Raw genomic sequence first — 111925 nt, forward strand, 5'->3', positions numbered from 1 at the left:
AATACATGTCACAAAACATGCAGACGATGAACCAGTCCATGTACTACATGAACAACAACGTCGCTTACATGAGTGGTAATGTGGCGCAGATGAACCAACAAGTGGGGTCAATGGCCCAATCTGTCCGACCAATGGGCGAAGCGGCTTCCACGGTTAGCCCGTTTATGAAAATGTTCAAATCCTTTATGCCATTTTAGCCTGCGCTACTTGTTGACCCAACAGTAGTGGCTTCTCCCGTGAACATCAAACACAGCACCAAGCAACGGCTTGAACGGAATGTAACTTTGCAAACAGGGCGGCTTTTCAGGTATTGCTTCTTGAGGTTCATGGCTGTTTCCTGACCTTACAAATTCGCGGGCATTCTCCCACAGATTCCAGGGAGTTCTCGCATAGAAATGTTAAGCAGATTTTATGCCATCGCCATCAAAATGCTGTCACATTTTTTTCACGCCCTGATCATTCACGCTAAACAAGCCCTTGTTAGGCTGATGCTTTCCACACCTGCCAGGGAGGCAATCCGCCATGCATACCAAACTTGTACTATCCACTTCCATTGTCGTTCTGCTCGCCACTGCGGCAGCCGTGAACCCCAGTCACGCCACTGAAACCAGTCCGGCGGACAACATCCAGGTCGGCCCGCGCCCCTATTACCTGATCGAAGACATGGATCCAGGCCCGTTGAAAGATGAGCTGCAAAACTGTGCCAACGGCCCATTCCATAAAACCGAATTTTCCATCGGCCATCGCGGCGCGGCGCTGCAATTTCCGGAACATTCCAGGGAGTCTTACGAAGCGGCTGCCCGCATGGGCGCTGGCATCATCGAGTGTGATGTCACTTTCACCAAAGACAAGGAACTGGTGTGCCGCCATTCCCAGTGTGACCTGCACACCACCACCAACATTCTCGCCACGCCATTGGCGGACAAGTGCTCCAAACCCTTCACCCCGGCAGAGATTGATCCTGCCACCGGCAAGGTGACCAAACCGGCTTCTGCTGAATGCTGCACCAGCGACATCACCCTGGATGAGTTCAAGACCCTCAAGGCCAAGATGGACGCCGCCAACACCAACGCCACCACAATTGCTGATTACCTCAAGGGCACGCCCAATTTCCGTACTGACCTTTACTCCGCGCCTGGCACGCTGATGACCCATAAGGACAGTATCGCGCTGTTCAAAAAGCTAGGTGTCAAAATGACGCCAGAACTGAAGTACCCCAGCGTCAAGATGCCGTTCGACGGTTTCACTCAGGAACAATACGCCCAAAAGATGATCGACGAATACAAGGCCGCTGGCGTTCCCGGCTGCGATGTATTTCCGCAATCGTTTGAACTGGACGACATCCTCTACTGGATCAAGCATGAGCCGGAATTTGGCCAACAGGCTGTCTATCTGGATGATGAAATCTACAAAGCCAATGCCGATGAATCCCTTGACCCGGTTGGCTACCAGAACCAAATTGCCGCCATGCCTTCTCTCAAGGCGCAGGGCGTGAACTACATTTCCCCGCCGCTGTTTGCAATGGTGGAACTGGACGCCAACAACGACATCGTTCCTTCCACTTACGCCAAGGCTGCGCAGGCGGCTGGCATCAACATGATCGCCTGGACACTGGAACGCTCCTACCCGATGACCACGGGCGGCGGCTGGTACTACCAGACGGTCAACAAGGGCATCAACAAAGATGGCAACATCCTGAAAATGCTGGACGTGCTGGCACAGGATGTGGGCATCAAGGGCATTTTCTCCGACTGGCCCGCCACCGTAACCTATTACGCTAACTGCAAGGGTTTGTAAAACCTTCACTTGCCGCAACCTTGGCCACAACGAAGCCAGGGTTGCGCGCATCACAAAGCCTTCACAACCTTTTAACCACAGTGACACATTCGCCTTTCTATGATGCCTTCATCGTGAAACCATCAGGAGAAGCCTCATGCCGCCTATCGACCGCCGCAATTTTATCCGTCATATCATCGCCGGTTCCGGCGCCCTGGCAAGCGGTTTGCTCACCGCTTGTAACAACGATGGGGCGGCAAACGCCTCGACCAGCAACACCTTCACCCACGGCGTTGCCAGTGGCGATCCACTGACCGACCGGGTGATCCTGTGGACCCGCGCTGTACCTGCCTCTGGCAGCAGCCTGAACGTCAACTGGGAAGTCGCGAGCGATGAAGCCTTCAGCAACATTGTCAGCAAGGGCGAAACCAGCACAGATGCCGCGCGTGACTACACCATCAAGGTGGATGCTACCGGCCTGCAAGCAGGTTCCACCTATTTCTACCGCTTTAAGACCGGCGACGCCGTATCACCTAGCGGTAAAACCCGCACCCTGCCAACTGGTGATATCAGCGAAGTCAAACTGGCGGTATTTTCCTGCGCCAACTACCCGGCAGGCTACTTCCACGTCTATGCGGAAGCCGCCAAACGCAACGACCTGTTTGCCGCCCTGCATCTGGGTGATTACATCTACGAATACGGCGCGGGTGCTGACCAGTATGCGTCTGCCGATGCCACCAAGCTGGGCCGTGTTTCCGTACCGGCCAACGAACTGCTGAAAATCGAGGATTACCGCCAGCGCTACGCCCAGTACCGCAGCGACAAGGACTTGCAGGCACTGCACGCCAGACTGCCGTTCATCTGCATCTGGGATGACCACGAAGTTGCCAATGATGCGTGGAAAGATGGGGCGGAAAACCACACCACCGCCACCGAAGGCGATTTCACCCTGCGCCGCGCCGCCGCCCTGAAAGCCTGGTACGAATGGCTGCCGGTGCGCGAACAGGATGCCAGCAACCCCTTGAAAGCTTACCGCTCGTTTGATTTCGGTTCACTGCTGAGCCTGCACATGCTGGATACCCGTCTGGGTGGGCGCGACAAGCAACTGGATTACGTGGATTATATCGACCCAAGCACCGGTGTTTTCAACACTGCCGGTTTCACCGCCGCCATGAGTGACCCGACCCGCCAATTGCTGGGCGCGGAACAAACTGCATGGCTGCAAGGCCAGCTTGCCGCCTCCACCGCCATCTGGCAGGTGCTGGGGCAACAGGTACTGATGGGCAAGATGCACCTGCCATCCCCGTTGCTGACCCCGACCCCGCAAAATCCGACGGTGAGCTTCGCCCAGTACGGCGTGATTGCCACCGCATTCATCACCTACCAAACCTTGTCAACCCAACTGACTGCGGCGGGAACGCCGGTTACTCCAGAAAACCTGCTGGCAGCAGGCATGACCACTGACCAACTCACCATCGTCAATGACCCGACCAGTCAAGCCATCATCAACGCACCCAGCATCCCCTACAATCTGGATGCGTGGGATGGCTACGCCGTGGCGCGTGAAACCGTGTATGGCATCGCTCGGCTGCTGGACAAAAACCTGCTGGTGCTGAGCGGCGATACCCACAACGCCTGGGCAAATGATTTGCAGGACCAGGACGGCAACCAGGTTGGCGTGGAATTCGCCACCGGCAGTGTCTCCTCCCCCGGCCTGGAAGAATACCTGCCCGGCACGAGCCCGGCGGAACTGGCTGCGGGTGTACGCCAACTGATCCCCACCCTGGCCTACGCCGACACCTCCAAACGCGGCTACCTGGTGTTGCGGGTAACGCCAGCCGAAGCGCAGGCAGACTGGCATCTCGTTTCCACCGTCAAGGAAACGGTTTACACCACAGTGCTGGATAAAAGCTTGACAACACTGCCGGGCGCAGGCAACCGCAAGATTGTGCGGACATAGACCTCCCCAAAAAACGGAAGCCCTGCGAGCGGGGGCAGGGCTTTCCGGTTAGGCGGGATAGTCTCAGGAGTAGGAATTACTTGCTCGGTCATACTACGAGCACATTCACATATGGTGTTAAACAAGCGGTTACAGGATTACGAACTTTTCATGATGCTTTTGTGATAAGAGTCTTGTCATCAGACTGTAAAAATTTCGTAAACAGGATTTAACCTGTGACCTTAAAAATCAGCAGGTTTATCAATATTCCCTCTGGAGGCACTCATGCGCATCCCCGCTCATCTCACTTTCTGCTCACTGGCTCTGGCTGTTTCTGTCGGCCTGAGCGCCTGTAATAACAACGACAGCAACACTGACACTTCCAGCAACACTTCCAACACAACTAGCTGGAATTTCAACCGTGTCGCCTCCTTCCCGGTCTGTTCCCAACTGGACGCCAACTGTAATGTGGATGATGAAACCTCGGCGGAAATCGTAGCCGCCAGCACCGATGGCATGATGCTGGTCTACACCGACAGCCCCAGCAAATCGGTTGGCTTTGTAGATATTGCCGACCCGGCCAACCCGAAGGCAGCAGGCAAACTGAAAATGGGTGGCGAACCCACTTCCGTCGCTGTCACTGGCAACTATGCACTGGTCGGTGTCAACACTTCCGCCGACTACATCAACGCCAGCGGCAAGCTGGATGTGGTCAGCATGAGCAGCAAAACCGTGATCGCCTCCATCGAAATGGGCGGGCAGCCAGATTCGGTCGCAATCAGCCCGGATGGCGCATACGCAGCCATCGCCATTGAAAATGAGCGTGACGAAGACGTGAACGATGGCGACATTCCACAAGCACCAGCAGGCTACCTGATGATCGTTGACCTCAAGGGTGAACCATCCACCTGGAAAGCCCGCAAGGTTGACATGAGCGGCTTGGCGGATGTAGCCCCCGGCGACCCTGAACCGGAATACGTGGACATCAACAGCAACAACGTCGCCGCTGTCACCTTGCAGGAAAACAACTACATCGTGCTGGTGAACCTGGCTGACGGCAAGATTATCAACCACTTCAGCGCGGGCAGCGTTGACCTCGACAAGATTGACGTGAAGGAAGAATCCCCGGCGTTGATCACGACGGATGGCTCACTGAGCGCCGTGCCGCGCGAACCGGATGGCGTCACCTGGCTTTCCACCGATTTGCTGGCCACTGCGGATGAAGGCGACTGGAAAGGTGGCAGCCGTGGTTTCACCGTGTTTAACACCAAGAGCGAAGTCGTGTTCACTTCCGGCAACAGCATGGATCATCAGGTTATCCGCATGGGTCACTACCCGGATGACCGCTCCGGCAACAAGGGTAATGAAGCGGAAAATGCCGAATTCGCCTCCTTCGAGGGCAACAAGTTCCTGTTCATCGCTTCCGAACGCTCCAACACCGTGTTTGTCTACGACGCCAGCAATAGCAGCCAGCCGGTGCTGAAACAGGTGTTGCCTGCCGGTTCCGGGCCGGAAGGCGTACTGGCAATCCCGTCCCGCAACCTGCTGGTCGCCGCCAGCGAAGTGGATGCGCGTGATGACGTTATCCGTTCGGTGGTCAATGTCTATCGCTACGAAGACAAGGCGGCATCATACCCAACCGTCATTTCCACCGATGATGCCAACGGCAACCCAGTGGCATGGGGAGCTCTCTCCGGCCTGGCGGCGGATCCTAACGACGCCAACACAGTTTACTCCATCGAAGACAGCTTCTACCAGCAAAACCGCATTTTCAAACTGGATGTATCCGACCAGCCCGCCAAACTGAGCGTTGCCGCCAAAATCACCGACATGAACGGCGTGTTTGCAAGCCTGCCGGTCGCCACGGTTGACGCCACCGCCAAAGCTGACAGCGACAGCGACAGCGACAGCGACAGCCGCAAAGATGTGTTTGATTCCGTTGACCTGCAAGCCATGATCAATGCCGACAAGAGCGTAAATATTGACCCCGAAGGCGTTGCCGTGGCCAGTGATGGCGGTTTCTGGGTCGCCTCTGAAGGCGCAGGCACGGTTGGCGACGCCACCCGCCCGGTCAACAGCGCCAACCTGGTGTTCAAAACCGACGCCAATGGTGTTATCCAGCAGGTCATCCAGTTGCCAGCCGAAGTCAACGCCGTGCAACTGCGCTTCGGCTTTGAAGGCGTGGCCGAATACAACGGGCGCATCTACGTCGCCTTCCAGCGCGCTTGGAACAAGGAAGCCAACCCACGTATCGGCATTTACGATCTCGCCAACAAAACCTGGAGCTTCGTGTATTACCCACTGGAAGCCGTCGCTTCCCAAAATGGCGGCTGGGTTGGCCTGTCTGACCTGACTTCGCTGGACAACGGCCAGTTCCTGGTGGTGGAACGCGATAACCAGGGCGGGCCGGACGCCGCCATCAAGCGCCTCTACCGCATCGACCTGAATGGCGTTGCAGCCGGTGCAACCGTCGCCAAGACACTGGTGCGTGACCTCCTGCCAGACCTGAAAGCCACTAACAGCCCAGTGATGGAAAAGATTGAAGGTTCCGCAGTACTTGCCAACGGCGATGTGCTGATCGTCAACGACAACGATGGCGTCAAAGACAACAACGGCGAAACCCGCCTGATCAACCTGGGCAATATTCTCAAGTAAGCGGGAAAATCTTCCCCCAACCCCTCCTTTTTCAAAGGAGGGGAGCAAGAAAGCATATCTGCTTGATCTTACAAAGCACTATCTGTTTCCCCCTTTGAAAAAGGGGGATTGAAGGGGATTTTCTTCAGTAGATTTTAGGCACGTACAACTCATCCGGCAGGATGCGCCGCTCATAATTGGGGTTGAGCACCCGTTCAGGCAGCGCAATTTTCTCGGTAGAAATATTTTCATACGGAATTTGAGACACAGACCGTGTATGGCATCGCTCGGCTGCTGGACAAAAACCTGCTGGTGCTGAGCGGCGATACCCACAACGCCTGGGCAAATGATTTGCAGGACCAGGACGGCAACCAGGTTGGCGTGGAATTCGCCACCGGCAGTGTCTCCTCCCCCGGCCTGGAAGAATACCTGCCCGGCACGAGCCCGGCGGAACTGGCTGCGGGTGTACGCCAACTGATCCCCACCCTGGCCTACGCCGACACCTCCAAACGCGGCTACCTGGTGTTGCGGGTAACGCCAGCCGAAGCGCAGGCAGACTGGCATCTCGTTTCCACCGTCAAGGAAACGGTTTACACCACAGTGCTGGATAAAAGCTTGACAACACTGCCGGGCGCAGGCAACCGCAAGATTGTCCGGGCGTAACACCCCCAAAAACGGAAGCCCTGCGAGCGGGGGCAGGGTTTTCCGGTTTGGAGGGGCTATCGGGAGAGAAACTTACTTGCTCAGGTCAATATTGTAGGTACAGTCGCCGTTTTCATCCTTGGCGGCGCTGGTCTGGGTCAAATTGGCAATATCATCCGCTGCCGCAACCGCCAGCTTGTCACAGGCCGTTTGCACGGTAACCGCGCCAGCAGTCGTCACCGGGGTGAAACGCCAGTTCTTGTCCGCGCCGATATTGGCCTTGGTCAGGGTTTTGAGGGTCTTGATGTATGCCACGATGATGTCGCGGTTGCTGTCCGGTGACTCGAAAATGGTCTGGCTGCCATTCAGACCCGCGAACGAACCACCGCCGGAAGCGCGGTAGTTGTTGGTGGCGACGATGAATTCGTCAGCATCCGCCACCGGCACCCCCTGGTAACTCAGGTTTTTGATACGCTCGCCCGCCGCTGCCGTGACATCAATTTCGTAAGCCACGCCGTCAATCACGTCAAAGTTGTAGGATGGGAAAGTGGTGTCAACCAGCGCCTGATCTTCGGCTTTGGCCGGGTCAATCTGGTTGAAATACTGGGCGGATTTTTCCAGCCATGCCTTGACGGTTTTGCCGTCGACTTTCACTGCCTGCACCGTGTTGGGATACAGGTAGAGGTCGGCCACGTTCTTGATCGCCACCCCACCCACCGGAATGTCGGTGTAGCCGGAACCCCGGAAATTCATCTTGAACGGCGCGGCAGCGGACAGTACCGGCAGGCTGGCGTATTGCGGCAGGTTATCCTGCACATAACGGCTGACATAATCAGTTTGGGCGCGGTTGATCAGCTCAATGGCCGTAGTGTCGCCGGACTGGGAGAAGAAACTGGCGATCGGCGTTTCGGTATCGCCAATCGGCGTGCTGACATAGGTGATGGTAGCCTCGTGCTCAGCCTGCACCAGCGTCTTCACTTGCGGGTCAGGCTCCACGTAACCGGTGGTCGTACCTGAGGCATCCTTGATGACAATTGGGCGGATTTCACTTTTGGAACTGGCAACCGACCATTTGCCATCCTTGTTTTCCAGATCCAGTGTAACCACGCCGAGATGGTTGCCCCAGAAACCGGGCATCACCGCCGGTACACCATTGACTTTACCGGTTTTGTTGTCGGCATTGGGGATGTCGGCGTAGGCTTTGCCATCAGGAAAATAGCCGTGGGAATGCCCCATGATCATGGCGTCGATACCCGCGACTTCCGCCACGTAGTTGCCCGCGTTTTCCAGACCCGGCGTATAGGCTTGCTTGGTCATGCCGCCATGATTGAGGGCGATGATGATGTCCGCCCCCTTGGCTTTCAGCTCGGCCACAGCCTGGACTGAGGCTTCCTTGACATCGGAGGTGACCACTTTGCCGTCCAGATGGCGCTTGTCCCATAGCACAATCTGCGGCGGCAGCACACCGAAGACGCCGATTTTAATGGGTTGGCCGTCAATGGTTTTTTCAATGATGGTAGTGGCGGAATAACGCGGTTTCTTGTCACTTGCATTCAGCACATTGGCGCTGACCAGCGGGAAATCGGGCCCGGCACAGCCGGTTTTGCCGGTGACCTGATCCAGCCACGGCAGGCCGTAGTTGAATTCGTGGTTGCCATAGGCCATGGCGTCGTAATGCAGGTAATTCATCACCTTGAACTGGGCGTCGGTTTCCGCGCAGGTGAGCGGCTTGACCACCGCCTGATAATCCGACATCGCTGTACCTTGCAAGGTGTCGCCATTGTCCAGCAGGATATTGTTGGGGTATTGCGCACGCGCCTGCTCGATCAGGGTAGCGGTACGTTCCAGACCGATGGTCTTGTCTTCCGTCGTCTTGAAGTAGTCGTAGGACAGGATATTGGTGTGTACATCGGTGGTGGCGAGGATAGCCAGTGTGCTTTTGGCGGCGGTTGGAGTGCTGCTGGCGGCAGCCCCGCTATCGCTGTCATTGCAGCCGGAAACCAGCAGGGAACTGGCCAGCGCCAGCATTATGCCCAGGGACAAAGGCTTGGGGACAGGTATCAGCTTCATCGGGCGCTCCGTGGGGTGGACACAAATCACTGACGTGCATGGTGCGGGTGAAAGGTGACAGGAAGACGACGGTTTGATGAAGTTTCAGTTGTACGGATGCCAGGCTTTACATCCCCCACACCCCGATATGGCGGCCTTGCCAACTTTCTTGCGCCTGCCAGATTTTGGCATCGGGGTCGGTGCCGGGGTTGCGGTCGAAAATGACCAGGTACATTTCGGCAGCCCCGCACTGGGCGGCATAACCTGCGGTCTGTTCCAGACCTTCCGCCAGCGTGGCGGGCAAGCCTTTGTGCAGCAACTTGAGTTCCAGCACGATGCGCTGCACGTCGCCGTAGAAACCTTGCGCCTCATCCACCGGCCATTCGACCAACAGGTCGGTGCGCTTGCGCCCTAATGCGTATTCGCGGTGGATGCGCCCGCCGCCGTTGATGATGCGTTGCAGGAAGGCTTGCAGCAGCAGTTGTGGCCCTGCTTCCTTGTACTGGAAACGTTCGATCCAGCTTTCGGCATTTTCGCGGAAAAACTGCTGGAAAGCGCTGAGCAGCTTGGGCATGTCGAGCCGCCGTTGTGGGGTCAGATACCACGCCTGTTCGTGGGCAATGGTGATTTGCCGCGTCCATGTCAGTTCACGCGGGATCACTTCCTGATAAATACGGTTGGCAATACGCAATTGTGGGCGGCTGATGACCAGCCCCAAGTCGGTGACGTATTCCACATCATCCAGCAACAGGGTTTCGGCACTGGCTTCGCCTGCCAGCAAAGTGCTGATGACGCCGTGGACACGCGGTTCCTTGAGCTTGTCGGCGAGTTGCGCCAGATGGGTGGCGCGGGAATAGATCAGGCGTTCGCGGGCGGCGAGGTAGCGTTCCAACGTGATCGGTACGCTGCGGTCACGCGCTGCCTTGTCTTTCCATGTCAGCTCGTGCCCCATGGCATTGACCAGCCACGGCTGCCCGCAAGTATCTTCCCACAGTTCGGGGAATATCTCCGGTGCGAAAACCTGCCCGGTTTCAGCGGTGTGCTGGGCATACAGGGCTTCCACTTCAGCACGGCTGAAACTGCCCATCACCAGTGACTCGGCTTTGACATTGAAAGCACTGCCGCCGGTGATGACCTCCTGATGCCCACTGGTCATGCGGTAGTCACGCACGTCACGCACCCCGCACAGGATCACGCTTTGCGGGAACGGGATACCGGGCCGCCCGATGTAGCCTTCGCGCAATTGGCGCAGCAACGAAATCAGGGTGTCGCCGACCAAGGCATCCACTTCGTCGATCATCAGCACGATGGGTTTGGTGGAAGCTTGCGCCCAGCGGCTGAGCATTTCCCTGAATGCGCCGTATTCGGTATGAACATCCCAGATCTCATCACGCCATTGCCGCAAGCGGGTATCGTGGAGGCGCAAGGCAGCCCCCTCAATCAAGCTGCCAATGATGGTTTTCATGCCTTGTTGCACCTTGTCACGGGCGGCCTGGGCGGACTCGACATTAATATACAGCGCGGTGTATTCGCCGGACTGGTTCAACACATCCGCCATCGCCAACAGGGTGCTGGTTTTGCCGGTCTGGCGCGGGGCGTGCAGCACGAAAAACTTCTTGGCAGCAATCAGTTGGTGGATTTCTTCCCAATCGAGCCGTTGCATCGGGTCGATGTTGTAATGCTCGGCGGGAATGACGGGGCCGGTGGTGTTGAAATGGCGTTGCATGGGCATTTGCTTGGCTGTGGGCGATAGGGAAAGTATACACGCATCTGCCCGTCATGGCGGGGATCGGTCTGGGCGCGGTTGATCAACTCCATGGCAGTAGTGTCGCCGGGCTGGGAGAAGAAACTGGCAATCGGGGTGCTGACATAGGTGATGGTGGCTTCGTGCTCGGCCTGCATCAGCGTCTTCACTTGAGGGCCAGGCTCCACGTAACCGGTGGTTGTGCCTGAATTGACCTTGCCGGTCTTGTTGTCGGCATTGGGGATGTCGGCGTAGGCTTTGCCATCATCCAGCAGGATGTTGTTGGGGTATTGCGTCCGTGCCTGCTCGATCAGGGTGGCGGTACGTTCCAAGCCGATGGTCTTGTCTTCCACCGTTTTGAAGTAGTCACAGGACAGGATATTGGTATTTGAGTTTACGGCGCTCTATCCGGCATCCCCCTTTGAAAAAGGGGGATTGAAGGGGATTTTCTTCAGTAGATTTTCGGCACGTACAACTCATCCGGCAGGATGCGCCGCTCGTAATTGGGGTTGAACACCCGCTCAGGCAGATCGATTTTCTCGGTCGGAATATCCTGATACGGGATTTGCGAGAGGATGTGTTCAATGCAATTAAGGCGTTCGCGCTTCTTGTCGTTGCCTTCGACGATATACCAGGGCGCTTCCGGGATGTTGGTGCGCCCGAACATTTCTTCCTTGGCCTTGGTGTACTGTTCCCAGCGAACGCGGGATTGCAAATCCATCGGGCTGAGTTTCCACTGTTTCATCGGATCGTGGATACGCATCAGGAAGCGCAATTGCTGCTCTTCGTCGGTGATCGAGAACCAGTACTTCAGCACGATGATGCCGGAGCGCACCAGCATCCGTTCGAATTCGGGTACGTCCTGAAAGAACTGTTCGACCTGATCTTCAGTCGCAAAACCCATCACCCGTTCGACACCGGCGCGGTTGTACCAAGAACGGTCAAACAGGACGATTTCGCCGCCCGAAGGCAGGTGCGGAACGTAACGCTGGAAATACCATTGGGTCAGTTCGCGGTCACTCGGCTTCTGCAGAGCCACCACGCGGGCAACGCGCGGGTTCAGGCGCTGGGTAATGCGTTTGATCACGCCGCCCTTGCCAGCAGCGTCGCGCCCTTCGCAGATGATCAGCACCTTGGCCTGGGTTTGTTCCACCCAGTACTGCAACTTGATCAGCTCGGACTGGAGGCGCAACAGGTTGCTGTAGTAAATGCGGTTGTCCAGCAGTTCCGGATGCTGGCGCTTGTAGAGCTTGCGCAGTTCCAGGCTAAGCATGGGTTCATTGAATTCCATTTCGAACATGTCATCCAGAGTGTCATCCAGCTCGGCTTGTAGCCAATCTTGGCTGGGGTCTTGTTCCATGTTGTTTTCGTAATCCATTGGCTTCCTCTCATTTTTCAGTTGCAGCCTATCTTATCTCACTGTAACACGCCGTTTTTGTCGATAAACTGCTGGGTGCTGTATTCATCCACCGGCAGTTTCACGATAGCGCGGCCTGCCGCCGTTTCACGCTTGACGTAATCGACGAAAGATTGGGCATAATCCAGGTAAGTGTCCAGTTTACGGCTAACAGGAATGTTACCCAGCGTAACATAGCCATCCGAACCGTTGGCCATGAAGTTGTTGGTCACAACCTTGTAGGTTTTGGCAGGGTCAAGGCTTGCCCATGTACCGGCTACGCGCGGATTGGCTTCCACATTGCTGATGCGGCTCCCCTTGGGTTGGGACAAATCCGCATTCCAACGCAGGCCAGCAGCGTAAGGATATGCGCCGGTTGAACCGCTGGGGCTAAGGGCGTAGTCGATACCGTCTTCCAACGCATTGATGATTTCCTGGCCGGTCATATTGATTTCAGTCAGGGTATTGGCGAATGGCAACAGCGTGTAGGCAGTGCCGATGGTAATGTCCCCAACTGGCACGTCGATACGCACTCCGCCACCATTCTGCAAACAGATGTCGGAAGTCAAGCTCATTTCCAGGAAGCCTTTGGCGACGATATTGGAAATGTCACTGCCATGGGATTTGGTGCTTTCCTTACAGCCAGCAAGCTTGCTCTGCCCCTGGTTGGGAATGCGCTCCAGACACAGGGTTTCCGCAGCCGACCCAATGACGCTTTGTTTCAGGACATCCACCTGCTGGGAATAGCCATCCAGAATGTTTTTCGCAGTCGCGTCTGCCTGAGCCAAAACCAGCAGCTCATTGGAGTCTGTAATGCTTTTTAGAACAGTATCACGATCTGTGCCGGTCAGTTCTACCGTTGCGCCACTGGCATCCTTGCGGGTGAAGGTATTGTTGACCAACAGGTGAGGCGTGCCGGAACAGTTGCTGACATTGCCATTGGCATCGAAGCCAACCTCCAGTTCGCCGACCACATCCCCATACTGGGATGCCTGCACAACGCAAACCTGGTTGCCGTTGCCATCAGTGACTTTGGTCGGGTAAGGGCCGGATGGGGTCAGGCCATATTGCTTGAACCCGTCACCCAGCAGGGTGTGCGAATCGCCGCCAACAATCACATCCACGCCCTTGAGCTTGGCCGCCATTGTCAGGTCATTGCCGTAGCCCTGATGGGTCATCACAATGATCCGCGTGATACCTTTGGCTGTCAGCTCGTCGATATATTTCTGCGCGGTAGTGACTTCATCCAGGAACATCGTGGTCTTGTCCGGGCTGGAAGAGTTCTTGGTCTTGCCCGCAATGGTAATGCCGATGATGCCGTACTTGTCGCCACCGATTTCCTTGATGGTGTATGGCTTGAAGTAATCTGTAGCGGTAGTGGGCGTCAGTACTGAAACGCCAACTTCCGGCACAACGTTGGCGGACAGCGCATCAGTCTTGCAGGCAGCACTGGCGTTCAGGTAATCCAGAAACCTTTTCAGACCCGCATCACCCTCGTCAAATTCATGGTTGCCAATGGTAAAAGCGTCAAAACAAATTTGGTTCATCATCGCGGCATCTGCTTCGCCTTTGAACAGGGTGAAATACAGGTCGCCGGTCAGCGCATCACCCGCGTGCAGCTTGAGCACGTTGCCGCCCTTGGCCTCCAGCGCTTTGAATTCGCTGACCACATTAGGGAAACCACCGGTTTTGGTTCCAGTCACCGCGCCACCCAGCATCAGGCTGGCGCTATTGGCCTGCAAATGGGAGTGGTGGTCATTGATATGCAGGATGCGTAGGCTGTTGGTAGTGGTTGCTGTCGTGCTGGAAACCACAGCACCATCATGATTGTTACAGCCGCTCATCAGGCCAATGGCCGTTATACAGGCGCTAAACAGGAAAGAATGCTTGAATTTCATCAGGATGCTCCAGATTGTCACATGGCAGCCCGATGTATACCGCAAGTTTGTTACAACCCAACGAAGGCTTTGTTACATCTGGATTTCCTATAGTAACATCAAACGGTTACACATCAATCAGAGCTTTCCCTGACTGCACACCTGCAAAGGCCGCATCATCAACCGGCGCTTGTGGTAATGGCTTTCCATGCGTTGCAGGATGCCGTCCAGAAAACGCACGGTATCGACGATATTCGGCCCCTTGTTGAGCATGGCGCACTCGGCACGGATACTCATGGCCGCATCGGTGACCTCAGCGCGGGAAGGCGCGCCCTTTTTCGCCATGCTTTCCAGAATCTGGGTCGCCCAGATGACCGGGATGTGGGCGGCTTCACATAGCCAGAGGATTTCTTCCTGCACTTCGGACAAGCGCTCGAAACCGACTTCCACCGCCAGGTCGCCTCGCGCAATCATGACCCCAACCCGAGGGGAACGCAGCGCAGTCAGCAGGATGGCGGGCAATTTCTCGAATGCCGCCCGGTTCTCGATCTTGAGGATGATGCCGGTGTCGGGAATGCCCAGCCGTTGCAGGTGGAATTGCAGGGTTTCGACATCTTGCGGGGAACGCACGAACGACAGCGCCACCATGTCCACCTTGCCTGCCATCGCTTCCAGGTCGGCAATGTCCTTGTCGGTCAGCGCGGGGGTGTGGAATTCAGTATCGGGGAAATTGATGCCCTTTTCCGCCCGCAGCTTGGCGCCGTGTGGCGGGGTATGGGTAATGCGCAAACAGATTTCATCGCCATCACAGCTTTCCACGTTACCCCCGACCTTGCCGTCATCCAGCCACACCTGCTGGCCGGGGAGCACTGCCGTGAACGCTTCCGGCAAGGTGCAATGGATGCGTGCCGGGCGCACCTCGCGGCCATCCGCATCGCGTTCGGCGGGTTTGCCAGGTTCATCGGCTCGGGTCAGCACCAATCGGTCGCCATTCTGCAAAACCAGTGGCTGAATAACTTCGCTGACATTGACTACCGTGCCCTTACCAACCTTGCTGCCATTGCGCTCAAACAGCAACACCGTATTTTCCTGTAGGTATACAGTCTGATCGGACTCAGCCAGCCGCGCGTACTGGTGTTCTGCCACGATCCGCAATTCGCGGGCAGCGTCGCGGGCGTCGTTGAGCTGGAAGTAATCACCCGTGCGGGTATCCGCCAGCGCCTTGCCACGCACTTCCAGCGTCGGGTCATCATGTTCCACCGACCCTTCACCTTCCGGAACCAGCCAGAAACGACCCGGCATATGCACATGGCCGAACAGGTCGCGCGTCGGCTTGATCTTGAGCACGCGCCCGGCTGCGCCAATCGCGCCAGTACGCAGTTTGGGGCCAGCCAGATCAAGCTGCACCTTGCAGGTTTTGCCGCTGCGCGTTTCTGCCATGCGCAAGTTGGCTATCATTTGCTGCCATTCATCCGCCGTGTCGTGGGCGCAGTTAATACGCATGACATCCATGCCTGCTGTCAACAGGTTTTCGATCAGCACTGGCGAATCGGCGGCTTCTGATGGCATGGTCACCATGATGTGTACGTCACGGCGCGGAGGGCGTTGGCCGAACAGCGCCAGCGTGTTCAACTCCAGCCGCTTGGCGCTGCTGGCAACAGAAACCGGCTCTGTGGGCGCTTCATCTACAGGCTGCCCCGCCAACCGTTGCAGCACGGCAATGACGCTGTTGAGGGTAGCCAGCGTATGCGCTTCCAGAATACCGAGCGAAGTCAGCCCACGCTCAATCAGCGCCAGTTGCAGATCGCGCAATTCATGGCTGCGCAAGGCCAGATAGTGCAGCAGGTTATAGGCGGAAACCTGGCGGGCGGGGTGCACAAATCCCGCATCGCGGAATTGCGTCGCATTCGTTACTGCCTGATCACGCAAGTACAGCAAGCGTTTCAGTAAAATTTCATCATCCATATGAACCGCTATTGTTAAAATCCTTGCTTCTTACTTTACGCTTCCCGCATTGCAACATGATGACACCAGCCATAAAAAATTTTGTCATCATTCATTCATATTTCTTCCATCAAACCGTCATCGAGCCTGCATACGATTCGCGCGAATCCATCCCGGATTTTTTTGAAGGAGATTCTGAATGAAACAACTCACCCTGGCAGTCGTATTGGGTCTTGCTACTGCTACTGGCGTTGCGCAGGCACGCGACAATATTGAAATCGTTGGCTCTTCCACCGTATTCCCGTTTTCTACCGCTGTAGCTGAGCAATTTGCCAAGAAAAGCGGTATGGCAGCCCCTAAAGTAGAATCCACCGGCACTGGCGGCGGCATGAAGCTGTTCTGCGCTGGCGCTGGCATTGAAACCCCGGATATCACCAATGCTTCCCGTCGCATGAAGAAAAAGGAAATGGAATCCTGTCAGGCGAACGGTGTGAACGAAGTAACCGAAATCAAGGTTGGCTATGATGGTATCGCCATAGCCCAGGCCAAATCTGCCCAGCCCATCAAGCTGTCCCGCCGCGAACTGTACCTGGCACTGGCCAAGGACGTTCCAGCCGGCCCTAACGGTGAACTGATGCCTAACCCTTATACCACCTGGAAACAGGTTAACCCTGATCTGGCTGACATCAAGATCGAAGTCCTCGGCCCACCGCCAACCTCCGGTACGCGCGACGCGCTGGCCGAACTCGGCATGGAAAAAGGCTGCAACCTGTTCAAGGGTATGCCGGAACTGAAGAAAAAAGACGAGAAAGCCCACAAAGCGGCCTGTACTGCGGTACGTGAAGACGGCTACTACATCGAAGCTGGCGAAAACGACAACCTGATCGTGCAAAAGCTGCAAGCCAACCCGAACGCTGTCGGCATCTTTGGTTACAGCTTCTATGACCAGAACCGCGATGCGCTGCAAGCCGCCACCATCGACGGCAAGGAAATCAGCTACGACAACATCGCTTCTGGCGCTTATCCACTGTCTCGCCCACTGTTCTTCTACGTCAAGAATAGCCACGTAGGCCAGGTTCCAGGCATCAAGGAATACATCGCCGAATTCACCAGTGAAGAAGCCCTGAGCGCAGATGGCTATCTGGCGGATAAAGGTCTGGTTGCCCTGCCTGCCAGTGAAAAAGCCGCATCCATTGCATCTGCCAACAGCATGAAGCCCTTGTCAGCCGGTGCATTAAAATAAGATTTGGATAACGATAAAAGGGTTAGCGAGAATTTAGGGAGCAGGGATGCTCCTTTTTTTGTTGGCACAATAAAGAGGGCGTATGCGATACGCCCCTACAGATCCCGGATTCCGGAATGATGGTAATAAATGGCATGTTCGTAGGGGCGTATCGCATACGCCCTCTTAACATTCAGGCTGCAACAGGCTCCGGCTCTGCCAAAGAAGACTTGTCACGACCATCCGCCGCCACCGCAACCCCTGCCCACTGCACAATCTGCAAACTCCCATCCCAATCCTCCACCAGCGCGGTACAGCTTTCCACCCAATCGCCATCGTTGCAGTACAGGATGCCGTCGATTTCGCGGATTTCGGCATGGTGGATATGCCCGCAAATCACGCCATCCAGCTTGCGCTTTTTGGCCTCTTTCGCCAGCGTTTCCTCGAAAGCGGAAATGAAATTCACCGCCGATTTGGTCTTGTGCTTGAGATAGGCGGAAACCGACCAGTAAGGATACCCCAGCCATTTGCGCCAACGGTTGTAAACGGTATTCAGCATCAACAGACGCTCATACGCCCAGTCCCCCAGCTTCGCCAGCCAACGCGCGAACTGCATCACGCCGTCGAACTGGTCGCCGTGTAACACCAGGAACTTGCGCCCATCCGCCGTGGTATGCACCACTTCATCTTCCAGGTTGATCGCAGTGATCTGGTGGTGGATGAAAGGCCGCAGGAATTCATCATGGTTACCGCTGACGTAGGTGACATGCACCCCGCGTTGCGCCCGCTCGAACAGCAGGTGCAGGATTTGGTCATGGAACGCATCCCAGAACCAGCGCTTGCGCAGCGCCCAGCCGTCTACGATATCGCCGACCAGATAAATGTGCTCGGCATGGTTGTGTTGCAGGAAATCCAGCAGGAACTCGGCCTTGCACCCACGCGAGCCGAGGTGGGTGTCAGAAATCCAGATGGTGCGGTACTTGCGGGAATTCGGGTTCATGGTCATTGGGCGTTCCCCCTTGTTTCTGGTAGTGCGCCAGCAGGGCGTAGCGTCCGGGCAGCTGGCGCATACGCAGTTGGTCATGCTCCCGCGCGGCCAGGTTTTCCAGGAACGCGGGGACTTCAGGATCAGGGTGGACGTGGAACCACTCCAGCCATTGCAGCAACAGCTTGCGGAACCAGCCCGGCATGGTCTGCTGGTCGGAAAAGTCCACGATATGCAGGCAACCGCCCGGTTTGAGGATGCCGAGGGTTTTCTCCAAGGCCGTTTTCCAGCCCGGAATCATCGACAGCACGTAGGAAAACAGGATGTGGTCAAACGGCTTGTCCAGCCCGAAATCGGCGGGGCGGATCTGGCCTGCCAGCCCCTGCTTGAGGGTAATCCTGTCGGCATACAGCGTGCTGTTCACCTTGTCGCGGGCAGTTTCCAGCATCACGGCAGAGGCGTCGACGCCATACAGTCCGGCATACGGGTGGCGGTAGGCCAGCCGCAGCAGGTTACGCGCCGTGCCACAACCAATTTCCAGCACCGTGTCGCCGGGCTTGATGGGCATTTCCGTCAGGATTGTGTCGCGACCTAGCAGATAATACTTGCGTGACAGGTCGTAAACGTACCGCTGGTAACGGTACTGCTGATCCATTTTCTGCGCCGCGTCCATCTCAGTCGGCCTTGCGGTAGAGGTGGAAGCCACCGTAGATAGCGGAGCGGTCTTGCTGGAACAGTTGCGCGGAGGTTTCGGCTTCGTACACAAACTGGCTGCGCAATTCGGCTGGCAATGCGGTTTCCAGTGGCGATTCGGCGGCAGCGGTGCGGAAGATGATGCGCGTACCCGGCTTGCCGACCCTTGCAACCTGCGTCCACAAACGGGTCAGCACTTCATCCGTCATCCAGTCCTGCGCATCCAGGAACACAAAGCGGTCATAGCTGTGCGGTGGCTGCTGTTCGAGGAAGTCGATCATCGACCCCAAATGTGTATCCACCTTGCCCAACTGGCCGCGAATACCCTCATAATTTTCCACTTTCAGGTAATCAGGGATAGCCTGACGTTTTTCATGGTCATAGCTGTGGCTAAACCCTTGCCAAGCGAAATAGTTGTCCTGAATCGGGAACTGGCAGGCAATGCGCTCCACCCGCTCACGGTATTGCCCAATCAGGTTGCCCTGCTCTTTCATCGCCTTGTACTGCTGCGGCGGGATGCCGAGGCTGAACACCGACACCGGCAGCTTGCCGAGGAATTTCACCAGCCGGTTGTCGAAGAACGGCGCGATGTGCTGGTTGAAAATGGCCTGCTGCTCATACAGGCTACTGGCCGTCAGCAGTTTGTCGGGCTGGTAGTTGGTAAAGCGCGCAATCCAGTGCAGCAAGCGCATGAAATAGCCAAAACGGGTATGCCGATACAAACCGTCGCGGAACATATGGATACGCTTCTGGCCGAGGATGCTACGCCCCTGCCAGAAGCTCTCCAGTTCTTCCTCCAGATGCGGCTGGATGTGTTTATTGTAAAGCGCTACATTATTGTCACGGTCGGCATGGCCAAAGAAATCGTAAAAACTGGCATGATCCGGTAAATGTTTCATCGCTGCCAGTTTCAGGCGAGTCAATGACAAATGGTACGGGTTCAAGTCAATCGCGGTGATGTGTGCCGGGTTGGCGGTCAGGTAATTCAGCACGTTACAGCCGCCGGAAGCAATCGTCAGCACCCGGCTTTCTTGCGTCAGTTGCAGCGCCTGCAAATCTACCGCTGGGTCTTCCCAAATCTGGTTGTAGATGAAACTGTTGAACCAGAATGAAAACAGCCGCTGTTGCATCCCCATCAGGGAAGTCGGGGCGTGCTGGTGTACGGCGTCGCGCAGTGCTTCGGAAATACCTGCCATGAAAATCTCTCTGAATAACCAATTACCCCGGCAGGTTAGCGGTCAGGAATGACTGAAAAGTGACGCTTCTGTGACGGAAATGTTACTCGTGCGCCACCCCCCTCGTTTGTAACTTTCCTGCAAAATAACCGTCACACACCCGTCATTGATGCCTCCTAAGCTGGCAGGAATATTGATGAGGAGTACTTTCATGACCGCTGCCATCCCTAACAACCACTGTTTGCGCCAGCCCATGCCACAACTGCGTGTCGAGTTGGCAGCCACCCCCGCCGACATTCTCGCCTCCCAACGTCTGCGCTATGCGATTTTTGCCCTGGAGCAAGGGGCGCAACTGGAAAGCGCTGCCGAGGGCATCGACCGCGACCATTACGATGACTATTGCCACCACCTGCTGGTACGCCGTCTGGATAATAATGAGGTGATTGGCTCCACCCGCATCCTGACCACACCGAATGCCCGCCGCGCTGGCAGTTTCTATTCAGAAAACGAATTCGACCTGCGCAACCTGTTCCCTAACCTGAGGGGTCATGCAATTGAAATCGGGCGCACCTGCATCCACCCAGATTTCCGTAACGGAGCAGGTATCGGCATGTTATGGCTGGGGCTGGCGCAATTCATGGAAATGCACAAGGTTGACTACATGTTCGGCTGCGCCAGCATCAGCATGAACGACGGTGGCGCGCAAGCATCCGCCATCATGCAGGCAGCCCGCGCCCACAACCTGTCACCGGACAACTTCCGGGTACGCCCGCTGGTAAACCTGCTGCCGGTCGCGCCCTCCAGCAAGGTCAACATGCCGCCACTGCTGAAAGCCTACCTGAAACTGGGGGCCTGGGTGGCTGGCGAGCCGTGCCTCGACCCGGATTTCAATGTGGCTGATGTGTTCATCCTGCTGGACGTAAACAACCTCAATACCCGTTACCACCGCCACTTTGTGCAGGGCAGCATGCAACGCCACCCTGCCAGTGGTACTGACCTGGCAAAAGCGGCCTGAGAACACGGGCGCAACGGCCCGGTTTTAATATGCCTGCCTTGCAAACAACCGCTCCAGCCGGTTATGCCAACGCCGTATCCGCTCAGCGGGCGGCGCAGCCGGTGTCATGTAACGCCGCCCCCTGCTTCCGTCCCGCAATAACAGGGAAAACTTGTCATCGTATTTACTGGTTTCAATGGCTGGATTCATGCTAACTACACTCCTGTTTATCTATTTGCCGATATGCCCTTGGAAAGCATACTGCGCAGATGTGCAGAATATGTGTAGAGCCGATGGAAGGTTTTTGCATGGGGGCAACAGGGTTACGCCCATGAGGGGGGATTATTTGCGTTTGCCAGGCACTTCCAATGGGCGTATGTCGGCAGCCACCTTGTCGAGAACGCCATTGATAAACTTGTGCGCCTGTTCTGCGCCGAACTTTTTCGCCAAATTGACGTATTCGTTCACTACCACCTTGTAAGGGGTTTCGATATGGTTGAGCAGTTCGCAGGTCGCTACCCGCAGCACAGCATGTTCAATCGGGTCAACCTGAAACAGCTTGCGGTCGAGGTGGGGGGCAATGCGACTTTCCAGTTCCTCGCCACCCTCAATCGCGCAGCGCAGCAGCTTGTGGAAAAACGCCGCATCCGATTTGCGGAATTCCGCCGCCAACTCGGGTTCTTCCTGAAAATACAGGTAGATTTCCTGAAACTCATTACCGGTGATCAGCCACTGGTAAGCGCCCTGCATGGCCAGCCGCCGCGCGACGCGACGACGGGCGATGAGTTGTTGCGCATCCGTGAGGGGTTTGCGTCCTGCCATGTTGTGCTTACTTCCTGATCTTGCGCAGCAGGGAAACCATTTCAATGGCTGACAGGGCAGCTTCCGCGCCCTTGTTGCCAGCTTTGGTGCCAGCGCGCTCAATGGATTGCTCGATAGTATCCGTGGTCAGGACGCCGAAGATGACCGGCAGTTCATGGCTTAGGCCGACTTGCGCCAGACCTTTGGAGGCTTCACCTGCAACGTAATCAAAATGCGGGGTGCTGCCACGGATGACTGCACCCAGTGCGATGATGGCGTCGTAATCACCGTTGGCGGCCATGGCCTGCGCTACCAGTGGCAGTTCGTATGCGCCGGGGACGCGCACTACATCGATGTCTTCCTCTTTCACGCCGCCGTGACGTTTGAGGGCGTCAATCGCGCCTTGCAGCAGGCTTTCGACGATAAAACTGTTAAAACGCGCAACGACGATGCCGTATTTGGCTTCCTGTGGTGCAAAATCACCTTCGATGACATTGAAGCTCATTGAAAATCCCAACTCGGTTTTTAAAGAATGGTGAAAGGGCGAGGGGTTTCACCCTTGTACATAATCCACAATTTCCAGCCCGAAGCCTGCAATCCCGTGGAAGCGTTTCGGCGCGCTCATGACCCGCATCCGGTGGACACCGAGATCAGACAGGATTTGCGCGCCAATGCCGTAGGTTTTTAGCTCAGCCGGTGAAGAGGATGCATTGTCCTGCACTTCGGGCTGGGATTCAAACCCTTTCAATTGTTTCAGCACATTTTGCGGCTGGATTTGCTCCCTGAGGATGACAATCACGCCCTTGCCTTCGTCGCTGATGCGTTTCATGGCGCTGCGCAGTGGCCAGCCACAGCCGGGTTCGCGCAAGGCCAGCAGGTCGCAGAGTTCATTTTCCAGATGCACACGCACCATCACATCATCACTGGCGGCAATATCACCCTTGACCAGCGCGAGATGTACGCTGTGTTTGGCCAGTTCCTGATAAGCGACCAAGTGGAACTGGCCGTGTTCGGTTTGCACTTCTTTCTCGAAAATGCGCTCAACCGTTTTTTCATTCTGCACCCGGTAGCGGATCAGGTCTTCGATCGTCCCCATCTTGAGGCCGTGCTTTTCGGCAAACACTTCCAGGTCGGGGCGGCGCGCCATGGTGCCGTCTTCGTTGAGGATTTCAACGATGGTGGCGGCAGGCTCGAAACCCGCCAAGCGCGCCAGATCGCAACCGGCTTCGGTATGGCCAGCACGGGTCAGCACCCCGCCCGGCTGCGCCATCAGCGGGAAAATGTGCCCCGGCTGTTCAATATCGGCAGGGACTGCATTCGGCGCTACCGCTGTGCGGATAGTATGCGCCCGGTCGTAAGCGGAAATGCCGGTGGTGACACCTTCCGCCGCTTCGATGGAAATGGTGAAGTTGGTGCGGTGTGATTCATCGGTGGCGGAAATCATCAGCGGCAGGTTCAATTGCTTGCAACGCTCGCGGGTCAGGGTCAGGCACACCAGCCCTCGCCCTTCCTTGACCATGAAATTGATGTCTTCCGGCTTGGTCAGGGAGGCAACCATCAGCAGGTCGCCTTCGTTTTCGCGGTCTTCATCGTCGACAATGACGACCATTTTGCCTTCAGCAAGGTCTTTTAGAATCTCTTCTGTGGTGTTGAATTGCATGGGGTCTCACTTCATAAAGCCGTGTTCGGCGAGGAATGCTTCGGTAATACCGCTACCGGCTGTGGGTTGTGCTGCTTTCTCGCCCAACAGCAGGCGTTCGAGGTAACGGGCGATAACATCCACCTCCAGATTAACCTTTGAACCGCTGCGGTAGTCGGCGATGATGGTTTCCTGCAAGGTGTGTGGCACAATGTTGAGTTCAAAGCTGCTGCCGTCGACCTTGTTGACAGTCAGGCTAGTGCCGTCCACCGTAATCGAGCCTTTGGCGGCAATGTATTTGGCAAGGTTATCCGGTGCGCGGATGCTGAAGCGCACGGAACGCGCATCGTCGTGGCGGCTGATGACTTCGCCCAGCCCATCCACATGCCCACTGACCAGATGGCCGCCGAGACGGGTTTGCAGGGTCAGGGCTTTTTCCAGATTGACTTTGGAACCACGATTGAGGTTGCCGAGGCTGGTCAGCGACAGGGTTTCGCGCGAAACGTCGGCGCTGAAACTGCTGCTGTCGAACTCAATGGCGGTCAGGCATACGCCGTTGACGGCAATACTGTCACCCAGCGCCACGTCACCCATGTCCAGTTTGCCGGTGGCAATGGTCAGGCGCAGGTCGCCGCCCTTGGGTTGCATGTCGCGGACAGTACCGATGGATTCGATGATTCCGGTAAACATTGGGGTTGTTCTCTTTCAGCTCAGGCTGGCAATAATACGCCAATCCTGCCCTATTGCGCGAATATCCCGAATGGTAAGGGCAAGCCGATCCTGCATGTGGGCAATATGCGGCAGGTTGAACAGGGCGCGGGCGCTGGAACCCATTAGGTGGGGAGCCATGTAGATGACCAGTTCGTCGGCAAACCCTTGTTCTACCAAAGCACCGGCGAGGGTTGCGCCTGCTTCTACATGGACTTCGGTGATGCCATCCTCGACCAGCGCGGTCATCACTTCGGACAGATGGAGCTTTTTGGCATCAAACCGACGGACTTTTGCGCCAACTTGTTCCAGTTGGGCAATTTTATCGTCGTTCGCGCTACAGGTGTAAATGAGGGTTTCACCGGGGATGTTAAGCAGCCTTGCATCCGGGGGGAAACGCAGTTCTGAATCCAGAACTACCCTGATCGGCTGACGAACTTCTCCTTGAATTCCCAGTGCTTCGGCTGTCAGACGCACATTCAGTGAGGGATCATCCGCCAAAACAGTACCGATACCAGTGAGGATTGCACCCGCCTGCGCGCGTAGAAATTGCACGTCACGGCGGGCTGCATCGCCAGTAACCCACACACTTTCGCCGGATTCCATGGCGGTGCGCCCGTCCAGGCTCATGGCCATTTTCAAGCGGATGTAGGGGCGGTTACGTTCCATTCTGGAAATGAATCCGGGGTTGAGGGCGCGGGCTTCGCTTTCCAACAGGCCGGATGCAGTTTCGATACCGGCTACCTGCAACAGCTTCAGGCCGTTACCGGCCACCAGTGGGTTGGGGTCGACCATGGCAGTGACTACCCGTTTTACTCCGGCTTGTACCAGCGCATTGGCGCAAGGCGGGGTTCGACCATGGTGGGAACAGGGTTCCAGCGTGACGTAAGCGGTTGCGCCATGGGCAGCTTCACCCGCCCTGCGCAGGGCGTGGACTTCGGCGTGCGGTTCCCCCGCCCGTTCGTGCCAGCCTTCGCCGACAATCTGGACATTGCGCACGATAACGCAGCCTACGCGGGGATTGGGGTGGGTAGTGTAAAGGCCGCGCCGCGCCAGTTGCAGCGCCCTCGCCATGCAGCGGTGATCGTCAGCAGAAAACCCGGAATCGCTCATGACTTGCCAGGAGTGGATGGCAGCAGGTCGATTTGCCGTTTGCGCTGCTCGGGGCCGGGGTCATTTTCCAGCCGCTCAATCATGCTACGGAACTCTTCGATGTCGTTGAAACGCCGGTAGACAGAGGCGAAACGCACGTAGGCCACTTCATCCAGTTGGCGCAGCGCATTCATCACCAGTTCGCCGATGATGGAGGAGGCGATTTCGCGTTCGCCGCTGATGAGGATTTCTTTACGGATATGATTAAGTGCTGCCTCAATATTTTCGATCGAAACCGGGCGTTTTTCCAGCGCACGCATGATACCACCACGCAACTTTTCGTCGTTGAATGGCTCACGCGCAGCATTGGACTTGATGACGCGCGGCATAGTGAGTTCTGCCACTTCGTAAGTGGTGAAACGCTCATCACAGGCCAAACAACGGCGGCGACGGCGTACCTGATCGCCTTCGTTGGCGAGCCGTGAATCCACGACCCGCGTATCATCCGTTCCGCAAAAGGGGCAGCGCATCAGCTCAGGCCGGGTGGTCGCCGAATGAGGTGGAGACGTAAACCGGGAAACGGGCGCAAATGTCCAGCACCTGGCCTTTTACGCGCCCAATGGTGGCAACGTCTTCGATATTGTCCAGCACATCCGCCATCCAGTTTGCCAAGTGTTCGCACTCGGCTTCCTTGAAACCACGGGTGGTGATGGCTGGCGTACCAACGCGGATACCGCTGGTGACGAATGGGGATTGCGGGTCATTTGGCACGGAGTTCTTGTTGACCGTGATATTGGCCGCGCCTAGCGCCGCATCCGCCGCCTTACCGGTGATGCCCTTGGCAATCAGGTCGACCAGCATCAGGTGGTTATCCGTACCACCGGAAACAATTTTGTAACCACGGGCAATCAGGGTGTCTGCCATGACTTTGGCATTTTTGGCAACCTGCTGCTGGTAAGTCTTGAATTCAGGTTCCAGCGCTTCCTTGAAGGCAACAGCCTTGGCAGCAATGACATGCATCAGCGGGCCACCCTGGATACCGGGGAATACCAGCGAGTTAAATTTCTTTTCCAGATCAGGGTTGGATTTGGCAAGGATGATGCCACCACGCGGGCCACGCAGGGTCTTGTGGGTAGTGGAGGTGGTGACATCCGCAATCTGTACCGGGCTTGGGTAAACAGCGGCTGCAATCAGGCCAGCGACATGCGCCATGTCGACCATCAGGTATGCACCCACCTTGTCGGCGATTTCGCGGAACTTGTTCCAGTCAATGATCCGGGAATAGGCAGAAAAACCTGCCACGATCATTTTGGGCTGGTGTTCAACCGCCAAACGCTCGACTTCTGCATAGTCGATGTAACCTTCATCCGTGATGCCATACTGGACAGCATTGTAGATTTTACCGGAGAAATTGACTTTTGCGCCATGGGTCAGATGACCGCCGTGGGCAAGACTCATGCCCAGCACAGTATCGCCCGGGTTCAGCAAGGCCATATAAACGGCAGCGTTAGCCTGGGAACCGGAGTGCGGCTGCACATTGGCGTAATCCGCGCCGAATAGCTCCTTCACACGGTCAATGGCTAGCTGCTCAGCCTTGTCGACGTATTCGCAGCCGCCATAATAACGTTTGGAGGGGTAGCCTTCAGCGTACTTGTTGGTCAATACTGAACCTTGTGCTTCCATCACCCGTGGGCTGGCGTAGTTTTCGGAAGCAATCAGTTCAATGTGTTCTTCCTGGCGACGTACCTCATGCTGGATAGCATCCCACAATTCATCGTCATAACCTGCAATTTTCATCTGGCTGGAAAACATGCCGCATTTCTCCTGCGCATTGGAAGCTAAAAAAGCGTTGTATCATACCACCCTTTTTCACCTCAACATATGGTGTATTGCGGCTGATATAACAACACGATTTGGTAATGCTGGCATGGTGCTGAGCCGGGCAGGATCAGCCCCGCCCGGCAGTTTACTGCGCGTTGCCGGAAGCGCCGGATTCAGGTGTACTGCCCGCAGGTGGCAAAGCAGGCTCTGCCTCAGGACTGCTGCCATATTTTTTAGCAAAAATGACGGATGGCTCGCCGCTACGGTTGTAGAAATGCAGGGTATTACCGACCTGTTCAACGCTGCCCGCACGTTGCAAAGTACGGATGTAACTGCCTTCCCAGTCGCCGACATTGATCGTTGGCATCCCAGGCGCAGGGCGCAGGACGGGACATCCATCCTGACCCTTGGCTATCTTGTTGATCTTGAAGCCAGTATGGCCAACCCGCTGGAAATTGGCGTCATACTGATTGCATCCGCCGAACCCATTGAGGTCGTTTTCCCCGACTAACATGGTGATTTCAAGCTCCTGCGGAACCTGGTTACCGTAAACGGAGAGCAAACGCCAGCGCGTGCCCAGCAAGGAGGGGCCGCCACTATTGAGAGGGCAAGCTCCCTCTGGCAGTGCTGTAACGCCAGCACTATTAGCGGCAGGGGGGGGAGTAGCTGACGTTTCCGCAAGCACTTGGGTACTGAGCAAAACCAGGGGCAGCATGAGCAGCGCCCGGCGCGCATGGACAAACAAACCTGAGCTAGTGTGATTCATTTTCATTGGGTTCCCTCGATAGTTGGCAGTGATTGTATGGGGCTGATTGGCAGAATCTAACGCACGCTACGTTGGGTTTCTGCGGGTTGTGGTTTACATGTCACGTCCGTAAAGTATAGAAATAATGTTCGTCTTTCACCATATCGAATATTTTCTGACCCTGATTGTTGGTTTTATACAACATGTCAGAGCAATACCTGTATGCCCTTCTGCATATCCTGTTGAAGGGAGAAAAATGCCGCATAAGACAAGCTGAACCGTTGTTGGCTGGTGATGGGGGCATCCAGCACATGATTCAGGATTGCCCGCATCGTCCCGGCATGGGAAACCAGCAGGACATGCTGGCCGGCATATTTTTCCATAACTTGCCACCACGCCTGGGTAACCCTGCTGGTGAACGTCTTCAGTGGTTCGGCCCCTTGCGGGCGGCAATGCAGCGGGTCAGAGTACAAAGCCCGGTAAGCTTCCGGTTCCGTTGCGCTGATTTCAGCTGGAGCGCGGCCTTCCCACACACCATAACCTGCTTCCCGCAAATCGTGGATTATTTCCAGCGGCAGGCTACGGCTACCGGCCAAGGCTTCGGCAAACGCCCGGCAGCGTAGCATCGGGGAAGAAACCACGGCATCCCAACCCGCTTTACCTTCCAGTGCCGCCCACATCTGCTGCCAGCCTGCTGCGCTGAGTGGGTCATCAGTGCCACTGCCCCGGTAGCGGTTACCACCTTCCGGTTCACCGTGACGGAGAAAATCAATTCTGGTCATAAGGCAGGCAACTCCACACCAAAAGCATCACTCAAGCGTTTCCAGTCGAAAAAAGGGCCGGGGTCTGTCTTGCGCCCGGGGGCAATGTGTTCATGCCCGGTCACATGTTCCAAAGCCAATGAGGGGTAAGCAGCGACCAGTGCTGGCAGCAGGGTTTGCAGTTGCTGGTATTGTGCTTCCGTAAATGGCTCGAAATCGGAACCCTCCATTTCGATACCGATTGAGAAGTCATTACAATTATTTCTACCCGCATAGTTTGACACACCAGCATGGAAGGCGCGCTTGTGGAAGGGCACATACTGGACAAGCTCGCCATTTCGCCTGATCAACAGATGGCTGGCTACCCGCAAGTGGCAGATTTCCCTAAAAAAAGGGTGGGCATCCGCATCCAGCCGGTTGGTGAACAGGTGGTCGATCCACGGCCCACCGAACTGATAGGGTGGCAAACTGATATTATGCAGCACGATAAGGTCGGGCGCGCAACCTTCCGGGCGGTCGTCGTGATTGGGCGAAGGGCACTGCCGCGCCACGTCGAGCAGACCAGTTTCGGCATCAATATTCATGGCTCCTCCTCGGATGGTAGGTTCTTTGCTTGCCGGATAGCGGCATCAATCCTCTCCGGTAAAGGTACGCATTGCAACTCACGGTGATAGTTGCCATCCACATACAGGAACATGGCGGGCAGATGAAAAACTTCCAACGCGTTAACCAACCCGCCGTTATGGACAGCATCCACCTCAAAAACTGGCAGCGGTTCGTATTCCCGCAAAAATTTTCCCAAAGCCTGCTTGAGGCTGCGGCACGCGCCACAGTTGGGCGCAGTGAAAAACACCAGTGCCGCGCCCGGCGTTTCCGTCAGCACATGATGGAAATTGAGGTCGTCAAGTCTTGCGATTTTTGTCATGGCGGGCATTATAGGCGGCCTTCCAGCTTAGATGAACTACCCATGCAAGGTCTGAATCCCCAACAACAGGAAGCTGTCACCCACCTCGGCACACCATTACTGGTGCTGGCGGGCGCTGGCAGCGGCAAAACCCGTGTCATCACCCAGAAAATCGCCTGGATGATCCGCAAGGGCGTGCATTCCGCCGACCAGATTGCCGCGATCACCTTCACCAACAAAGCCGCCCGCGAAATGCGCGAACGCGCCAGCAAACTGCTGAGCAAGGAAGAGGCTCGCGGCCTGACCGTTTCCACTTTCCACACCCTCGGCCTCAATATCATCAAGCGCGAAGCCAAGCGGCTGGGCTACAAGAGCAATTTCAGCATCCTCGACGCGCAGGACAGCGGAGCGATCCTGAAAGAACTGGCACACAAGGAAGAAGTGGAGGAAGCCGACGGCCTGCGCTGGATCATTTCCCGATGGAAAAACGACTTCATTTCCCCCGAGGAAGCCGCGCTGCAAGCCAACACCACCGACGAAAAACTCGCCGCCATCCTTTACGAAAAATACCAGCGGCAAATCAAAGCCTACAACGCGGTTGATTTTGACGACCTGATCGTGCTACCGGTAAAACTGTTTGAGCAGCATCCCGATGCCCTGCAACACTGGCAAAACAAGTTGCGCTACCTGCTGGTCGACGAATATCAGGACACCAATGCCTGCCAGTACAAACTGATCCGCCTGCTTGCCGGAATGCGCGGCGCACTCACCGCCGTAGGCGACGATGACCAGTCCATCTATGCCTGGCGCGGCGCACGCCCGGAAAACATTATCCAGCTCCAACGCGACTATCCCATGCTGAAAGTCGTCATGCTGGAACAGAACTACCGCTCCACCAGCCGCATCCTCAACAGCGCCAATGCCCTGATCGGCAACAACCCGCACCTGTTTTCCAAAAACCTGTGGAGTACGCTCGGCGAAGGCGACCCGATCCGCATCATGCCCTGCCGCACCCCGGATAACGAGGCCGAAAAAGTCGTCGGCGAAATCATCAAGAAACATTTCCGCGACCGTACTGCCTACAAGGATTTCGCCATCCTCTACCGCAGCAACCACCAGAGCCGCCTGTTTGAAAAAGCCCTGCGCGAAAACAACATTCCCTACAAGCTCACTGGCGGCACGTCGTTTTTCGAGCGCTCCGAAGTCAAGGACATCCTCGCCTACCTGCGCCTGATCGCCAACCCGGATGACGATGCCGCCTTCCTGCGCATCATCAACACCCCCAAACGCGAGATAGGCACCTCCACGCTGGAAAAGCTCGGCGAATACGCCCACGAGCGTCACGCCAGCCTGTTCGCCGCCGCGCAGGAACTCGGTTTCGCCCAGCGCGTTTCCGCCAAAGCCCAGCAACGGGTGGAAACTTTCAGCTTCTGGCTACACGAAATGGTACGCTCCGCCGAAGGCGCTGACCCCACCAAAATCGCCCGTCAGGTCATCACCGACATCGGCTACGAAGACTGGCTAAAAAACACCTGCAACACCCCCAAACAGGCCGAAGCCCGCAGCAAAAACGTGTGGGAAGTCGTCGAATGGGTACGCAAACTGCACGACGACGGCGCGGGTAAGGAAACATTGAGCGATATTATCGCCCACATGAGCCTAGTCGACATGCTGGAACGCAACAGCGAGGAAAAGGAACAGGATGCCGTTGCCCTGATGACCCTGCACGCGGCCAAAGGGCTGGAATTCCCCAACGTGTTCCTGGTCGGCATGGAGGAAGAACTGCTACCCCACGCCAACAGTATCGACGAACACGGCATCCAGGAGGAACGGCGGCTGGCTTACGTTGGCATTACCCGTGCGCAGAAAAACCTCGTCATCAGCTATGCCAAGGTACGCTCACGTTACGGGGAATCTTCCACTGTCGAACCCAGCCGTTTTCTCGAAGAATTGCCTCCGGAACATCTGGAGTGGGACAACAAGAAGGTAGTGTCGGATGAAGAGCGGCAGGAAACAGCCCGCGCCTACATCTCGAATCTGAAAGGTTTGCTGGGTGATTAAACCATCACCACAACAGAAAAACAGGCAGAAATGAAAAAGGGTTGCAGACTGAAATCACGCAACCCTTTGAATTCATTGGCTCCCCGAGACGGACTCGAACCGCCGACCCAATGATTAACAGTCATCTCACATCCTACTTTATGGCATCCAAAAATCACCGAAAATCCTTTTATAAATCAATGGTTATATAGTCAGCTTGCCCATTTTCTTCCAGATTGATACAGTGGTTTCCGGCATCAAAACCGTACCGGAAACCGTACCGTAAGGAAGTAGCCAATGGCGAACACGTTCACGAACCACAAGGGCATAAAGGCGGCGTCTACCGACAAGGCTCAAACCATGTTCAAGGATACCGAATGCAAGGGGCTTTACTTGCGTGTCTACCCAACGGGGCGGAAGGCATTCATTCATCGTTATTGGCTGAAAGGAAAAGAACGGCTCTACACCCTGGGCTTGCCGGAACTAACTGCCAAAAGCACGGAACGCGAAATAGCGGGGGCGCTCTCCAAAGCACGGGCATTGGTGGCGGAACAAAAAGCACAAGCACAAGACGGCATAGACCCAGCCATTGAACGCAACCTGAAAGCGCACAAGGTGGCAACCATGCCGACCATTGAACAGTTTGCGGACACCTACATAAACCTGTACGCCAAGGCCAGAAAGAAAAGCTGGGAAACCGACCGGCGATACCTTGCCCGTGATGTTGTCCCGATCCTTGGCAGCCTGCCACTGGACAAGGTGGGGCGCGGGCATGTCGTGGCACTGCTGGACAAAAAGCAGGAAGCCGGGGCGATGGTGGCGCGTAACCGGCTTATCAGCCTGCTATCCAAGTTCTTCAACTACGCCATAGAGCGCGGGCATATCACAGCCAATCCGGCGGCAGGCATCAAACGCACCAAGGAAACCAGCGTGGAACGCACCCTGAACGATGCAGAGATACGCTTCCTCTGGGAACAGACGGGTGACAAGACACAATTGGAACCATCCACGGCGCTGGCCATCCGCATGGTGCTGATTACCGGGCAAAGGCCGGGGGAAGTTGCCGCCATGCACGAAAGCCAGTTACAGGGCGACGTATGGCGCATGGAAGACACCAAGAACGGGCTTGCGCATTCCGTGCCACTGTCACCCATGGCGCTGGAAATCATTGGGCAGGCACGGCCACATGCCCGCAATGGGGTACTGTTCCCAAACCTGAAAGGCGAAGTCATGGCGGGAACCATTATGCCACGGGCAATGAAACGCATGGACTGGCCGGACAAGCCCGCCACCCCGCACGACTTGCGCCGCACCTGCCTGACCGGGCTGGGGGCGATGGGCTTCAACCGGCTGGTGCAAGACAAGGTTGCCAACCACAAAGACCGCACCATTGGGGGCGTGTATGACCGTTACGACTACATGGCAGAGAAACGCCAAGCCCTGGAAGCGTGGGGGCGGAAACTGGATGCGATCCTGAACGGGCATACTGGCGGCAACGTGGTTCCTTTCAAGATTGCAGGTTAATTAAATTGTGCATACAATCAGGGTGAAACATGAAAATAGACTATGACCCGAAGAAGAACGCCTGGAACATTGCACACAGGGATTTGCCCTTTGACCTTGTGGAGCATGTTGACTGGGATACGGCACTGATTCGGGAGGATACCCGGCACGACTACCCGGAACGGCGTTACATCATGCTGGCCTGCCTGAATGGTGCTTTGCATGTCGCGTGTTTTACCCCGATAAAGGACGGCATCAGGGTTATCAGTTTCAGGAAGGCAACCAAACCAGAAAGGCGGAATTATGAACGGCAATACCACCCATGTTGAAAAGCCCTTGACCGACGAAGGCGGCGAAGTACGCGAACTGACAGCGGCAGATATGGCGGCATTCAGCCCACTGGCTGACGTGTTGCCGGAACTGGCCAAAATCGTGCCAAGGCGTGGCAAGCAGAAAGCACCCACCAAGGAACGCATTACCATCCGGCTATCATCCGATGTGGTGGAGTATTTCAGGGATAGCGGCGAAGGCTGGCAAACCCGGCTTGATGAAGTGCTGAAAGCTTACATCGCGGAACATCGCAGGGCGGCATAGTTCCCGCATTTCCCGCAAACGCCGAAAATCAACGATAAGATATTGATTAATAAAGGATTTATGATGCGGGAACACTTCCCGCAATTTCCCGCAAGCACCTGAAAAACTGATATTTAACAATTGGTTAGAGTGCGGGAAGTTTCCAACCGGCATCTAGGGTAGGCCACCCGAAAAGCAGAATCCTTTCACTGCCTGATGCTGGTTCCTATTTTGAAAGGTTGCACCTGAAAGGGGGTGTTTCATGTCCCAATGGGAAAAGTTACTGGTTGAAGCTGGCCTGGAAGACCACAAGGCAGATTGGCGCAAATGGCGATTTATTGAAAATATCCAGCTTAGGGAAGTATTGCTGCTAACCTTCGGGCTTAACCCTGCTTCCGGCCTGTTCTACTGCGAAGCCCCATGTTTTCATGATTGGTGGCCTTGCATTCGGGATAAGCTGGCAACCAAAAGCAGCCAACTTGCCGAGAAGTTTGGGTTTATTGCGTACTTGGCTTCACGAAAATTTGTTGAGCCTGAAAGATGCGACGAATCACACCCCCACTACAGCCCGGAAGCCTGCAAGGATGGGTACATTTACTATGATGCCGAAATAACTGCTGGGCAGTTTGCAGCATGGGTAAGCCCGATACTAGGTGAAGTAGGCTGGGAATTGCCGCCTGAATTTCCCATTGGGAAAGCAGAAAAAAGCGACGCCAGCGAGAAGCTCACCAGCCAGCAGGCAAGGAAGCACAACAATATGTTAGCGCTTATTCGTGCCATGGCAATAGACAAATACAACTACAAACCTGGCGAACGCAACACTGCAACAGGAGGAAACAAAGGCAGTATTGCGGTTGCATGTGACCAACAAGGCTTTAAGATTGATGGCGAGACGGTAAAAAAATACCTGGAGGAGGCTAATGAAAAGCATTCGCCACCTTGATAATCAAATAGTTGCAACAGCTTGACAAAAGCATGTTTCGCTTATCTAATTTTTTTGCCACGGTTCACAAACATACTTATATTTCAACATTCTGAAAAAATCGCCACCCGTAATACAACAACAATGAATAGGTTGAAAAACATGCAAAAAGTCCTGATTAAATCAAGCAAATTAATTGTCCCCGTGGTTGCTGTCAGCTCCAATGGAAACATCAAAGCCCAAACCCCTCAAGGAGAACGTTGGTTTAAAGCGCCAGATGTTTCGTATGACCTTGCGGGAGGAACACCAATGGAAGATACGCTTACACCCTCCAGAAATAGCAGTCATATCAAAGATGTAAATACACCTTCCACCGAAAACAAAAACGAAGGCTTCAGTGATGCCAAATTATTATTGCTGTACGAGTCACGCAAGAAATCCGGCATTGTCGCTGCCTTGTTAAATCTTTTTCTCCCTGGTGCTGGCTATATTTATAGTGGCCAGTGGATAACTGGCGTGGTTACATTTTTCTTTGTTATTGCCCTAATCATTTTTAGCCTCGGGGTTCTTATAATCCCGGTAGCTTTAGCGCTTATTGCGGATGGCTTTCTGTCTGCCAGTCGTTATAACAAGAAATTAATTGGCAATATGCTGGCAGGAGGTTAGTTTTACTGCATTGCCAGTCTGAACCCATCACGGTTTTACAGAACACAATCTCAACTATCAAGAGCTGAACCAAGTAAGCAGGGTAAGCGTTCACGCCATTTGTAGCGGTTTGCGGGTACAGACCTGCCCCAAGGGGAAGCGCACGGCGACCGGCTTATGAGCCAAGCCTTGGGAGCACACATAGCGCATCAGGGTTGCCATATCCATCCCCAATTGCCGGGCAGTCCCCAACACGGTCAGCACGGTTGGCCGGAACCTGTCCCCTTGTGCCGACTGGCTGGCAAAACTGGTCTTACGCCATTGCACGTAGGGGCGGATCACCCGTTCAGCGCGGTTATTGGTGAGGGGAATGCGTGTATCCTTGAGGAAAGTCCAGCACATGGCCTCATCTTTACGGAGATGTTTGCATTGGTTGCGGGTGCGTTTGCAGTTATCCAATGCTTCGCCCAGGCTGAGGGTGGCCTGGAAGCTGCGGCGCAGGCGCAGTATCCGCCGCCGGTAGCGTGCCGCCCCTTCGGGGTGCTGTTGCCAGCGGTGATGGGTGCGGACGGTGGCGCAGGCAATCAGCAGCAGGCGTTTGCCAACCATTCCCCCTCCGCCACAACGCCCGGCCATCTTGCGGAAGTGCCGGATCAGGTGTGCCCAGCACAGTTGCCGCCGTTCGGGCGGGACATTGCCGTAACCGCTGAAGTGGTCTGTCACCAGATAACCGGTAAAACTGCCCAACAAGGCATCGGCGGCAGCCTTGCCGCGTGAGTAATGGGTCATGAAGTACGTGACGGTGTTGTCCGCCAATGCCCATAACCAGTAGGTGTTCGTGCCACGGTAATGGCGGGTTTCATCGGCATGGCAGACCGCCTGCCCACGCACATGCTCACCGACCTGACGGTACAGCGGCCCCATCCACGGGATGGATTTGCCTTGCGCTTTGCTGATCGCCCCGGTGCTGAAGCGCACCTGCCAGACTTCCCACAACAGGAGCTGGGTTTGGCGCATCGACAGGCGAAACTGTCCGGCCAGCACCACAATCCAGGCAATCACACCCGCACCCATTTGCCCGCTGGGGACCCAGTCCGGCCACTGGCTGTGGTGTTGGTTGCCGCAGGATTGGCAGACACCGTGGTAAAACTGGTGCTCCGTCACCTCGGGTGGCGGCGGAGGGGCGATGTCCGTGACCTGATGGCGGTAAGGGTTTTCCCAGTCAACCGCCACTGCCCCACCACAGGCGCAGGTGCTTTCCGGGAAATACTGTTCAGTGCGGGTCACTTGTTCGGGGGGATATAACGCCCGTTCGTGGCGTGGATGGCCGGGTTGCCCGCCATGCGGGCGGCCACTCCCCTTGCGTTTTGGACGGGCTGCCCGTTGTTCCGGGCTGTCTGAGGACGGCGGTTTGGAGCTGTTGCGGGAACTGCTGCCCAGTTTGGCCACCAGTTCTTCGAGCTGTTTTTGCAGCGTTTCGACTTGCTGTTCCAACACCACTACCCGTGCCGCTTGCTTCTCCAACCCGGCTATCCGTTCCTGTTGGCGCACGATCAGCTGATGTGCTTCATCAAGGGTGGTCGGCAGTGGGTGGGCTAGGGCTGGCAAGGGGATAATGGCTCGTTATTGGGATGGGGTGAATTTACTATAAAATCGCTGCAATGCCTATCAGAGGGCGTGAACGCTTACGTAAGCAGGTAGGTGAATGCTGACATCCGACCAACAAATGAGGCGAATTAGGTCTAAGTCGGTCAACTCAAAACCTAGTTAGACCTATGCCAACGCAAAATGCAGGATTCTAGCAGCCATCGTAACTAACCACGCAAGAGGTTGAAAAAATGGCTGCAAGCACACAAACTACCCCGACAACAGACCGCGCCTTGAAAATTGGCGAAGTCCGCGGACTTGTCGGGCTTGGAACATCCCGCATCTATGAACTTGAAAAGGCAGGCCAATTCCCAAGGCGTCGCCTGTTCGGTTCACGTTCGGTTCGCTGGCTGCAAAGCGAAATCATGGCCTACATCCAGAGCAGGCCAGCAGCATGAACCAGACACCCCAAAACCCGGCGGGGGCGCTACCCTGCCGGGCAAGCAATACACCTACCCCATCTCCCGAGTTTCGGTTCAGCAGCGGCAATGCAGGGATGGTTCAGCGAAAAATCATTAACCACCTGTTGGCGCTTGCTGAGCAAGGCTTTGACCGTCTGCCAGCCATGGAACGGCTTGAGATGGCTGGAACGGATGCGATCCGCAAGGTTTGCGCCCCCGCCAAGAACCCGATGGAACACATCAGCAGGCTACGCGCCCTGAACGGCGGGGCGTGCATTGTCACCATTGGGGTGCAGGCTGCAAGGAACGGGAAGTCGGGGAAGTCACCCGGATACTATTCTATCCCAATGGAAACCCGGCAGGCGTGGCGCTATGCCGTGCGCAGGCCGAAGGTTATCAACCCGGAGGCGGAACGGTGAACCTGCAAGCGCATATGCAAGCCAATATAGGGGATGCCATCGCCAGCCCCGTCATTGATGGCAAATGGCACTCAGGGCGCGGCAAGGGCAAAGACAAGATTTCCTATGTCGGGCATTACCTGCCCAAGGGGATGCTTGTCCGATACCGCCACTGGAAGGAATCAGGCGAGGAGTGCTTTACGTGGCGGGAGTGGGGCAACAGCCAGGACGAACTTGACCCGACCGAATACCGCCGCAAGCGCGAAGAGGCGCAAGCCAGGGCAGACGCCGCAGCACGGCAGGCAGAGGCAGAGCGGGCGGAACTGCTGGCAATCCTGCAAACCATCATCCGCGAATCAGCACCGGCAGACCATGACCACCCGTACCCATTGGGTAAGCGAATCATCGCAATGGGTGCACGGCAAGCCACCAAGCGTTACCAGATTGTTCCAGCGACCGCAGACACCAAGGCGCAATACATCGCCCCTGATGATTGCCTGATACCCGTCTACAGCCACACCGGCCAATTGCAGGGCATCCAGCAGATCACCAGCACCGGCTACAAGCTGATGCGCGGAACCTTCAAGGATGGGCTGTTGTGGATCGGGGGCGGGCTGACCACGGGCGAAGTGCCAAACCGCTTATTCATCGCTGAGGGCTGGGCGACAGCTTGCACCGTTCACATGCGCACCCGGAACCCTGTCGTGGTGGCGTTTGCAACAAGCAATCTGTTGTCTGCTGGCAGGTGGGCGCGTGGCCGCTTCCCTGATGCCGGGGTTGTGTTTGCCGTGGACAACGACACCGGCAGCAGCGTCAAGGTACATGGTAGGAAAGTTGTAAACCCCGGCAGGTACTACGCCACGCAGGCGGCGCAAGCGCTTGGCGCGGCTACATGCACGCCCCCAATGGGCGGCGACTGGAACGACTGGCACACAAGCCAAACCGCAGACGAAAAAAAAAGCCCGATTAGCGCAAACCAATCAGGCCATCAATCACTTTGACACAGGAATTATACCGTATGCAACCAAACGCACAAACCAAAGCTGACGGCCTTGGCGGGGTTGTCTTTGAATTCCCGGCAGGCAGCAAACGCCCTGAGCCGGAACCCGCCCAACCGTCAACACGGCTCGATCTGCTGAAACACCTACCGGAAGGCAGCTTCAAGCAATACGTGGATGACGTGGCCTTGATGTGCAACATCCACCAGAGCACCGGCTTACTGATTGCCCTTGGCATTGTTTCAGCCGTGGCGTGCCGTGTCTTCGGTGTGCAATATCAGAATGGCGACGCTCTGCCCGTTGGTGAATATGTCATCTGTGGCGGGCTTCCCGGCGATGCAAAAAGCCGGATGTTGAAAACCTTCCAGTGGCCAGTCTTTCAAGCGCACAAAGAAGCTGTGAAGGATTACCGGCGGCGTGAAGCTGAATTCAAGGAAGACCCGGCAAATGAGGGACAAAAGTTCAAGGAACCTTACCCGTCCCGCATTTTCATTACTGATTCAACCGTTGAAGCCCTGGAACCCATCCTTGCTAAATCAGGCGGATACTTCGCCCTTGCCAGTGCGGAACAGGCGGTAATCAACACCTTGACCGGCGCAAGCTATGGCGGGGAAGGGCGCAAGAATAACAACGATCTACCGTTGAAGGGTTTCAATGCTGAATACCATGCTTCCAGCAGATCAACCCGCGACAGTTATACCGGGCTGGTTATCGGTTCAATCACTTGCTTTGCGCAACCGGCGGCGATTGAAACCATACTGGCAAAATCCGAGGGTTCCGGCATGGCTGAACGCTTCCTGCTGGCAGAAGAGCCAACGCAGCAAGGGACACGCGACCACACCCGGCAACATTACCCGCAGGCATATAGCCAGAACGTTTATAACCGCATTGTGGGCGAACTGGCGAAGCGGGCATTAGAACAGCCGCAAGACTTTGAAGACCTGCCCGCCTACCGCATCAGTTCAAGCGACTGGCACAAAATCTACTTGTTCCGTAACGAACTGGAACCGCACCTTGCAGACGGCGGCAAGTACAGCACCGCCACCATGCGCGGCGTGGCGTCCAAGGTGGACATGCACATCATGAAGCTTGCGGCGCTACTGGCCTGCCTGTATGAGCACCCCACAGGTGAGATACCCAGCCAGTTCATTGACGCTGCAATCAGCATCATGAAAGACATGCTCGACAACACGCTAAGCCTATTATTCAAGATTGGCGTTATCGGGTTCAATGCCGAGGAACACCAGATTATTGATTACCTTGGCAACCGGAAGGGGGCAACCCGCAGGCAAGTACAGGAAGCGAAAGCAAAGGTAAAACCGTTCCGGGAGTCACAAAGCCCCTATAAGGCTATCAGTGGCACAATAGACCGGCTGATACAGAAAGGGGTTGTGGTTGAAGCATTGGAAATCGGCCACGACGGCACGGAACGCAGACTGTTATATCTGGCTGCCTGAACCTTTCGCCAACCACCACACCAACAGCCGGACACGTTCCGGCTTTGTTGTATCTGCCCATTGGGTAAGTGAGTAGCCGGGCTGCCTGCATTGGTAGGGCATGGTTTGCGGGAAATGCGGGAACTCTGCGGGAAACATTTCCCGCAAGCAAGAATGGCTACACATAAGGGCTAGAGGGTTATTTACTACTACTTGCGGGAAATGCGGGAAGTTTTTTGCTTTTGTGCTTTCCCCACCCCAATGGTTCACTTTTTGCCCACCCGAATGAACGATTAGGGCAAACCCCTGGAAGTGCAGGAACAAGGGGTCAAATGGCTAGAACCGTACCGTAAACCGTACCGGGAAACGCCAGACAAAAAAAGGGCTGCACCGGAAAGGTTGCAACCCTTTGAATTTATTGGCTCCCCGAGACGGACTCGAACCGCCGACCCAATGATTAACAGTCATTTGCTCTACCGACTGAGCTATCGGGGAACTGTTGAGGCGCGTATTCTGCTAAATCCCGGATGAAAGGTCAAGCACTTTTTCTGCTGCCTGACGTAATAAATTTATCCCCACCCCCGGCTTATGGGCATTCTCGCTAATCAAGCGCCGCCAGCTGCGTGCACCTGGCATTCCCTGGAACAAACCGAGGATGTGACGGCTGATGTGGTTCAGCGGCACGCCAGCATCCAGCTGTAACTGCACATAAGGCAATAACGCCGCCAGCACCGCTTTACGGTTGTGGAAAGATGTCCCCGTGCCGTACAACACCAAGTCTACCTGTGCCAGTAACCAAGGGTTATGGTAAGCCTCGCGCCCCACCATCACCCCATCGACATGCCTTAAATGCTGCTGGCACTGCTCCAGCGTAGTAATGCCACCATTGATGATGATCTCCAGATCCGGGAATTCCTGCTTGAGCTGATAAACCAGTTCATAGCGTAACGGCGGAATTTCACGGTTCTCTTTCGGGCTAAGCCCTTTCAGCCAGGCTTTGCGGGCATGGACGATGAAGGTCTGGCAACCGGCTTCAGACACTGTGCTGACAAACTGGCGTAAACCCGCGTAATCCTCCTGTTCGTCGATACCGATGCGGTTTTTGACCGTGACAGGGATGCTCACCGCAGCTTGCATGGCAGCAACACATTCCGCGATCAGCTGCGGCTCTGCCATCAGGCAAGCACCAAACGCCCCTTTCTGCACCCGTTCGCTGGGGCAGCCGACGTTGATGTTGACTTCATCGTAGCCGTAATCCTCGGCAATACGGGCGCATTCCGCCATTTCCGCTGGCTCACTGCCGCCGAGTTGCAGGGCGACCGGGTGTTCGGCGACATCGAAGCGCAAATGGCGGTCACGGTCACCGTGCAGGATGGCACCAACCGTCACCATTTCGGTGTATAAAACTGCCTGTTTTGTCAGTAAACGATGAAAATAACGGCAATGCCTATCCGTCCAGTCCAACATCGGGGCGACGGTAAATTTCCTGTTCAGCTTATTCATATAATATATTTATCTATAAATAATCTGGGCTATAAAACCCAATCGCTACACATATCATATTCTGGCTGTCAAAAGCAGGGGGCTTTAGATGTTGGATACAGAAGTTTTCATGTATTTCCTGGTCGGGCTGGCCATTATCGGGATTCCAGCCTTCGTGTTCTACCGTATCGGCATGGATATTGGCGTGACCAAGGGCGTCCGCAAGCAATTGATCAAGGAACTCATGGCCAACGGTATATTGGAAGACGCTGACCTCTCGATCAGGAGCGCACGCCGTAATTGACTCAGCGGCAAGCCGCAAGGCGATACGGCTCCGCCTGAACAGGCAGGAGAGGAAGAACCATCCAACACCCATTCAGCGCTGGCAAACGGGGCAGAACCAAGTGGAGCGCTGCCCTTGGGTAATACGGCGGATAGGGGCTTGGCAAGCACTACAAAGTTGCTCAGCCCGGTCATAAACCATCAGCTCCAGCTGAAAATACCCCGGCGACCCGTCTTCACGTACAAAATCGCGCAGGGTTGTTCCCCCGCATTCAATGGCGTAGGCCAGAATCTGGCGGATGGCCTGCGCGAGAGCGTGATAACGTTCGCGGGATACGCGACCCGCAGCCCGGCGTGGGTCAATCCGGGCAAGGAAGAGCGCTTCGTTGGCATAGATATTTCCCACGCCGACAACGATATGGGCGTTCATGATGAACTCTTTCACGCTGACCTTGCGCGTGCGTGATTGCTGGTACAGGTAGTCACCGTCAAACGCATCGCCCAACGGTTCAGGGCCAAGGGTGCGTAACAGGGCATGTTGCTGTGGGTTTTCCTCTGTCCACAGCAGTGCACCAAAACGGCGGGGGTCGTGGTAACGCACAGCCTTCCCGCTTGCCAACACCAGATCAAAATGATCATGCTTGCGTGGTTCCAACCCGGCTTCCACAATGCGTAAGCTACCTGACATACCGAGATGGATCAGCGCAACTCCTGCCTGCGTGTGCAGCAAGATGTATTTGCCACGGCGGGTCAACTCCTGCACCACCTGCCCTTCCAGCACACTGATTTCAGCGGGCACTGGCCAGCGCAGTTTGGGTTGCCGCACCATGACTTTGGCGATGGTCTGACCCTGCAACCAGGGTTCAATTCCGCGGCGGGTGGTTTCCACTTCCGGCAATTCGGGCATGGCGTTTCCTTCCTGTAGGCAAAACACAGACGCTATGTTATACCTTCTCCTTCCACCAAGGAGGAGTTCCATGAAAAAAGAGACCATTTCCATACACGGCGGCTATACCACCGACCCAACCACCAAATCCGTCGCCGTACCGTTGTACCAGACCGTTGCCTACGAATTCGACAATGCCCAACATGGCGCGGATTTGTTCAACCTGGCCGTACCCGGCAATATCTACACCCGCCTGATGAACCCAACCAATGATGTGCTGGAACAACGCGTCGCAGCGCTGGAAAACGGCATCGCTGGCCTCGTGCTCAGCTCCGGCATGGCCGCCATCAACTATGCCATCATCAACATCGCGGAAGCCGGCGACAATATCGTCACCACCCCGCAGCTGTACGGTGGCACTTACACCTTGTTTGCGCACATGTTGCCCAAGCTGGGTATTGAGGTACGCTTTGCCGAAGATGACAGCCCTGAAGCCATCGACAAGCTGATCGACGCCAAAACCAAGGCGGTTTACTGCGAAACCATCGGCAACCCGGCGGGCAACATCATTGACATCGAAGCCATCGCAGCAGTTGCCCACCAGCACGGCGTTGCGGTCATCGTCGACAACACGGTGCCGACCCCGATCCTGTGTACGCCGATTGATTACGGCGCTGACATCGTGGTACACGCGCTGACCAAATATATCGGCGGGCATGGCACATCCCTCGGCGGCATTATTGTCGATTCCGGCAAATTCCCGTGGGCGGAACACAAGGAACGCTACCCCGTCCTGAACAACCCTGAACCTTCCTACCACGGCGTGGTGTACACCGAAGCGCTGGGGCCAGCCGCCTACATTGGCCGCGCCCGCACCGTGCCACTGCGCAATACTGGCTCCGCCCTGTCGCCATTCAACGCCTTCCTGATCCTGCAAGGGCTGGAAACGCTGGGGCTGCGCATGGAACGCCACTGCGATAACGCCATCGCGGTCGCCAACTACCTGAAGCAGCATCCAAAAGTTGAGTGGGTGAATTTCGCCGCACTGGAAGGCGACAAGTACTACGATCTGGCACAGAAATACTTCAACGGCAAACCGGCCTCACTGATGACCTTCGGCATCCAGGGCGGCTTTGAAGCCGGGGTCAAATTCTACGACCAGCTACAGATGATCAAACGACTGGTCAATATCGGCGACGCCAAATCGCTGGCTTGCCACCCGGCTTCCACCACCCACCGTCAGTTGACGCCGGACGAGCAACTGAAAGCAGGCGTCAGGCCGGAAACCATCCGCATCAGCGTGGGCATCGAACATATCGACGACATCATTGCCGATCTGGAACAAGCATTCGCAGTGGTGTAAGTAAGGATACAACTCCCCTACCCCAATCTATACTCACGGCAATTCAAAATTCGGTTTCCTCAAAATTCATAACTCATTGATACTTAATTTATTATGAAAAATAAGGAAACCGAAAACTGAATTGCCGACGGTATACCCATCATTAAGGAAGGTATTTGGGGTAGGGAGACATGCATCCATTATTGCCGCGCAACCGGCTTGCCTTCCCCAATCCAGCCAGTAATCCCATGCGTGACGTTGTAAACCTGCGTATAACCCGCTTGCGCCAGCATTTGCGTCCCGGCACGGGTACGGTTACCAGTACGGCAGATCAGCGCCACCGGCTTGTCGGCAGGAACCATTTTTTGCAGGTCGGCGAGGAAATTCGGTGCAACCGAGCCATTTTTCTCAAACAGGGTCAACAGCTTGCTGCCTTCCACCACGCCGGTTTGCTGCCATTCTTCCGGCAAGCGGATGTCCACCAGCGTTACCCCTTTCGCCATCAGGTCTTGCAGTTCCGCGTTGGAAACATTGCTCACGCTACCTTGCTGCACGGATGCTTCCGCCGCATTCCCGGACTTTTCACCCAGCCCCTGTGCCTTTGAGCAAGCCCCCAGCCCAACAGATGTGCTGATAGCCAATACCAGTGCCAAAACCTTGACTGCATTCATGTTTGATCGCTCCCAATCTTTAGAAGTATTTAAGCAAATACTTATTTTGCAGCCAAACTCGCTTAATTGCCATACAAGAGCCGGGGAAAATTGGGTACAAAATTACATGCAAGACGTTGCGAGCCAATAGCGGCCTGCGTAATGGCGCACCGTATCTTCTACCGGTAGTTTCTGCAAGCCGCACGCAGCGAAAAAGCTTTCCGCATCTGCTTGCGCCTTGACCAACACCCCGGCGTATCCACCGGCAAGCGCGGCTTGCTTTACCTCCTGTAACAAACGCTTTCCCAACCCCTGCTGTTGCACATCGGGGTGAACATATAAGCCGTGCAACAGCAAGCCAGACTGCCTCCCCGGCGTATCACGCGGATCAGCCGCTTCCCACGCTGCAACAGCGACAATTCCATCCGCTGCCATTTCAATCACCTGTACACTCAGGTGCTGTATATCAGCGGCATCGTAGCGGTAGCTCGGCAAGGCCAAACGTTTGACCCGTTCAGGCAGTTTCCAGCCCATAACAGCCGCGTCGATAACGCGATTGATGGCAGGTAAATCTTGGATAGTGGTGGGTCGGATCTCCATGCAGCGAGGATACTGCAAGACTGGCCAGGAAGGAAAAAGACCTTGTTTGGGTAAAGCGCCGCGTCTTGTGACCGCACGTGCCTGAACACAGGTCAGAAGGGAAAGAAGAGACTACATCTGCGATAGATGCGGTTGGCAATGTGCAGTTGCGGCCTTACCCCAATCAGGCCGAGGTCGGCGACATATTCCACATCATCCATCGCCAAGGTGTCGGGGGTAACTTCGCCCGCCAGCAACGCACTGATGACGCCGTGAACCCGGGCTTCTTGCAACTTGTCGGAGAGTTGTGACAAGTGGGTGGTGCGGGACTGGATCAAACACTCGCGGGCGGCGCGGTAGCATTCCAGCGTGATTGGGGTACTGCGGTCGCGGGCGGCCTTGTCTTCCCAGGTCAGCTCATGACCGAAGGCATTGACCAGCCACGGTTGCCCACGGGTGTCCTCCCACAGTTCGGGGAAAATCTCCGGGGCGAACGCCTGCCCGGTTTCGGTAGTGTGCTGGGCGTACAGGGTTTCGATTTCGGTGCGGGTGAAACTGCCCATCACGAGGGATTTGGCCTTGACGTTGAAGGCGCTGCCGCCGGTGATGATTTCATGATGCGCGGTGTGGATGCGGTAATCGCGCACATCGCGCACACCGCACAGGATCACGCTCTGCACGAATGGTACGCCGGGGCGACCAATATAGCCTTCACGCAACTGGCGCAGCAGCGAAATCAGGGTATCGCCAACCAGGGCATCCACTTCGTCGATCATCAGTACGATGGGTTTGGCGCTTTCGCGCGCCCAGCGGCTGAGCAGTTCCCGCAGGGTGGCGTGTTCCCCCAACTCCGGCCACAGTTCATCACGCCATGGTTTCAGGCGGTATTCCTGCAAGCGTGCCTCCGCTCCATACACCAGACTGCCGAGAATGGCCTTCATGCCTGCGGCAACATCATTGCGGGCGGATTGCGCTGATTCCACCCCCATGTACAGGGCAGTGTATTCGCCGGACTGGTTGAGCACGTCCATCATCGCCAGCAGGGTGGTGGTTTTGCCGGTCTGGCGCGGGGCGTGCAGGACGAAGAATTTTTTCGCCGCGATGAGGGCGCGGATGTCCTCGTCAACCAGTTTGTCGACGGGCAGCGTGGTGATTAACGCCCCCAGTTTACCTTTTTGTACCATTTGGATGTGATTAAAATGCAGCTTTTGCAGCAGCAGCGTATCCGCCAGGATGTAGAAAAGATTCTGCTTGTCATTGCAAATGAGAATATATATCATTAACAAAAATCACCCCCACCTTGCGCAAGCCAAACCCCGTTAGCCAGCGTTTTTCCTCCCGACCACAAGAGGTAAACAGCATGACGTATTTACACTCCATCAACCAGCCAAGGGATGCGGCATTGGCGGTGGATCAGGTCATCCGCAGCCGCCGCACGCGGAAAGTGCTGGGGCATCTGCACGCCCCCGCCCACATCCCGCACGGTTTCCGCGAACAGGTGGAAGAGGCCGTGCGCATTGCCGGTTGGGCACCGTTCCACTACCCCGCCAACCCAATCCACCAGCAGGACGGGCTGGATTCCTGCGTTCCCTGGCGGTTTTACGCGCTTGGGCAAGCGGAGTGCCTGACGCTTGCCCACTGCCTGCTGGAAGACGAAGACGGGTGTGTTGATGCCAGTTCCACCATCATCCGCATGTTGGCGGCTGCCGGTTCCGTAGTACTGGCCACCTGGCTGCCAGAACCTGACAACTCCCGCAAGGCGCAGCAAATGGATGAGGAACACCTCGCCGCCGCCGCTGCCGCCGTGCAAAACCTGCTGCTGGCGGGGGAAGCACGTGGCATCCAGACCTACTGGTCAAGCGGCGGGGTACTGGCTTCCAGCGAATGTTTCGACCTGTGCAACATTCCCCTTGCGCAGAAATTGCTGGGGGCGATTTTCATGTTCCCGCCACAAACCGACAGTAACATGGATAACATGGATGTCCACGAAGGTAAGCTACGCAACCGGCGTGGCACGCCGGATAGCTGGCGTACCTGGGTTTCACTGGACAAGAAACAGGAGCAAGCCGCATGAAGCCATTCCACTTTGGGATTGAACACGAAGTCGCGTTTTACCGCGCTGATGGCAAATTCGCCGATTTCACCAACACCCGGTTTGAAGATTTCCAGCAAATCGTCGACCGCCTGCCGGAATACGCCAGCGATGCCGAACACTTGCGCAGCGGCGATGCCGGTATCCGCCGTAAACGCTGGTATATCGAGGGTTACGAACGTTTCAGCGCAGACGGGAAACTGCTGACCTGCGTCCCCAAGGGCATCGAAATCCGCACCACCATCCACCCCGGCATCCAGGGCGTGCTGAACGAATTGCAGGACAGTTACCAACTGCTGGTGGACATGGCGGGCCGCTACGGCTACCGCCCTGCCCCGGTCAGTTTCAACCCGCAGCAGGTACAATTCACCCCTGACCCGCCACTGAATGCATTCGAGCTGGAACAGCGCCGCAACGATACGCCGGAAGAACGCGACACCGCCCATATCCCGATGCTGACTTACGGGCCGGATCTGAGCCTTTCGCAAGCAGGCATGAGCAGCACCGCCATCGTCGACATTGCCAGCAAACTGACCTATTACAGCCCCTTCATCGTGCCATTCAGTTTCAGCTCACCGTTTTACGCGGGGGAAATCTGGTCAGGTTTGTCGATACGCACCTGGAAACGTACCGGCGCACGCCCGGCAGTGTTGGCATTCCCGCCTGACAGCGCCTGCCTGCTGCATTCCAACCCGACCCTGACCAAAGCGCCGCGCCACCCGGCGGAAGCGGGGCGGATCGAGTTCAAGGCGTTTGATTCCAGCGCTGATTTCAGCCTGTATGCCGCCCTGTTCGCCTTGCTCAAAGGCTTGGTGCTGGATGACAGCCTGCCGGGGCGGGCAATCGTGCCCAATGCCCACCAGCATCAGGTTGCCGCCATGCAGGGCTTTGATAATCCGCTGGTTTTCAAGTTTGCCTGGCAGGTGCTGTATGCGGCGGACAAGGCACTGGCGCAAGACCCCGACCACATCCTGCTGGAACCATTGTTCGACATGCTGCAAAGCAAGCGCACCCCGGCGCATCAATTGCTGGAAATGCGGCTGTGCGCCTGAAGCTGATACCCAAACTGCTGGACGATAGTAGATTTTCTTGACCAATCTCAAAGCCATCCCAGCGTTTTTCTGTAATCCTGCGGTCAAGTCGTGTAGCCTACACGCAATTCTAAGCAAGCCACTCCCATTGCGGATAGCCAGCTTCATCATCATCCGCTGTTATGGAGTACGGCAATGTTGTTGGCTGGCATTACACCCGCATTACTGCAAATTCCCGTCAGGGGGAACGCATGAGCGCCATCCCCCACCTCGGTTTCGACACCGCCGCCCTGCTGCGCCTGCGCCAGCACCTCAGCATTGTCCACCACATCCCCGGACGCATCCGCCTGCGCCTCGGCATGGCCTTGTGGCACAGCGGCGCACAACTCGACCGCAGCCAGTTGCAGCGCCTGCTGGACGGGCTGGAAGGCATCCGCGACGTGCGCCTCAACCCGGCGGTGGCTTCCGTGACCATCGAATACAACCCCAAACAGGTATCCCCCGACGACTGGGAAACCCTGATCCACGGCGACAGCACCGACGCCAGCAAGCTGCTGGACGAGTGGCTGAAGCGCCACGCCCAGTTGTTACACGACACTTTCACGCATAAGGAGTAAGTGATGAACGAACAAGCAATGCCTGACCCAGGCGGCAACCCCGACCAAGGCATGAAACCCGCCGATGCCGCTGGCATGATGGGTTCCACAGGCAACGGCGACATGCCCCAGGGACAGGGGCAAGGCCAGAGCCGCAAACAGGGCGGCATCCCGGAAGGCCAGCAAGCCATGTACCAGCAAGCCGCCGCGCAACAGGCTGCGCCGCAAATGCCCTACCCGCAACAGCCCATGCCGCAAATGCCTTACCCGCAGCAGCCGCAATGGCCCGGTTACGCCTATGCCGCCCAGCCGATGTACGCACAACCCGGCATGGGAATGGGCATGGGGCACATGCACGGCCAGCACGGCAGCCAGCCCCACCAGCAGCAAGCCGCCCAACCCGGCAACGACCTGAACCAGATGGTACAGGACATGACCAGCGGCACGCCCGGCCTTGCCAGCCTCACCAAACTGATCGACTTCAACGACAAGGATTTCTGGAAAGGCGCACTGGTTGGCGCTGCCGCCGTGCTGCTGTTCACCAATAGCGGCGTACAACGCGCCCTGTTCCGGGGGGCAGTCAAAACCCGCGACGCCGCCGAAGAAGGCGTGGAAAAGGTCAAGGAAGGCGTCAGCAAAGTGAAACAAAGCGTGAAACAAGCCGCCAGCCAGGAGAACGATGATGAGTAACCATTACCCCGTAGCGCAACAGCAGATGCAATACCCGCAGCCCGTGCATAACCCCGTGCCGACCTGTTCCCTCAGCGCACTCGCCAATATGGCCATCGCCGGGGCGGTGATCGGTGGTTCCGCCGCTGCTGCCAAAAACCTGCGCCGCGTGCAGAAGGAAGAAATCCAGCCGCAGGCAGCCATGCTGGACACTGGCAAAACCGCCCTGTCCAGCGCCGTGGCGACCGCCGCCGCAACCGCCGCAGCCACCACCGTCGCTGGAGCCGTTTCCCATGCCGTGGCTGACCGGGGCATGTTGCGCCTGGCAGTGATGTTCGGGGTTGGCACGGCTGTCCTGTACGGCCTCAACCGTTGGACGGAAGACAAATAGGCGCACCACCCACTTCTGAAGGAATTCGACCATGGATCATCACAACCCAATGTACCCACCCCAGCCACAAGGGCAAGCGCAAACACCGGACGCCATGCAGCAACCCGCGCAAGGCATGGGGCAACAGCAAGCCTACGCCATGCAGCAGCCCATGCCGCAGGCTTACCCGCAACCCCCAGTCGCTTACGGCTACCCGGCTTACGCGCCGCACTACCAGCAGCAGGCCATACCCGCGCCTGCCCCGCAAGCCAGCTTCCTCAACGAACGTTTCGTCAAGGGTTTGCTGATTGGCGCAGCGGCGGCCTACATCCTCACCAACGAAAACGTGCAGCGCACCGCCATCAAGGGCGCGGTCAAGGCATGGAGCCTGCTGCAAGGCGGGGTGGAGGAACTGAAGGAACGCTTCCAGGACGCGGAAGCTGAAATCCGCGCCGAGGCCGGTAACGAATAAGGACGCAAACGATGGGCAACCCAGTAGTCTTGCCAGTGGTCTTGCACGAAACGCCCGCACGGTTGCGGGTACGCCTGCCTGCGGTGGCAGAGCGCGGTTTCAACCCGGTGTGGCTGGAATCCTGGCTGGAAGCGCAAGCAGGGGTCAGGGATGTGCACATCAACCGCAAAGCCGCCAGCGTGGCGGTGGATTTCGACCCGCAACGCACCGGGCGTGATGCCATCCTGCAACGGCTGGGCAGTTTCCGTCGCGAACAAGTGGCCGCCACAGCGGGTGAAGCCACCGAACTTGGCAGTGAATTTGCGCCGATGCTCAGCAGTGCCGCCACCCTCGCACTGATGCCGCTGCTGTCACCGCCACAGCGCCGCTTGCTGAGCCTCGCCAATGCCGCCCCCATCCTGCTCAACGGGGTGGACACCTTCATCAACGAAGGCGTGAAAATGGAAGTGCTGGACGCGCTCGCCATCGGCTTGGCGGGCTTCAAGGGTGAAGCCTACAGCGCCAGCATCACCACTTTCCTGCTGGCGTTGGGTGAATTCCTTGAACACCAGACCGAACGCAAGTCCGACAAGCTGCTGCGCCGCCTGCTGCAACCTGAACCCGCCCCGGCATGGGTGGAACGCGACGGCGAACTGGTACAGGTTCCCGGCGATGAAGTCCAGGTCGGCGAAATCGTGGTGGTCGGCATTGGCGAAACCGTGCCGGTGGACGGGCGGGTGGTGGAAGGTGTCGCCCTGCTCAATCAGGCCGCCGTCACTGGCGAAGACCTGCCGGTGCGCAAGGAACAACGCCATCGCGTGGTGGCGGGCAGCGTGGTGGAAGAAGGCCGCATCCGTATCGAAGCCCAGCGGGTCGGTTCCGACACCACCACGGCACGGGTCGCCAGTTTCATCCAGTCCTCGCTCGCCAACCGTTCCGACACCCAGCGCATGGCGGATGAACTCGCCGACAAGCGTGTGTGGTTCACCCTGCTCACCGGCGGGCTGGTGTATGCCCTCACCCGTGACCTGACCCGGCTGCAATCGGTGTTCCTGGTGGATTATTCCTGCGCCCTCAAGCTCGGCACGCCGATGGCGTTCAAGTCCGGCATGTACCGCGCCGCCACCCACGGCATCCTGATGCGCGGCGGCAGCGCCATTGAACATCTGGCGGAGGTGGACACCATTGTATTCGACAAGACCGGCACGCTGACCCACAGCGAACTGGTCGTCACCGACGTGGTGGTGCTGGACAAATCCCATCTGGACGAAGACGCGCTGCTGGCGCTGGTGGCCTCCATCGAGGAACACGCCAGCCACCCGTTGGCGCAAGCGGTGGTCGATGCCGCCAAGGAACGCGACCTCCAACACATTACCCACGGCGAAATCGACTATCTGGTGGCGCATGGCCTGTCCACCGATGTGGATGGCAAGCGCGTGGTGATCGGCAGCCGCCACTTTCTGGAAGAGCACCACCACATCCTGTTCGCCAAACACGAAACCGCCATTGACCGACTACAGGATGAAGGCAAGACCCTGCTGTACATCGGTGCGGCGGCGCAAGGGCGCAAAACGGCCAAACCCATCGGCATTGTCGCCCTGCGTGACACCCTGCGGGCGGATGCGGTGTATGCCATCAACCGCCTGCGCAGCCTCGGCATTACCCAGGCGGTGATGATTACCGGCGACAAACGCAGCAAGGCGGAAGCACTGGCGGCGGAACTGGGGCTGGATGCGGTACATGCAGAAGTCGCCCCGGAAGAAAAAGCCGCCATCATCCAGCAATTGCAGGCGCAAGGCCACAAGGTCGCGTTCGTTGGCGACGGCATCAACGACGGCCCGGCGCTGTCGGTGGCGGAAGTGGGCATCGCCATGCCACGCGGGGCGGATATTGCCCGCGCCACTGCCGACATCGTGCTGATGGACGACCGCCTCGCCGCCGTGGCCGATGCCCGCGAACTGGCGGGGCGCACCATGCAACTGATCCGCAGCAATTTCAACATCGCCGTCGGGGTGAACACCGCCGTACTGGCAGGCGCGGTGCTGGGCAGGTTGTCGCCGGTGATGAGCGCCGTGCTGCACAATGGCACGACCATTGGGGTGCTGTTAAGGGCATTGGTGGGGGTGGACATCGAAGGGCTGGCAGACGGCAAGCAAGTGAAACGGCGTTAAACCGTAGCCAAAGGCATAACGGGATATGGCTTTTATTCATTACGAATGATAGTAATAATCATTTGGCAAATAAGCAGCAAACGAGGACGCAACCATGAACGCCATTGATTACATGCACCATACCCCCGGACGCCTGCGCCTGAAAGGCCGTCATTTCAACTGCCACGGTGTCGCCGCCCGCCGCGCCGTCACCGCGCTGGAAGCCACCCCCGGCGTTGAAGAGGTCAGGTTCAACAAACATGCAGGCAGCCTGACCGTGCATTACGACCCGCAGCAACTGACGCAGGACGATTTGATCAACACGCTGGAAATCGCCGGGTGCATCCGCTCCCCCGCCGCTGTCCAGCAACACAAGCAGCCTGCCGCCTCCGGTGAAAAAGTATCGGGGCTGTTCGGCAAGGCATTGGTAGGCGCACTGGCGCAACGCACCGCCAGTCACCTGATAGGCAAACTATTGTAACGACAGGAAGAACACGACGCATGGCAGAACAAGGCAGTTTCCCGCTAGGGATGGCAACAGAAGGGGCAACCGTCAGGATTGTGGCCTTGCGTGGCGGGGCGATGCTGGACAAGCGTGTCACCGAAATGGGGCTGAATGTCGGCAGTGAAATCACCGTGCGCCAGCGTCAAGGCGGCGGGCTGGTGGTGTCACGCGGGGAAACCCGCTTTGCCCTGGGTGGCGGCATGGCGCACAAAATCATGGTCGAGGCGGTAGAAGAACCCCTCACCCCAACAGGAGATACGACATGACACTCAAGGAATTACAGGTGGGCGACCGCGCCAGAATCAGCGGCTTCCTGCAAGGTGGCGGTGCTTACCGCCGTAAACTGCTGGCCATGGGCATTACCCCCGGCGCTGAAATCAGCATCACCCGCGTAGCGCCGATGGGCGACCCGGTGGAAATCCGCGTGCGCGGCTTCGCCATGAGCCTGCGCAAGGATGAAGCCGAAGTCCTGTCCGTGGAGAAGCTGCCATGAAACCTGACGCAAAAACCAGCTACACCCTCGGTCTGGTCGGCAACCCCAACTGTGGCAAAACCACCCTGTTCAACGCCCTCACCGGCTCGAAACAGCGCGTCGGCAACTGGCCGGGGGTCACGGTCGAACGCAAGGTCGGCGAATACCGCCGCGACAACCTCCGCTTTGAAGTGGTGGATTTGCCCGGCACGTATTCGCTGGACGTGGTAGACCGCGAAGTGTCGCTGGATGAAAAAGTCGCCCGCGATTACGTCCACGCCAATGAAGCCGACCTGATCATCAACATCGTGGACGCCTCCAACCTCGAACGCAACCTCTACCTCACCAGCCAGCTTGCCGAAATGCGCGTGCCGCTGCTGGTGGTGCTGAACATGGTCGACGTGGCACAAAGCAAGGGCATGAAGGTGGATGCTGCCGCCTTGTCGCAGCAACTCGGCTGCCCGGTCATCCCGGTGGTGGCTTCTGAAGGCGACGGGGTGGACGCGCTCAAACAGGCCATCCAGCAAGCCGTTATCGCGCAGCCGCGCCCCAGCGTGCAGTTCAGCTACGACGATGCGCTGGAACAGGCAGTCAGCAGCCTTTCCGCGCAACTGGGCACTGCCGCCGCCAACAGTGGCGTTGCCCCGCGCTGGCTGGCAGTACGCCTGCTGGAAGGCGATGATCTGGCGAAACAGGCAGCAGGTGACGCCCTCAGCGCCACCGCCGCACAGCACGCCAGCGTCTTGGGCGAGGACATTGACATCATGGTGGCGGATGCGCGTTACGGCCTTGCCAACCGCATTGCCAACAGCGCTGTCAGCATGAGCGGGCAAGCCAGCAGCGACATCACCGACCGCATCGACCGGGTGGTGCTGAACCGGATTGTCGGTATCCCGATTTTCCTGCTGATGATGTATTTGATGTTCATGTTCACCATCAATATCGGTGGCGCATTCATCGACTTTTTCGACCTGGCGGCTGGGGCTATTTTCGTGGATGGCTTCGGTGCATGGCTGGGCAGCCTCGGTGCGCCGGAGTGGCTGACCGTGCTGCTGGCGAACGGTATCGGCGGCGGCATCCAGACCGTGGCGACCTTTATCCCGGTGATCGGTTTCCTGTACCTGTTCCTGTCGTTCCTGGAAGATTCCGGCTACATGGCGCGGGCGGCGTTCGTGATGGACCGTTTCATGCGCTGGGTGGGCTTGCCGGGAAAATCGTTCGTGCCGCTGATCGTCGGGTTTGGTTGCAACGTGCCCGCCATCATGGCGACGCGCACACTGGAACACCGCCGTGACCGCCTGATGACGATTGCAATGGCACCGTTCATGTCCTGCGGGGCACGCTTGCCGGTGTACGTGTTGTTCGCCGCCGCGTTTTTCCCCAGCAATGCGCAGAACGTGGTGTTCGGCCTGTACCTGATCGGCATTGCGGTGGCAGTGCTGACCGGGCTGGTGCTGAAACATTCCATCCTCAAGGGCGAGGCCACCCCGTTCATCATGGAACTGCCGCCGTATCACCTGCCGACGCTGAAAGGCATCCTGACGCACACCTGGTCACGGCTGAAAAGTTTCATCATCAAGGCGGGCAGCATTATCGTGCCGATGGTGCTGGTGCTGAACGTGCTGAATGCGCTGGGGACGGATGGCAGTTTTGGCAACGAGGACAGCGACAAGTCGGTGCTGGCGGAAGTCGGGCGCAGCATTGCCCCGGCGTTCTCACCGATGGGTCTGCATGAAGACAACTGGCCTGCCGCTGTCGGCATTTTCACCGGGGTACTGGCGAAAGAAGCCGTGGTCGGCACGCTGGACGCCGCCTACACCGCGCTGGCGGAACAGGAAGCGGCAGAAAATGGCACAGCGGTGGAAGAAGAAGCCTTCAGCCTCAGCACCAGTCTGGGTGAAGCAGTTACCACCATCCCCGCCAATCTGGGCGATGCCCTGGGGACGTGGACTGACCCGCTGGGTCTGAATGTCGGCGATGTCAGCGACCAGGCAGCGGTAGCGGAGGAACAGGAAGTCTCCACCGGCACATTTGGCGCAATGGCGGCGCGGTTTGACGGTGTGGCAGGCGCATTTGCCTACCTGCTGTTCATTTTGCTGTATTTCCCCTGTACGGCGGCGATTGCGGCGGTGTATCAGGAATCCGGGCTGCGCTGGACGCTGTTCGTGGCCTGGTGGACAACCGGCACGGGCTACGGGCTGGCGACGCTGTATTACCAGGGCGCGACTTATGCGCAACACCCTGCCAGTTCAACTATGTGGATCGGTATTGTACTGGCGGTGATGGTGTCGGCGTTCCTGATCCTGCACTGGCAGGGGCGGCGCGAGGCGGGTTTGCCGCTGCCCGCACCCCACAAGGCGTAGCGGGGTAGCCTGCCATGATGTTATCAAAAGTGGTGGACTATTTGCGGGAACGCAAACGCGCCAGCGTGCAGGACATGTCCTACGCACTGGTGGCGACCCCGGATGCACTCACGGCGATGCTGGCAACGCTGGAACGCAAGGGGCGGGTGCGCCGCCTGCCCAGCGGCACGGCGTGCGGCGGTGGGTGCAGCAAGTGTGACCCGCATACTGTGGACATTTACGAGTGGGTAGATGATGCCTAAGGCGCTGCTGGTGGTCGGCATTCACCGCGAGGAACGCGCCTTCGGTGAAGCCGTCGCCAGTGGTCTTGACCCTGCCCTGTTTGACGTATTGGTGATCCCCGACGGCCTGTCGGGGCAACACCCGCGTCCTGACCAGCGCTTCCATTACGGGATGCTGCACCGTGAGCTTTACCACCAGTTGTTGCCGCATGTAGCGGGGCGCTACCCGTTGCTGGTGGATTTGCATACCGGGGTGGATGAACACGGCTTGTGCATAGACTTGTTCTGCCAGCAGCCGGACAAACTGCAAGGCTTGCCTGCCGTGCTCGACAGCATGGCGGAGAGTGAACTGCCCAGCGCTGAAGTGCGGGTGGTGCACCTGCTCAAGGGCAAAGCTGGGATGGCAGGCGGGCTGGTGGCGGAAACCGTGATCCCGGCGGAAATCTGGTGCAACCGGCGGTTTTTGTATCTGGGGGTGGAAGTGTTCCTGGCGGCGCGGGGGGAAGGCACGGCGCAGGAACAGGGGTTTACCCGGCAGTTTTTAAGCGGTCTGGTGAGCAGCTTACGGATTGGCGCATAGGCAAAACCTTACCAGCCGCCCCGATGCCTGCGCCCGCCGTCGCAACCAAACCCCGCGACAGGCTGCGCCGGGGTTGCGGCTGGCATGACGGCAGCCCGCCGGTTGCCATTGCCCATCCCGCCGCCATGGCCTGTTGCGGCCTGGTTCCGGCCCTGTCCCATGCGCCTGCCGCCACCCATGCGGGTGACATTCCCGTCCACTGTCCGGGTTGCGGGATAGGCTGAAACACCAATAATCGCATCCACCTCTGTCTGCTGCATGACCTGCGCGGCATACGCCCCGCTGCGGCTTTGCAACTGGCCGGTAAAGGCGCGCAAATGGCGGTGCGAAGCCTGCATCAGGTTGCTGTAGACGCGGGCAATATCGGGTTGTGCGGTCTTGCTGAGGGCGTTTTGCAAGTCGGTGATGTCGGTTTCCTCGATCAGTGCGCCCACCTGCAAGGCGTCGTAAGCGGATTGGCGTCCACGCGCCACCAGATCGGCGTACAGGCTGGTCAGTTCCGGGTTGGTGAACGTACCCACCCGGTCAGTTGTCACCGGATCAGGGATACCGTAGGTTTGCAGCAAGCCTTGCACCGCTTCGGTATGGCGTTGTTCGGAGGCGGCAATATTGCTGAACACCGGCAAGCGCCATAGGCTGTACAGGCTCAGGTAAACATCACGGGCGAGTTTTTCTTCCTCGCGCATGAATTGCAGGGCTGTGCGTTCGTCGGAAGAAAGAGCTAGCTTGGTATCCATGGTAAAACTCCACTGGCTGGATTAATGTGACGGTTTCCCACCCGAACCCGGCGTATGGAAGGTCATGCAGTCGTTGATCGAGGTTCCACTGCAACCGTAATTGATCGGCTTGGCATTGGCATCAGCCACCGTTTCCTTCACAGGATCACCAGCACAGCCTGCTAACCAGCCAGCCATCATCAGTACCCCTGCCACCGGGATGTATTTGCGTAAAACCTGCATCTGTTTTCCTCACTTGATTTTGAAATTCACCGGCACCTGCACGATGGATGCGATGTTTTGCCCGCCACGGGTCGCCGGGACAAATGACCAGCCGCGCACTGCCTTTAATGCTGCTGAATCCAGTGAACTGTTGCCGGATGACTGATGCACGCGGACTGCGGTTACACTGCCGCCGGGACTCACATTCGCCCGCACGATAACCCTTCCCTCTACACCTGACTCCAGCGCACGACGAGGGTAATCCGGCGCACGCGGCGGGCTGCGGTAACGCGGGTTGGTAATGACCGGCGCTTCGTTTTGCGCTTGCGCGGCGGCACGAGCGGCAGCTTCCTGTTGCGCCTGCTGGCGAGCCTGACGTTCGGCTTCGGCACGCGCCTGTTCCTGACGGCGCAGTTCTTCCAGCCGCCGCTGCTCTTCGCGCTGACGCTGCAATTCCTCGCGGCGTTCGCGCTCTTCCCGCTCCTTGCGTAAGTCTTTCTCCTGCTTGGGTTTGGGCAGGGGCTTTTCCACCTTTTTTTCTTTTTTCGGCTTTGGCTTTTCCTTTGGCTTCTCTTTCGGTTTGGGCGGAGGCGGTGGAGGCGGCGGCTCCGGCGCTACCTGCGGAACGGGTTGCGGCGCTGGCTCGGGCGCTTGCGGCTCGAACATGCTCAGCTCCACCGGCAATACCGGCGGCTCTTCCGGCTGTTTTGCTTCGGCAAACAGGACAGGAACCAGCAGCAGCGCCAGCGCGGCATGGATGGCGCTGGAAACGCCGAATCCGGTCAGGTGGTTGGTTTTCATGGTTCCTGCTGCGCCTGTATCGAGAGGTTGCTGAGTTCCTTCGCCTTGAGCAGGTCGATCAGCTTGACAAAATGTTCAAACACAGCCGCCTTGTCGATGCGCAGCACGATCAGGGTTTCCGGTTTGGCCTGCGTCGTCAGCTTGTCGCCCAGCTGTTCAAGCGTCACCTGCTCACCAGCGAGGAACAGCTGGTTTTGCGCGTCGATGGCGATTTCCAGCGGCTCTTCGTCTTCCGGGGGTTCACTGACCTGTTCGGCGGTCGGCAGGTTGACCTCGATCAGCCCTTGCGACACAAACGTTGCGGTGGTCAGCACGATCGCCAGCAGCACCAGCATGATGTCGATGAAGGGGATCATGTTGATCTGGTCGAAGCGTTTCATGCGTGGCCGTCCTGCGCTGCTTCCCACCGCGCCACCAGCACATCAACCTTGCGCATCAGGCTGTTGTAGAACAGGATCGCGGGAATGGCGACGAACAGCCCGGCAGCCGTGGCTTTCAGCGCCATCGCCAGCCCCAGCATGATGGTGTTGACGTCGATCTTGCCGCCCTGTCCCATTTCGTGGAAGGTGACGAGGATACCGAGCACAGTTCCCAGCAAACCCACATAGGGCGCATTGGAACCGACGCTGGAAATAGTGGTGAGGTTGCGGGTCAGGGCGACTTTCAGCAGTTCAATGTGCTTGAACTCAGCCAGTTTGACGCGCCAGAAATAGATGATACGTTCCACCGCAAACGCCAGCATGATGAAACTCATCACGCCGAGCGTGCCCAGCACCATGTAGTCGAGATAATCTTTCAGTAATTCCATGGGGTTAGCAAAACCTTTTCAATATAAAAACAGGGCTTTACTGAACCTTGGCTACCGATTTGGCTATGGGCGGATGGCTAGTGGCATCAGGTAAATTTACGCGGATGATAATCGTTGTTATTTTCGTTTTCAAGTATTACTCATGGCTAATACAGCGGGGGTAATGTCCTTCAGCGTGCGGCAACCGGTCAGTGCCATGCTGATTTCCAGCTCTTCCCGCAGGGTGCGCAGCATGTGCGCCACGCCCAAAGCACCCGCCGTGGCGAGGGCGTAAACCAGCGGGCGGCCAACCAGCACGGCGCTTGCCCCCAGCGCCAGGGCTTTGAGCACATCCGTGCCGCGCCGGATGCCGCCATCCAGCAGCAGCGGCATCCTGCCCTGCAGGGCCTTTGCCACTGCGGGCAGCATCTCCAACGTGGCGGGCAAGCTATCCAGGGTGCGCCCGCCATGGTTGGAAATGATGATGCCGTCCGCGCCCAGTTCCAGCGCCAGCAGCGCATCCTGTGGATGAGTAATGCCTTTGAGGATCAGTGGCAAATCCGTCAGTTGGCGCAAGCGTTCGATTTCCCGCCAGGTCGGAGCGTGCGCCATCAGGCCGTCGAATACCCGGCTTTGCCCTTCCGCCAGTTGCAGTTGTGGCTGGCGCATTCCCTGCAAATTGACCGCCCCCACCCCCGCTGGCAGGTGGAAACCAGCGCGTTGCTCGCGGTTGCGGATTCCGGCGATGGGCGCATCCACCGTCACCACCAGCGCCTGATAACCGGCTGCCTCCGCCCGCCGTAACAGTTGCAGGGTAAATTCCCGATCCGGCTGGAAATAAAGCTGGAACCACAACGGCGCAGCGGCATGGCTGGCAATCTGTTCCAGCGTGTGGGTCGCCAGGGTGCTGACCACCATGCCCGCATCCATCGCCGCCGCCGCGCGGACGCTGGCCAGTTCCCCTTCCGGGTGAAACAGGGTCTGGTAAGCCACCGGAGCCAGCAGAACCGGGTGTTGCAGGGTTTGCCCGAACAACTGCAAGCGGGTTTGGCCGCCGCGCATATCGCTCAGGACACGGCTGTGCAGCGCAAGCTGGTCGAATGCCTGCCGGTTGCGGCGCAGGGTGATTTCATCCGCCGCGCCACTGTGGACATAGGCCCAGGCGTTGTCGTCCAGCCGCTCGTGGGCAAAGTTTTCATAATCCGACACAGCGGCAATGGCGGTGGGAATCTGTGTCAGACAGGCGTGGAGCGGCCTGTTTGCTGCGGTTTGTGTGGTCATACTCCAACACTCAAATAACAATAATTCGTATTTTTACCACAAGGTCTATTGACTAATAAAGGGGAATGATTATCATCTGCAACCCTGAATGCATCGAATAGCCTGATAGCCACGGATGCGAACCCCTTTCCACTCAATGTTTTTAGGAGTATCCAAGTGAGCTATCAGAAGAAGCCCCTTGCCATCCGTGGCACGGCCTGCCGTGTTGAACAACCGAATATTGCCCTGGCTTCCGCCGCTTTTGTGGTGCTCGCTGCTGTCACCACCCCCGCTTTTGCCGCTGACGACAAAAAAACCCAGGAAGAAAAAGCGGATGTCACCCAACTGGAAGGCGTGACGACCGAAGCCACCCAGGCCAAACCCGGTTCCAACCCCAACGCTGACCCGGAAGCGCCGTACAAGATCGACAAATCCGGCAACAGCAAATTTACCGAGCCGCTACTGAACGTTTCCAAGACCATTACCGTGGTGGGCAAGGAGCAGATGGAAGACGCTGGCGTTTCCGCCCTCAAAGACCTGATGCGTACCCAGCCTTCCGTCACCCTGGGTACGGGCGAAGGCGGTAACGCGGAAGGCGACCGTTTCTTCATCCGTGGCTATGATGCGCGTAACGACACCTTTGTGGACGGGATGCGTGACCCTGGCTCCACCACCCGCGACATTTTCGCCACCGAACAGGTTGAAATTGCCAAAGGCCCCAGTTCTACCTTTGGCGGCAGGGGTACAACCGGCGGCGCGGTCAACAGCGTTTCCAAACGCCCGCAGGATACCAACTTCGCGCGTGGCACGCTGACCCTAGGCGATGACAAACGCGCCACCCTCGACGCCAACCGCGTGGTCAATGACAAGCTGAACGTGCGCAGTAACCTGATGGTGCAGGATTCAGAAATTGCCGGGCGTGACGAAGTGTATAAAAAAGGCCACGGCGCAGCGATTGCGGCGGATTACAAGGCCAGCGACAACCTGGATTTGTCGGTCGATTTCTACCACCTGCGCAATGAAGCCATGCCTGACCGTGGGCATCCGTGGGATCCGACTACTGGTGCGCCTGCCGCTGTTGACCGTGACAACTCCTACGTCATTGCCGGGCGTGACTTCCACGACACCGGTGCGGACATCCTCACCGGCACGGTGGATTATCGCCTGTCGCCCAACACCACCGTCACCAGCAAGACCCGCGTGGGTGAAACCACCAACCAATACGTTGTTTCCAAACCGGGCAGCGTTCCGGCGGCAACCGGTTTGACGCCAACAGCTACCGTCACCAACAGCGCCAACACGGCGGATTTCAACAACAAGTTCACCGGCAACAGCACGCAAATTACCCACGAATTCCACCGGGGTGAAACCGAGCATACCGTGGTGGCAGGCTTTGAAATCAGCAATGAAAAAGTCACCAACGATGTGCCAAGCCTGAACACATTCAACGCCACCACCAACCCTGGCGGTGTCCCCGCGCCGGTGCTGAACATCCTGAACCCGGACAACTATGCGACCGCGCCGGGCATCAATGGCGTCAGCCGTTCCTCTGTCCTTGAGGCTGACACGCAATCGCTGTATGTCATGGATACCGTCAAGTTCAACCCCAAGTGGGAAGCGTTTGGCGGTTTACGTTACGACCACTTTGACATCACCAACTCATCCCTGACCTATGGCGCTGGTGCGACCAGCGGCACAGTTGCGGGCGTCAACCCGCCGGTCACGTACAAAAAAGGTTTCAGCAACGGTCATGCCGGGGTGGTGTACAAGCCAAAGGAAAATGGCAGCGTGTACGCCTCGGTCAGCACCTCCTCCAACGTGCCGGGCGAAATGTATGACGGCGTGGGCGACGTGGCTTACGGCGGCCTGAATGAACAGATCAGCGGTTTCAAGCCGGAGCAGAACAAGAGCCTGGAACTCGGCACCAAATGGAACCTGATGAATGACAACCTCGCCGTCAGTGCCGCCCTGTTCCAGACTGACAAGAAAAACAAGATTGAGGCAACCGGCCCGCGTGGTGCAACCGTTTACAGCCAGACCGGCAAGGTGCGTATCCAGGGTCTGGAACTGGGCGTGTCAGGCAATGTTACGGAAAAGCTGAGTCTGGCGGGTGGCGCGGTATACATGGATACCAAGATCACCGACTCGGCAGACCCCAACTCTGTGGGCAAGAGTCTGGCCAATGTGGCGGAGAAAAGCGCCAGCATCCAGGCCAAATACCAGGCCACGCCCAAAATGGCGGTGGGTGGCAGCGTCATCCATATCGGCAAGGTTGAAGGCGGCTCATTCGCGGCCACCACAGGTAATACCCTGCCCTCTTCCAACCGGCTGGATCTGATGGGCGAGTACAAGATCAGCAACAAGCTGTCGGCGCAACTCAATGTGAAAAACGCCACCGATGAAACCATCTACGAAGCGTTCTACCGCAGCGGTGCGCCGTTCACTTATGTTGCACCCGGTCGCACGACCAACGTGAGCCTTACCTACGACTTTTAATCTGACAGTTTGAGTCCTGGTAGCCTGCCCCGTTTTCATGAGTCACGGGGCGGGCTTTTTGGGGGGTAATACCATTTCAAGGAGCATAGGCAATGCTGATCTGTATACCCAATGTCCTCAGTAAAGAACAAATCGCCCACTGCCGCGCCCAACTGGATGCGGCGGAATGGGTCGATGGCAAAACAACGGCGGGCGGACAAGCCGCCACTGCCAAACACAACCTGCAACTCGCACAAAACTCAGCGCTCGCGGAAGAAATCGGCGGCCTGATCCTGGATGCGCTGGCGAAATCACCCCAATTCATCTCCGCCGCCCTGCCGCTGAAAATCTTTCCGCCCATGTTCAACCGTTACGAAGGTGGCGGGAATTACGGCATCCACGTCGATAACGCCATCCGCTATGTGCCGGGCACTACCGTCAAAGTCCGCACCGACGTTTCCACCACCGTCTTTTTCAGCGAACCGGAGGAATACGACGGCGGCGAGCTGGTGATCGAAGACAACTACGGTGCGCAGGAAGTCAAGCTGGCCGCCGGTGACATGGTGGTTTACCCGTCCACCAGCCTGCACCAGGTACGCCCGGTGACGCGCGGCGCGCGCATCGCCTCGTTCCTGTGGACGCAAAGCATGGTGCGCGATGATGGACAACGCACCCTGCTGTACGACCTCGACCAGAGCATTCAGGAACTTTCGCTGGAACTGGGCGCGGGACATCCCCAAACCGTCAGGCTGGCGGGGATTTACCACAATTTGCTCCGCCGCTGGGCGGATGCGTAGTTTGAAGAAACCCCTCCTAACCTCCCCTTGTCAGGGGAGGAACAAGAGGGTACTCCAGTCCTCTTACACCCTTCCCTGACAAGGGGAGGGTCGGGGAGGGGTTTCTTCATGAAAAAAAAGGAGTTTTTCATGTTGAAAAAGTTAGTTGCTGGCCTGCTGTTACTGTGCAGTGCGCAGGTGCTGGCCAATGAAGTGAATGTGTATTCCGCACGCGAAGAGCAATTGATCAAGCCACTGCTGGATGCCTTCAGCAAGGATACCGGCATCAAGGTCAATCTGGTCACGGGCGACGATGACCCGCTACTGGAACGCCTCAAACGCGAAGGGGCAAATTCCCCCGCCGATGTACTGATTACCGCTGATGCCGGGCGTTTATCCCGCGCTGCCGCCAATGGCAGTTTGCAGGCAATCCAGTCCGCCAAACTGAACCAGGGGATTCCCGCCAATCTGCGCGACCCGGCCAACCAGTGGTTCGGGCTGACCTACCGGGCGCGGGTGATTTTCTACAATCCGGCCAAGGTGCAGGCTGCGGGATTGTCCACCTACGAAGACCTCGCTGACCCGAAGTGGAAAGGGCGTATCTGCGTGCGTTCCTCCAACAGCATTTACAACCAGTCGTTGCTGGCGTCGATGATTGCCGCCAAGGGCGCTGCGCAAGCCGAACAATGGGCGCAAGGGCTGGTGGCGAACCTTGCCAGACCGCCCAGCGGCGGCGACCGTGACCAGATCAAGGCCGTGGCAGCCGGGCAATGTGACATTGCGCTTGCCAACACCTACTACTACGCGCAAATGCTGTACGGTGGCGATGCCGCGCAAAAAGCCGCTGCCAGCAAAGTGAAAGTGTTTTTCCCCAACCAACGCGACCGGGGCGCGCACATCAATGTCAGCGGCGCGGGCGTAACCCAATCCGCCAAGAACCGGGACAACGCGGTGAAACTGCTGGAATACATGCTGCTGGATGACGCGCAACGCTGGTATTCCACCACCAACGGCGAATATCCGGTCAAACGCGGTATTGCAGCTGATGCCAAACTGCAAAGCTGGGGCAACTTCAAAACTGATGCGCTGAACCTGTCAGCACTGGGTAAGCACAACGCCCAGGCCGTGCAGATCATGGACAAGGCAGGTTGGCAGTAAACAATACATTTAATAGAACGAAACGTTCAAAATATTCCATTTTAAATAAATATCATTATTTCATAATATGCTTATCAACGAAGCGGCAAGCCAATCTGATGACACCGCCAACTGCTTCCTTCACAAGTAAACCCTCCAACTGAAAAGGAACCTGACAATGGACAACATGACACCTTCAATGCCACGCATCAACGAACCAGCCCCTGCGTTTGAAGCCCGCACTACCCACGGTGTGAAAAAACTGGACGATTACAAGGGCAAATGGCTGGTGCTGTTCTCACACCCGGCTGACTTTACCCCGGTTTGCACCACCGAATTCATGGCTTTCGCCAAACGCCAGGGTGAATTCGCCGCGCTCAACTGCGAACTGCTGGGCTTGTCCATCGACAGCTACTACAGCCACGTGGCCTGGATGCGCAATATCAAGGAAAAATTCGGTGTGGACATCGGTTTCCCGATCATCGAAGACCTGAGCATGAAAGTGGCGAATGCCTACGGCATGATCCACCCCGGTGCAGCGGATACCTCCGCAGTACGCGCAACCTTCATCATCGACCCGAATGGCGTCATGCGCGCCATGGTCTACTACCCGATGACCAACGGGCGCTCCATTGACGAGTTCTTGCGTCTGGTGGCGGCTCTGCAAACCTCCGACACCAACAAGGTAGCCACCCCTGAAGGCTGGCAGCCGGGCGACAAAGTGATTGTCCCGCCACCGGGTGACGTAGCTGCCGCAGAAGCCCGCATGGCGGAAGGCTATGAATGCACTGACTGGTATTTCTGCAAGAAAGCCCTGTAAGGAACATGTACGAAACATCTTCTGTAGCAAGCGATCGCCAGCAGGGCTGGCTCCTACAAAGATCGGGAATCTGTAACAATAACGGCCTGCGATGATGCAGGCCGTGTCCGTTTAAGTTTTGTCATCAACCTGAAATATTCCCCCTTTAGCCTCAACAGTCATGTCAGGCACTGGAACCCCAACCTTGTTCAACGACCGCCGTATCCGCACCTCGCTGCTCGCCATCCTCGCCGACGCGCTGCTGGTGGTGATCAAAATGGCCACTGCCTGGGCAACCGGAAGCGCCGCGCTGCTGGCGGATGCCTACCATTCCATCACCGACTTCGCGGTTTCCACCATCCTGCTGGTCGGGCTGGTGACGCGCCACCGCCAGGAACGTACCGGCAACCCCGCCGCCATCGCCAGGGCTTACCGTTTTGAAGCCATCCTTGCCATCCTGGTGGCGCTGCTGATCCTGTACGTGCCGGTGGAAATTGTGCGCGAAGTGCAAGGCCGATCCCCCGAAGAACTCAAAAACCTGTGGGTCGGCATCGCCGGGGTGCTGCTTTCCATCGCCATCGCCTGGTTCATGGCGCGGCTGAAAACCTGGGTCGGGCGTGATACTGACTCGCCCGCACTGGAAGCCGACGGCTACCACAGCCAGATGGACGTGTTTTCCTCCATCGCCGTACTGGTATCGCTGGTCGGCATGATGATCGGCATTTACCTGGATGAAATCGTCGCGGTAATCATTGCCGTGATGGTTGGCGTCGCCGGGGTGGAACTGCTGGTCGCCGGGTTCCGCAGCCTGTTGCGCGGCGGCGAACTGCAACAGCTTTCCCTGCTGGAAACCGCCACCCGCTCGCTGGCCGCCAACCGTGTCTACCGCTGGCTGCAAGCCCCTTTCATCGGTTTGTGGCAAACCTACCAGCGCACCAGCAAGGTCTTGCTGCTGGTGCTGGCGCTATGCCTTTACGCCACCAGTGGCCTGAGCATCGTGCCGCACGGGCAGGTCGGCATCAAACAGGTACTCAACCGCTCACAAGGCGCGGAACTGCCGCCCGGCCTGTACTACGCCCTACCCTGGCCTTTCGGCGACATGCAACTGCTGACGGCGGGCTACGTCAATACCCTGACGCTGGGGCGGGTGGAAACGCCTGCCGCCGCCACCCCGCCCGCACCGCAACTGTTGTGGCAACAAGCCTTCCTCAGCGACCCGGAAGACCGTTACGACGCCCTGCTGATGACCACCAGCGACGAAAACCTGGTCAACATCCAGCTCAGCCTGCACTACCAGACCCAGCCCACCCTGCCCTTGCAGGTCAACAGCGCCGACACTGACCGGCTGATTGCGCACGTCGCCGAATCCGCCCTGTGGCAACAGGTCTCGCGCCTCAGTTTCCGGCAACTGCTGGACACGCCCCGCGATGCCTTCGCCGCCAGCATCGCCAGCCAGATCAAGGCCGACATGCAGGCGCTGGGCTTGCCGCTGGTGAGCGTGAATGCGCAAATCCAGTCGCTCCAGCCGCCGCCACGGGTGGTGCAGGTTTACCGCGACGCCTTCGACGCCCGCCAGGAACAGCAACGCCTCGAACTCGAAGCCAGCGGCGAACGCGCCGCCGAACTCAGCAAGGCCAACGCCGCCAAGCTCCAGCGCCTCACCACCGCCGACAGCAACCGCAGCGAACAGCAGCAACGCGCCCTGGGTGACGCGCAACGCTTCCGGGAAATTTCCAGCGTATTCCGCCAATACCCCGAGGTGATCCGTTTTAACCAGTACCTCGATACCGTGACCGACAAGCTGGCAGGCAAGCCGCTGACCATTACCGACCCGGCCATCCACAGTAACGACCTGCGCGTCTGGAAGGGCGCAACCCCGCCGGAAAAAGCCGCCGCCAGCAACCAAAGGAAAATCCAGCCATGAAAACAACCCTGTGGACGCTGGCCGCCCTGATCGTGGCTGGCTACCTGCTGTCCACCTGCCTCGTGCCGGTCAAGGAAAGCGAAACCGTGGTCATCATGCAGTTCGGCAAGCCGGTGCGCACGATCCGCGAAGCCGGGCTGGCGCTCAAACTGCCCGCCCCCATCCAGACCCGCACCGTGCTGGACAAGCGCCTGCAACTGCTGGGGCTGGAACCGGCGGAATTCGTCACCCGCGACCGCCGCAACCTGGTGGTGAGCAGCTTCGCGGTGTGGCGCATCGCCGAACCGGAAACCTTCCTCACAAGCGTGCGCGACTTTGACACCGCCCGCCTGCGCTTACAGGAACTGCTCAACGCCGGGGTAGGCGCTGCCATTGGCAACATCCCGCTCAGCGACATTTTCAGCGTCGACAACCAGCAGCAAGGCTTGCCCGCGCTGTTCACCAGCGTCACCGGCAACAGCAGCGCCACCGCCCTGAAAGAATTCGGCATCGAAATCATCAGCGTGCGCCCCAACCGTTTCGGCTTCCCCAAGCAAAACCTGCAATCCATCTACCAGCGCATGATGTCGGAGCAGGAACGCACCGCCAAGCAGCACCGCGCCGAAGGCCAGGAAGCCGCCGCCAAAATCCGCGCCGAAACCGAACGCGAAGCCCGCGAACTGCTGGCCGAAGCCTACCGCGAAAGCCAGACCACCAAGGGCAAGGGGGAAGCGGAAGCCGCCAAAACCTACGCCGAAGCCTTCCAGGCCGATGCGGATTACTACCGCTTCAGCCGCTCACTGGACGCCTACCAAAAAATCATTGGTGACAACACCACCTTCATCCTGTCATCTGATGCGCCCATTTTTGATTACCTGATGACGCCACCCACCGCCAAACCACCCGCCGCGCCGTTGCCGGAGCCTGCCCCATGAGCCTGAGGGAAGACCTGCAACAGGTCGCCCGCCACAGCCAGCGCTTGTGGCTGGCATTACTGGGGATCGTGCCGCTGCTTTACCTGTTGAGCGGCTTTTACTCAATAGGCGCGGAACAGCGCGGCATCCTCACCCGCTTCGGCAAGCTGGTGGACGACAAGATTGCGCCGGGAATGCATTACCGCCTGCCCTGGCCGATTGAATCCGTGGAAAAATTGCAGGTGACGGCGGTGCGCTCGATGGAGCTGGATTTCGCCCAGGACGCCAACGCCAGCCATGTGCAACTGGAACTGACCACTGGCGATGAAAACCTCATCAACGTGGCGCTGATCCTGCAATACAACATCCAGGAAGCGGGCATTTTCCAGCATCAGGCTGCTGAACCGGAACAACTGCTGCGGCAGATTGCGCAGGCCGAAAGCATCCAGTACGTTGCCAGCCAGAACATCGGCGACCTGCTCACCACCGGGCGCAACCAGTTCCAGTCCGGCCTGCAACAGGCCATCCAGCAACAAACCCGCGCCCTCAACCTCGGCATCAACGTCACTTCGGTGCAAATCCGCCGCCTGGAACCGCCGCAATCCATCAAACAGGTGTTCGATGACGTGGCGGTTGCCCGCGCTGAAAAGCAGGAAAAGATTCAGGTGGAACAGGGCGAACGCAGCTCCACCCTGGCCAAGGCGCGCAGCGACGCCAACCGCCAGCAGCAACAGGCGCAAGCCTATGCCAGCGAATTGCTGGCGCGCGCCAGCGGCGACCGCGACCGCTTGCTGAGTACCTGGGAAGAATACCGCCAGGCCCCCGCCCTGACCGGGCAGCGCATGTATCTGGAAATGCTGGAACAAGTGATGCCGAAAGCCAGGGTGACGCTGGCAACGCCGTCAACGGGCAGGCAAGCGGAAGGAAACGAGTGAGCGGAGAAGTAAAACCCCTGTCTGGGTAATGCGCCGCATCCGAAGACCGCGTGTGCCTGAACAGAGGATTGGAGGGGAACTTACATCTGCGATTGCAGGTAGTTTTGCAGGCCGATCTTGTCAATCAGGCCGAGTTGCTTTTCCAGGTAGTAAGCGTGATCCATTTCGGTATCTTCCAGTTGCACGCGCAGCATTTCGCGGGTGACGTAATCCTGCTCTTCCTCGCAGATTTTCATCGCGTCTTTCAGCGCCCCGGTGACGTGGTATTCCAGCGCCAAGTCGTTCTTGAACATGCTGGGTACGTCGGAACCGACATTCAGCTTGTCCTGATTATCCAGGTCGGGCACGCCTTCGAGGAACAGGATGCGGCGGATAATGGCATCCGCATGGCCGCTTTCTTCCTGGCGTTCATGCTCGTAGTGCTCATACAGCTTGCTCAAACCCCAGTCATCGCACATGCGCGAATGGATGAAGTACTGATCCCGCGCCGCCAGCTCACCGGCCAGCAGGGTTTTCAGCACGTCGATAACACGGTCTTTTCCTTTCATGTTGTTCTCCTTAACTGTCCATCATGGATTGCAGGTAATTTTGCAGACCGGCGTTGTCGATCGCCCACTGCTGGGATTCGAGCCAGTCAATCTGCTCTTCTTCCTCTTCGAGAATTTCCTGCAACAGGTCGCGGGAAACGTAATCCTGCGCCTGTTCGCATTCGCCGATGACCTTGCGCAATTCCGCCGCCACTTCACCGGCCAGGCGCAGGTCGTTGGCGATGATTTCCGGCACGTCTTCGCCGAGGTAGAGCTTGCCGAGGTCTTGCAGGTTGGGCAGGGCTTCAAGGAACAGGATGCGTTCGATCAGTTCATCGGCCTGTTTCATGGCCTTGATGGAACGTTTGTATTCCTTGCCGTTGAGCTTTTCCAGCCCCCAGTTTTTGCACATGCGGGCGTGCAGGAAATACTGGTTGATCGCCGTCAACTGGCTGCGTAGCACCAGATTCAGCGAACGGTTGATGTCGGGGTTTCCTTTCATAGGCGTCTCCTGTTGTTTAGGTTGGTTTTATATTCAATGCCTGTCCATCCTATCCCTTGCCAATCAGCCTGGTCAATTAAGCTCTACTGCCTATCAAGCGATACCCCAAACCCGCCAGCGCCAGAAACCACACAATGCTCGCCCCGGTCGGCAAGTCCAGCCACGCCGATACCATAATTCCCGCTGCATACCCTAGCAGCCCCAGCGCAAAGGCATCACGCAAGGAACCAGCCTGTTCCCGCCACACCGCAAACGCCGGGATCACCAGACTGGCGAACACCAGATACACCCCCACCACCTGCGCCGCAAAGGTAATCACCACCGCAAACAACAGGTAAAATGTCTGCCGTGCGAACAGGCGTGGCAACCATTGCGGTTTCAACCATGCCAGCAGCCAGTAGGCCGCCGCCAGCACCGCCAGCGGAATCAGATCAGGCCAGTTCACCCACAGGATTTGCCCGGCCAGCAGCTCACGCAGGTGTTCGCCACCGTGCGGATTATTCGCCAACAACAACAACCCGCCAGTCGCCGCCAGCACAAACACAATGCCGATCAGGGCTTCCTGTTGTTGTTTGAGGCGCGTTTCCGCCCAGCCCAGCAGCCACGCACCCGCCAGTGCGGCAGACAGGGCGATGAGCTGGGTTTCCCAGCCATGCACTTCCCAACCGAAACTGTGCGCGGCAATCACCCCCAACCCGGCAATCTGTGCAATCGCCAGGTCGATGAAAATGATGCCCCTACACAGGACTTCGCGCCCCAGCGGGATGTGGGTCGCCAATACCAGCACCCCGGCGACAAAGGCCGGGGCGAGGATGCTGAATTGCAACGTCCAGTCCATACGCTTACTTCGCCACGCCAGTCAGGCGCTGGATGATGTCGTCAAACAGCCGGAACAGGTCGCTGGCTTCGGGTGTGCCGTCAACCGTGGAAGGCAGCAGCACTGCCGGAATACCTGCCTTGCCGGATAGCCATTGCGCCGAACGCGGGTTCTGGTAGGCGGAATAAATCACCACGCTGGCCGGGGTGGCTTGCAGTTGCTGCAATACACTGGTCAGGTGCGCGGTAGTAGGCGGAACGCCGGGCTTGGGTTCGAGTGTGGCGATTTCCTGCAAACCCAGCCAGTCTTGCAGGTAAACCCAGCTTTTGTGATGCACCACGATAGCCTTGCCGCGCAAGCCCGCCGCCCTGGCCTGCCAGCCCTGCATGGCCTGTTGCCAGCGGCTGTTGAAACTGGCGTAACCCTGCTGGTAATGGGCGGCGTTGGCGCTATCCACCTGCGCCATGCGTTCCGCCAGCGCCTTGCCGACCTGTGCGATGCGGCGCGGGTCGGTTTGGATGTGCGGATTGCCATCAGCGTGGACATCCCCCATGCTGCGGTCAACTTTTTCCGGAATATCCAGCAGTTGTACGTATTGCGTTGCCATGAAATTCCCCGGTTGGCTTTCCTGAATGGCAGCATTACCGGATTTGCTCAGCAGTAACGGCAGCCAGCCGATTTCCAGTTCCGCGCCGGTGCAAACCAGCAAATCCGCCTGCCGCGCCTTGGCAATCAGGCTGGGGCGGGCTTCGATATGATGTGGGTCTTGCAAGCCGGTGGTGGCGTTGTAGACCGTGACCTGGTTGCCGCCGATTTCCTGCGCCAGTGCGCCCCATTCCGGTTCGCAGGCGAAGATATTGAGGTCGGCATGGGCGAGTGTGCTGCCGCATAGCAGGGCAAAGATGAGAAAAATGCGTTTCATGGAATCTCCTTAAAAACCGTGTGCGCCGTGCGAGCCAAAGCTGTGGGTGTATTGCAGGATCACCTGCCTGTCAGTTTCCGGCGTGCTTTTGTCTTCGTTGAATTGCAAGCGCAGGCGGCTGTATTCGCGCGGGGTGTAATCGAGCATCAGGCTGTTGCGCTTAGGGGTGTGGCCTTCAGAATGCAAACCTGCCTCTTCCAGCACATCGTCATCATCACCGCTATTGTCAATGTTCAGGCGATCATGGCGCACGCCAACCCGCCAGTGCGGGCGGAACTGGTAAACTGCCTGGGTATACCATCCGCTTTGCTTGCCATCGTAGCCGGTCGTTTCTGCCACCGTTCCATCCGCCTCCACCATATCGACCGTGCCGGACTCATTGCGGCGGAAATACTCGGCTTGCAGTTTCAGGTTGCGTTCCCTGGCATTGCCGTTGGGTGCCCATTTGTAGGTGGCGTTGATGGTATTGATTTTGCTGTCGCCGGAAAAACGCGGGGTTTCCGCAGGCGCGCCGCCGCCATGATCATGGGCTTCGCTGCTACGGTCGCGGATGTTGTTTGCCTGCCAATGGCCGATCCCCGCCTGCCAACTGTGGTCAGTACCAATATCGCCGCCGGTTTTGGCATACAGTGTTGCTGCGCTGAGAGTATCGTCGGTTTTGCCGGACGGGAATTTTTCACCCGCAAACAGTTCCGTACCCACCTGCACGAACTGGTCGGTAGGCGCGACGTAACTGAATTGCACCCCGTCATCATTGGCGTGCCCGCCGAACATGCCCTGGTAGACCAACGGGGTATCGGCAAAATCCCATTCGTGGGTATGCTTGCTGCTCAGATAACCAACATCGGAGTAAAAGCGCCCTGCTTTGAGGGTTACACCATTACCCAGCCCCTGGGTTTCGACGTAAGCTTCCTCCAGTTCAGCTTCGAGGCCATCACCCTCCTCCTCGGCAGCTTGCGTTACAGCCGTTGTCACCCTTGCCTTGAGCTTGTCACTCAGGTTGCCACTGACAACCAGCTCACTATGGCCGGGGTGCAAACCTTCCCGGATACCGTGCGCATGTCCCCCGGAGGGCATTCCTTCCACAGCCTGTTCGCCGTCACTGCTACGGTCGAAATAAAGACCTTCGACGATCAGGCTGCCTTCCCAGTTGGAAGCAGGCTTGAGGGCTGCCTTGATGGCGGCGCCGCTGGTGGTCTCGGCGAAAGCGGCAGGTGCTGCCAATGCAGCGGCAATAGCGATAGCCACAGTAGTCTGTGTCAGTTGCATGTATTCACCCCGTTGGTGTTTGAGCGTTTATAATGGGGCAAATGGTATGTGCATTACCCGATAAAATGCAATACAGTTGCAAAACATTGACGCAAACGAGTAGCAGACATGACCCAGGCTAGCCCCCTTCCCGGCAATGAATCCACCGCCCGCAGCCTGCTCCTGCAAGCCCACGGCAGGGCAACGCCTGCGCGGGTCGGAGTATTGGGCATCCTGCTCCAGGCCAATGCCGCCCTGAGCCATCAGGAAATTGAGCAAACTGCGCTCCAGCAGGGTCTGTCCGTTGACCGGGTGACCCTGTACCGGGCGCTGGACTGGCTGGTGGAACAAGGGTTGGCACACAAGATCGCAGGCGCAGACCGCACCTGGCGTTACAATGCGCAAGCAGGAACACCCCACCAGCACGCCCATTTCCACTGCAAGCAATGCGAACAGGTGTTCTGCCTGGAAAACCTGCAACCTACCTTGCTGTTTGCCCTACCAGAGGGCTACCGGATCGACGAAGTGGAACTGAACCTGCAAGGGCGCTGCCCGGATTGCGCGGGCAAAACTAACCGTGCCGGTTAACGCTTTTTCAGTGGTTATTCCGGGTCAAGAGGAACAACTATAGTGCGACACGCCACCAGCGTTAAAAAACGCACTGGGTCTTAGGCGGTAGTACTTGTCTTCCACGGCTTGTGCTTGCTCATCATAGGGGTGGCCCAGTACGGCTTGCAGCTCTTTGACCAACGTGTAGTCACCCTGCATGGCTTGTTGATAGGCAGGGACAATCAACCACTCCCGCCATGTGTATTTAGGGTTGGCCTGTTTCATTTTTGCGGATACTTCAGCCCAATCACCACCGTTGGCGGCGAGGTCACGCCAGCTTTTTAGCCAAGATTGCCATTGCTCATCGAGTTGCGGTGAAGTCTTGACATAGAAACTCTTTTTCAACGCTGAAACAGCGTCCGGGATATGGGATAACTCGCGGAAGAAAAGGGTGTAATCCACCGCTGAGTCACTCATTAACTGCATCAACTGCTTGAACAGTGTTGGTTGGAATTCAGTCAAGCCCAGTTTGGCTGCCCACATCTGCTCAAGCTGTTGTTGCATGGCCTCTGCAAAGCCACTGCGTATCTTGTCGAATTGTTCCAGGGCTTCAGCATGATCCGCCAGCAGCGGCCTCACCGCTTTCCAGAACATGTGATAATTAGCCTCTGCTGCGTTGGGCTGATTGAAGAATGAAAAGTGCTGCCCGCCGCCCGTCCATGGCTGAAACTCAGGGTCAAAAACTTCACAAAATCCAAAGGGGCCATAGTCGAGGGTAAAGCCGCCAGCGGCGCAATTGTCGCTGTTAAAATTACCCTGACAGTAACCAACCCGCAGCCAGTTGGCCACCAGTGCGGTGAGGCGCTGACGAAATAATCCAGCCAACTCAACCAACTGATCGGCAAAAGCAAGGTTCTGATGAATGTCACTTTTGTATTCCCGCTCAATCAGATGCGACACGATCATGCGCAATTCTTCCAATGCTGTTGTGTGCGCATGGCTGCGGGCGCGACGGGCAAATAACTCTAGCTGACCAACACGCAAAAAAGAGGGTGCAACCCGCGTTGTGATAGCCGCAGGATTATCCACCATAATATCGGGGTCAGTGTAGTGGGAATTCTGAGAATACCAAGGCCGGGTAACGGTCTCGGATTTGGAAACATACAGCGTCAACGAGCGCGATGTCGGCACACCCAAAGCGTGCATATAATCTTGCGCCAGGAACTCCCGCACACTGGAACGCAGCACGGCACGCCCGTCGCCACCACGGCAATAAGGGGTTCGGCCACCGCCTTTCAATTGCATTTCCCAGCGCTGACCATCGATGACACCTTCAAACACGGATATTGCCCGACCATCACCATAACCATTCCCCGTACCGAATGGGCATTGCTGGGTATATTCGGTGCCATAAATTGATAGCGCGTAGCCCGTCGCCCAGCCCACCTGACGCATTGGCTCCTGCGCCGCTGCGAGATCACCCGAAAACACCCGGCGAAATTGTTCATCGAGTGCCAGTTCATCGCTCAAGCCGAGTTCCTTGAACAAAGCGCTGCTGTGGGTGACGTATTCCGGGTCTGGGAGCGGTGTGGGTGTCACAGGGACGAAATGACCGGAAAAAACCTGACGGGCACGGTGATCATTGCCATCGCTGGTAGCATCAGGGTCGGCATTCAAGGTATCCATCAGGGAATAATCCGCCCGTTGCACAAACGCATCGAACGTCGTTATGCCGGGTTCGGCAGATGGCTTGGATGAATATGGCATGGTTATTAGCACCGGTAGATTGTTGGGGGAAGGCTCACCCCATACTAACCGAAGCTACCCAAATGGCATGAGAAAGCACACTTCTGTCGGGCCAACTGATACCCCACGTTACTGGCTTACCTCACGGTCAAGATTGCCTGAAGAACAGGTGAAACACCCGCAGGCTAAACGGCGCTGGGAACATGCTTTCCCAGCGCCGCAAACAGCCCCTCCATCCATGCCAGGGCGCGGTCTTCCTTACGCACAACCAGCCACAGTTGCTTGACCAGCGCCTCGCCAGCGAGCTTGAGGAGGGTAACTTCGCCCCGGCAGGCACTGCGCTCCGCCAGCCACTCCGGTATCACCGCCACCCCGCGCCCGCTTGCCACCATCCCCAACATCAGTTCCGTATCCCCAACGGCCTTGTGATGGCGCGGTTCCAGTCCGGCAGGCTGCAAGATTTGGGTGAACACGTCCAGACGGCTGCGCTCCACCGGGTAGGTCAGCAGGGTTTCTTGCGCCAGATCGAGGGCAGTGAAGCTTGGCCGCGCCGCCAGCCGATGCTGTTTGCCGACCGCCAGGCACAGCGGGTAGCTGAACAGTGGCTCGTGATGCAAATCGCCGTGCGGCATCCGGTCAGGGGTCAGGCTGGCGTCAATCTGGTAGTCCAGCAAGGCGGGCAGCGCTGAAAAGCGGTACTGGCTGACCACATCCACATCAATATCCGGCCACTCGCGCATGAAGGCGCCCAATGCCGGGTTCAGCCATTGCGCGCACGGCAGGCATTCCACCGCGATGTGCAAACGCCCGCCGCGCCCGTCCGCCATCAACTGGAGGCGGCTGCGGGTGACTTCGATTTCCGGCAACACCCGCTGCGCCAGCCGCAACAGCTCCTGCCCCGCCGGGGTAAGGCTGAGGCGTTGCCCCTGTTTGCCCCAGAACGCAATCCCAACCTCGTGTTCCAGGGACTTCATGCGGTGTGACAGCGCGGATTGGGTCAGGCACAGGGCTTCTGCGGCAGCACCGAGCGTCTGGTACTGGTGCAGGGCGTGGATAATGCGCAGGTGGGCGATGTCCATCCTATTGGCACTTGCCTTCCAGTTCAGCCAGAAACCTGTCAGCCCATGGTGAACCTTGTCTGACAACCGCCGGGTTTGTTTTTTCCAGCAAGGCAAAGGAATCACGCCCTTTGTTGTAACCTTTTTTGGCGGTGTTGATAGCTGCCCGGTTGAGGGAATCTTCCAGTTCCTGCTTGGGGATGGCTTCCACTCTACGGCTGATGGCGGGCAAGGCTTTTTTGTTGAAATTTTTGCCGAAATAGCTTTGCAGGGCTTCCCGATCGGCAACCAGCCAGGGGTTTAACGCTTCCGCATCAAGGCGCTTTAGTGTTGTGCCCAACTTATCATCCTGTTCACACACCAGGATGGATTCGGGCTGGTCTGTCATTGCATCCACCAAACCGTCAGAATGGGTGGTGACAATCAACTGGCAACGGGTAGCGGCATCTTTCAACAATGCCACAATGGTTGGCATCAAGTCAGGGTGTAAACCTAATTCCGGCTCTTCGATGCAAACGACAGGTGGTGGATTTGGGTGCAGCAGAATGACCAACAGGCATAAATAGCGCAAAGTTCCATCAGACAAGCGGGTGGCAGGAATTTTTTTATTCCCTTCATGCAAAAATATTTGGGTAGTACCGCCTTCCGTCAAGACATGATAGCCCTCAATACCCGCATAGAGCGCCTGCAACGCCTCCGTGAGCTTGCGCCGGATAGCGGGTTCCCCATCAAGACGATTAAGGATAAGCCCCAGGTTGCCGCCATCCACTTCCAGCAGGTTATTGGGCAAATCGGCGCGTTGCGGCAAGCGCAGCGGGCTACCCCGGCCAAAACTCCATTCGCGGTAGAGCCGCATTTTCTCAAAGGCTTTGCCCACATAGGTAATTTCCGGGTACTGTTCGGCATCGCGGATTTCCCTTAAGACGGATGACTCAATATTGATTTCTTCCATTCTCAGATGGCGTAAAAACGGTTTATGACCATTCCTTCCCGCTCTCTGTGTTGCTCTGGACTGTGATTCCTTGACGTTCAGGACAGGCTTGCCGTGGTTGAATTTGTAGTAGAAATAAGGCTCTTTGCTCTTTCCATGCACACTCTCATGTTCAATGGTTTCATCGACCAACTCAAAGCGATACCCGGCGGCAGTAAAGCTAAAGCGGTAACGCAAGGGTTGGGGGACATTGGTTGGCGCTTCGATCACTGCGTCAATGGAGGCGACGGGTGTCTGTGTATTACCCCCCTTCCACAGCCAATCCCTGACGCCGCCACCTTCGCGGATGGGTTTGTATAACTCATTGGGCGCACTGCGGAGCAGGTCAATGGCTTCAAGAAAGTTGGACTTGCCTGAACCATTTGGGCCGATGATGATATTCAGGCTTTGTAGCGGGATCGCAGGTGAATCTTCACCAAAGCTCAAAAAATTGCTTAGCTTGAGGCTCTTGATAAAGCAGGGGGAAGACACAGTGCAGACTCCTTTCCTATCAGGGTAAGCCCACACTATACCATGAATAATACTCATCAAATAGTGAATAAATATCGTTTTTAGTCATAGATAATCATCTGCACAATCCACCTTTCTGTCATTAAGGAAAGGACTTTGTATGCGACTCCACAACCTCGGCTTCCCGCGCATGGGCGCGAACCGTGAACTGAAATTTGCGCTGGAAAGCTACTGGAAAGGCGACAGCGACGCCGACAAGCTGCTGTCCACCGCCCAAGGCTTGCGCCAACGCCACTGGAACATCCAGCAACAAGCCGGGCTGGACCTGGCGACAGTGGGCGATTTCGCCCTCTACGACCATGTATTGAACACCAGCCTGATGCTGGGCAACCTCCCGCCACGTTTCCAGCAGGGGCAAGGCATCAGTGAACTTGACCAGTATTTCCGCATGGCGCGCGGACGCGCTCCCACGGGTGAACCTACCTTTGCTTGCGAAATGACCAAATGGTTCGACACCAATTACCACTACATCGTCCCGGAACTGGCGGCTGATACGGATTTCCATCTGGCTTCCACCCTGTTGCTGGATCAGGTGAAAGAAGCCCAAGCCGCCGGGTTCACCCCCAAACCCGTCTTGCTGGGGCCGTTGTCGTATTTGTGGCTGGGCAAGGTCAAGGGGCAGGAATTCGACAAGCTGGAACTGCTGCCGCTCCTGCTGCCGGTATATGCCGAAGTGCTGCAACACCTCGCCGCCCTGGGCGTGGAATGGGTGCAAATCGACGAACCCATCCTGGTGCTGGATTTGCCGCTGGCATGGCAGAACGCCTTTGAAGCCGCTTACAACCACCTCCAGGCGCGTAACCTGAAGGTACTGCTGGCGACCTACTTCGGCGAGTTGCGCGACAACCTGCGGCTGGCCTGCAACCTGCCGGTGGCGGGGCTGCATGTGGACGCAGTGCGCGGGCGCGAGGAAGTCACGCGGGTGCTGGATAACCTGTCCACCTACAAGGTGCTGTCACTGGGCGTCGTCGATGGCCGCAATATCTGGAAAACCGACCTGCACGCGCTGCTGGCATGGCTGGAACCGATCCACCAGCGGCTGGGGGAACGCCTGTGGCTGGCCCCGTCCTGTTCCCTGCTGCATGTGCCGCTGGATCTGCAAGCGGAAACCGGGCTGGATGCGGAACTGCACAGCTGGCTGGCGTTCGCCGTGCAAAAGCTGGACGAGCTGCGCATCCTCGCCCAGGCCCTGACCCAGGGTTACGGCAGCGTGCGTGCCGTGCTGGAAGCCAACCAGCAAGCCTTGCACACCCGCAAGGTATCGGAACGGGTGCACAACCCGGCAGTGGCGCGGCGCATGGCAAGCATCAGCCCTGCCTTGCTGCAACGCACCTCCGCCTACCCGGAACGCGCCAAGGCGCAACAGCAGCGCTTTGACCTGCCGCTGTACCCCACCACCACCATCGGTTCCTTCCCGCAAACGCCGGACATCCGCAAGGCGCGGCGCGACTTCAAGGCGGGTGAACTGGATGCCGTCGGCTACCACGCGGCAATGCAGGCCGAAATCCGCCACGCCGTCGAAGTACAGGAACAACTGGGGCTGGATGTGCCGGTGCATGGCGAAGCCGAGCGCAACGACATGGTGGAATACTTCGGCGAACAGCTGGACGGTTACGCCTTCACCCGTCTGGGCTGGGTGCAATCCTACGGCAGCCGCTGCGTGAAACCACCGATCATTTACGGTGACGTATCACGCCCGGTGGCCATGACGGTGGAGTGGTCGGCCTATGCCCAATCCCTGACCGCCAAGCCCATGAAAGGGATGCTGACCGGCCCGGTGACGATGCTGCAATGGTCATTCGTGCGCGACGACCAGCCGCGCCGGGACACCGCGTTCCAGATTGCGCTGGCCTTGCGGGATGAAATCCTTGACCTGGAGGCCGCAGGCATTGGCATTATCCAAGTGGATGAACCCGCCTTCCGCGAAGGCTTGCCCCTGCGCAAGGATGGCTGGAAGCCGTACCTGCAATGGGCAGTAGAGGCTTTCCGGCTGAGTGCCGCAGGAGTGCGGGATGATACCCAAATCCACACCCATATGTGCTATTCGGAATTCAACGACATCATGCCGGACATTGCGGCGATGGATGCGGATGTGATCACCATCGAAACCTCACGTTCCGATATGGAACTGCTGGAGGCGTTCAGCGAGTTTGCCTACCCCAATGAAATCGGCCCCGGTGTGTATGACATCCACAGCCCCAACATCCCGGCAGTGGACAGCATGGTGCGGATGATGCAGAAAGCCAGCCGCGACATCCCGCCGCAGCGCCTGTGGGTGAACCCGGATTGCGGGTTGAAGACGCGCCAGTGGGCGGAGGTGATCCCGGCACTGGCGAACATGGTGGAAGTGGCCAGGGTGCTGCGCGGAACCGCTTGACAAAAAAGCTAACCAGCAGGAGGAGGAATCTTTCCCTGCTGGTTACGCCTATTCACTGCCCTGGCCGTCAAATCCTGCTTCGCGCTGATGCCGGATTGCCACGATGGTGACGGCATCTCCTGAAATGTCTACGCGATACAGCACCACATAGCCATCCTGCCCAAAACTGATGAGCAGTTCCCGGAATTCAGCAGGTAAGTATTCTTCCGGGCAAGGCCGCCCTACCAGCGGGAACGTAGCGAGTTGGTCAATGGCGCTGGTGATGCGTTCCGCTGCCCGAAGTGCCGCCCGTGGGTTCTTTTCCGCGATAAATTCCCGCAGCCGGATCATGTCATTCCAGGCGCGGCGGGTAACGTTTATTTGTGGCACTCTGGGGCTTCCTTCTCGTTATCAGTTCCCCATGTGCTGATCCAGCTTTTTGCCTCGGCCCAGGTAACATGCAGGCCGTCTTGCCGGTATTCCTCCCACGAAGCCAGCGCATCCGCGTAGAAAACCGCCTTGCGCTCTTCCTGTTCAATGTAGCGGTTGATGGCTTCCACCATCAGCCAGTGAGGGGTGCGCCGCTTGCTGTCAGCCAAACGCCGCAGCCGGGCACTCATGTCATCGCTTAACTTTACGGAAGTGGTAGCCATCGTGTTTGCTCCAGCATTAAAAGGTAACACCTGGTAGTAAGTGTTAAGTAAGCATAGTGTAGCGAGGTAAACACCGCAATAATACATCCTGACCAGACCGCTACTGCTGAGAGACAGACACCAAAGTGCAACTTGATTGCAAATACCAAGCGGCCTCACTACAATCCAGTGCAATCAAGTTGCAATACGGATTTCAATAATGCACAACGTCACTGATACCCGCCTCCCCGTTACCGTGCTGTCAGGCTTTCTGGGCGCGGGCAAAACCACCCTGCTCAACCACATCCTCACCAACCGCGAAGGCAAGCGCGTCGCCGTCATCGTCAACGACATGTCGGAAGTGAACATCGACGCCGAACTGGTGCGTTCCGGCGGTGCGGAACTGTCACGCACCGAAGAAAAAATGGTGGAAATGAGCAACGGCTGCATCTGCTGCACCTTGCGTGAAGACCTGCTGCTGGAAGTCGGGCGGCTGGCCAGTGAGGGCAAATTCGACTATCTGGTGATCGAATCCACCGGCATTTCCGAACCTATGCCAGTGGCGGAAACCTTCACCTTTGCCGATGAAAACGGGCAATCGCTGTCCGACATTTCCCGCCTCGACACCATGGTCACGGTAGTGGACGCCGCCAACTTCCCGGTGGAACTTGACCGCGCCCGCTCCTTGCAAGAAGTCGGTGAATCGCTGGGCGAGGAAGACGAACGCAGCGTGGCGGAACTGCTGGTGGATCAGGTGGAATTCGCCGATGTCATCCTGCTCAACAAAATTGACCAGATCAGCAACGCCGAGCGCGAGCGGCTGGAACACGCCCTGCGCCAGCTCAACCGCGAAGCCGAGATTATCCCCATCAGCTTTGGGCAGGCTCCGCTGGACAAAATCCTCGACACCCGCCGTTTCAGCTTTGAACGCGCCGCCCAAGCCCCCGGTTGGTTGCAGGAATTGCGCGGCACGCACACCCCGGAAACCGAAGAATACGGCATCAGCAGCTTCGTCTACCGCGCCCGCCGCCCGTTCCACCCGCAACGGTTGGCAGAAGTTCTGGACGGCGAACTGCGTGGCGGCACACTATTACGCTCCAAAGGCTATTTCTGGCTGGCGACCCGCCATCACAGCGCGGGCGAATGGTCACAAGCAGGCGGCCTGCTGCGGCTGGGCAAGGCCGGGTTCTGGTGGGCTGCGGTTCACCGCGACGACTGGCCTGACGACGCGGAATACCGAGAACACATCCTCGCCCAGTTTGAAGGCGACTATGGCGACCGCCGCCAGCAACTGGTATTCATCGGGCAAGGGCTGGACAAAGCCCGCATCACCGCCGCACTCGACAGTGCCTTGCTGGATGACGACGAAATGCAACTGGGGCCGGAAAGCTGGAAACGCTTCCCCGACCCAATGCCGGTGTGGGGGTAAGCATGACCGAAGCTGAATTGCTGGCAATGCCGCCAGAGGATTATATGAATGAACAACAACTGGCATTTTTCCACCAGCGCTTGCTGGCAATGCGTCAGGAAATCCTCAAGCGCGGCGAAGAAACCGTGCAATCCCTGCGCGAAAGTGAGTTGCTGCCCGACCCCGCCGACCAGGCCACGCTGGAGGAAGAGCATGTGCTGGAATTGCGCACCCGCGACCGTGACCGCAAGCTGCTGAAAAAAATCGGCGACGCTTTGACGCGAATCGATGAAGGAAGCTACGGTTACTGCGAGGAAAGTGGCGAACCGATTGGCTTGCCGCGCTTGCTGGCGAGACCAACCGCCACACTGGGCATTGAAGCCCAAACACACCGTGAAATCCAGCAACGGCAATTTGCAGGGTAACAGATTCATGTCAAAAGCGTTTTTCCAGTCGCTTGAGCCAAGCCCTTGCAAAACCCGGTTTCCGCTGGATACCGTTTTGAAAAATCTGACCTTCAATGAGCAAGGGCTGATTCCCGTCATTACCCAGCAATACGATACAGGCAAGGTGCTAATGCTGGCCTGGATGAATGCAGAATCCATCCGCAGAACGCTGGCTACAAGAGCGATGACGTATTGGTCACGTTCCCGGCAAGCGTTTTGGGTTAAGGGGGAGAGCAGTGGCAATACCCAAACGCTCAAACTCATGCGCATTGATTGTGACGGTGACGCCCTGCTGTGTCAGGTAGATCAACAAGGGGGCGCAGCTTGCCATACTTTGCGCTCAAATTGCTTCTATTTTGAGGTGGATACCGTGTCATCTAACGTAGTCGTCAATGAATCCATACCGCTATGAAAGCCAACTATTGCTTGTTGATCGGTTTTTTTCTGTTCCTATCAGGTTGTGATACTGAAACAGCCCCCAATGCAGGGCAGACATCACAAGCGGCAACCTTGCCAGCAGACGCTCCCGCACTAGGGACGAAAATCCAGCAATTGGCAAGTTCGGATAGTGCAGTTGCCTCACCAACTGACGAGTACCCGAAAATTGCCTGGGAAGATCTGGAATTACCGGGACATGGGCTGGAAGACATCGTAAAAAAATACCAGGCACAGATTGACGCCATTCCAGAAGGTGACCCGGCAGAGCAGGCCGTAATGGATAAAATGCAGGCGGAACTGAATACTGCCCCTGTCAACCCAGCCATGAATGGCAAAAAAATCAAACTGCCCGGATTCGTCGCACCGCTGGAAATAGATGAAAGCAACGGGATGGTAGGTGACTTTTTATTAGTGCCTTATTTTGGCGCTTGCATCCACCTTCCCCCGCCACCCTTGAGCCAGACGATTCTGGTCAAACCAAAAACGGGCAAAAGTATTGGCATGGAGCGGGTTTATGAACCTGTCTGGGTGTCTGGAACTGTGAAGGCAGAAAGCACTAAAACCGATCTTGCTGATGCTGGTTACAAGATACTGGATGCCGCGATAGAAATGTACCAGGAACCGGAAGATGAAACAGAACAGCAACCCTAGAAACAGCCTGCTGACCGCCGGGATAGGTTATCGCCTGTTGCTGGTCGGGCTGCTGATTGCCCTGCTGTGGCTGGCAGTCGGGTGGGTGCTGTGGTGAATACAATGAATCAACTACGAGGATTATTTTAGTGGCAACAACTTCCACCATGTCGCCGATAACCGGCACGCCGTTCATCGAATCAGCTCCGCCCAAGGATAGACGCAGCCTTAGCGCCTCAATGCGTGGCGGTCGCCACCCGATTTCAGGTGTCACGGCGGCTTTCGCAACCACCCAAACCGATACGCCCAGCAACGACGAGATTGCCGTTTGCGCACCCGCCACGCTACGCCTTGTCGAGGAACTTTTCGAGCGCTGGAACGAGGCGCTTAAAAGCGGTGATGCGCAACGGGTCAGCCAGTGTTATGCGGAAGATGCGGTTCTGCTGCCCACTGTTTCCAATGTTCCCCGGCTTTCCCGCCGCGAGATTCAGGATTATTTCGAGCACTTCCTGCAGAAACAGCCGCTTGGCGAGATCAATCAGCGCAACGTCAAAATGGGCTGTAACAAGATCACCGATGCAGGTATCTACACCTTTCGCATCATTGACGGCGGCAAAACCGAGTATGTCCCGGCACGCTACACGTTTGTCTACGAGAACCGCGACGGGGGGTGGCTCATTGCTCACCACCACTCATCCTTAATGCCATGACACACCCGCCCGCCATCCGCTTCCACAACCTGACGCTGGGTTATGGCAGGCACAAGGTCATACAGCACCTTAACATGAGCATCCCGCACGGGGCATTGCTGGCCGTTGTCGGGGCAAATGGCGCAGGCAAATCCACCCTGTTCAAGGCATTGATGGGCGAACTTAAGCCCCTGGGCGGCAGTATCCATTTGCATGGAGTCGGGCTGCGTGAGCTTGCTTACCTGCCACAACGGGCGGCATTGGAGCAGAACTTCCCGATTGATGTGCATGATTGCGTGGCCATGGGCTTGTGGCGGCAGGTGGGCGCTTTTGGGGCGGTATCCGCCACGCAGGAAAGTCGGATTGCCGCCGCGTTGGCAAGCGTCGGGCTGGATGGTATGCGGCATGTGCCGTTATCCCGCTTGTCTGGCGGGCAGATGCAAAGGGCTTTGTTTGCCCGCCTGTTGTTGCAGGATGCGCCTGTGATCCTGCTGGATGAACCGTTCAACGCCATTGATGAGAAAACCATCCAGGATTTGCTGGCGCTGATACAGCAATGGCATCAGCAAGGGCGTACCGTGCTGGCCGTGCTGCACGACCGCGAACGGGTGCGCCGCCATTTCCCTACCGCCTTGTTGCTGGCAGAGGGGCAAACGCGCTACGGGGCAACAGCGAAGGTGCTGGAACAGGTGCCAGAGCGGGGTATTGCCTGATGCTGTATGACTGGCTGTTCGCCCCGTTTGCCGATTATGTCTTCATGCAACGCGCACTGGTGGGGACATGGGCAATGGCTTTGGGGGCAACCCCGTTTGGTGTGTTCCTGCTGTTGCGGCGCATGAGCCTGGTGGGGGATGCGATGGCGCACGCCATTTTGCCGGGAGTCGCGGTCGGCTACCTGCTGGCGGGCTTATCCCTGACGGCCATGACGCTCGGCGGTCTGGTGGCGGGCATGGTGGTGGCCATCCTGACCGGATTGGTGGCGCGGCTGACCCGTTTGCCGGAGGATGCCAGCCTGGCGGCTTTTTACCTGCTGTCATTGGCGCTGGGCGTACTGATCATTTCCAGCAAGGGCAGCAATGTCGATCTGGTGCATGTGCTGTTTGGGTCAGTATTGGCCCTGAACAATGCGGCCTTGTTGCTGGTGGCGGGCATTGCCAGCCTCTCGTTGCTGACACTGGCGGTGTTATACCGTCCGCTGGTGCTGGAATGCCTCGATTCTGCCTATTGCCGTTCCGTCAGCACCTTTGGCGTGTGGACGCCGGTGGTGTTTCTGGTCATGGTGGTGCTGAACCTGGTGGGCGGCTTCCATGCACTGGGAACCCTGATGGCGGTGGGCATCATGATCCTGCCTGCCGTCATTGCCCGTTTCTGGACGCAACGATTAGGCACGATGCTGGCCGTCGCCATCGCGGTCGCCATGCTGTGCAGTTGGCTGGGGCTGTTGATGTCGTTCCATTTTGACCTGCCATCAGGGCCGACCATCATCCTGAACCTGGGGGTGGTGTATATCGCCTCTGCCCTGTACGGGCTGCGCAAGCAATATGGCGGGGTTGCGCCTGCCCAACAATCATTTCACCCATGAAGGAGACAACACGATGTTACATCAATGGTTACGGCGTGGCCTGCTGGTATTGCTGCTGGCATGGCTACCGTCGGTTCATGCCGAAGAAACCCCGCTCAAGGTCGTTGCCACCTTCAGCGTGCTGGGGGATATGGTCAGGGCGGTTGGCGGCGACCGTGTTCAGTTAACAACCCTGGTGGGGCCTGACAGCGATGCCCATGTTTACCAGCCCACGCCCGCCGATGCCAAAACTGTCGCGGAAGCGGACATCCTGTTCGTCAACGGCTTTGGCTTCGAGGGCTGGCTGGAGCGGCTGATCGAAGCCTCCGGCTATAAGGGCAAAATGGTCACTGTGACCGAAGGCATTACCGGCTTGCCCCTGGCTGATGCTGACGGGCATAAAGAGGAACACGGCCACGGCGATGTTGACCCCCATGCCTGGCAAAGCCTTGCCCATGCCAAAACCTATGTGCATAACATCAATCGCGGTTTGCAGGCAGCCGACCCGTTAAACAGCGCCGTGTACGCCATTAACCGGGACGCCTACCTGCAACAACTGACGGAACTGGAGCAACTGATCACCGACACCCTCGACAAGCTGCCGGAATCACGCCGCAAGGTCGTCACCAGCCACGATGCTTTCGGCTATTTTGCGGATGCCTACCGGCTCACCTTCCTTGCACCGCAAGGCATCAGCACAGAAACCGAAGCGACGGCCAAGGATGTGGCCGCCCTGATCGAACAGATTCGCGCTGAAAAAATCACGGCGGTTTTTCTGGAAAACATGATGTCGCCACGCCTGCTTGAACAGATTGCGGCTGAAAGTGGTGCGAAGGTAGGGGGCACGCTGTATGCTGACGCTTTGTCGCCTGCGGATGGCGAAGCCGGAACCTATCCGAAAATGATGCAGCACAATATCGAAACCTTATACCAGGCATTGAAGGCGGAGTGACCCAGGCATGGCTCCAAGCACCCAGCAACACCCGGATGATTACGTGGACACCCGCCTCCCCATCACCTTGCTGACCGGCTTTCTCGGCAGTGGTAAAACCACCTTGCTCAACAACCTGTTGAAACCTTCATTCTGGGAACGCCTGCTGCGCGCCCCACCCCTGACCGCCGTGATCATGAACGAATTCGGCAGCATCGGGCTGGATCACCAACTGGTCGGCGACAGCCAGGGGCCGATGGCGCTGCTGAACGGCGGTTGCGTGTGCTGCGAAATCCAGGGTTCACTCGTCCCCACCCTGAAAAACCTGTGGATGGGGCGGCGTGACGGCACACTGCCGCTGTATGAACGCATCATCATCGAAACCACCGGCGTTGCCGACCCGACCTCGGTGATGGAAACCCTGTTGCGCTCCGACTGGGTGGCGCGGCGGCATTATCTGGATGGGGTGGTCACTACCGTGGACGCGCTGTTTGCCGACAGCCAACTGGATGTGCATTTCGAGGCGGTGCGGCAGGTCGCCACCGCCGACCGCCTGCTGCTGACCAAAACCGATCTTGCCAACACTGACAAGATTGCCCAGCTTGAAAGCCGCCTGACCAAACTCAACCCGTCAGCCCCGATTGTGCCAGTGCTGCATGGCGATATAGACCCGCAGCATGTGTTTGGCTTGCGCGCCTACCATCAGTCCGAGCCGGTCAAGGCGAAACAATGGCTGGCGGCGGACAGTTTCCGGCTGGTGACGCCGGTTGCGCCGACCCACGCAGGTATCCGCAACCCCAGCCTGCCCGCAGCCCCCGGCATTGATGGGCGCATCCGCAGTTTTTCCCTCACCTTCGACCAGCCGTTGCCATGGCAAGGGGTATCGGATGCGCTGGAAACACTGGTCAGCTTTTGCAGCCACCGCCTGCTGCGCATGAAAGCCATCGTCAACGTGCAGGAATACCCCGGTCGCCCGGTGGTGTTGCACGCCGTCCAGCACCTGTTTTACCCCTCGGTGGAACTGCCGCGCTGGCCGGATGATGACCATCGCAGCCGCTTTGTGTTCATCACCGCTGACCTGGATGAAACCTTTGTCAGCAACCTGCTATCCTCTTTCACCCGAACCCTCGAAAATTTATAAACCGGAGAACAACATGAAATTACCCTACACACTGATCAGCACCCTCAGCCTGCTGGCTGCCCTGTCGATTGGCAATGTTTACGCCGATGACCACAAGCACGAAGCCCACGACGATGGCAAAGCCAAAACCGAAGCGCACGAACACGAAGGCCACAAGCACGAAGCGGAAGGCCATGAAGAACACGGCGCACACGAACACGGCGTCGCCACCCTGAGCATTGCCGCCGGTGAATCCGGCCTGGAAATCATGCTCGAATCCCCCGCCGCCAACATCGTCGGCTTTGAACACGCCGCCAGCAGCGATGAGGACAAACAAAAACTGGCTGATGCAAAAGCCAAACTGGAAGCCGGGGCAGACCTGTTCAGCATCAACCCGGAAGCGGAATGCACCCTCAAAAGCGCCGAAGTGGTTTCCGCGCTGTTAGGCAATGCCGAAGCAGAAAAGGAAGATCATGACCACGAACACAAGGATGGCGACAAGGAAGAACACGCCGACCATGAACATGAAGAAGGCGAAACCCATAGCGATATGGATGTCACCTGGGCTTTCGCCTGCGCCAAACCGGCAGAACTGAAGGAAGTCACCACCAAACTGTTTGCCGCCTTCCCTGACGGCTTGCAAAAGCTCAAGGCCGAATGGGTGACTGACAAGGGCGCATCCGCGCAGGAGCTGGATAAAGACGCCACCCTCAAGCTGAATTGATGAACGTCATCCAACTGCGCGACCTGTGCTACCGCTGGCCGGGGCAGACCCGCGATACGCTGGCCATCGCCGAATTGCAGGTGCCACAAGGCGAACACCTGTTCATTCGCGGTGCCAGCGGCAGCGGCAAAACCACCCTGCTGAACCTGCTGGCCGGAATCCTGATCCCGGCCAGCGGCAGTCTCGCGATACTCGGCAAGGACATGGGTAACATGAACGGTTCCGCCCGTGACCGTTTCCGCGCCGACCACATGGGCGTGATCTTCCAGCAGTTCAATTTACTGCCCTATCTGTCGGTGCTGGAAAACGTGCAACTGCCCTGCCATTTTTCCGCGCGGCGCAAGCAACAGGCGGGCGACATGCAGGCCAGCGCCAACCGTTTGCTGGATCATCTGGGGCTGGAAGAAGGTTTGCGTCACCGTTCCGTCACCGACCTGAGCGTAGGTCAGCAACAACGGGTAGCCGTGGCGCGCGCCCTGATTGGCAGCCCGGAACTGCTCATCGCTGACGAACCGACTTCCGCGCTGGATACCGATACCCGCAACGGTTTCCTCGACTTGCTGTTCCAGGAAGCGGAAGCACAGGGCAGCACTATCATCTTTGTCAGCCATGACCCACACATTGCCAGCCATTTTCCCCGCGTAGTCGACCTTACGGAAATCAATACCCCTCACCCCAGCCCTCTCCCTCAAGGGGAGAGGGAGCAAGAGGCGCTACCATGATCCTCCTCAAACTCACCTTGCGCAGCCTGTGGAATCGCCGCGCCAGCCTGCTCCTGACCCTGCTTTCCATCGCCATCAGCGTCCTGCTGCTGTTGGGGGTCGACTATATCCGCAAGGAAGCCAGGAACAGTTTCTTCAGCACCATTTCGGGTACGGATCTGGTGGTGGGCGCACGCAGCGGCCCGGTGCAACTGCTGTTGTACAGCGTGTTCCGCATTGGCAACGCCACCAACAATATCAGTTGGCAATCGTATCAGGAGGTTATCAGCAACCCGCTGGTGGAATGGTCGATCCCGCTGAGCCTGGGCGACTCGCACAAGGGCTACCGGGTGCTGGGGACGAATCAGGATTATTTCCGTTATTACCGCCATGGCGACAAACGCTTGCTGGCGTTCGCGGCGGGCAAACAGTTTGAAGGCGTATTTGATGCCGTACTGGGGTCGGAGGTAGCCCGCAAGCTGGGTTACAAGCTGGGGGATAAAATCACGCTGGCGCACGGCTCGGGTTCAACCAGCTTTGCCCAGCACGCCGACAAACCGTTCACGGTGGTTGGCATCCTCAAACCGACCGGCACGCCGATCGACCGCACCGTGCATGTGTCGCTGGAAGCGATCGAGGCCATCCACATCGACTGGGTGAACGGCGCGCCGGTAGCGGGTTACCACATCAGCGCGGAAGAAGCGCTGGAGAAAAACTTACAGCCCAAGCTGATCACGGCATTTCTGGTCGGGCTGAAAAACCGTGCCGCCTCCTTCCGGGTGCAGCGCGAGATCAACGAATACAAGCGGGAACCGCTGCTCGCGACCCTGCCGGGCGTGGCGCTGGCGGAGTTGTGGCAGGCCATCGGCATGTTTGAAACCGTGCTGCGCATCATCACCGGTTTCGTGGTGGCGGCGGGGCTGCTGGGAATGCTGACCGTGCTGCTTTCCACCCTGAATGAGCGGCGGCGGGAAATGGCGATCCTGCGTGCAGTCGGGGCGCATCCTCGTCAGGTGTTCCTGCTGTTTGTGCTGGAAGCACTGGTGCTGGCGGTACTGGGATGCCTGGCGGGGATGGCGCTGCTTTATGCCGCGCTGTTCGCCGCCCGGCCCTGGGTGATGGCGGAATACGGTTTCTACCTGCACACCTGGATACCGGATGCACCCAATCTGCTGATGCTGGCGGTGGTAGTGGTGCTGGCACTGGTGTTCAGCCTGATCCCGGGGGCGATTGCCTACCGCCGTTCCTTGCAGGACGGTTTGACCGTGAGGGTGTGACATGCTGCCCGGTGCTGTGGAAACAGCAATCAGATCGCCAGCTCATAGCGCGTGGTTCTGCCACCACCGGGCAACGCAAGAATAATGCCTTTGGCTAACAGATCAGCAAGGTCACGGCTGGCAGTACGGTTAGGGCACTTCGCAATCGTTTCATATTTTCTGGTGGTAATGCCGCCTTCAAAGCCCTTGCGGCCTTCTGCAAACACCCGCGCCACCATCCTGGCCTGGCGTGCATTCAACTGATCACCATACGTTTCATAGAACCGCGCTTTGCCCAGCACAAAATCCACTTCCTCTTTGGCGATTTCCTGCGCCCGGATCACCGTGTCGGCAAAATAATCCAGCCAGGCATTGACATCCATACCGCCACGGCTCGCTTGCTCCAGTTGCTGGTAATAAGATTTTTTGTCTGCCGCGATGGCCGTGGCGAGACAAGCCGTGGTGGGGTAGCCAAGACACTGCGAAAGCGCATGGTCGGCAATCGCCCTGCCGACCCGCCCGTTACCATCATCAAAGGGGTGGATGACCTCGAACCAAAGGTGTGCAATACCCGCTCTGGCAATCCCTGAAGTCGCTTTTGTCTTATTCGGAAAGCCAAACTGGTTATACCAGTCGATGAATGCCATCATTTCATCCGCTACCCGGTTTGCGGGCGGGGCTTCATAGTGAACCTTCTCCCGACCATAAGGGCCGCTCACAATTTGCATGGGTGACGGATCAGTACGGTATGTGCCCAGAAGAATAGGGATATAACGCTGCTCCGGAACTGCCATGCTTTGCCATTGCCCCAGCAGATCATGTGTCAGGGGTTTTTGCCAGGTGTTACGAACGTCTACCAGCAGCAAAGCCGCCCCCGTTGCTTTCTGGTCTGCGTTGTCCGGCAGGGTATCGGCTGTGATTAACGCCAGCAGTGATGATCTGACCGATTCCCTGTCCAGGTTTTCACCCTCAATGGCGTTGGTCTTGATAGCCTCGGAAAGCATCAGGTCAACCGTTGCATCCTGCCGGGAAGCTGTTGGCAACGCCTCGAAACGACCCGCCAGACGTTCTGAATTCAAGCGAAACACAAGCTCCCGCTCTTCGAGCAAGCACGGGTCATAGTGAAAGTCAGGCCATGCCGGTTGTTGCCATATCCATCTCATGGCGTGATTTTAGCATCTATTCACGCCGTTTACAGGTGATTTATGGCGTGAATATGAAGCTTAATCACGCCAGTCATTAGTCGTCATTCTCAGGCTGGCAGTAAAGCTTCAATGTCACTGTTTCCCACCTGTAACCGGCGTATGGAACGTCATGCAATCCGTGAGCGACGTTCCGCTGCAACCGTAATTGACCCGCCAGCTCGCCCGCCAGCAGGGTCTTTAGCACGTCGATAACCCGGTCTTTTCCTTTCATATTATTTGCTCCTTAATCGTTCATCATGGATTGCAGGTAGTTTTGCAGACCGGCGTTGTCGATCGCCCATTGCTGGGATTCGAGCCAGTCGGTCTGCTCTTCTTCCTCTTCGAGGATTTCCTGCAACATGTCGCGGGAAACGTAATCCTGCGCCTGTTCGCATTCGGCGATGACCTTGCGCAGTTCCGCCACCACTTCACCGGCAAGGCGCAAGTCGTTGGCGAGGATTTCCGGCACGTCTTCGCCGAGGTAGAGCTTGCCGAGGTCTTGCAGGTTGGGCAGGGCTTCGAGGAACAGGATGCGTTCGATCAGTTCGTCGGCCTGTTTCATGGCCTTGATGGAACGTTTGTATTCCTTGCCGTTGAGCTTTTCCAGCCCCCAGTTTTTGCACATGCGGGCGTGCAGGAAATACTGGTTGATCGCCGTCAACTGGCTACGTAGCACCAGATTCAGCGAACGGTTGATGTCGGGGTTTCCTTTCATAGGCGTCTCCTGTTGTTTAGGTTGGTTTTATATTCAATGCCTGTCCATCCTATCCCTTGCCAATCAGCCTGGTCAATTAAGCTCTACTGCCTATCAAGCGATACCCCAAACCCGCCAGCGCCAGAAACCACACAATGCTCGCCCCGGTCGGCAAGTCCAGCCACGCCGATACCATAATTCCCGCCGCATACCCTAGCAGCCCCAGCGCAAAGGCATCACGCAAGGAACCAGCCTGTTCCCGCCACACCGCAAACGCCGGGATCACCAGACTGGCGAACACCAGATACACCCCCACCACCTGCGCCGCAAAGGTAATCACCACCGCAAACAACAGGTAAAATGTCTGCCGTGCGAACAGGCGTGGCAACCATTGCGGTTTCAACCATGCCAGCAGCCAGTAGGCCGCCGCCAGCACCGCCAGCGGAATCAGATCAGGCCAGTTCACCCACAGGATTTGCCCGGCCAGCAGCTCACGCAGGTGTTCGCCACCGTGCGGATTATTCGCCAACAACAACAACCCGCCAGTCGCCGCCAGCACAAACACAATGCCGATCAGGGCTTCCTGCTGGCGTTGCAGGCGCATTTCCGCCCAGCCCAGCAGCCATGCACCCGCCAGCGCCGCGCTCAGGGCAATGAGTTGGGTTTCCCAGCCATGCACTTCCCAGCCGAAACTGTGCGCGGCAATCACCCCCAGCCCGGCAATCTGCGCAATCGCCAGATCGATGAAAATGATGCCCCGGCGCAGAACTTCGCGCCCCAGCGGGATGTGGGTCGCCAATACCAGCACCCCGGCAACAAAGGCCGGGGCGAGGATGCTGAATTGCAGCGTCCAGTCCATGCGCTTACTTTGCCGCGCCGTTCAGGCGCTGGATGATGTCGTCGAATAGTTTAAACAGGTCGCTGGCCTCGGGCGTACCACCCACGGTGGAAGGCAGCAGCACCGCCGGAATACCCGCCTTGCCGGATAGCCATTGCGCCGAACGCGGGTTCTGGTAGGCGGAATAAATCACCACGCTGGCCGGGGTGGTTTGCAGTTGCTGCAATACGCTGGTCAGGTGCGCGGTAGTAGGCGGAACGCCGGGCTTGGGTTCGAGTGTGGCGATTTCCTGCAAACCCAGCCAGTCTTGCAGGTAAACCCAGCTTTTGTGGTGGACGACCACCACCTTGCCGCGCAAGCCCGCCGCCCTGGCCTGCCAGCCCTGCATGGCCTGTTGCCAGCGGCTGTTGAAACTGGCGTAACCCTGCTGGTAATGGGCGGCGTTGGCGCTATCCACCTGCGCCATGCGTTCCGCCAGCGCCTTGCCGACCTGTGCGATGCGGCGCGGGTCGGTTTGGATGTGCGGATTGCCATCAGCGTGGACATCCCCCATGCTGCGGTCAACTTTTTCCGGAATATCCAGCAGTTGCACGTATTGCGCGGCCATGAAATTCCCCGGCTGGCTTTCCTGAATGGCAGCATTGCCGGATTTGCTCAGCAGTAACGGCAGCCAGCCGATTTCCAGTTCCGCGCCGGTGCAAACCAGCAAATCCGCCTGCCGCGCCTTGGCAATCAGGCTGGGGCGGGCTTCGATATGATGTGGGTCTTGCAAGCCGGTGGTGGCGTTGTAGACCGTGACCTGGTTGCCGCCGATTTCCTGCGCCAGTGCGCCCCATTCCGGTTCGCAGGCGAAGATATTGAGGTCGGCATGGGCGAGTGTGCTGCCGCATAGCAGGGCAAAGATGAGAAAAATGCGTTTCATGGAATCTCCTTAAAAACCGTGTGCGCCGTGCGAGCCAAAGCTGTGGGTGTATTGCAGGATCACCTGCCTGTCAGTTTCCGGCGTGCTTTTGTCTTCGTTGAATTGCAAGCGCAGGCGGCTGTATTCGCGCGGGCTGTAATCGACCATCAGGCTGTTGCGCTTGGGGGTATGGCCTTCGGTGGCCAACCCGGCGGCTTCCACCTGATGCTCGGTCGCTGCCGCGCCACTGGCCTGGGTCAGGGTGTTGTCGCTGCCCAGATGGTCATGGCGCAAACCAACCCGCCAATGTGGGCGGAACTGGTAAACGCCCTGCACGTAGTAGCCGTCCTGCTTGCCGCCATAATTCAGGGTGCGCTCAATGCCGCCGTCCGTGTTGAGCATGTCAATCGCGCCGTCTTCATCGCGCTGGAAATATTCCGCCTGCAATTTCAGGCTGCGTTCTTTCGCATTGCCATTGGGCGCCCATTTGTAGGTCGCATTGACAGTATTGATGCGGCTTTTGCCACTGAAGCCGGGGGTGACGGAATGCATGGAACCATCCGGGCGTTCGTGTTCGTGCAATTCCCCCAGCCGGTTGTTGATGCTGTCCGCCCGCCAGTGGCCGACGCCTGCCTGCCAACTGTGATCCGTGCCGATGTCGCCACCCGTCTTGGCAAATACCGTCGCCGCGCCCACGGTATCGTCACTGTCGCTAGCGGGGAATTTGTCGCCCCGGAACAATTCCGCACCCACTTGCACAAAGGTGTCAGTCGGCGCGACGTAGCTGAGCTGCACCCCGTCATCGTTGGTATGTGCGCCAAACATACCCTTGTACACCAGCGGGTTGTCGGCAAAATCCCATTCGTGATTGTGCTTGCTGCTCAGATAGCCGACATCGGAGAAGAAGCGCCCCGCCTTGACGGTTACGCCGTTGCCCAGCCCTCGGGTTTCGACGAAGGCTTCTTCCAGTTCCATTTCCAGCCCTTCGTCTTCGGTTTCCATGATGCCGGTGGTGACGCGGGCTTTGAGCTTGTCGTTGATATTGCCGGAAACCACGGCCTCAATATGCCCGGTGTGCAAGCCTTCGCGCATCCCGTGGTCATGCCCTCCGGAAGGGAAACCGGGCAGGTGGGCGTGCTCGTGATCGTGCCCTTCTTCCCCCTCGCCTTCCTCGTGGGCGGCCTCATCCTTGTTGCTGTCGAAATAGATACCTTCGACGATCAGGCTGCCCTCCCAGTTGGAAGTGGGCTTGAGGGCTGCCTTGATGGTGTCGCCGGTGGTGGTTTCGGCGAAAGCGGCAGGTGTTGCCAATGCGGCGGCAATGGCAAAGGCCGAAGTAGTCTGTGTCAGTTGCATGTATTCACCCCGTTGGTGTTTGCACGTTTATAATGGAGCAAATGGTATGTGCATTACTTGACAAAATGCAACATAGTTGCAAAATTTTGACGCAAACGAGTAGCAGAAATGACCCAGGCTAGCCCCCTTCCCGGCAATGAATCCACCGCCCGCAGCCTGCTCCAGCAAGCCCAAGGCAGGGCAACGCCTGCACGGGTCGGGGTGCTGGGCATCCTACTGAATGCCAACGCCGCACTGAGCCATCAGGAAATTGAGCAAACCGTGCATCAGCAAGGGCTATCCGTTGACCGGGTAACCCTGTACCGGGCGCTCGACTGGTTGGTGGAACAAGGGTTGGCACACAAGATCGCGGGCGCGGATCGCACCTGGCGCTACAATGCACAGGCCGGAACACCCCACCAGCACGCACATTTCCATTGCAAGCAATGCGAACAGGTGTTTTGTCTGGAAACCCTGCAACCCACCCTGCTGTTTGCCCTGCCGGAAGGCTATCGGATCGACGAAGTGGAACTGAACCTGCAAGGGCTTTGCCCAAATTGCGCCAAATTACTGTAGCCAAGCTTTACATTTCTTTACACTCCACTTACCTATCTTTACGGGTATTCAGTGAATACTATGCTGACATTCTTGAACCAAGGAGAAAGCATTGATGAAACCTGTATTACTGATGTCCGTGTTGGCAGGCGTATTGATGAGTGCCACTATCGCCGCACAGGATGAGATACCACCACCAGCCCCAGCAGGGCAGACCGAACGTATGCAAAACGAACTGGGTCTGACGGATTCACAAGTCAGCCAGATCAACAGCATCGAAGCTGCCCAGCGGGAAAAAATGCAAGCCCTGCATGATGATTTCCAGACAAAAATCAACAGCATCCTGAGCGCGGAACAAGCCGCCCAGCTTGAGCAGATGCAAGCACAACATCAGCCGCCGGGCAATGGAGGCATGGCAGGTGGCCAACGTCCGCCACCACCCGGAAATGCAGGCATGTCAGGAGGCCAACGCCCGCCACCACCGCCAACCGGAGACAAGGGGACGGGCATGGGTGGCCAGCCACCGGAAGCTGGTGGCATGGCCGAACGCATGCAAAACGAACTGGGCCTGACGGATGAGCAGGCCGCCCAACTGGCACCCCTGCAACAACAGCAGCGCACCCAAATGGACGCCCTGCGTACTGAAACCCGGCAATTGATCAAACAGGTTCTGACAGCTGAACAAACCACTGCGTTTGAACAGATGCAACCGCCACAACCACCACGCGGTATGCCAGGCAACCCGCCCATACAGTAAGGAATATGCACGAAACATCCTCTGTAGGAGTTTGCCCTGCCAGCGAATCGACAGCAAGACTGGCTCCTCAAGGATTCGGATGGAGACATCATGATGGAAAAAAAATCAGCTTTAGCAGAACGCCGCCACATCCTGAAAATACTGGGTGGTGGCATCCTGTTGGGAAACCCCTGGCTATCCAGTGCCTGGGGCAATACAGCCATTAGCGCAGCCGCCACTACAGGCACAAAATGGGCATCAGGCAACACCAGCCTGATCACTGTGCCCTACCCGGACGACAGCATTTTTGACAGCGGCAATACCTGCAACATCGCGTTAACCCAGGCAACCACCGAAGGCCCCTGCTATTTCGGGGTGGAAACCGGGGAAGATATTTCCAGCGGTTTATCTGGCTTGCCTATGCAGTTATGCCTGAAGCTGGTCGATTCAGACTGCCAACCGCTGGAAAATCACTGGATTGAGGTCTGGCATTGCGACAACCGTGGCGTCTATTCCGGCAACACCCGCGAGAGTTTTGACAGCAGCCGCTTTGCCGGGGGCTTTTGCACCAGTAATGACAGCGCCGCACAGGCCAGCACCTGGTATCGGGGAATCTTGCAGACCGACAGCAAGGGGCGGGTAAATTTCAAGACCTGTTTCCCCGGCTGGTATCGCGGGCGCACCATCCACATCCACTTTGCGGTCAGGGAAAGGTCAGGCCATGCGCGGGTCATTTCGCAATTCTGCTTTACCGATGCGCTTGCCAAAGAGATTTGCACCACGCATGAACATTACAGTAGCCGTGGCGAACAGGATACGACGCTGGCGGGTGGCCGGGATGGCGTGTTCCCCAGAAGTGGTTACGAAAGCTTTATGCTGACGACAGCGCAAAATGCCGATGGTACGTTACTGGCTTACCACACGATCAAGATTGCCTGAAGAACGGGTGAAATGCCCATTGCATAAGCCGGGGAAAAAGCGAAACAGCGCAGTTTATGCTGCACAGTTACGTGGCGACCCCAAACGGGCATGACAACTGCTGGATAGGCTGGGCGTGTAAAGCTGATCACTTTTATGAGAAATCAAGAGGAACAACTATAGTGCGACACACCACCAGCGTTAAAAAATGCCTTGGGTTTCAGGCGATAGTATTTATCTTCCACTGCTTGTGATTGCTCAGCATAGGGGTGGCTAAATACTGCTTGCAGCTCTTTGACCAACGTGTAATCACCCTGCATGGCTTGTTGATAGGCCGGGACAACCAGCCATTCCCGCCATGTATATTTGGGGTTGGTCTGTTTCATCTTTTTTGATATTTCAGCCAAATCGCCATCATTCATGACAAGTTCGCGCCAGCTGTTTAGCCAGGATTGCCACTGCCCATCAAGTTGTGGCGAAGTTTTAACATAAAAGCTCTTTTTCAAGGCTGAAACATCGTCCGGGATATGGGATAACTCGCGGAAGAAAAGGGGGTAATCCACCTCTGAGTCGATCATCAACTGCATCAACTGCTTGAAGAGTACTGGATGGAATTCAGTCAGGCCGAGTTTGGCTGCCCACATTTTTTGCATCTGTTCTTGCATGACTTCTGCAAAGTCGTGGCGTATCTGATCGAAATGCTCCAAAGCTTCAGTATCTTCTGCCAGCAGCGGCCTCACCGCTTTCCAGAACATGTGATAATTGGCCTCTGCCGCGGTTGGCTGATTGAAAAATGAAAAGTGCTGGCCGCCACCAGTCCAGGGCTGAAACGCAGGATCAAAAATTTCACAAAACCCAAAGGGGCCATAGTCGAGGGTAAAGCCACCGGCGGCACAGTTGTCACTGTTAAAATTCCCCTGGCAGTAACCAACACGTAGCCAATTGGCCACCAGTGAAGTAAGACGCTGGCAAAACAGTTTAGCCAACTCAATCAATTGCTCTGTAAAAGCAAGATACTGATTAATTTCGCTTTTATATTCCCGCTCAATCAAATGCGACACGATCATCCTCAACTCTTCCAGTGTTCTTGGATGCGCATGACTGCGGGCGCGCCGGGCAAATAACTCCAGCTGACCAACACGCAAAAAGGAGGGCGCAACCCGCGTTGCGATAGCCGCAGGATTATCCACCATAATATCGGGGTCAGTGTAGTGGGAATCCTGAGAATACCAGGGTCGGGCAACGGTCTCGGATTTGGAAACATACAGCGTCAAAGAGCGCGATGTCGGCACACCCAAGGCGTGCATATAATCCTGCGCCAGAAACTCACGCACACTGGAACGCAGTACCGCACGCCCGTCGCCACCACGGCAATAAGGCGTTCGGCCTCCCCCTTTCAATTGCATTTCCCTGCGCTGGCCATTGAAGACGCCTTCAAACACGGATATTGCCCGACCATCACCATAAGCATTGCCCGTACCGAATGGGCATTGTTGGGTATATTCAGTGCCATAAATCGACAGTGCATAACCTGTTGCCCAGCCCACCTGGCGCATAGGCTCCTGCGCCGCAGAGAGATTGCCGGAAAATACCTGGCGAAACTTTTCATCCAGCGCCAGCTCATCACTCAAGCCGAGTTCCCTAAAAAAAGTGCTGCTGTGAGTTACATATTCCGGGTCTGGAAGCGGTGTGGGCGTCACGGGCACGAAATGGCCGGAAAAAACCTGACGGGCACGGTGATCATGACCATCGCCGGTAGCGTCAGGGTCGGCATTCAAGGTGTCCATCAGGGAATAATCCGCCAGTCGAGCAAACGCATCGAAGTTTGTTATGCAGGACTCAGCAGAGGGTTTGGATGAATGTGGCATGGTTACTAGCACCGGTAGATTGTTGGCAAAGGCTAACACCATACTAACCGAAGCTACCCAGATGGCATGAGAAAGCACACTTCTGTCGGGCCAACTGATGCCCCTGAAAACCGGAATCCCGGTAAACGTTGCAACCCTCAGTCACTTGCACCTGTTCTTCGCCTGCAATCCGCTTGTCATGGATTTTTACACTACGGATTTCCCAGATATTTGGTGTCACGATCATCCAGTCCGGCAATCATGAACACCTACATCGGGATAATCAACTCAGTCCAGAAAACGGGCGGGAGGAAAAAACCACCCGCCCCCGGAATAACATCAGTAAATAGGGATATTGGCATAGCCCTGAGCCTGATAGCCGGTTAGGGAAACGAAGGTATTACCCACCGGCTTGATACCATCCAGCAACGTGCCGTTATCGACATTGAACAGGCGGGTAGCGACGGAACAGGCTTCCATACGCACACCTTCTTTCTGCAAATCAGCCAGTTGGGTGGCGATCTTGTCCAGATGTTCGTAATCGGTTAGTTCCATATCCTCCCTGTCCCTGGAGATCAGTTTTACCGACATCCCACGAAAAGCAAGAATGACATCCGGCTCCACCCCCTGACGTTTTAAGTCATCGACCGTTTCCCGGATAACCATCAGGTAAAGCGTCATTTTTTCTGCGCTGGCCATGTTGATGTCAAAAATGACCTTGCCCTTTTCAACCCCTTTAAGTGCGTCACTGTCATCAGGTTTGCTGACAGCAACAGGCGCTACGTTGTCGCCGGGCTTATCATCCGCAAACAGGTTGGGGGACAGCATTAACGAAGTAATCAAAACCAGTTTGCCAATGTTGCGCATATCCATCATCTCCTTTACATTAAAGAACGATTGTTCGTTCGGTTTTTGGGTAAAAATTTAGTGCCGATTTAGGGGCATATGCCGCGCCATGCTGCATTGGCGACTTCATCGGTATAGTCTGGCAGCGGATATTCCAGCACTTCGTCCAGATACAGGTTCATCATCCTCAATGCACCGCCAAACATGGTGGTAGCAGCAACCCACAGTTCCATTTGCCGAACCTCGCCAGCCGCCATTCCCTGTTCAATGACTTGTCGCATGATCTGAAATGGCCGGGAGGAACAAATAGGAGGCTCCCCGGGCAAATACTCTCGATGCTGTGCCAGCAATACAAACTGCATGACCTTGGGCTGTTCCACTGTCAGCCTGAACAGCCTGTCGATAATGGCGCGGCTTTGGTTAAAACACCCGCTGCATTGCTGGCATTCCTGCACGATCGCATCCTCCATCTGCCGTAACAGGCTTTCATACAGGGATTTGGCAAGCGCCTCCTTATTCTGGAAGTGATGATAAATAGCCCCGGTACTGACATCGGCCTTGCGCCGTATATCCTGGATGGAGGTATTGAAATAACCATGCGTGGAAAACAGATCCAAAGCAGTTGCCAGTATCTTTTCCCGTAAATCGTCGCCTTTTGTCCGTGCTTCGCCATTTGCTCTCATCATGGCACCCCAACTTACCAAACGAGCGTTCGGTCTGCAACTGGCATTAAGGATCATCATGTGAGATGACATCGCAATTAATGCAACTTAATTGCAAATACAAAGTAACCTCACCACACTTTTATGCAACCAAATTGCAACAAGGATTTCGACCATGTACAGCTGAAGTTTACCCCTCGATGCAAAAGCCAAGCTGGAAGCCGGTGAAGACCTGTTCAGCTTCAACCCCGACGCGGAATGCAAGATCAAGGATACAGCAGCACTATTCCACTACTTGTCGGCATAGTGCTGCTTCTGTTCCAGCAAGTGCTCATAGCGTTGGTCAGTCAGCGTTTTCAGGAAGGCTACCAGCGCATCCACTTCCTCATCCTTCAGCGCCGGAGCCTGAAAATCCTCATCTTCCAGCGCCAGATTACCGTCAACTTCGGGCGTATCCCACGGCTTGCCAGTTTCGGGGTTGAGCTTGCGTTTGCGGTTGTTGAACTTGTCGTAAAACAACACCACGGTTTTCAGGTCGCTGAACACACCGTTGTGCATATAGGGGCTGGTAATCGCCACATTGCGCAGGGTGGGAACCTTGAACTTGCCAGCTTCCTTGCCATCCTTCACGTCCGGGTGCTCCAGCAGGCCGTTGTCGATGAAAGCCTTGCCCTTGCCATTGGACTCACGCACGGCCTGATTGGCCGGAACCCCAAGGTTGTGGAACTCGTAATTGCTGAAAGTTTCACCCTCGCTGCCGGGAAACGCCTTTAACTGATGGCAGCGGTTGCAATTGGTGAACTGGTTGGAAAAGAACAGTGATTCACCCAAGGACTCCTGATCAGTCAACTCCACTTCCCCGCGCAGATAACGGTCGTACCGGGAATCAAATGGCGCAAACAGGTCAGTCTTTTCAAATTCACCGATGCTTTCCGCCATGGCTGCGTAGGCTGTGTCCGGCTTATCGAATACCGTATCGCCAAACAAGTGTTTGAATGCCGCCACATAATCCGCATTTTCCTGCAAGCGTTCCGACACAGTGGCTTTGTCGGGCATCCCCATTTCGACCGGGTTCAGCGGTGGGCCGCCTGCTTGCCCTGCCAAATCCTTTTCGCGCCCATCCAGAAACTGGCCACCGACATACCTGCCCTTTTTGTTCTGATGAAAATCCGGGCTGAAACGGGCATAAGCCGCAGAAGGGGCATTCCTGTCACCCAATGATTTACCGTCATCACCCAAAGACACAGCTTTGCCCACGCTGGTAGAACGGTTATCAACGAAACCATGTTCCGGGTTATGGCAGGTAGCGCAGGATTGAGTGCGGTTTTTCGACAAATTGACATCGAAAAACAGTTTTTTGCCCAGTTCAGTCTTGGTGGCAACGGGTTGGTCTGCGGCCAGCAGCGAACCGGCGGCAAACGGCAACAATAGCAAACAAGAAACCAAAGCACGCATAGGAGGGCTATCTGCAATAATTCAGGAGTTGCGAATATAAATGAGAACCACTTACATTACAACCAATACAGGATCAACGAACAGTATCCTCTTCCCACTCAAACCGCACCAGATTTCGCGCCTTTTCATTGAACTCCATGCCAATCAGGAAAATCCGCTGCTGCCCGTCACGGTGAGGTGCAGCGTAGTTCTTATCCTTGATCTGTTGCAAAGCGCTGCCATCACCTGCGGATTTATCCGTCATCTTGAACTCGAAGATATACACCTGCCGCTGCCCGTCCGGCAAAGTAAAGCGCAAGGTAATATCCACCCTGCCCTTATTGGTGCTTTCCTCCGCCCGCGTATCAAGGCTTAGGGAACACAGGAAAGCGTAAACCACCGCCGCGTAATAACCCTCATGCGCCGCCATCGGGTTGTTGGTGTGATTTTGGTGGGCAATGCTGTCAAACAGGGTGCGGAAACGCCGTTCCAGCGCCACAAAATCATTAGAAAGAAATGCCTGATAGATGGAACCACGCTCATGGCGGCTGTCGGTCAGGTAGTGTTCCAGCAAATACCCCATCAGACTGTAACGTACTTCCAGATTGGGGTAAGACAGGGTGTATTCCGGAGTACTGCCGGGGAACGCAACGGTTTCTTGCTTGATGGTCAGGTAGCCCGTCTGGAACAGCAGGGTTTCAAGCTGGATAGTATCCACGTCAAAATTACCCAGGGTCTTGTATTCCATGTGCACGGCTTCGAGATCAGGCAGGTGGTATGGCTTCTTGCGTAATACTTCCACCAGAAAGGTTGGCGTACCCGTTTCAAACCAGTAAGGCAGAAATTTGTGGCCTCCATCCACAAACAGCAGGATGTCGAACGGGTTGTAGACACTTTCCCCCAGCCAGTTATAGCCGTTGTACCATTGCTGCACAAGTGCCATATCTACGCCTTGCAGATGTTCAGCAAACTCTCGCTCCAGTTCAATTTGGGTATAACCACACAAGGCACTGTAACGCGCATCCAGCGTAATGTCCTTGAGGTTGTTTAACCCACTGAATAACGACACCTTGGAAAACTTGCTGACCCCGGTCAGCATGGCAAAGCGGATGTGGGCATCGTTATCCTTGATGACGGAATACAGGTTGCGCAAGCCGTCACGCATTTCTGCCGCAATCGCCGGGTTGCTGATGTTGTCGAGGATGGGCTTGTCGTATTCATCGACCAACACCACCACCGCTTGCCCGTATTTCGCTTTGGCGGTGCGTATCAGTTCTGCAAAGCAGGCTGAAAGGTTGGTTTCTGTGCAGGTAATATCCAACTCCTGTTGGCTTATGCGCAACAACTCCCCCATCTTGTCATCCAGCTCAGCCCGGTTGCGCAATTGCCCCGCCCCGAAACTGAACCGGATAACCGGATAGCTGACCGCCCAGTCCCAGTGCGGGTAGATATGCAAGCCCCGGAACAGGGTTTCATTGCCTGCAAACAACTGGTGCAGCGTATCTACCAGCAACGACTTGCCAAACCGGCGCGGGCGTGACAGGAAATAATAGCCGCCGCGCTCCACCAACTGTTGCACATACGCAGTCTTGTCCACATAAATGCAATCATCATCCCTGATTTTCTGTAAGGTGCTGATACCGATGGGTAAGTTTTTCATCTGCCGAAGCCTGCTGTGTGGATACCGGAACAGTATAGCGGATTCAGGGGCAGCGGGTTTGGATGGCTAGCCCGCCAGCACGCAAGAAAAAGGGGCCGAAGCCCCCAACGATGTTTCAAAATTCCAAGAGAGGAACCAGGATTCCGGTCAGGCCAGGGTTATTTTTATCAAGGCTAACCTGACAGGTTGTACACACATTGTTTTCAGGCGTAACCCTGCCCATAGCTTGGGGCAACGCTCTGTTTCGGCCTGAAAGGAATAATGTCCGCCATTGCTGGTGGCGGGAAAAAGTTGCGGTGAATGGTTTCCAGTTGTTGCCGCACGTCACAGGAACAGCGCGCCAGCAACAGGCATTTCACCAGCTCCTGCTGCACCCTTGGGCATGGGTTGCACAATTCATGCACGCAGAAATCGCCCTGCTCCAGGCACTCCTGCAATTCATCTTTTTCCAGCCGCGCTACCATTTCACCGGTATGGCGGTTATGCAGGCTGATGAACGGGTCAACCCGATCCAGCCAGGCATTGATGTAAAACGTCATTACGCACCTCCGCGTCTGTGTTTGCGAAAAGTGAGCCTGGCTGTGTGGAAGTTACATGACACATGGCTTGACTACCTGGGTTGCCATTTTTAGGAAAGGCAAAACCTGTTCGATGGAACAAATGATAATGATTCCCGTTAATGAGTCAAGCTTTTTATAATAATCATTCTCATTTTCAAAAATACACTGAGAACCACTTGCATTTACAAATGAGGATGGTTATCATCCGCCTTGTTATCAAGAATGATTACTGTTTAGGGGATAAAGTATGTACGTTTGCATCTGCCATTCCGTCACTGACAAAGCCATCAAGAAAGCGGTCAAGCAAGGCCACGACTCGCTGGAAGCCATCCAGCAGGAACTGAAGGTCGGCACCTGTTGCGGACGCTGCAAACACCATGCCCGTGAAGTAATCGACACAACCCTTAACCCTGAAACCTTTGACTTCAACCTGATGCAAGGTGCATTCGCATGATGACTGGAGCCTTGAGAATGACGGATGTGGAACCCAAACGGATCAATCTGGAAGAATTGATGCGTGGTTGTAAAAAGATCATCCTTCAGCACGGCAAGCGCCCTTACTGCCTGACCATCACCCGCCGGGGCAACCTGATCCTCACCTCGGCAGACGATGACGCAGACAAGCAGCCGGTGCCTGACCGTTCGCCTGAACGACCTACCGAGTAACCCTTCAGTACTACCGGTCAAGCCAGTCACCCTCCTCGACCCAGCCAGACCCTTTTATCGGAGCATCCCCAAACATGAAACGTATTAGCCAGATCGTGTCGGCAGCCCTGCTGGGTGGCATGTTGAGCGTCAATCCTACCCTCACACAGGCCGACACGGTTAGCGCCAAAGCCGTTATGGAAAATTACGTCAACTTGGCCGCCGCCAGTTTCGGCGATGCGCTGGCTACAGCCAACGTGTTGCAGGAAAAAGTCGATGCCTTCATCGCCAACCCGACCGATGCAACCCAACAGGCCGCCAAGGATGCCTGGCTGGCGGCCCGCAAGCCTTACAGCCAGACCGAAGCATTCCGTTTCAGCAACCCCAACGTGGATGAATGGGAAGGTCAGGTCAATGCATGGCCTCTGGACGAGGGTCTGATTGATTACGTCAAACAGGCTGTTTACGACCACGAAGAAGGCAACCCGTTTGCCAGCGCCAATATCATCGCGGGCAAAGATCCGATCAATGTTGAGTTGCTGAAATCCCTGAATGAAAAAGGCGGTTCCGAAGCCAATGTCGGCACCGGCTACCATGCCATTGAATTTCTGCTATGGGGTCAGGATTTCAACGCCGACCCCACAGACGCTGGCAAACGCCCTGCCACCGATTATGCCAAGGGCGACGCCTGTACCAACGGCAACTGCGAACGCCGTGGCGAATACCTGAAAGCCGCCACTGACCTGCTGGTGGCCGACCTGCAAACCATGGCCGACGACTGGGCAGATAGCAAAGACAACTACCGCCAAGCCTTCCTGTCGCTGCCTGAAAACGAAGCCCTGCGCCGCATGTTGTTCGGCATGGGCAGCCTGAGCCTGGGCGAACTGGCCGGTGAACGCATGAACGTGGCGTTGCTGGCGCATTCGCAAGAAGACGAGCACTCCTGCTTTAGCGACAACACCCACAATGACATCGCCGAAGGCTCAATATGCGTTTCAGGGTCTTGTTTTCCCCGGCATTGCAAACGTGATGGATAGCGGTAAAGTTAGTCATTTCCGATAGCCAAGGAGAGGCTTTATGACCTCGCTCATCAGTATTTCCAGCCTGACCAGTGATGCCGCCTGTTTCGAGCAAGTCCGTTCCGTGCGTTGGCCTAATGGGGTGATTTGTCCGCACTGCGGTTCACAGGACACTATCCGTCGAGGCAAGGATGACACCCAGCAGGAACGCCAGCGTTACCAGTGTAAGGATTGCCAAAAGCGTTTTGATGACCTGACGGGAACGGTGTTTGAAGGCCACCACCAGCCGCTGAAGGTGTGGGTGTTGTGCCTGTACCTGATGTCGTTGAACCTGTCCAACCAACAAATCGCCCGCGAATTGGGGTTGAACAAGGATGATGTTCAGGCGATGACGGAACAGTTACGGCGTGGTGTCGAGAAAAAAAACGCCAGTAAACCTGTTTGGGAATGTTGAATTTGATGAGGTTTATGTCAAGGCTGGACACAAGGGAAACCCCGAAGCCGTCGCGGATGCTGGGCGTGAAGGTCGCCGCCGCGCCCTGAAAGGTGCGCCGGGGCGTGGGACACTGGAAAAGGACAAACCACCCATTTTCGGCATGATCCAGCGTTCCGGGGAGGTCGTGATCCGTATGCTGGCGAATGTGAAACAGACGACGATCAAGCCGTTGATTGTGGAAACGGTGGCAGCAGGCACGCTGGTCTACACCGATGAGTACAACATTTACAGCCGATTGGAAGAATGGGGCTATGCCCACAAAACCGTCAACCATGGCGCAGGCGAATATGCCCGTGACGAAGATGGTGACGGTTTCCATGAAGTCCACGTCAATACGATGGAAGGTTTTTGGTCACTGTTACGCTCATGGTTACGACCTCATCGGGGGATCTCACAAGAAAAGCTACCGTGTTACCTTGCATTCTTCGAGTCTCTTCACAACATCAGGAAACGGGGGCAAGCTGCCTTACAGTCCTTGCTTTCGCTGCTGTTGGGATAAGACCCTGAAACGCATATTGAGCCTCGCCGAAAACGCCCGCAGCATCCAGAACATTTTCAACGGCATTTACACCCGTACCGATGGCAGCAAGGTGGAAGGCGCAAGCCTCGCCCAACTGGTCGCCAGCAAGGACGCAAAACTCAGCGAAACCCTGGCCAGCAAACTCGCCAACACCCAAAAAGCGGTTGAAGCCATCGTCGAAGCCGCCGAAAATGGCGAACATTTCGACCAGCAGATTACCCCGGACAACAAAGACGGCAACAAACGGGTGAAAGCCGCCATCACCGCCCTGCGTAGTCAGACCGGTGACATTGAAGCCGCCGCCAAAGCCGTGGGAATCGACAGCCTCAACCCGGAAAGCAGCGATTCGTTTGGTGGGTAAATGCATCCGACTCTAGCCATCGCCTTGAGCAGCCTGTTTGTGCTGCCGGGGCTAGCCAATAGCACTGGCAACCATTCCCTGAGCGTAGCCGAAGAGAACCCTCAACAACACGAAGACTTTGCCATCGGCGGCGCTTTCTTCCAACAGCCGTGGGTGATCGCGCCTGCCTCAACCACCGCCCGCGACGGGCTGGGGCCGTTGTTCAAGGCCAATAGCTGCCTGGCCTGCCACATCGGGCATGGTCGCGGCCACCCTCCCCTAACCGATGCGGAACCCTTTCTGTCAACGCTGGTGAAACTGAGCGTTCCGGCCACTACCGAAGCACAAAAAACAGTGGCTGAAAAACTCGGCGTTGCCCCCGAACCCGTCTACGGCGACCATTTACAAACCTTGGGCATCAAAGGTCTGCCGGGTGAAGGTATGCCCCATTTCAGCTACACCGAAATCAGCGGACAGTTTCAGGATGGTGAAGCCTGGAACCTGCAAAAACCCACATTGACCATCGGCCATCTGAACTACGGCGAACTGGCGCATGACGTCCAGCTTTCCGCCCGCGTTGCCCCGCCCCTGCCCGGCATGGGCTTGCTGGAAAGCATCCCGGAAGCTGAAATCCTCGCCAATGCCGACCTGGATGACCAGGATGACGACGGTATTTCCGGCAAACCGAATGTCGTCTGGGATATTGCCCAACAAACAACCGTGTTAGGCCGTTTTAGCTGGAAAGCCAGCCAGCCCAGCATCCTGCAACAAAGCGCGGATGCGTTCCGTAATGACATTGGCATTACCTCCTACCTGTTCCCCGAACAGCCGTGCAGCACGGCGCAAACGGACTGCCTGAGCCTGCCCGACGGCGGCAAGCCGGAAATCCCGGCGGATTTGCTGGAAAAAGTCGTGTTCCACATCGCCAACCAACCGGTTCCGGTACGCCGGAACGTGGACGACCCGCAAGTCGCTCAAGGGCAGAAACTGTTCCATCAGGTGGGATGTGCTGCTTGCCACACCCCTACCTTTCCGTCACTGGCAAACCAGCCGCACCAGCCTTATACCGATTTGCTGCTACACGACATGGGCGCAGGGCTGGCGGACAACCGCCCAGAATTTGCCGCCTCCGGCAGCGAATGGCGTACCCCGCCGTTGTGGGGTATCGGCCTGACGGCAAAGGTCAACGGCCACACCCGCTTCCTGCATGATGGCCGCGCCCGTAACCTGCTGGAAGCTATCCTGTGGCACGGTGGTGAATCTGAATCCACCAAACAGGCCGTATTAGCCATGAATAAACCCGAACGCGAAGCGCTGCTGCGTTTCCTCAACTCGCTGTGATGGGACGACTGATGTTCAAGAAATTTTTCCTCTGCCTGCTCCTGTTCCCGCTGCCCCTGCTGGCGGAAACACCGGCGGTCGCCCCCGCCACCCCGCTACCGGATGTTGACAAACTGCTGGCGCAACTGGTGGATGGTGCCATCATCCCGCTTTACCGCGAACTGGAAGTCGCTGCCAACACGCTGGAACAACGCAGCAAGGCTTTTTGCGCCGAGCCAGACGCCGAAAAATTCCGGGTATTGCGCGAAGGCTGGGGCGAAACCCTGCTGGCCTGGCATCACACCGATGCGCTGTTGTTCGGCCCGGCGGTAGAAGAACAGATTGATTTCAGCATCAACTTCAACCCGCCGAAAAAGTCCATCATCAACGGGTTGCTGGGTGGAACTGACGAGCTGACCCCAGCCGCCATCGACAAAGCCGGGGTTGGTGGGCAAGGGCTGGGTACGCTGGAATTCCTGCTGTTTGACCGCGACAAAACCGAAGCTGAGCAACTGGCAGCCTTCCAGGGCGATGCAGGCAAGCGCCGTTGCGCCTACGTACAAGCCGCCAGCGAGCTATTGCATCAGGACATCAGCACCATCGCCGATGGTTGGGTGAAAGACAGCCGGGGATACGCCACTGCTTTCCGCACCGCTGACAAAGGCAATGCCACCTTCGCCAGTGCACGTCAGGTAGTCGATCTGCTGGTGGGCAAGCTGTACCAGTCCGCCGAGAAAACTTCCAAAAAACGCATCGGCAACCCGCTGGGCAAAGGCATCAACCTCAACAGCAAAGGCAAGCAGGAAATCCTCAACCAGTCCAACGCCTACCAACTGGAAGCCTGGCGCAGCGGCTATTCGGTCAGGGTGGTGCGCGCCAACGTGGAAGGGATGCAACGCATCATGCGCGATGGGGGGCTGTTCCAGTGGCTGCGTGAGCATGACAACAGCAAGACAGCCAAATGGATCGCCGATGCGATGGAACAACGCTTTAACAACTACCTCAAACTGCCCATACCCACCACTGACCCCTTTACCCTGATCCGTAACGGCCAGGGCAAGGAGCTGGATGGTTACTACTACCTCGGCAATGACATTCAGATGGGTATCAAGCGCCAACTTGCCAAAGTCATGCGCGTGCAACTTGGCTTCAACGACAACGATGGGGATTGACGCATGAACCGCCGCACCTTCCTGCTATTCGCCACTGCCAGCGCGCTGGGTTCCGCCATCGGGGTCAGTTCCCTGATGAAACAGGCCGCTGCTGCGCCCACCGCCCCCAGCCTGTTGTATTCCGCCAGCGACAACCCGGCGGGTGGGCATTTCCTCACCCGGCTGGACATGCGCAGCGGACAGGTGCAATCCATCGCCGTGCCGGTGCGCGGCCATGCCGTGCTGCCATTGGCAGACAGGCGGGTACTACTGTTCGGAAGGCGGCCAGCGTTTGAAAGCGCGGAGGTAAATGTCGGTGACGGGAGTACAACGCCGTTCAAGGCGACGTCAGGGCGGCATTTTGATGGCCACGGCTGCTTATCGGCATCCGGTGATGTGCTGTTCACCACCGAAAACGCCTACGACGAAAAACGCGGCGTACTCGGCATCCGTGACAGCAAAACCTTCCAGCAGCTTGGCGAATACGACACCTACGGCCTTGACCCGCACGATGTACAACTGATGCCCGACGGCAAAACGCTGGTGGTGGCCAACGGCGGCATTGAACAACACCCCGACTTCGGGCGGCGCAAGCTCAACCTCGACACCATGCAACCATCACTGGTGTATATCGACGCCGCCAATGGCAAGAAAATCGACGAATACCGCCTGCCTGACCATCACCTCAGCATCCGCCACCTGATTGCCACCGCCGATGGCAGCGTGGGCGTAGCCTTGCAATACGAAGGCGACTTGTACCGCCGCCAACCGGCGTCACTAGTGGCATGGCAGGACAAAGGCAGCGACCTGCAACTGCTCGACATCAACCCCGCTGACGTGGCGCGTTTCAACGGCTACATGGCGGATCTGGCTTATGACCCGCAGCAGCAAATCCTTGCCGTATCCTCACCACGCGGCAACCACGCCAGTTTCTGGAGCACCCGCGAACGCC

The 111925-nt window shown here is 57.0% G+C and carries 119 protein-coding genes, 1 tRNA gene and 1 pseudogene (2 of these 121 only partly in view); 64 read left to right on the forward strand and 57 right to left on the reverse strand.

Annotation, left to right across the window (positions count from 1 at the left end; translation table 11 throughout):
• The 5 genes from THINI_RS04515 to THINI_RS04535 form a co-directional block, all read left to right on the forward strand.
• Window positions 1-197: the 3' portion of a hypothetical protein gene (locus THINI_RS04515; RefSeq protein WP_002707471.1), read on the forward strand. Its footprint begins 682 nt before the window's first position; 197 of the gene's 879 nt are visible here — the last part of the coding sequence; the start codon falls outside the window, past its left edge; it ends in the stop codon at window positions 195-197.
• A 325-nt stretch (window positions 198-522) separates the two neighbouring features.
• The gene (locus THINI_RS04520; protein ID WP_002707472.1) at window positions 523-1797 is read left to right on the forward strand and encodes a glycerophosphodiester phosphodiesterase family protein; all 1275 of its coding nucleotides are present in this window, start codon (window positions 523-525) and stop codon (window positions 1795-1797) included.
• 136 nt (window positions 1798-1933) lie between these two features.
• The gene (locus THINI_RS04525) at window positions 1934-3736 is read left to right on the forward strand and encodes an alkaline phosphatase D family protein (RefSeq protein WP_002707473.1); all 1803 of its coding nucleotides are present in this window, start codon (window positions 1934-1936) and stop codon (window positions 3734-3736) included.
• Window positions 3737-4000: 264 nt separating this feature from the next.
• The gene (locus tag THINI_RS04530) at window positions 4001-6370 is read left to right on the forward strand and encodes an esterase-like activity of phytase family protein (protein ID WP_002707474.1); all 2370 of its coding nucleotides are present in this window, start codon (window positions 4001-4003) and stop codon (window positions 6368-6370) included.
• A 252-nt stretch (window positions 6371-6622) separates the two neighbouring features.
• The gene (locus THINI_RS04535; protein ID WP_040839098.1) at window positions 6623-7012 is read left to right on the forward strand and encodes an alkaline phosphatase D family protein; all 390 of its coding nucleotides are present in this window, start codon (window positions 6623-6625) and stop codon (window positions 7010-7012) included.
• Window positions 7013-7084: 72 nt separating this feature from the next.
• Here THINI_RS04535 and THINI_RS04540 read toward each other — a convergent pair whose 3' ends face one another.
• From THINI_RS04540 to THINI_RS04565, 6 genes are all read right to left on the reverse strand, one after another.
• On the reverse strand, window positions 7085-9061 hold the full coding sequence (locus tag THINI_RS04540) for a bifunctional 2',3'-cyclic-nucleotide 2'-phosphodiesterase/3'-nucleotidase (protein ID WP_002707475.1): 1977 nt from the start codon (window positions 9059-9061) through the stop codon (window positions 7085-7087).
• A gap of 106 nt (window positions 9062-9167) precedes the next feature.
• Window positions 9168-10766, reverse strand: a complete 1599-nt coding sequence (locus THINI_RS04545; protein WP_002707476.1) for an AAA family ATPase — start codon at window positions 10764-10766, stop codon at window positions 9168-9170.
• On the reverse strand, window positions 10667-11137 hold the full coding sequence (locus THINI_RS25930) for a hypothetical protein (RefSeq protein WP_040839099.1): 471 nt from the start codon (window positions 11135-11137) through the stop codon (window positions 10667-10669). The genes THINI_RS04545 and THINI_RS25930 overlap by 100 nt, the downstream gene beginning before the upstream one ends.
• A gap of 98 nt (window positions 11138-11235) precedes the next feature.
• On the reverse strand, window positions 11236-12162 hold the full coding sequence (gene ppk2, locus THINI_RS04555; protein WP_002707477.1) for a polyphosphate kinase 2: 927 nt from the start codon (window positions 12160-12162) through the stop codon (window positions 11236-11238).
• Window positions 12163-12200: 38 nt separating this feature from the next.
• Window positions 12201-14078 carry an NAD nucleotidase gene (gene nadN, locus THINI_RS04560; RefSeq protein WP_002707478.1) on the reverse strand — a complete coding sequence of 626 codons (1878 nt, stop codon included), beginning with the start codon at window positions 14076-14078 and terminating at the stop codon, window positions 12201-12203.
• 117 nt (window positions 14079-14195) lie between these two features.
• Window positions 14196-16022 carry a pyruvate kinase gene (locus THINI_RS04565; protein WP_002707479.1) on the reverse strand — a complete coding sequence of 609 codons (1827 nt, stop codon included), beginning with the start codon at window positions 16020-16022 and terminating at the stop codon, window positions 14196-14198.
• 178 nt (window positions 16023-16200) lie between these two features.
• Here THINI_RS04565 and THINI_RS04570 point away from each other — a divergent pair, with 178 nt between their 5' ends.
• Window positions 16201-17244 carry a PstS family phosphate ABC transporter substrate-binding protein gene (locus THINI_RS04570; RefSeq protein WP_002707480.1) on the forward strand — a complete coding sequence of 348 codons (1044 nt, stop codon included), beginning with the start codon at window positions 16201-16203 and terminating at the stop codon, window positions 17242-17244.
• A gap of 172 nt (window positions 17245-17416) precedes the next feature.
• Here the strand turns inward: THINI_RS04570 and THINI_RS04575 are convergent, their stop codons facing one another.
• From THINI_RS04575 to THINI_RS04585, 3 genes are read right to left on the reverse strand one after another with little or no spacing between them, the layout of a single operon-like run.
• Window positions 17417-18223, reverse strand: coding sequence for a UDP-2,3-diacylglucosamine diphosphatase (locus THINI_RS04575; protein WP_154724347.1), 807 nt, complete (start codon window positions 18221-18223; stop codon window positions 17417-17419).
• Window positions 18180-18863, reverse strand: coding sequence for a class I SAM-dependent methyltransferase (locus THINI_RS04580; protein WP_245536575.1), 684 nt, complete (start codon window positions 18861-18863; stop codon window positions 18180-18182). Before THINI_RS04580 ends, THINI_RS04575 begins: the two co-directional genes overlap by 44 nt.
• A 19-nt stretch (window positions 18864-18882) precedes the next feature.
• A complete protein-coding gene (locus tag THINI_RS04585; protein ID WP_002707483.1) occupies window positions 18883-20097 on the reverse strand; it encodes a BtaA family protein in 1215 nt (404 codons plus the stop codon).
• 190 nt (window positions 20098-20287) lie between these two features.
• Here THINI_RS04585 and THINI_RS04590 point away from each other — a divergent pair, with 190 nt between their 5' ends.
• Window positions 20288-21091: a GNAT family N-acetyltransferase gene (locus THINI_RS04590; protein ID WP_002707484.1), complete on the forward strand. Its 804-nt coding sequence runs from the start codon at window positions 20288-20290 to the stop codon at window positions 21089-21091.
• Window positions 21092-21115: 24 nt separating this feature from the next.
• On the opposite strand, the gene THINI_RS25030 is transcribed toward THINI_RS04590, so the two are convergent.
• The 12 genes from THINI_RS25030 to THINI_RS04645 all read right to left on the reverse strand — a co-directional run bounded on the left by THINI_RS25030 (window position 21116) and on the right by THINI_RS04645 (window position 29571).
• Window positions 21116-21280, reverse strand: coding sequence for a hypothetical protein (locus tag THINI_RS25030; protein WP_002707485.1), 165 nt, complete (start codon window positions 21278-21280; stop codon window positions 21116-21118).
• 132 nt (window positions 21281-21412) lie between these two features.
• Window positions 21413-21892, reverse strand: coding sequence for a transcription antitermination factor NusB (gene nusB, locus THINI_RS04595; protein ID WP_002707486.1), 480 nt, complete (start codon window positions 21890-21892; stop codon window positions 21413-21415).
• Window positions 21893-21899: 7 nt separating this feature from the next.
• Window positions 21900-22376 (reverse strand): 6,7-dimethyl-8-ribityllumazine synthase, encoded by a 477-nt coding sequence (gene ribH / locus THINI_RS04600; protein ID WP_002707487.1) that lies wholly within the window; start codon window positions 22374-22376, stop codon window positions 21900-21902.
• Window positions 22377-22424: 48 nt separating this feature from the next.
• Window positions 22425-23531: a bifunctional 3,4-dihydroxy-2-butanone-4-phosphate synthase/GTP cyclohydrolase II gene (gene ribBA / locus THINI_RS04605; protein WP_002707488.1), complete on the reverse strand. Its 1107-nt coding sequence runs from the start codon at window positions 23529-23531 to the stop codon at window positions 22425-22427.
• A gap of 6 nt (window positions 23532-23537) precedes the next feature.
• On the reverse strand, window positions 23538-24200 hold the full coding sequence (locus THINI_RS04610) for a riboflavin synthase (protein WP_002707489.1): 663 nt from the start codon (window positions 24198-24200) through the stop codon (window positions 23538-23540).
• Between the two features lie 15 nt (window positions 24201-24215).
• Entirely contained in the window at window positions 24216-25331 is a 1116-nt protein-coding gene (gene ribD, locus THINI_RS04615) for a bifunctional diaminohydroxyphosphoribosylaminopyrimidine deaminase/5-amino-6-(5-phosphoribosylamino)uracil reductase RibD (protein ID WP_002707490.1), read from the reverse strand.
• On the reverse strand, window positions 25328-25840 hold the full coding sequence (gene nrdR / locus THINI_RS04620) for a transcriptional regulator NrdR (protein WP_002707491.1): 513 nt from the start codon (window positions 25838-25840) through the stop codon (window positions 25328-25330). Before nrdR ends, ribD begins: the two co-directional genes overlap by 4 nt.
• Before the next feature lie 4 nt (window positions 25841-25844).
• Window positions 25845-27122 (reverse strand): serine hydroxymethyltransferase, encoded by a 1278-nt coding sequence (gene glyA / locus THINI_RS04625; protein WP_002707492.1) that lies wholly within the window; start codon window positions 27120-27122, stop codon window positions 25845-25847.
• Window positions 27123-27276: 154 nt separating this feature from the next.
• Window positions 27277-27897: an META domain-containing protein gene (locus THINI_RS04630; RefSeq protein ID WP_245536576.1), complete on the reverse strand. Its 621-nt coding sequence runs from the start codon at window positions 27895-27897 to the stop codon at window positions 27277-27279.
• Between the two features lie 185 nt (window positions 27898-28082).
• The gene (locus tag THINI_RS04635) at window positions 28083-28658 is read right to left on the reverse strand and encodes a histidine phosphatase family protein (RefSeq protein WP_002707494.1); all 576 of its coding nucleotides are present in this window, start codon (window positions 28656-28658) and stop codon (window positions 28083-28085) included.
• A complete protein-coding gene (gene ampD, locus THINI_RS04640; RefSeq protein ID WP_002707495.1) occupies window positions 28655-29221 on the reverse strand; it encodes a 1,6-anhydro-N-acetylmuramyl-L-alanine amidase AmpD in 567 nt (188 codons plus the stop codon). The genes THINI_RS04635 and ampD overlap by 4 nt, the downstream gene beginning before the upstream one ends.
• Window positions 29218-29571: a thioredoxin family protein gene (locus tag THINI_RS04645; RefSeq protein WP_002707496.1), complete on the reverse strand. Its 354-nt coding sequence runs from the start codon at window positions 29569-29571 to the stop codon at window positions 29218-29220. Before THINI_RS04645 ends, ampD begins: the two co-directional genes overlap by 4 nt.
• A gap of 33 nt (window positions 29572-29604) precedes the next feature.
• On the opposite strand from THINI_RS04645, the gene rep reads away from it, so the two are divergent.
• The 6 genes from rep (at window position 29605) to THINI_RS04680 (ending at window position 35245) form a co-directional block, all read left to right on the forward strand.
• On the forward strand, window positions 29605-31602 hold the full coding sequence (gene rep / locus THINI_RS04650; protein WP_002707497.1) for a DNA helicase Rep: 1998 nt from the start codon (window positions 29605-29607) through the stop codon (window positions 31600-31602).
• Between the two features lie 276 nt (window positions 31603-31878).
• The gene (locus tag THINI_RS04660; RefSeq protein WP_002707498.1) at window positions 31879-33105 is read left to right on the forward strand and encodes a tyrosine-type recombinase/integrase; all 1227 of its coding nucleotides are present in this window, start codon (window positions 31879-31881) and stop codon (window positions 33103-33105) included.
• 29 nt (window positions 33106-33134) lie between these two features.
• Complete coding sequence (locus THINI_RS04665; RefSeq protein ID WP_002707499.1) at window positions 33135-33413, forward strand: BrnT family toxin; 279 nt, start codon at window positions 33135-33137, stop codon at window positions 33411-33413.
• Window positions 33388-33678, forward strand: a complete 291-nt coding sequence (locus THINI_RS04670) for a BrnA antitoxin family protein (RefSeq protein WP_002707500.1) — start codon at window positions 33388-33390, stop codon at window positions 33676-33678. Before THINI_RS04665 ends, THINI_RS04670 begins: the two co-directional genes overlap by 26 nt.
• 241 nt (window positions 33679-33919) lie before the next feature.
• Complete coding sequence (locus tag THINI_RS04675) at window positions 33920-34600, forward strand: hypothetical protein (protein ID WP_002707501.1); 681 nt, start codon at window positions 33920-33922, stop codon at window positions 34598-34600.
• 141 nt (window positions 34601-34741) lie between these two features.
• Window positions 34742-35245 (forward strand): TM2 domain-containing protein, encoded by a 504-nt coding sequence (locus THINI_RS04680; RefSeq protein ID WP_040839102.1) that lies wholly within the window; start codon window positions 34742-34744, stop codon window positions 35243-35245.
• Window positions 35246-35335: 90 nt separating this feature from the next.
• On the opposite strand, the gene tnpC is transcribed toward THINI_RS04680, so the two are convergent.
• Window positions 35336-36832 (reverse strand): IS66 family transposase, encoded by a 1497-nt coding sequence (gene tnpC / locus THINI_RS04685; RefSeq protein WP_002707503.1) that lies wholly within the window; start codon window positions 36830-36832, stop codon window positions 35336-35338.
• 230 nt (window positions 36833-37062) lie between these two features.
• Between tnpC and THINI_RS04690 the strand changes: the two genes are divergently transcribed.
• From THINI_RS04690 to THINI_RS04705, 4 genes are read left to right on the forward strand one after another with little or no spacing between them, the layout of a single operon-like run.
• Window positions 37063-37269 carry a helix-turn-helix transcriptional regulator gene (locus THINI_RS04690; RefSeq protein ID WP_002707504.1) on the forward strand — a complete coding sequence of 69 codons (207 nt, stop codon included), beginning with the start codon at window positions 37063-37065 and terminating at the stop codon, window positions 37267-37269.
• The gene (locus THINI_RS04695) at window positions 37266-37691 is read left to right on the forward strand and encodes a hypothetical protein (RefSeq protein ID WP_002707505.1); all 426 of its coding nucleotides are present in this window, start codon (window positions 37266-37268) and stop codon (window positions 37689-37691) included. Before THINI_RS04690 ends, THINI_RS04695 begins: the two co-directional genes overlap by 4 nt.
• Complete coding sequence (locus tag THINI_RS04700) at window positions 37637-38671, forward strand: toprim domain-containing protein (protein ID WP_154724350.1); 1035 nt, start codon at window positions 37637-37639, stop codon at window positions 38669-38671. Before THINI_RS04695 ends, THINI_RS04700 begins: the two co-directional genes overlap by 55 nt.
• 17 nt (window positions 38672-38688) lie before the next feature.
• Window positions 38689-40125 carry a DUF3987 domain-containing protein gene (locus THINI_RS04705; RefSeq protein WP_002707507.1) on the forward strand — a complete coding sequence of 479 codons (1437 nt, stop codon included), beginning with the start codon at window positions 38689-38691 and terminating at the stop codon, window positions 40123-40125.
• A 398-nt stretch (window positions 40126-40523) separates the two neighbouring features.
• On the opposite strand, the gene THINI_RS04710 is transcribed toward THINI_RS04705, so the two are convergent.
• A tRNA-Asn gene (locus THINI_RS04710) sits at window positions 40524-40599 on the reverse strand.
• Between the two features lie 21 nt (window positions 40600-40620).
• Complete coding sequence (gene dusA / locus THINI_RS04715; protein ID WP_002707508.1) at window positions 40621-41607, reverse strand: tRNA dihydrouridine(20/20a) synthase DusA; 987 nt, start codon at window positions 41605-41607, stop codon at window positions 40621-40623.
• An 88-nt stretch (window positions 41608-41695) separates the two neighbouring features.
• Here dusA and THINI_RS04720 point away from each other — a divergent pair, with 88 nt between their 5' ends.
• Window positions 41696-41890 carry a hypothetical protein gene (locus THINI_RS04720; RefSeq protein ID WP_002707509.1) on the forward strand — a complete coding sequence of 65 codons (195 nt, stop codon included), beginning with the start codon at window positions 41696-41698 and terminating at the stop codon, window positions 41888-41890.
• Between the two features lie 72 nt (window positions 41891-41962).
• On the opposite strand, the gene mutM is transcribed toward THINI_RS04720, so the two are convergent.
• Window positions 41963-42775 (reverse strand): bifunctional DNA-formamidopyrimidine glycosylase/DNA-(apurinic or apyrimidinic site) lyase, encoded by an 813-nt coding sequence (gene mutM / locus THINI_RS04725; RefSeq protein ID WP_002707510.1) that lies wholly within the window; start codon window positions 42773-42775, stop codon window positions 41963-41965.
• Window positions 42776-42845: 70 nt separating this feature from the next.
• On the opposite strand from mutM, the gene THINI_RS04730 reads away from it, so the two are divergent.
• Window positions 42846-44117: an O-acetylhomoserine aminocarboxypropyltransferase/cysteine synthase family protein gene (locus THINI_RS04730; protein WP_002707511.1), complete on the forward strand. Its 1272-nt coding sequence runs from the start codon at window positions 42846-42848 to the stop codon at window positions 44115-44117.
• 179 nt (window positions 44118-44296) lie between these two features.
• Here THINI_RS04730 and THINI_RS04735 read toward each other — a convergent pair whose 3' ends face one another.
• The 3 genes from THINI_RS04735 to THINI_RS04745 all read right to left on the reverse strand — a co-directional run bounded on the left by THINI_RS04735 (window position 44297) and on the right by THINI_RS04745 (window position 46605).
• Complete coding sequence (locus THINI_RS04735; protein ID WP_002707512.1) at window positions 44297-44767, reverse strand: rhodanese-like domain-containing protein; 471 nt, start codon at window positions 44765-44767, stop codon at window positions 44297-44299.
• A 102-nt stretch (window positions 44768-44869) separates the two neighbouring features.
• Entirely contained in the window at window positions 44870-45346 is a 477-nt protein-coding gene (locus THINI_RS04740; RefSeq protein ID WP_002707513.1) for a GNAT family N-acetyltransferase, read from the reverse strand.
• A 92-nt stretch (window positions 45347-45438) separates the two neighbouring features.
• Window positions 45439-46605 carry an AAA family ATPase gene (locus THINI_RS04745; RefSeq protein ID WP_002707514.1) on the reverse strand — a complete coding sequence of 389 codons (1167 nt, stop codon included), beginning with the start codon at window positions 46603-46605 and terminating at the stop codon, window positions 45439-45441.
• Between the two features lie 80 nt (window positions 46606-46685).
• Between THINI_RS04745 and THINI_RS04750 the strand changes: the two genes are divergently transcribed.
• The 13 genes from THINI_RS04750 to THINI_RS04810 all read left to right on the forward strand — a co-directional run bounded on the left by THINI_RS04750 (window position 46686) and on the right by THINI_RS04810 (window position 56825).
• The gene (locus tag THINI_RS04750) at window positions 46686-47399 is read left to right on the forward strand and encodes a nitroreductase family protein (protein WP_002707515.1); all 714 of its coding nucleotides are present in this window, start codon (window positions 46686-46688) and stop codon (window positions 47397-47399) included.
• Complete coding sequence (locus THINI_RS04755; RefSeq protein ID WP_002707516.1) at window positions 47396-48469, forward strand: hypothetical protein; 1074 nt, start codon at window positions 47396-47398, stop codon at window positions 48467-48469. The genes THINI_RS04750 and THINI_RS04755 overlap by 4 nt, the downstream gene beginning before the upstream one ends.
• A gap of 230 nt (window positions 48470-48699) precedes the next feature.
• Complete coding sequence (locus THINI_RS04760) at window positions 48700-49065, forward strand: HMA2 domain-containing protein (protein WP_154724351.1); 366 nt, start codon at window positions 48700-48702, stop codon at window positions 49063-49065.
• Window positions 49066-49068: 3 nt separating this feature from the next.
• Window positions 49069-49734: a YtxH domain-containing protein gene (locus THINI_RS04765; RefSeq protein ID WP_002707518.1), complete on the forward strand. Its 666-nt coding sequence runs from the start codon at window positions 49069-49071 to the stop codon at window positions 49732-49734.
• Entirely contained in the window at window positions 49727-50104 is a 378-nt protein-coding gene (locus THINI_RS04770; protein WP_002707519.1) for a magnetosome protein MamC family protein, read from the forward strand. Before THINI_RS04765 ends, THINI_RS04770 begins: the two co-directional genes overlap by 8 nt.
• A 31-nt stretch (window positions 50105-50135) precedes the next feature.
• Window positions 50136-50555 (forward strand): hypothetical protein, encoded by a 420-nt coding sequence (locus THINI_RS25935; RefSeq protein ID WP_002707520.1) that lies wholly within the window; start codon window positions 50136-50138, stop codon window positions 50553-50555.
• Window positions 50556-50566: 11 nt separating this feature from the next.
• The gene (locus tag THINI_RS04780) at window positions 50567-52705 is read left to right on the forward strand and encodes a heavy metal translocating P-type ATPase (protein WP_002707521.1); all 2139 of its coding nucleotides are present in this window, start codon (window positions 50567-50569) and stop codon (window positions 52703-52705) included.
• 94 nt (window positions 52706-52799) lie between these two features.
• A complete protein-coding gene (locus THINI_RS04785; RefSeq protein WP_002707522.1) occupies window positions 52800-53165 on the forward strand; it encodes a heavy-metal-associated domain-containing protein in 366 nt (121 codons plus the stop codon).
• A 20-nt stretch (window positions 53166-53185) separates the two neighbouring features.
• Window positions 53186-53455: a FeoA family protein gene (locus THINI_RS04790; protein WP_002707523.1), complete on the forward strand. Its 270-nt coding sequence runs from the start codon at window positions 53186-53188 to the stop codon at window positions 53453-53455.
• The gene (locus THINI_RS04795; protein ID WP_002707524.1) at window positions 53452-53682 is read left to right on the forward strand and encodes a FeoA family protein; all 231 of its coding nucleotides are present in this window, start codon (window positions 53452-53454) and stop codon (window positions 53680-53682) included. Before THINI_RS04790 ends, THINI_RS04795 begins: the two co-directional genes overlap by 4 nt.
• Entirely contained in the window at window positions 53679-56024 is a 2346-nt protein-coding gene (feoB, locus tag THINI_RS04800; RefSeq protein ID WP_002707525.1) for a Fe(2+) transporter permease subunit FeoB, read from the forward strand. The genes THINI_RS04795 and feoB overlap by 4 nt, the downstream gene beginning before the upstream one ends.
• Before the next feature lie 14 nt (window positions 56025-56038).
• A complete protein-coding gene (locus THINI_RS04805) occupies window positions 56039-56266 on the forward strand; it encodes a FeoC-like transcriptional regulator (RefSeq protein ID WP_002707526.1) in 228 nt (75 codons plus the stop codon).
• The gene (locus THINI_RS04810) at window positions 56256-56825 is read left to right on the forward strand and encodes a hypothetical protein (RefSeq protein WP_154724352.1); all 570 of its coding nucleotides are present in this window, start codon (window positions 56256-56258) and stop codon (window positions 56823-56825) included. Before THINI_RS04805 ends, THINI_RS04810 begins: the two co-directional genes overlap by 11 nt.
• An 8-nt stretch (window positions 56826-56833) precedes the next feature.
• Here THINI_RS04810 and THINI_RS04815 read toward each other — a convergent pair whose 3' ends face one another.
• From THINI_RS04815 to THINI_RS04840, 6 genes are all read right to left on the reverse strand, one after another.
• Entirely contained in the window at window positions 56834-57562 is a 729-nt protein-coding gene (locus tag THINI_RS04815) for a DUF2202 domain-containing protein (protein WP_002707528.1), read from the reverse strand.
• Between the two features lie 21 nt (window positions 57563-57583).
• Window positions 57584-57784 (reverse strand): hypothetical protein, encoded by a 201-nt coding sequence (locus THINI_RS04820; RefSeq protein WP_002707529.1) that lies wholly within the window; start codon window positions 57782-57784, stop codon window positions 57584-57586.
• A gap of 9 nt (window positions 57785-57793) precedes the next feature.
• Window positions 57794-58564: an energy transducer TonB gene (locus tag THINI_RS23175; RefSeq protein ID WP_002707530.1), complete on the reverse strand. Its 771-nt coding sequence runs from the start codon at window positions 58562-58564 to the stop codon at window positions 57794-57796.
• Window positions 58561-58944 carry a TonB system transport protein ExbD gene (gene exbD, locus THINI_RS04830; protein WP_002707531.1) on the reverse strand — a complete coding sequence of 128 codons (384 nt, stop codon included), beginning with the start codon at window positions 58942-58944 and terminating at the stop codon, window positions 58561-58563. Before exbD ends, THINI_RS23175 begins: the two co-directional genes overlap by 4 nt.
• Complete coding sequence (gene exbB / locus THINI_RS04835) at window positions 58941-59372, reverse strand: TonB-system energizer ExbB (RefSeq protein ID WP_002707532.1); 432 nt, start codon at window positions 59370-59372, stop codon at window positions 58941-58943. Before exbB ends, exbD begins: the two co-directional genes overlap by 4 nt.
• Window positions 59373-59501: 129 nt before the next feature.
• Window positions 59502-60632 (reverse strand): alpha-hydroxy acid oxidase, encoded by a 1131-nt coding sequence (locus THINI_RS04840; RefSeq protein ID WP_002707533.1) that lies wholly within the window; start codon window positions 60630-60632, stop codon window positions 59502-59504.
• Between the two features lie 156 nt (window positions 60633-60788).
• Between THINI_RS04840 and THINI_RS04845 the strand changes: the two genes are divergently transcribed.
• From THINI_RS04845 to hflK, 7 genes are all read left to right on the forward strand, one after another.
• Window positions 60789-63107, forward strand: a complete 2319-nt coding sequence (locus THINI_RS04845) for a TonB-dependent receptor (protein WP_002707534.1) — start codon at window positions 60789-60791, stop codon at window positions 63105-63107.
• A 92-nt stretch (window positions 63108-63199) separates the two neighbouring features.
• Window positions 63200-63883 (forward strand): Fe2+-dependent dioxygenase, encoded by a 684-nt coding sequence (locus tag THINI_RS04850; protein WP_002707535.1) that lies wholly within the window; start codon window positions 63200-63202, stop codon window positions 63881-63883.
• 129 nt (window positions 63884-64012) lie between these two features.
• Window positions 64013-65020 (forward strand): Fe(3+) ABC transporter substrate-binding protein, encoded by a 1008-nt coding sequence (locus THINI_RS04855; protein WP_040840070.1) that lies wholly within the window; start codon window positions 64013-64015, stop codon window positions 65018-65020.
• Between the two features lie 157 nt (window positions 65021-65177).
• A complete protein-coding gene (locus THINI_RS04860) occupies window positions 65178-65819 on the forward strand; it encodes a peroxiredoxin (protein ID WP_002707537.1) in 642 nt (213 codons plus the stop codon).
• 160 nt (window positions 65820-65979) lie between these two features.
• Window positions 65980-67722: a protease modulator HflK family protein gene (locus THINI_RS04865; RefSeq protein ID WP_002707538.1), complete on the forward strand. Its 1743-nt coding sequence runs from the start codon at window positions 65980-65982 to the stop codon at window positions 67720-67722.
• Window positions 67719-68636 carry a protease modulator HflC gene (gene hflC, locus THINI_RS04870; RefSeq protein WP_002707539.1) on the forward strand — a complete coding sequence of 306 codons (918 nt, stop codon included), beginning with the start codon at window positions 67719-67721 and terminating at the stop codon, window positions 68634-68636. The genes THINI_RS04865 and hflC overlap by 4 nt, the downstream gene beginning before the upstream one ends.
• Entirely contained in the window at window positions 68633-69550 is a 918-nt protein-coding gene (hflK, locus tag THINI_RS04875) for an FtsH protease activity modulator HflK (protein ID WP_002707540.1), read from the forward strand. The genes hflC and hflK overlap by 4 nt, the downstream gene beginning before the upstream one ends.
• 80 nt (window positions 69551-69630) lie before the next feature.
• Here hflK and bfr (THINI_RS04880) read toward each other — a convergent pair whose 3' ends face one another.
• The 5 genes from bfr (THINI_RS04880) to THINI_RS04900 all read right to left on the reverse strand — a co-directional run bounded on the left by bfr (THINI_RS04880) (window position 69631) and on the right by THINI_RS04900 (window position 73587).
• Window positions 69631-70098 carry a bacterioferritin gene (bfr, locus tag THINI_RS04880; RefSeq protein WP_002707541.1) on the reverse strand — a complete coding sequence of 156 codons (468 nt, stop codon included), beginning with the start codon at window positions 70096-70098 and terminating at the stop codon, window positions 69631-69633.
• Window positions 70099-70108: 10 nt separating this feature from the next.
• Window positions 70109-70579 carry a bacterioferritin gene (gene bfr / locus THINI_RS04885; protein WP_002707542.1) on the reverse strand — a complete coding sequence of 157 codons (471 nt, stop codon included), beginning with the start codon at window positions 70577-70579 and terminating at the stop codon, window positions 70109-70111.
• A gap of 76 nt (window positions 70580-70655) precedes the next feature.
• Entirely contained in the window at window positions 70656-71417 is a 762-nt protein-coding gene (locus THINI_RS04890) for a metal ABC transporter permease (RefSeq protein ID WP_002707543.1), read from the reverse strand.
• Between the two features lie 4 nt (window positions 71418-71421).
• The gene (locus THINI_RS04895) at window positions 71422-72318 is read right to left on the reverse strand and encodes a metal ABC transporter substrate-binding protein (protein ID WP_002707544.1); all 897 of its coding nucleotides are present in this window, start codon (window positions 72316-72318) and stop codon (window positions 71422-71424) included.
• A 9-nt stretch (window positions 72319-72327) separates the two neighbouring features.
• Window positions 72328-73587: a porin family protein gene (locus THINI_RS04900; protein WP_002707545.1), complete on the reverse strand. Its 1260-nt coding sequence runs from the start codon at window positions 73585-73587 to the stop codon at window positions 72328-72330.
• A 108-nt stretch (window positions 73588-73695) separates the two neighbouring features.
• Here THINI_RS04900 and THINI_RS04905 point away from each other — a divergent pair, with 108 nt between their 5' ends.
• Window positions 73696-74154: a Fur family transcriptional regulator gene (locus tag THINI_RS04905; RefSeq protein ID WP_002707546.1), complete on the forward strand. Its 459-nt coding sequence runs from the start codon at window positions 73696-73698 to the stop codon at window positions 74152-74154.
• A gap of 24 nt (window positions 74155-74178) precedes the next feature.
• Here THINI_RS04905 and THINI_RS04910 read toward each other — a convergent pair whose 3' ends face one another.
• The 3 genes from THINI_RS04910 to THINI_RS04920 form a co-directional block, all read right to left on the reverse strand.
• Window positions 74179-75801, reverse strand: coding sequence for a protein adenylyltransferase SelO (locus tag THINI_RS04910; protein ID WP_245536577.1), 1623 nt, complete (start codon window positions 75799-75801; stop codon window positions 74179-74181).
• Window positions 75802-76046: 245 nt separating this feature from the next.
• Complete coding sequence (locus tag THINI_RS04915; protein ID WP_002707548.1) at window positions 76047-76940, reverse strand: LysR family transcriptional regulator; 894 nt, start codon at window positions 76938-76940, stop codon at window positions 76047-76049.
• A gap of 1 nt (window position 76941) precedes the next feature.
• Window positions 76942-78381: a DUF4276 family protein gene (locus THINI_RS04920; RefSeq protein WP_002707549.1), complete on the reverse strand. Its 1440-nt coding sequence runs from the start codon at window positions 78379-78381 to the stop codon at window positions 76942-76944.
• Between the two features lie 139 nt (window positions 78382-78520).
• On the opposite strand from THINI_RS04920, the gene metE reads away from it, so the two are divergent.
• Window positions 78521-80797, forward strand: a complete 2277-nt coding sequence (gene metE, locus THINI_RS04925; RefSeq protein WP_002707550.1) for a 5-methyltetrahydropteroyltriglutamate--homocysteine S-methyltransferase — start codon at window positions 78521-78523, stop codon at window positions 80795-80797.
• Window positions 80798-80845: 48 nt separating this feature from the next.
• Here metE and THINI_RS04930 read toward each other — a convergent pair whose 3' ends face one another.
• Complete coding sequence (locus tag THINI_RS04930; RefSeq protein ID WP_002707551.1) at window positions 80846-81166, reverse strand: type II toxin-antitoxin system RelE/ParE family toxin; 321 nt, start codon at window positions 81164-81166, stop codon at window positions 80846-80848.
• Window positions 81154-81429 carry a CopG family ribbon-helix-helix protein gene (locus THINI_RS04935; RefSeq protein ID WP_002707552.1) on the reverse strand — a complete coding sequence of 92 codons (276 nt, stop codon included), beginning with the start codon at window positions 81427-81429 and terminating at the stop codon, window positions 81154-81156. Before THINI_RS04935 ends, THINI_RS04930 begins: the two co-directional genes overlap by 13 nt.
• A 199-nt stretch (window positions 81430-81628) precedes the next feature.
• Between THINI_RS04935 and zigA the strand changes: the two genes are divergently transcribed.
• The 12 genes from zigA (at window position 81629) to THINI_RS04995 (ending at window position 91333) form a co-directional block, all read left to right on the forward strand.
• Complete coding sequence (zigA, locus tag THINI_RS04940) at window positions 81629-82837, forward strand: zinc metallochaperone GTPase ZigA (protein ID WP_002707553.1); 1209 nt, start codon at window positions 81629-81631, stop codon at window positions 82835-82837.
• A 2-nt stretch (window positions 82838-82839) separates the two neighbouring features.
• Window positions 82840-83241: an RNA polymerase-binding protein DksA gene (dksA, locus tag THINI_RS04945; RefSeq protein WP_040839110.1), complete on the forward strand. Its 402-nt coding sequence runs from the start codon at window positions 82840-82842 to the stop codon at window positions 83239-83241.
• Between the two features lie 76 nt (window positions 83242-83317).
• Complete coding sequence (gene hisI / locus THINI_RS04950; RefSeq protein ID WP_245536578.1) at window positions 83318-83674, forward strand: phosphoribosyl-AMP cyclohydrolase; 357 nt, start codon at window positions 83318-83320, stop codon at window positions 83672-83674.
• Window positions 83671-84351, forward strand: a complete 681-nt coding sequence (locus THINI_RS23180; RefSeq protein ID WP_002707556.1) for a DUF3299 domain-containing protein — start codon at window positions 83671-83673, stop codon at window positions 84349-84351. The genes hisI and THINI_RS23180 overlap by 4 nt, the downstream gene beginning before the upstream one ends.
• 128 nt (window positions 84352-84479) lie before the next feature.
• On the forward strand, window positions 84480-85040 hold the full coding sequence (locus THINI_RS04960; RefSeq protein WP_002707558.1) for an SgcJ/EcaC family oxidoreductase: 561 nt from the start codon (window positions 84480-84482) through the stop codon (window positions 85038-85040).
• Window positions 85037-85732 carry a metal ABC transporter ATP-binding protein gene (locus THINI_RS04965; protein WP_002707559.1) on the forward strand — a complete coding sequence of 232 codons (696 nt, stop codon included), beginning with the start codon at window positions 85037-85039 and terminating at the stop codon, window positions 85730-85732. The genes THINI_RS04960 and THINI_RS04965 overlap by 4 nt, the downstream gene beginning before the upstream one ends.
• Window positions 85732-86601 (forward strand): metal ABC transporter permease, encoded by an 870-nt coding sequence (locus THINI_RS04970; protein WP_002707560.1) that lies wholly within the window; start codon window positions 85732-85734, stop codon window positions 86599-86601. Before THINI_RS04965 ends, THINI_RS04970 begins: the two co-directional genes overlap by 1 nt.
• A gap of 13 nt (window positions 86602-86614) precedes the next feature.
• Complete coding sequence (locus THINI_RS04975) at window positions 86615-87532, forward strand: metal ABC transporter substrate-binding protein (protein WP_002707561.1); 918 nt, start codon at window positions 86615-86617, stop codon at window positions 87530-87532.
• A 7-nt stretch (window positions 87533-87539) separates the two neighbouring features.
• Window positions 87540-88652, forward strand: coding sequence for a CobW family GTP-binding protein (locus THINI_RS04980; RefSeq protein WP_002707562.1), 1113 nt, complete (start codon window positions 87540-87542; stop codon window positions 88650-88652).
• 13 nt (window positions 88653-88665) lie between these two features.
• The gene (locus THINI_RS04985; protein ID WP_002707563.1) at window positions 88666-89355 is read left to right on the forward strand and encodes a DUF2796 domain-containing protein; all 690 of its coding nucleotides are present in this window, start codon (window positions 88666-88668) and stop codon (window positions 89353-89355) included.
• On the forward strand, window positions 89355-90077 hold the full coding sequence (locus tag THINI_RS04990; RefSeq protein ID WP_002707564.1) for an ABC transporter ATP-binding protein: 723 nt from the start codon (window positions 89355-89357) through the stop codon (window positions 90075-90077). Before THINI_RS04985 ends, THINI_RS04990 begins: the two co-directional genes overlap by 1 nt.
• Window positions 90074-91333: an ABC transporter permease gene (locus THINI_RS04995; protein WP_002707565.1), complete on the forward strand. Its 1260-nt coding sequence runs from the start codon at window positions 90074-90076 to the stop codon at window positions 91331-91333. Before THINI_RS04990 ends, THINI_RS04995 begins: the two co-directional genes overlap by 4 nt.
• A 29-nt stretch (window positions 91334-91362) precedes the next feature.
• Here the strand turns inward: THINI_RS04995 and THINI_RS05000 are convergent, their stop codons facing one another.
• The 6 genes from THINI_RS05000 to THINI_RS05020 all read right to left on the reverse strand — a co-directional run bounded on the left by THINI_RS05000 (window position 91363) and on the right by THINI_RS05020 (window position 96285).
• On the reverse strand, window positions 91363-92475 hold the full coding sequence (locus THINI_RS05000; protein ID WP_002707566.1) for a Fic family protein: 1113 nt from the start codon (window positions 92473-92475) through the stop codon (window positions 91363-91365).
• A 76-nt stretch (window positions 92476-92551) separates the two neighbouring features.
• The gene (locus THINI_RS25040; RefSeq protein ID WP_002707567.1) at window positions 92552-92728 is read right to left on the reverse strand and encodes a hypothetical protein; all 177 of its coding nucleotides are present in this window, start codon (window positions 92726-92728) and stop codon (window positions 92552-92554) included.
• 12 nt (window positions 92729-92740) lie between these two features.
• The gene (bfr, locus tag THINI_RS05005; protein WP_002707568.1) at window positions 92741-93211 is read right to left on the reverse strand and encodes a bacterioferritin; all 471 of its coding nucleotides are present in this window, start codon (window positions 93209-93211) and stop codon (window positions 92741-92743) included.
• Window positions 93212-93287: 76 nt separating this feature from the next.
• Complete coding sequence (locus THINI_RS05010) at window positions 93288-94049, reverse strand: metal ABC transporter permease (RefSeq protein WP_002707569.1); 762 nt, start codon at window positions 94047-94049, stop codon at window positions 93288-93290.
• A gap of 4 nt (window positions 94050-94053) precedes the next feature.
• On the reverse strand, window positions 94054-94950 hold the full coding sequence (locus THINI_RS05015; RefSeq protein WP_002707570.1) for a metal ABC transporter substrate-binding protein: 897 nt from the start codon (window positions 94948-94950) through the stop codon (window positions 94054-94056).
• A gap of 9 nt (window positions 94951-94959) precedes the next feature.
• On the reverse strand, window positions 94960-96285 hold the full coding sequence (locus THINI_RS05020; protein ID WP_002707571.1) for a porin family protein: 1326 nt from the start codon (window positions 96283-96285) through the stop codon (window positions 94960-94962).
• A 108-nt stretch (window positions 96286-96393) separates the two neighbouring features.
• On the opposite strand from THINI_RS05020, the gene THINI_RS05025 reads away from it, so the two are divergent.
• From THINI_RS05025 to THINI_RS05040, 3 genes are all read left to right on the forward strand, one after another.
• Window positions 96394-96840, forward strand: a complete 447-nt coding sequence (locus THINI_RS05025) for a Fur family transcriptional regulator (RefSeq protein WP_002707572.1) — start codon at window positions 96394-96396, stop codon at window positions 96838-96840.
• Between the two features lie 94 nt (window positions 96841-96934).
• Complete coding sequence (locus THINI_RS23185) at window positions 96935-97576, forward strand: hypothetical protein (RefSeq protein WP_002707573.1); 642 nt, start codon at window positions 96935-96937, stop codon at window positions 97574-97576.
• 90 nt (window positions 97577-97666) lie between these two features.
• The gene (locus THINI_RS05040; RefSeq protein ID WP_002707574.1) at window positions 97667-98494 is read left to right on the forward strand and encodes a dioxygenase family protein; all 828 of its coding nucleotides are present in this window, start codon (window positions 97667-97669) and stop codon (window positions 98492-98494) included.
• 143 nt (window positions 98495-98637) lie between these two features.
• Here THINI_RS05040 and THINI_RS05045 read toward each other — a convergent pair whose 3' ends face one another.
• The 7 genes from THINI_RS05045 to THINI_RS25940 form a co-directional block, all read right to left on the reverse strand.
• Entirely contained in the window at window positions 98638-100383 is a 1746-nt protein-coding gene (locus tag THINI_RS05045; protein WP_002707575.1) for a protein adenylyltransferase SelO, read from the reverse strand.
• Window position 100384: 1 nt separating this feature from the next.
• Complete coding sequence (locus THINI_RS05050; protein WP_040839115.1) at window positions 100385-100579, reverse strand: hypothetical protein; 195 nt, start codon at window positions 100577-100579, stop codon at window positions 100385-100387.
• Window positions 100580-100659: 80 nt separating this feature from the next.
• Window positions 100660-101187 carry a DsrE family protein gene (locus THINI_RS05055; RefSeq protein WP_002707576.1) on the reverse strand — a complete coding sequence of 176 codons (528 nt, stop codon included), beginning with the start codon at window positions 101185-101187 and terminating at the stop codon, window positions 100660-100662.
• 68 nt (window positions 101188-101255) lie between these two features.
• A complete protein-coding gene (locus THINI_RS05060; RefSeq protein WP_211206960.1) occupies window positions 101256-101852 on the reverse strand; it encodes a TetR/AcrR family transcriptional regulator in 597 nt (198 codons plus the stop codon).
• Window positions 101853-102119: 267 nt separating this feature from the next.
• Complete coding sequence (locus THINI_RS05065; RefSeq protein WP_002707578.1) at window positions 102120-103283, reverse strand: cytochrome-c peroxidase; 1164 nt, start codon at window positions 103281-103283, stop codon at window positions 102120-102122.
• A 73-nt stretch (window positions 103284-103356) separates the two neighbouring features.
• Complete coding sequence (locus THINI_RS05070) at window positions 103357-104922, reverse strand: ATP-binding protein (protein WP_002707579.1); 1566 nt, start codon at window positions 104920-104922, stop codon at window positions 103357-103359.
• A gap of 203 nt (window positions 104923-105125) precedes the next feature.
• Window positions 105126-105461 (reverse strand): hypothetical protein, encoded by a 336-nt coding sequence (locus tag THINI_RS25940; RefSeq protein ID WP_002707580.1) that lies wholly within the window; start codon window positions 105459-105461, stop codon window positions 105126-105128.
• A 268-nt stretch (window positions 105462-105729) separates the two neighbouring features.
• On the opposite strand from THINI_RS25940, the gene THINI_RS05080 reads away from it, so the two are divergent.
• The 8 genes and pseudogenes from THINI_RS05080 to THINI_RS05120 all read left to right on the forward strand — a co-directional run.
• The gene (locus THINI_RS05080; RefSeq protein ID WP_002707581.1) at window positions 105730-105936 is read left to right on the forward strand and encodes a (2Fe-2S)-binding protein; all 207 of its coding nucleotides are present in this window, start codon (window positions 105730-105732) and stop codon (window positions 105934-105936) included.
• Window positions 105933-106148, forward strand: a complete 216-nt coding sequence (gene hemP / locus THINI_RS05085) for a hemin uptake protein HemP (protein WP_154724353.1) — start codon at window positions 105933-105935, stop codon at window positions 106146-106148. Before THINI_RS05080 ends, hemP begins: the two co-directional genes overlap by 4 nt.
• A gap of 74 nt (window positions 106149-106222) precedes the next feature.
• Window positions 106223-107164 (forward strand): imelysin family protein, encoded by a 942-nt coding sequence (locus THINI_RS05090; RefSeq protein ID WP_050987999.1) that lies wholly within the window; start codon window positions 106223-106225, stop codon window positions 107162-107164.
• A 40-nt stretch (window positions 107165-107204) separates the two neighbouring features.
• A pseudogene (locus THINI_RS27170) lies at window positions 107205-108141 on the forward strand (IS1595 family transposase).
• 16 nt (window positions 108142-108157) lie between these two features.
• Window positions 108158-108523 (forward strand): imelysin family protein, encoded by a 366-nt coding sequence (locus tag THINI_RS05105; protein ID WP_040839120.1) that lies wholly within the window; start codon window positions 108158-108160, stop codon window positions 108521-108523.
• The gene (locus THINI_RS05110; RefSeq protein WP_002707583.1) at window positions 108524-109843 is read left to right on the forward strand and encodes a di-heme oxidoreductase family protein; all 1320 of its coding nucleotides are present in this window, start codon (window positions 108524-108526) and stop codon (window positions 109841-109843) included. It abuts the gene before it with no gap.
• An 11-nt stretch (window positions 109844-109854) separates the two neighbouring features.
• The gene (locus THINI_RS05115) at window positions 109855-110994 is read left to right on the forward strand and encodes an imelysin family protein (protein WP_002707584.1); all 1140 of its coding nucleotides are present in this window, start codon (window positions 109855-109857) and stop codon (window positions 110992-110994) included.
• Window positions 110995-110997: 3 nt separating this feature from the next.
• Window positions 110998-111925, forward strand: partial view of a DUF1513 domain-containing protein gene (locus THINI_RS05120; protein WP_002707585.1) — the 5' portion only. The gene runs 188 nt beyond the window's last position; 928 of the gene's 1116 nt are visible here — the first part of the coding sequence; its start codon is at window positions 110998-111000; its stop codon lies off the right edge, out of view.

The sequence above is a fragment of the Thiothrix nivea DSM 5205 genome (assembly GCF_000260135.1).
GTDB lineage: Bacteria > Pseudomonadota > Gammaproteobacteria > Thiotrichales > Thiotrichaceae > Thiothrix > Thiothrix nivea.

Excerpts from the sequence above, each read along its gene's own strand:
- THINI_RS23175 (WP_002707530.1), bottom strand. The coding sequence starts at position 58,564 with ATGAAAACCAACCACCTGACCGGATTCGGCGTTTCCAGCGCCATCCAT.
- mutM (WP_002707510.1), bottom strand. The coding sequence starts at position 42,775 with ATGCCCGAATTGCCGGAAGTGGAAACCACCCGCCGCGGAATTGAACCC.
- THINI_RS04765 (WP_002707518.1), top strand. The coding sequence starts at position 49,069 with ATGAACGAACAAGCAATGCCTGACCCAGGCGGCAACCCCGACCAAGGC.
- THINI_RS04635 (WP_002707494.1), bottom strand. The coding sequence starts at position 28,658 with ATGACCAGAATTGATTTTCTCCGTCACGGTGAACCGGAAGGTGGTAAC.
- THINI_RS04680 (WP_040839102.1), top strand. The coding sequence starts at position 34,742 with ATGCAAAAAGTCCTGATTAAATCAAGCAAATTAATTGTCCCCGTGGTT.
- THINI_RS25940 (WP_002707580.1), bottom strand. The coding sequence starts at position 105,461 with ATGACGTTTTACATCAATGCCTGGCTGGATCGGGTTGACCCGTTCATC.
- THINI_RS04850 (WP_002707535.1), top strand. The coding sequence starts at position 63,200 with ATGCTGATCTGTATACCCAATGTCCTCAGTAAAGAACAAATCGCCCAC.
- bfr (WP_002707568.1), bottom strand. The coding sequence starts at position 93,211 with ATGAAAGGAAACCCCGACATCAACCGTTCGCTGAATCTGGTGCTACGT.
- THINI_RS25935 (WP_002707520.1), top strand. The coding sequence starts at position 50,136 with ATGGATCATCACAACCCAATGTACCCACCCCAGCCACAAGGGCAAGCG.
- nrdR (WP_002707491.1), bottom strand. The coding sequence starts at position 25,840 with ATGCGCTGCCCCTTTTGCGGAACGGATGATACGCGGGTCGTGGATTCA.
- THINI_RS05090 (WP_050987999.1), top strand. The coding sequence starts at position 106,223 with ATGAAACGTATTAGCCAGATCGTGTCGGCAGCCCTGCTGGGTGGCATG.
- THINI_RS04900 (WP_002707545.1), bottom strand. The coding sequence starts at position 73,587 with ATGCAACTGACACAGACTACTGTGGCTATCGCTATTGCCGCTGCATTG.
- THINI_RS04805 (WP_002707526.1), top strand. The coding sequence starts at position 56,039 with ATGATGTTATCAAAAGTGGTGGACTATTTGCGGGAACGCAAACGCGCC.
- THINI_RS04810 (WP_154724352.1), top strand. The coding sequence starts at position 56,256 with ATGATGCCTAAGGCGCTGCTGGTGGTCGGCATTCACCGCGAGGAACGC.
- THINI_RS04740 (WP_002707513.1), bottom strand. The coding sequence starts at position 45,346 with ATGGAGATCCGACCCACCACTATCCAAGATTTACCTGCCATCAATCGC.
- nusB (WP_002707486.1), bottom strand. The coding sequence starts at position 21,892 with ATGGCAGGACGCAAACCCCTCACGGATGCGCAACAACTCATCGCCCGT.
- THINI_RS04840 (WP_002707533.1), bottom strand. The coding sequence starts at position 60,632 with ATGACCACACAAACCGCAGCAAACAGGCCGCTCCACGCCTGTCTGACA.
- THINI_RS04760 (WP_154724351.1), top strand. The coding sequence starts at position 48,700 with ATGAGCGCCATCCCCCACCTCGGTTTCGACACCGCCGCCCTGCTGCGC.
- THINI_RS04750 (WP_002707515.1), top strand. The coding sequence starts at position 46,686 with ATGACGTATTTACACTCCATCAACCAGCCAAGGGATGCGGCATTGGCG.
- THINI_RS05080 (WP_002707581.1), top strand. The coding sequence starts at position 105,730 with ATGTACGTTTGCATCTGCCATTCCGTCACTGACAAAGCCATCAAGAAA.
- THINI_RS04910 (WP_245536577.1), bottom strand. The coding sequence starts at position 75,801 with ATGGATACCTTGAATGCCGACCCTGATGCTACCAGCGATGGCAATGAT.
- hemP (WP_154724353.1), top strand. The coding sequence starts at position 105,933 with ATGATGACTGGAGCCTTGAGAATGACGGATGTGGAACCCAAACGGATC.
- feoB (WP_002707525.1), top strand. The coding sequence starts at position 53,679 with ATGAAACCTGACGCAAAAACCAGCTACACCCTCGGTCTGGTCGGCAAC.
- THINI_RS04720 (WP_002707509.1), top strand. The coding sequence starts at position 41,696 with ATGTTGGATACAGAAGTTTTCATGTATTTCCTGGTCGGGCTGGCCATT.
- THINI_RS04585 (WP_002707483.1), bottom strand. The coding sequence starts at position 20,097 with ATGGCAGGTATTTCCGAAGCACTGCGCGACGCCGTACACCAGCACGCC.
- exbD (WP_002707531.1), bottom strand. The coding sequence starts at position 58,944 with ATGAAACGCTTCGACCAGATCAACATGATCCCCTTCATCGACATCATG.
- THINI_RS04785 (WP_002707522.1), top strand. The coding sequence starts at position 52,800 with ATGAACGCCATTGATTACATGCACCATACCCCCGGACGCCTGCGCCTG.
- THINI_RS04735 (WP_002707512.1), bottom strand. The coding sequence starts at position 44,767 with ATGAATGCAGTCAAGGTTTTGGCACTGGTATTGGCTATCAGCACATCT.
- THINI_RS04570 (WP_002707480.1), top strand. The coding sequence starts at position 16,201 with ATGAAACAACTCACCCTGGCAGTCGTATTGGGTCTTGCTACTGCTACT.
- THINI_RS04980 (WP_002707562.1), top strand. The coding sequence starts at position 87,540 with ATGGCTCCAAGCACCCAGCAACACCCGGATGATTACGTGGACACCCGC.
- THINI_RS04855 (WP_040840070.1), top strand. The coding sequence starts at position 64,013 with ATGTTGAAAAAGTTAGTTGCTGGCCTGCTGTTACTGTGCAGTGCGCAG.
- THINI_RS05015 (WP_002707570.1), bottom strand. The coding sequence starts at position 94,950 with ATGAAACGCATTTTTCTCATCTTTGCCCTGCTATGCGGCAGCACACTC.
- ampD (WP_002707495.1), bottom strand. The coding sequence starts at position 29,221 with ATGAATATTGATGCCGAAACTGGTCTGCTCGACGTGGCGCGGCAGTGC.
- THINI_RS04790 (WP_002707523.1), top strand. The coding sequence starts at position 53,186 with ATGGCAGAACAAGGCAGTTTCCCGCTAGGGATGGCAACAGAAGGGGCA.
- rep (WP_002707497.1), top strand. The coding sequence starts at position 29,605 with ATGCAAGGTCTGAATCCCCAACAACAGGAAGCTGTCACCCACCTCGGC.
- THINI_RS04915 (WP_002707548.1), bottom strand. The coding sequence starts at position 76,940 with ATGGACATCGCCCACCTGCGCATTATCCACGCCCTGCACCAGTACCAG.
- THINI_RS04690 (WP_002707504.1), top strand. The coding sequence starts at position 37,063 with ATGGCTGCAAGCACACAAACTACCCCGACAACAGACCGCGCCTTGAAA.
- THINI_RS04660 (WP_002707498.1), top strand. The coding sequence starts at position 31,879 with ATGGCGAACACGTTCACGAACCACAAGGGCATAAAGGCGGCGTCTACC.
- THINI_RS04995 (WP_002707565.1), top strand. The coding sequence starts at position 90,074 with ATGATCCTCCTCAAACTCACCTTGCGCAGCCTGTGGAATCGCCGCGCC.
- dusA (WP_002707508.1), bottom strand. The coding sequence starts at position 41,607 with ATGAATAAGCTGAACAGGAAATTTACCGTCGCCCCGATGTTGGACTGG.
- THINI_RS23180 (WP_002707556.1), top strand. The coding sequence starts at position 83,671 with ATGAAAGCCAACTATTGCTTGTTGATCGGTTTTTTTCTGTTCCTATCA.
- THINI_RS04990 (WP_002707564.1), top strand. The coding sequence starts at position 89,355 with ATGAACGTCATCCAACTGCGCGACCTGTGCTACCGCTGGCCGGGGCAG.
- THINI_RS04675 (WP_002707501.1), top strand. The coding sequence starts at position 33,920 with ATGTCCCAATGGGAAAAGTTACTGGTTGAAGCTGGCCTGGAAGACCAC.
- bfr (WP_002707541.1), bottom strand. The coding sequence starts at position 70,098 with ATGAAAGGAAAAGACCGTGTTATCGACGTGCTGAAAACCCTGCTGGCC.
- THINI_RS04520 (WP_002707472.1), top strand. The coding sequence starts at position 523 with ATGCATACCAAACTTGTACTATCCACTTCCATTGTCGTTCTGCTCGCC.
- bfr (WP_002707542.1), bottom strand. The coding sequence starts at position 70,579 with ATGAAAGGAAACCCCGACATCAACCGTTCGCTGAATCTGGTGCTACGC.
- hflK (WP_002707540.1), top strand. The coding sequence starts at position 68,633 with ATGAGCCTGAGGGAAGACCTGCAACAGGTCGCCCGCCACAGCCAGCGC.
- THINI_RS25040 (WP_002707567.1), bottom strand. The coding sequence starts at position 92,728 with ATGAAAGGAAAAGACCGGGTTATCGACGTGCTAAAGACCCTGCTGGCG.
- glyA (WP_002707492.1), bottom strand. The coding sequence starts at position 27,122 with ATGTTTTCCAGCCAGATGAAAATTGCAGGTTATGACGATGAATTGTGG.
- dksA (WP_040839110.1), top strand. The coding sequence starts at position 82,840 with ATGACCGAAGCTGAATTGCTGGCAATGCCGCCAGAGGATTATATGAAT.
- THINI_RS04575 (WP_154724347.1), bottom strand. The coding sequence starts at position 18,223 with ATGAACCCGAATTCCCGCAAGTACCGCACCATCTGGATTTCTGACACC.
- THINI_RS04525 (WP_002707473.1), top strand. The coding sequence starts at position 1,934 with ATGCCGCCTATCGACCGCCGCAATTTTATCCGTCATATCATCGCCGGT.
- THINI_RS05000 (WP_002707566.1), bottom strand. The coding sequence starts at position 92,475 with ATGAGATGGATATGGCAACAACCGGCATGGCCTGACTTTCACTATGAC.
- THINI_RS05010 (WP_002707569.1), bottom strand. The coding sequence starts at position 94,049 with ATGGACTGGACGCTGCAATTCAGCATCCTCGCCCCGGCCTTTGTTGCC.
- THINI_RS04610 (WP_002707489.1), bottom strand. The coding sequence starts at position 24,200 with ATGTTTACCGGAATCATCGAATCCATCGGTACTGTCCGCGACATGCAA.
- THINI_RS04820 (WP_002707529.1), bottom strand. The coding sequence starts at position 57,784 with ATGCAGGTTTTACGCAAATACATCCCGGTGGCAGGGGTACTGATGATG.
- THINI_RS05045 (WP_002707575.1), bottom strand. The coding sequence starts at position 100,383 with ATGGTGTTAGCCTTTGCCAACAATCTACCGGTGCTAGTAACCATGCCA.
- nadN (WP_002707478.1), bottom strand. The coding sequence starts at position 14,078 with ATGAAATTCAAGCATTCTTTCCTGTTTAGCGCCTGTATAACGGCCATT.
- THINI_RS04865 (WP_002707538.1), top strand. The coding sequence starts at position 65,980 with ATGTCAGGCACTGGAACCCCAACCTTGTTCAACGACCGCCGTATCCGC.
- THINI_RS04975 (WP_002707561.1), top strand. The coding sequence starts at position 86,615 with ATGTTACATCAATGGTTACGGCGTGGCCTGCTGGTATTGCTGCTGGCA.
- THINI_RS04795 (WP_002707524.1), top strand. The coding sequence starts at position 53,452 with ATGACACTCAAGGAATTACAGGTGGGCGACCGCGCCAGAATCAGCGGC.
- THINI_RS04530 (WP_002707474.1), top strand. The coding sequence starts at position 4,001 with ATGCGCATCCCCGCTCATCTCACTTTCTGCTCACTGGCTCTGGCTGTT.
- THINI_RS05070 (WP_002707579.1), bottom strand. The coding sequence starts at position 104,922 with ATGAAAAACTTACCCATCGGTATCAGCACCTTACAGAAAATCAGGGAT.
- ribD (WP_002707490.1), bottom strand. The coding sequence starts at position 25,331 with ATGAGCGATTCCGGGTTTTCTGCTGACGATCACCGCTGCATGGCGAGG.
- THINI_RS04985 (WP_002707563.1), top strand. The coding sequence starts at position 88,666 with ATGAAATTACCCTACACACTGATCAGCACCCTCAGCCTGCTGGCTGCC.
- ribH (WP_002707487.1), bottom strand. The coding sequence starts at position 22,376 with ATGAGCTTCAATGTCATCGAAGGTGATTTTGCACCACAGGAAGCCAAA.
- THINI_RS04630 (WP_245536576.1), bottom strand. The coding sequence starts at position 27,897 with ATGAATCACACTAGCTCAGGTTTGTTTGTCCATGCGCGCCGGGCGCTG.
- THINI_RS04580 (WP_245536575.1), bottom strand. The coding sequence starts at position 18,863 with ATGGATCAGCAGTACCGTTACCAGCGGTACGTTTACGACCTGTCACGC.
- THINI_RS04815 (WP_002707528.1), bottom strand. The coding sequence starts at position 57,562 with ATGGATACCAAGCTAGCTCTTTCTTCCGACGAACGCACAGCCCTGCAA.
- THINI_RS04565 (WP_002707479.1), bottom strand. The coding sequence starts at position 16,022 with ATGGATGATGAAATTTTACTGAAACGCTTGCTGTACTTGCGTGATCAG.
- THINI_RS04705 (WP_002707507.1), top strand. The coding sequence starts at position 38,689 with ATGCAACCAAACGCACAAACCAAAGCTGACGGCCTTGGCGGGGTTGTC.
- ribBA (WP_002707488.1), bottom strand. The coding sequence starts at position 23,531 with ATGCAATTCAACACCACAGAAGAGATTCTAAAAGACCTTGCTGAAGGC.
- THINI_RS04905 (WP_002707546.1), top strand. The coding sequence starts at position 73,696 with ATGACCCAGGCTAGCCCCCTTCCCGGCAATGAATCCACCGCCCGCAGC.
- THINI_RS04590 (WP_002707484.1), top strand. The coding sequence starts at position 20,288 with ATGACCGCTGCCATCCCTAACAACCACTGTTTGCGCCAGCCCATGCCA.
- THINI_RS04770 (WP_002707519.1), top strand. The coding sequence starts at position 49,727 with ATGAGTAACCATTACCCCGTAGCGCAACAGCAGATGCAATACCCGCAG.
- THINI_RS05020 (WP_002707571.1), bottom strand. The coding sequence starts at position 96,285 with ATGCAACTGACACAGACTACTTCGGCCTTTGCCATTGCCGCCGCATTG.
- THINI_RS04755 (WP_002707516.1), top strand. The coding sequence starts at position 47,396 with ATGAAGCCATTCCACTTTGGGATTGAACACGAAGTCGCGTTTTACCGC.
- THINI_RS04970 (WP_002707560.1), top strand. The coding sequence starts at position 85,732 with ATGCTGTATGACTGGCTGTTCGCCCCGTTTGCCGATTATGTCTTCATG.
- THINI_RS04860 (WP_002707537.1), top strand. The coding sequence starts at position 65,178 with ATGGACAACATGACACCTTCAATGCCACGCATCAACGAACCAGCCCCT.
- THINI_RS05110 (WP_002707583.1), top strand. The coding sequence starts at position 108,524 with ATGCATCCGACTCTAGCCATCGCCTTGAGCAGCCTGTTTGTGCTGCCG.
- THINI_RS05115 (WP_002707584.1), top strand. The coding sequence starts at position 109,855 with ATGTTCAAGAAATTTTTCCTCTGCCTGCTCCTGTTCCCGCTGCCCCTG.
- THINI_RS04665 (WP_002707499.1), top strand. The coding sequence starts at position 33,135 with ATGAAAATAGACTATGACCCGAAGAAGAACGCCTGGAACATTGCACAC.
- THINI_RS05040 (WP_002707574.1), top strand. The coding sequence starts at position 97,667 with ATGATGGAAAAAAAATCAGCTTTAGCAGAACGCCGCCACATCCTGAAA.
- THINI_RS04540 (WP_002707475.1), bottom strand. The coding sequence starts at position 9,061 with ATGAAGCTGATACCTGTCCCCAAGCCTTTGTCCCTGGGCATAATGCTG.
- THINI_RS05025 (WP_002707572.1), top strand. The coding sequence starts at position 96,394 with ATGACCCAGGCTAGCCCCCTTCCCGGCAATGAATCCACCGCCCGCAGC.
- THINI_RS04895 (WP_002707544.1), bottom strand. The coding sequence starts at position 72,318 with ATGAAACGCATTTTTCTCATCTTTGCCCTGCTATGCGGCAGCACACTC.
- THINI_RS05060 (WP_211206960.1), bottom strand. The coding sequence starts at position 101,852 with ATGATGAGAGCAAATGGCGAAGCACGGACAAAAGGCGACGATTTACGG.
- THINI_RS04780 (WP_002707521.1), top strand. The coding sequence starts at position 50,567 with ATGGGCAACCCAGTAGTCTTGCCAGTGGTCTTGCACGAAACGCCCGCA.
- THINI_RS05065 (WP_002707578.1), bottom strand. The coding sequence starts at position 103,283 with ATGCGTGCTTTGGTTTCTTGTTTGCTATTGTTGCCGTTTGCCGCCGGT.
- metE (WP_002707550.1), top strand. The coding sequence starts at position 78,521 with ATGCGACTCCACAACCTCGGCTTCCCGCGCATGGGCGCGAACCGTGAA.
- THINI_RS04890 (WP_002707543.1), bottom strand. The coding sequence starts at position 71,417 with ATGGACTGGACGTTGCAATTCAGCATCCTCGCCCCGGCCTTTGTCGCC.
- hflC (WP_002707539.1), top strand. The coding sequence starts at position 67,719 with ATGAAAACAACCCTGTGGACGCTGGCCGCCCTGATCGTGGCTGGCTAC.
- THINI_RS04730 (WP_002707511.1), top strand. The coding sequence starts at position 42,846 with ATGAAAAAAGAGACCATTTCCATACACGGCGGCTATACCACCGACCCA.
- exbB (WP_002707532.1), bottom strand. The coding sequence starts at position 59,372 with ATGGAATTACTGAAAGATTATCTCGACTACATGGTGCTGGGCACGCTC.
- THINI_RS04695 (WP_002707505.1), top strand. The coding sequence starts at position 37,266 with ATGAACCAGACACCCCAAAACCCGGCGGGGGCGCTACCCTGCCGGGCA.
- THINI_RS23185 (WP_002707573.1), top strand. The coding sequence starts at position 96,935 with ATGAAACCTGTATTACTGATGTCCGTGTTGGCAGGCGTATTGATGAGT.
- THINI_RS04645 (WP_002707496.1), bottom strand. The coding sequence starts at position 29,571 with ATGCCCGCCATGACAAAAATCGCAAGACTTGACGACCTCAATTTCCAT.
- THINI_RS04935 (WP_002707552.1), bottom strand. The coding sequence starts at position 81,429 with ATGGCTACCACTTCCGTAAAGTTAAGCGATGACATGAGTGCCCGGCTG.
- THINI_RS04965 (WP_002707559.1), top strand. The coding sequence starts at position 85,037 with ATGACACACCCGCCCGCCATCCGCTTCCACAACCTGACGCTGGGTTAT.
- THINI_RS04545 (WP_002707476.1), bottom strand. The coding sequence starts at position 10,766 with ATGCAACGCCATTTCAACACCACCGGCCCCGTCATTCCCGCCGAGCAT.
- THINI_RS04745 (WP_002707514.1), bottom strand. The coding sequence starts at position 46,605 with ATGATATATATTCTCATTTGCAATGACAAGCAGAATCTTTTCTACATC.
- THINI_RS04670 (WP_002707500.1), top strand. The coding sequence starts at position 33,388 with ATGAACGGCAATACCACCCATGTTGAAAAGCCCTTGACCGACGAAGGC.
- THINI_RS05055 (WP_002707576.1), bottom strand. The coding sequence starts at position 101,187 with ATGCGCAACATTGGCAAACTGGTTTTGATTACTTCGTTAATGCTGTCC.
- THINI_RS25030 (WP_002707485.1), bottom strand. The coding sequence starts at position 21,280 with ATGAATCCAGCCATTGAAACCAGTAAATACGATGACAAGTTTTCCCTG.
- ppk2 (WP_002707477.1), bottom strand. The coding sequence starts at position 12,162 with ATGGATTACGAAAACAACATGGAACAAGACCCCAGCCAAGATTGGCTA.
- zigA (WP_002707553.1), top strand. The coding sequence starts at position 81,629 with ATGCACAACGTCACTGATACCCGCCTCCCCGTTACCGTGCTGTCAGGC.